Origin of the sequence: Rhizobium etli 8C-3, assembly GCF_001908375.1 — a bacterium.
Taxonomy (GTDB): domain Bacteria; phylum Pseudomonadota; class Alphaproteobacteria; order Rhizobiales; family Rhizobiaceae; genus Rhizobium; species Rhizobium etli_B.
Genome location: NZ_CP017244.1, coordinates 1,884,589 through 1,999,931, shown reverse-complemented (window position 1 = coordinate 1,999,931; position 115,343 = coordinate 1,884,589). Strand labels below are relative to the sequence as shown.

At 59.6% G+C, this 115,343-nt stretch carries 97 protein-coding genes and 5 pseudogenes (2 of these 102 only partly in view); 54 read left to right on the top strand and 48 right to left on the bottom strand.

The genetic code is table 11. The features are described from left to right. The 15 genes and pseudogenes from AM571_RS34355 to AM571_RS34290 form a co-directional block, all read right to left on the bottom strand. Window positions 1–974, bottom strand: the 5' portion of a protein-coding gene (locus tag AM571_RS34355; RefSeq protein WP_074065363.1) for an LLM class flavin-dependent oxidoreductase. The gene continues 94 nt to the left of window position 1, outside the view; the window shows 974 of its 1,068 coding nt (coding positions 1–974); it begins with the start codon at window positions 972–974; its stop codon lies off the left edge, out of view. Further along, window positions 971–1,981, bottom strand: coding sequence for a C-terminal binding protein (locus AM571_RS34350; protein ID WP_074065362.1), 1,011 nt, complete (start codon window positions 1,979–1,981; stop codon window positions 971–973). The genes AM571_RS34355 and AM571_RS34350 overlap by 4 nt, the downstream gene beginning before the upstream one ends. Window positions 1,982–2,001: 20 nt before the next feature. Then, window positions 2,002–2,904 carry an ABC transporter permease gene (locus AM571_RS34345; protein ID WP_237358623.1) on the bottom strand — a complete coding sequence of 301 codons (903 nt, stop codon included), beginning with the start codon at window positions 2,902–2,904 and terminating at the stop codon, window positions 2,002–2,004. Continuing rightward, a complete protein-coding gene (locus tag AM571_RS34340) occupies window positions 2,897–3,736 on the bottom strand; it encodes an ABC transporter ATP-binding protein (RefSeq protein WP_074065361.1) in 840 nt (279 codons plus the stop codon). Before AM571_RS34340 ends, AM571_RS34345 begins: the two co-directional genes overlap by 8 nt. A gap of 85 nt (window positions 3,737–3,821) precedes the next feature. Further along, entirely contained in the window at window positions 3,822–4,853 is a 1,032-nt protein-coding gene (locus AM571_RS34335; protein ID WP_074065360.1) for an ABC transporter substrate-binding protein, read from the bottom strand. A 284-nt stretch (window positions 4,854–5,137) separates the two neighbouring features. Continuing rightward, a complete protein-coding gene (msuE, locus tag AM571_RS34330; protein WP_074065359.1) occupies window positions 5,138–5,698 on the bottom strand; it encodes an FMN reductase in 561 nt (186 codons plus the stop codon). Between the two features lie 59 nt (window positions 5,699–5,757). Further along, entirely contained in the window at window positions 5,758–6,939 is a 1,182-nt protein-coding gene (locus tag AM571_RS34325; protein ID WP_074065747.1) for an acyl-CoA dehydrogenase family protein, read from the bottom strand. A gap of 119 nt (window positions 6,940–7,058) precedes the next feature. Continuing rightward, a complete protein-coding gene (locus AM571_RS34320; protein WP_074065358.1) occupies window positions 7,059–8,162 on the bottom strand; it encodes an LLM class flavin-dependent oxidoreductase in 1,104 nt (367 codons plus the stop codon). A 157-nt stretch (window positions 8,163–8,319) separates the two neighbouring features. Next, window positions 8,320–9,408 (bottom strand): LLM class flavin-dependent oxidoreductase, encoded by a 1,089-nt coding sequence (locus AM571_RS34315; protein ID WP_074065357.1) that lies wholly within the window; start codon window positions 9,406–9,408, stop codon window positions 8,320–8,322. Further along, a complete protein-coding gene (locus AM571_RS34310; protein ID WP_074065356.1) occupies window positions 9,405–11,132 on the bottom strand; it encodes an ABC transporter ATP-binding protein in 1,728 nt (575 codons plus the stop codon). The genes AM571_RS34315 and AM571_RS34310 overlap by 4 nt, the downstream gene beginning before the upstream one ends. After that, window positions 11,111–11,959 carry an ABC transporter permease gene (locus AM571_RS34305; protein ID WP_074065355.1) on the bottom strand — a complete coding sequence of 283 codons (849 nt, stop codon included), beginning with the start codon at window positions 11,957–11,959 and terminating at the stop codon, window positions 11,111–11,113. The genes AM571_RS34310 and AM571_RS34305 overlap by 22 nt, the downstream gene beginning before the upstream one ends. Next, window positions 11,956–12,963, bottom strand: a complete 1,008-nt coding sequence (locus AM571_RS34300) for an ABC transporter permease (protein WP_074065354.1) — start codon at window positions 12,961–12,963, stop codon at window positions 11,956–11,958. The genes AM571_RS34305 and AM571_RS34300 overlap by 4 nt, the downstream gene beginning before the upstream one ends. Before the next feature lie 34 nt (window positions 12,964–12,997). Further along, entirely contained in the window at window positions 12,998–14,650 is a 1,653-nt protein-coding gene (locus AM571_RS34295; RefSeq protein ID WP_074065353.1) for an ABC transporter substrate-binding protein, read from the bottom strand. Window positions 14,651–15,045: 395 nt separating this feature from the next. Then, entirely contained in the window at window positions 15,046–15,189 is a 144-nt protein-coding gene (locus AM571_RS36780) for a hypothetical protein (RefSeq protein ID WP_155774575.1), read from the bottom strand. A gap of 314 nt (window positions 15,190–15,503) precedes the next feature. Further along, window positions 15,504–15,863 (bottom strand): annotated as a pseudogene (locus tag AM571_RS34290) (ABC transporter substrate-binding protein); the annotation flags it as partial. Window positions 15,864–15,960: 97 nt separating this feature from the next. On the opposite strand from AM571_RS34290, the gene AM571_RS34285 reads away from it, so the two are divergent. From AM571_RS34285 to AM571_RS34265, 5 genes are all read left to right on the top strand, one after another. Further along, complete coding sequence (locus AM571_RS34285) at window positions 15,961–16,965, top strand: LacI family DNA-binding transcriptional regulator (RefSeq protein ID WP_074065352.1); 1,005 nt, start codon at window positions 15,961–15,963, stop codon at window positions 16,963–16,965. Between the two features lie 36 nt (window positions 16,966–17,001). Further along, a complete protein-coding gene (locus AM571_RS34280; protein WP_074065351.1) occupies window positions 17,002–18,294 on the top strand; it encodes an ABC transporter substrate-binding protein in 1,293 nt (430 codons plus the stop codon). A gap of 92 nt (window positions 18,295–18,386) precedes the next feature. Next, window positions 18,387–19,325: a carbohydrate ABC transporter permease gene (locus tag AM571_RS34275; RefSeq protein ID WP_074065350.1), complete on the top strand. Its 939-nt coding sequence runs from the start codon at window positions 18,387–18,389 to the stop codon at window positions 19,323–19,325. Then, complete coding sequence (locus AM571_RS34270; RefSeq protein WP_074065349.1) at window positions 19,318–20,211, top strand: carbohydrate ABC transporter permease; 894 nt, start codon at window positions 19,318–19,320, stop codon at window positions 20,209–20,211. Before AM571_RS34275 ends, AM571_RS34270 begins: the two co-directional genes overlap by 8 nt. Window positions 20,212–20,215: 4 nt before the next feature. Beyond that, a complete protein-coding gene (locus AM571_RS34265) occupies window positions 20,216–21,934 on the top strand; it encodes a GH32 C-terminal domain-containing protein (RefSeq protein ID WP_074065746.1) in 1,719 nt (572 codons plus the stop codon). A 129-nt stretch (window positions 21,935–22,063) separates the two neighbouring features. Here the strand turns inward: AM571_RS34265 and AM571_RS36770 are convergent, their stop codons facing one another. Next, complete coding sequence (locus AM571_RS36770) at window positions 22,064–22,213, bottom strand: hypothetical protein (RefSeq protein ID WP_155774573.1); 150 nt, start codon at window positions 22,211–22,213, stop codon at window positions 22,064–22,066. A gap of 528 nt (window positions 22,214–22,741) precedes the next feature. Further along, the gene (locus AM571_RS34255) at window positions 22,742–22,951 is read right to left on the bottom strand and encodes a hypothetical protein (protein WP_074065347.1); all 210 of its coding nucleotides are present in this window, start codon (window positions 22,949–22,951) and stop codon (window positions 22,742–22,744) included. A 944-nt stretch (window positions 22,952–23,895) separates the two neighbouring features. Here AM571_RS34255 and chrA point away from each other — a divergent pair. From chrA to AM571_RS37910, 3 genes and pseudogenes are all read left to right on the top strand, one after another. Further along, entirely contained in the window at window positions 23,896–25,305 is a 1,410-nt protein-coding gene (chrA, locus tag AM571_RS34245) for a chromate efflux transporter (RefSeq protein WP_074065345.1), read from the top strand. Between the two features lie 44 nt (window positions 25,306–25,349). After that, complete coding sequence (locus AM571_RS34240) at window positions 25,350–26,552, top strand: MFS transporter (protein WP_074065344.1); 1,203 nt, start codon at window positions 25,350–25,352, stop codon at window positions 26,550–26,552. A gap of 153 nt (window positions 26,553–26,705) precedes the next feature. Further along, a pseudogene (locus AM571_RS37910) lies at window positions 26,706–26,822 on the top strand (3-ketoacyl-ACP reductase); the annotation flags it as partial. A 221-nt stretch (window positions 26,823–27,043) separates the two neighbouring features. On the opposite strand, the gene AM571_RS34230 reads toward AM571_RS37910, so the two are convergent. From AM571_RS34230 to AM571_RS34205, 6 genes are all read right to left on the bottom strand, one after another. Then, on the bottom strand, window positions 27,044–28,393 hold the full coding sequence (locus tag AM571_RS34230; RefSeq protein WP_074065342.1) for a cytosine deaminase: 1,350 nt from the start codon (window positions 28,391–28,393) through the stop codon (window positions 27,044–27,046). Window positions 28,394–28,428: 35 nt separating this feature from the next. Beyond that, entirely contained in the window at window positions 28,429–29,400 is a 972-nt protein-coding gene (locus tag AM571_RS34225) for a LysR family transcriptional regulator (protein ID WP_081377280.1), read from the bottom strand. 2 nt (window positions 29,401–29,402) lie between these two features. Continuing rightward, window positions 29,403–30,398, bottom strand: a complete 996-nt coding sequence (locus AM571_RS34220) for an isopenicillin N synthase family dioxygenase (RefSeq protein ID WP_074065340.1) — start codon at window positions 30,396–30,398, stop codon at window positions 29,403–29,405. A gap of 84 nt (window positions 30,399–30,482) precedes the next feature. After that, complete coding sequence (locus AM571_RS34215; RefSeq protein WP_074065339.1) at window positions 30,483–31,277, bottom strand: ABC transporter permease; 795 nt, start codon at window positions 31,275–31,277, stop codon at window positions 30,483–30,485. Window positions 31,278–31,281: 4 nt separating this feature from the next. Then, window positions 31,282–32,055, bottom strand: a complete 774-nt coding sequence (locus tag AM571_RS34210) for an ABC transporter ATP-binding protein (RefSeq protein WP_074065338.1) — start codon at window positions 32,053–32,055, stop codon at window positions 31,282–31,284. Between the two features lie 5 nt (window positions 32,056–32,060). After that, entirely contained in the window at window positions 32,061–33,050 is a 990-nt protein-coding gene (locus tag AM571_RS34205; protein WP_074065337.1) for an ABC transporter substrate-binding protein, read from the bottom strand. A 65-nt stretch (window positions 33,051–33,115) separates the two neighbouring features. Here AM571_RS34205 and AM571_RS36760 point away from each other — a divergent pair, with 65 nt between their 5' ends. Further along, window positions 33,116–33,403, top strand: coding sequence for a hypothetical protein (locus tag AM571_RS36760; protein ID WP_155774572.1), 288 nt, complete (start codon window positions 33,116–33,118; stop codon window positions 33,401–33,403). Between the two features lie 330 nt (window positions 33,404–33,733). On the opposite strand, the gene AM571_RS34195 is transcribed toward AM571_RS36760, so the two are convergent. Next, the gene (locus tag AM571_RS34195) at window positions 33,734–34,669 is read right to left on the bottom strand and encodes a LysR family transcriptional regulator (protein WP_074065335.1); all 936 of its coding nucleotides are present in this window, start codon (window positions 34,667–34,669) and stop codon (window positions 33,734–33,736) included. A 107-nt stretch (window positions 34,670–34,776) separates the two neighbouring features. Between AM571_RS34195 and AM571_RS34190 the strand changes: the two genes are divergently transcribed. The 4 genes and pseudogenes from AM571_RS34190 (at window position 34,777) to AM571_RS34175 (ending at window position 37,670) form a co-directional block, all read left to right on the top strand. Continuing rightward, window positions 34,777–35,961 carry an acyl-CoA dehydrogenase gene (locus tag AM571_RS34190; RefSeq protein WP_074065334.1) on the top strand — a complete coding sequence of 395 codons (1,185 nt, stop codon included), beginning with the start codon at window positions 34,777–34,779 and terminating at the stop codon, window positions 35,959–35,961. 59 nt (window positions 35,962–36,020) lie between these two features. Beyond that, a complete protein-coding gene (locus AM571_RS34185; protein WP_257788706.1) occupies window positions 36,021–36,338 on the top strand; it encodes a 3-hydroxyacyl-CoA dehydrogenase NAD-binding domain-containing protein in 318 nt (105 codons plus the stop codon). Next, window positions 36,268–36,486 (top strand): annotated as a pseudogene (locus AM571_RS34180) (4Fe-4S dicluster domain-containing protein); the annotation flags it as partial. The gene AM571_RS34185 and the pseudogene AM571_RS34180, both read left to right, overlap by 71 nt. A gap of 38 nt (window positions 36,487–36,524) precedes the next feature. Then, window positions 36,525–37,670 (top strand): CaiB/BaiF CoA transferase family protein, encoded by a 1,146-nt coding sequence (locus AM571_RS34175; protein WP_074065333.1) that lies wholly within the window; start codon window positions 36,525–36,527, stop codon window positions 37,668–37,670. A 571-nt stretch (window positions 37,671–38,241) separates the two neighbouring features. Here AM571_RS34175 and AM571_RS34170 read toward each other — a convergent pair. Beyond that, on the bottom strand, window positions 38,242–38,622 hold the full coding sequence (locus AM571_RS34170; protein WP_074065332.1) for a hypothetical protein: 381 nt from the start codon (window positions 38,620–38,622) through the stop codon (window positions 38,242–38,244). A 670-nt stretch (window positions 38,623–39,292) separates the two neighbouring features. Between AM571_RS34170 and AM571_RS34165 the strand changes: the two genes are divergently transcribed. Continuing rightward, a complete protein-coding gene (locus AM571_RS34165; protein WP_074065331.1) occupies window positions 39,293–39,679 on the top strand; it encodes an ester cyclase in 387 nt (128 codons plus the stop codon). A 203-nt stretch (window positions 39,680–39,882) separates the two neighbouring features. On the opposite strand, the gene AM571_RS34160 is transcribed toward AM571_RS34165, so the two are convergent. Beyond that, window positions 39,883–40,830, bottom strand: coding sequence for a LysR family transcriptional regulator (locus AM571_RS34160; RefSeq protein ID WP_074065330.1), 948 nt, complete (start codon window positions 40,828–40,830; stop codon window positions 39,883–39,885). A gap of 98 nt (window positions 40,831–40,928) precedes the next feature. Between AM571_RS34160 and AM571_RS34155 the strand changes: the two genes are divergently transcribed. The 10 genes from AM571_RS34155 to AM571_RS34110 all read left to right on the top strand — a co-directional run bounded on the left by AM571_RS34155 (window position 40,929) and on the right by AM571_RS34110 (window position 51,246). Further along, entirely contained in the window at window positions 40,929–42,086 is a 1,158-nt protein-coding gene (locus AM571_RS34155; protein WP_074065329.1) for a muconate/chloromuconate family cycloisomerase, read from the top strand. A gap of 2 nt (window positions 42,087–42,088) precedes the next feature. After that, window positions 42,089–42,379, top strand: a complete 291-nt coding sequence (gene catC, locus AM571_RS34150) for a muconolactone Delta-isomerase (RefSeq protein WP_074065328.1) — start codon at window positions 42,089–42,091, stop codon at window positions 42,377–42,379. Between the two features lie 56 nt (window positions 42,380–42,435). Continuing rightward, window positions 42,436–43,374, top strand: coding sequence for a catechol 1,2-dioxygenase (gene catA / locus AM571_RS34145; protein WP_074065327.1), 939 nt, complete (start codon window positions 42,436–42,438; stop codon window positions 43,372–43,374). Between the two features lie 109 nt (window positions 43,375–43,483). Next, entirely contained in the window at window positions 43,484–44,842 is a 1,359-nt protein-coding gene (locus AM571_RS34140) for a Rieske 2Fe-2S domain-containing protein (RefSeq protein WP_074065326.1), read from the top strand. Further along, complete coding sequence (gene benB, locus AM571_RS34135; RefSeq protein WP_074065325.1) at window positions 44,839–45,327, top strand: benzoate 1,2-dioxygenase small subunit; 489 nt, start codon at window positions 44,839–44,841, stop codon at window positions 45,325–45,327. Before AM571_RS34140 ends, benB begins: the two co-directional genes overlap by 4 nt. 37 nt (window positions 45,328–45,364) lie before the next feature. Further along, window positions 45,365–46,387, top strand: a complete 1,023-nt coding sequence (gene benC / locus AM571_RS34130; protein ID WP_074065324.1) for a benzoate 1,2-dioxygenase electron transfer component BenC — start codon at window positions 45,365–45,367, stop codon at window positions 46,385–46,387. Then, window positions 46,384–47,172, top strand: coding sequence for a benzoate diol dehydrogenase BenD (benD, locus tag AM571_RS34125; protein ID WP_074065323.1), 789 nt, complete (start codon window positions 46,384–46,386; stop codon window positions 47,170–47,172). Before benC ends, benD begins: the two co-directional genes overlap by 4 nt. A 43-nt stretch (window positions 47,173–47,215) precedes the next feature. Then, window positions 47,216–48,547, top strand: coding sequence for an MFS transporter (locus tag AM571_RS34120; protein ID WP_074065322.1), 1,332 nt, complete (start codon window positions 47,216–47,218; stop codon window positions 48,545–48,547). Window positions 48,548–48,676: 129 nt separating this feature from the next. Further along, window positions 48,677–49,549 carry a 3-oxoadipate enol-lactonase gene (gene pcaD / locus AM571_RS34115; RefSeq protein ID WP_081377279.1) on the top strand — a complete coding sequence of 291 codons (873 nt, stop codon included), beginning with the start codon at window positions 48,677–48,679 and terminating at the stop codon, window positions 49,547–49,549. 314 nt (window positions 49,550–49,863) lie between these two features. Continuing rightward, the gene (locus AM571_RS34110; protein ID WP_081377278.1) at window positions 49,864–51,246 is read left to right on the top strand and encodes an adenylate/guanylate cyclase domain-containing protein; all 1,383 of its coding nucleotides are present in this window, start codon (window positions 49,864–49,866) and stop codon (window positions 51,244–51,246) included. Between the two features lie 233 nt (window positions 51,247–51,479). On the opposite strand, the gene AM571_RS34105 is transcribed toward AM571_RS34110, so the two are convergent. The 3 genes from AM571_RS34105 to dinB all read right to left on the bottom strand — a co-directional run bounded on the left by AM571_RS34105 (window position 51,480) and on the right by dinB (window position 54,952). Then, a complete protein-coding gene (locus AM571_RS34105) occupies window positions 51,480–52,688 on the bottom strand; it encodes an MFS transporter (protein ID WP_074065320.1) in 1,209 nt (402 codons plus the stop codon). Between the two features lie 60 nt (window positions 52,689–52,748). Next, window positions 52,749–53,738, bottom strand: a complete 990-nt coding sequence (locus tag AM571_RS34100; RefSeq protein WP_074065319.1) for an AraC family transcriptional regulator — start codon at window positions 53,736–53,738, stop codon at window positions 52,749–52,751. A 116-nt stretch (window positions 53,739–53,854) separates the two neighbouring features. After that, window positions 53,855–54,952 carry a DNA polymerase IV gene (dinB, locus tag AM571_RS34095; protein WP_074065318.1) on the bottom strand — a complete coding sequence of 366 codons (1,098 nt, stop codon included), beginning with the start codon at window positions 54,950–54,952 and terminating at the stop codon, window positions 53,855–53,857. Between the two features lie 119 nt (window positions 54,953–55,071). Between dinB and AM571_RS37905 the strand changes: the two are divergent. After that, window positions 55,072–55,432, top strand: a pseudogene (locus tag AM571_RS37905) (DNA polymerase ligase N-terminal domain-containing protein); the annotation flags it as partial. Window positions 55,433–55,590: 158 nt separating this feature from the next. On the opposite strand, the pseudogene AM571_RS37170 reads toward AM571_RS37905, so the two are convergent. After that, window positions 55,591–55,819 (bottom strand): annotated as a pseudogene (locus AM571_RS37170) (IS21 family transposase); the annotation flags it as partial. Between the two features lie 692 nt (window positions 55,820–56,511). On the opposite strand from AM571_RS37170, the gene AM571_RS34080 reads away from it, so the two are divergent. Further along, the gene (locus tag AM571_RS34080; protein WP_074065316.1) at window positions 56,512–58,272 is read left to right on the top strand and encodes a polysaccharide lyase family 7 protein; all 1,761 of its coding nucleotides are present in this window, start codon (window positions 56,512–56,514) and stop codon (window positions 58,270–58,272) included. A gap of 297 nt (window positions 58,273–58,569) precedes the next feature. After that, the gene (locus AM571_RS34075; protein WP_155774571.1) at window positions 58,570–58,833 is read left to right on the top strand and encodes a hypothetical protein; all 264 of its coding nucleotides are present in this window, start codon (window positions 58,570–58,572) and stop codon (window positions 58,831–58,833) included. 39 nt (window positions 58,834–58,872) lie between these two features. On the opposite strand, the gene AM571_RS34070 is transcribed toward AM571_RS34075, so the two are convergent. Then, window positions 58,873–60,045 carry an alginate lyase family protein gene (locus AM571_RS34070; RefSeq protein WP_081377277.1) on the bottom strand — a complete coding sequence of 391 codons (1,173 nt, stop codon included), beginning with the start codon at window positions 60,043–60,045 and terminating at the stop codon, window positions 58,873–58,875. Between the two features lie 801 nt (window positions 60,046–60,846). On the opposite strand from AM571_RS34070, the gene AM571_RS34065 reads away from it, so the two are divergent. The 16 genes from AM571_RS34065 (at window position 60,847) to AM571_RS33990 (ending at window position 87,248) form a co-directional block, all read left to right on the top strand. Beyond that, complete coding sequence (locus AM571_RS34065) at window positions 60,847–62,166, top strand: nucleotide sugar dehydrogenase (protein ID WP_074065313.1); 1,320 nt, start codon at window positions 60,847–60,849, stop codon at window positions 62,164–62,166. A gap of 5 nt (window positions 62,167–62,171) precedes the next feature. Further along, entirely contained in the window at window positions 62,172–63,701 is a 1,530-nt protein-coding gene (locus AM571_RS34060) for a glycosyltransferase (protein WP_074065312.1), read from the top strand. After that, window positions 63,701–64,744, top strand: coding sequence for a PilZ domain-containing protein (locus tag AM571_RS34055; RefSeq protein WP_074065311.1), 1,044 nt, complete (start codon window positions 63,701–63,703; stop codon window positions 64,742–64,744). Before AM571_RS34060 ends, AM571_RS34055 begins: the two co-directional genes overlap by 1 nt. Window positions 64,745–64,792: 48 nt before the next feature. After that, window positions 64,793–66,283, top strand: a complete 1,491-nt coding sequence (locus tag AM571_RS34050; RefSeq protein ID WP_074065310.1) for a mannose-1-phosphate guanylyltransferase/mannose-6-phosphate isomerase — start codon at window positions 64,793–64,795, stop codon at window positions 66,281–66,283. 45 nt (window positions 66,284–66,328) lie between these two features. Then, window positions 66,329–67,300 carry a hypothetical protein gene (locus AM571_RS34045; protein WP_155774570.1) on the top strand — a complete coding sequence of 324 codons (972 nt, stop codon included), beginning with the start codon at window positions 66,329–66,331 and terminating at the stop codon, window positions 67,298–67,300. Between the two features lie 12 nt (window positions 67,301–67,312). Next, window positions 67,313–71,062: a right-handed parallel beta-helix repeat-containing protein gene (locus AM571_RS34040; RefSeq protein WP_081377275.1), complete on the top strand. Its 3,750-nt coding sequence runs from the start codon at window positions 67,313–67,315 to the stop codon at window positions 71,060–71,062. A 4-nt stretch (window positions 71,063–71,066) separates the two neighbouring features. After that, window positions 71,067–74,084 carry a tetratricopeptide repeat protein gene (locus AM571_RS34035; protein WP_074065307.1) on the top strand — a complete coding sequence of 1,006 codons (3,018 nt, stop codon included), beginning with the start codon at window positions 71,067–71,069 and terminating at the stop codon, window positions 74,082–74,084. After that, window positions 74,081–75,496, top strand: coding sequence for an alginate O-acetyltransferase AlgX-related protein (locus AM571_RS34030; protein ID WP_081377274.1), 1,416 nt, complete (start codon window positions 74,081–74,083; stop codon window positions 75,494–75,496). The genes AM571_RS34035 and AM571_RS34030 overlap by 4 nt, the downstream gene beginning before the upstream one ends. Before the next feature lie 17 nt (window positions 75,497–75,513). Then, complete coding sequence (locus tag AM571_RS34025; RefSeq protein ID WP_074065305.1) at window positions 75,514–76,176, top strand: alginate O-acetyltransferase AlgF; 663 nt, start codon at window positions 75,514–75,516, stop codon at window positions 76,174–76,176. Window positions 76,177–76,187: 11 nt separating this feature from the next. Beyond that, complete coding sequence (locus tag AM571_RS34020) at window positions 76,188–79,067, top strand: tetratricopeptide repeat protein (RefSeq protein WP_081377273.1); 2,880 nt, start codon at window positions 76,188–76,190, stop codon at window positions 79,065–79,067. Window positions 79,068–79,227: 160 nt separating this feature from the next. After that, a complete protein-coding gene (locus tag AM571_RS34015; protein ID WP_237358695.1) occupies window positions 79,228–80,244 on the top strand; it encodes an alginate lyase family protein in 1,017 nt (338 codons plus the stop codon). Window positions 80,245–80,277: 33 nt separating this feature from the next. Then, the gene (locus tag AM571_RS34010) at window positions 80,278–81,699 is read left to right on the top strand and encodes a phosphomannomutase (RefSeq protein WP_074065302.1); all 1,422 of its coding nucleotides are present in this window, start codon (window positions 80,278–80,280) and stop codon (window positions 81,697–81,699) included. Between the two features lie 118 nt (window positions 81,700–81,817). Further along, window positions 81,818–83,206, top strand: a complete 1,389-nt coding sequence (locus AM571_RS34005) for a tetratricopeptide repeat protein (protein WP_074065301.1) — start codon at window positions 81,818–81,820, stop codon at window positions 83,204–83,206. 15 nt (window positions 83,207–83,221) lie between these two features. Further along, entirely contained in the window at window positions 83,222–84,412 is a 1,191-nt protein-coding gene (locus AM571_RS34000) for an AGE family epimerase/isomerase (RefSeq protein WP_074065300.1), read from the top strand. A gap of 236 nt (window positions 84,413–84,648) precedes the next feature. Beyond that, the gene (locus AM571_RS33995) at window positions 84,649–86,085 is read left to right on the top strand and encodes an MBOAT family O-acyltransferase (protein WP_074065745.1); all 1,437 of its coding nucleotides are present in this window, start codon (window positions 84,649–84,651) and stop codon (window positions 86,083–86,085) included. A gap of 14 nt (window positions 86,086–86,099) precedes the next feature. Then, window positions 86,100–87,248, top strand: a complete 1,149-nt coding sequence (locus tag AM571_RS33990; RefSeq protein WP_074065299.1) for an alginate O-acetyltransferase AlgX-related protein — start codon at window positions 86,100–86,102, stop codon at window positions 87,246–87,248. A gap of 393 nt (window positions 87,249–87,641) precedes the next feature. Here the strand turns inward: AM571_RS33990 and AM571_RS33985 are convergent, their stop codons facing one another. From AM571_RS33985 to AM571_RS33930, 12 genes are all read right to left on the bottom strand, one after another. Further along, on the bottom strand, window positions 87,642–88,583 hold the full coding sequence (locus tag AM571_RS33985; RefSeq protein WP_074065744.1) for an ABC transporter ATP-binding protein: 942 nt from the start codon (window positions 88,581–88,583) through the stop codon (window positions 87,642–87,644). A gap of 22 nt (window positions 88,584–88,605) precedes the next feature. After that, entirely contained in the window at window positions 88,606–89,241 is a 636-nt protein-coding gene (locus AM571_RS33980; protein WP_074065298.1) for an ABC transporter permease, read from the bottom strand. Next, the gene (locus AM571_RS33975; protein ID WP_074065297.1) at window positions 89,238–89,870 is read right to left on the bottom strand and encodes an ABC transporter permease; all 633 of its coding nucleotides are present in this window, start codon (window positions 89,868–89,870) and stop codon (window positions 89,238–89,240) included. The genes AM571_RS33980 and AM571_RS33975 overlap by 4 nt, the downstream gene beginning before the upstream one ends. A gap of 39 nt (window positions 89,871–89,909) precedes the next feature. Then, window positions 89,910–90,728 (bottom strand): phosphate/phosphite/phosphonate ABC transporter substrate-binding protein, encoded by an 819-nt coding sequence (locus tag AM571_RS33970; protein ID WP_074065296.1) that lies wholly within the window; start codon window positions 90,726–90,728, stop codon window positions 89,910–89,912. Between the two features lie 5 nt (window positions 90,729–90,733). Continuing rightward, window positions 90,734–91,738: an ornithine cyclodeaminase family protein gene (locus tag AM571_RS33965; RefSeq protein WP_074065295.1), complete on the bottom strand. Its 1,005-nt coding sequence runs from the start codon at window positions 91,736–91,738 to the stop codon at window positions 90,734–90,736. Window positions 91,739–91,855: 117 nt separating this feature from the next. Next, window positions 91,856–92,743: a glycine betaine ABC transporter substrate-binding protein gene (locus AM571_RS33960; protein ID WP_074065743.1), complete on the bottom strand. Its 888-nt coding sequence runs from the start codon at window positions 92,741–92,743 to the stop codon at window positions 91,856–91,858. Between the two features lie 115 nt (window positions 92,744–92,858). Next, on the bottom strand, window positions 92,859–94,364 hold the full coding sequence (locus tag AM571_RS33955) for an HAL/PAL/TAL family ammonia-lyase (RefSeq protein WP_074065294.1): 1,506 nt from the start codon (window positions 94,362–94,364) through the stop codon (window positions 92,859–92,861). Next, window positions 94,361–95,128 carry a histidine utilization repressor gene (gene hutC, locus AM571_RS33950; RefSeq protein WP_074065293.1) on the bottom strand — a complete coding sequence of 256 codons (768 nt, stop codon included), beginning with the start codon at window positions 95,126–95,128 and terminating at the stop codon, window positions 94,361–94,363. The genes AM571_RS33955 and hutC overlap by 4 nt, the downstream gene beginning before the upstream one ends. Then, a complete protein-coding gene (locus AM571_RS33945; protein ID WP_074065292.1) occupies window positions 95,125–95,976 on the bottom strand; it encodes a MaoC family dehydratase in 852 nt (283 codons plus the stop codon). Before AM571_RS33945 ends, hutC begins: the two co-directional genes overlap by 4 nt. Further along, window positions 95,973–96,779, bottom strand: a complete 807-nt coding sequence (locus tag AM571_RS33940) for an SDR family NAD(P)-dependent oxidoreductase (protein ID WP_074065291.1) — start codon at window positions 96,777–96,779, stop codon at window positions 95,973–95,975. The genes AM571_RS33945 and AM571_RS33940 overlap by 4 nt, the downstream gene beginning before the upstream one ends. After that, complete coding sequence (locus tag AM571_RS33935) at window positions 96,776–98,326, bottom strand: acyl CoA:acetate/3-ketoacid CoA transferase (RefSeq protein ID WP_074065290.1); 1,551 nt, start codon at window positions 98,324–98,326, stop codon at window positions 96,776–96,778. Before AM571_RS33935 ends, AM571_RS33940 begins: the two co-directional genes overlap by 4 nt. A gap of 102 nt (window positions 98,327–98,428) precedes the next feature. Beyond that, window positions 98,429–99,445 carry a YeiH family protein gene (locus AM571_RS33930; RefSeq protein WP_074065289.1) on the bottom strand — a complete coding sequence of 339 codons (1,017 nt, stop codon included), beginning with the start codon at window positions 99,443–99,445 and terminating at the stop codon, window positions 98,429–98,431. A 101-nt stretch (window positions 99,446–99,546) separates the two neighbouring features. On the opposite strand from AM571_RS33930, the gene AM571_RS33925 reads away from it, so the two are divergent. Further along, complete coding sequence (locus AM571_RS33925) at window positions 99,547–100,470, top strand: LysR family transcriptional regulator (RefSeq protein WP_074065288.1); 924 nt, start codon at window positions 99,547–99,549, stop codon at window positions 100,468–100,470. Between the two features lie 609 nt (window positions 100,471–101,079). Here the strand turns inward: AM571_RS33925 and AM571_RS33920 are convergent. Further along, window positions 101,080–101,658 carry a YybH family protein gene (locus AM571_RS33920; protein ID WP_081377272.1) on the bottom strand — a complete coding sequence of 193 codons (579 nt, stop codon included), beginning with the start codon at window positions 101,656–101,658 and terminating at the stop codon, window positions 101,080–101,082. 144 nt (window positions 101,659–101,802) lie between these two features. Then, window positions 101,803–102,147: a winged helix-turn-helix domain-containing protein gene (locus AM571_RS33915; RefSeq protein ID WP_074065741.1), complete on the bottom strand. Its 345-nt coding sequence runs from the start codon at window positions 102,145–102,147 to the stop codon at window positions 101,803–101,805. A gap of 108 nt (window positions 102,148–102,255) precedes the next feature. Here AM571_RS33915 and AM571_RS33910 point away from each other — a divergent pair, with 108 nt between their 5' ends. Next, window positions 102,256–103,002: a glucose 1-dehydrogenase gene (locus AM571_RS33910; protein WP_074065287.1), complete on the top strand. Its 747-nt coding sequence runs from the start codon at window positions 102,256–102,258 to the stop codon at window positions 103,000–103,002. A gap of 254 nt (window positions 103,003–103,256) precedes the next feature. On the opposite strand, the gene AM571_RS33905 is transcribed toward AM571_RS33910, so the two are convergent. Next, window positions 103,257–104,150 carry a LysR family transcriptional regulator gene (locus AM571_RS33905; protein ID WP_074065286.1) on the bottom strand — a complete coding sequence of 298 codons (894 nt, stop codon included), beginning with the start codon at window positions 104,148–104,150 and terminating at the stop codon, window positions 103,257–103,259. Window positions 104,151–104,279: 129 nt separating this feature from the next. On the opposite strand from AM571_RS33905, the gene AM571_RS33900 reads away from it, so the two are divergent. From AM571_RS33900 to AM571_RS33890, 3 genes are read left to right on the top strand one after another with little or no spacing between them, the layout of a single operon-like run. Beyond that, the gene (locus AM571_RS33900; protein WP_074065285.1) at window positions 104,280–105,467 is read left to right on the top strand and encodes an MFS transporter; all 1,188 of its coding nucleotides are present in this window, start codon (window positions 104,280–104,282) and stop codon (window positions 105,465–105,467) included. 47 nt (window positions 105,468–105,514) lie between these two features. Further along, on the top strand, window positions 105,515–105,931 hold the full coding sequence (locus AM571_RS33895; protein WP_420493411.1) for a cyclophilin-like fold protein: 417 nt from the start codon (window positions 105,515–105,517) through the stop codon (window positions 105,929–105,931). A 26-nt stretch (window positions 105,932–105,957) separates the two neighbouring features. Further along, the gene (locus AM571_RS33890) at window positions 105,958–107,037 is read left to right on the top strand and encodes an alpha/beta hydrolase (RefSeq protein ID WP_074065283.1); all 1,080 of its coding nucleotides are present in this window, start codon (window positions 105,958–105,960) and stop codon (window positions 107,035–107,037) included. 562 nt (window positions 107,038–107,599) lie between these two features. Here the strand turns inward: AM571_RS33890 and AM571_RS33880 are convergent. Beyond that, window positions 107,600–107,866, bottom strand: a complete 267-nt coding sequence (locus AM571_RS33880) for a hypothetical protein (protein ID WP_074065281.1) — start codon at window positions 107,864–107,866, stop codon at window positions 107,600–107,602. A gap of 441 nt (window positions 107,867–108,307) precedes the next feature. Here AM571_RS33880 and AM571_RS33875 point away from each other — a divergent pair, with 441 nt between their 5' ends. The 6 genes from AM571_RS33875 to AM571_RS33845 all read left to right on the top strand — a co-directional run bounded on the left by AM571_RS33875 (window position 108,308) and on the right by AM571_RS33845 (window position 115,019). After that, on the top strand, window positions 108,308–109,189 hold the full coding sequence (locus AM571_RS33875; RefSeq protein ID WP_074065280.1) for a helix-turn-helix domain-containing protein: 882 nt from the start codon (window positions 108,308–108,310) through the stop codon (window positions 109,187–109,189). A gap of 133 nt (window positions 109,190–109,322) precedes the next feature. Continuing rightward, window positions 109,323–109,979 (top strand): 2Fe-2S iron-sulfur cluster-binding protein, encoded by a 657-nt coding sequence (locus tag AM571_RS33870; protein WP_074065279.1) that lies wholly within the window; start codon window positions 109,323–109,325, stop codon window positions 109,977–109,979. Window positions 109,980–109,984: 5 nt separating this feature from the next. Further along, window positions 109,985–110,971, top strand: a complete 987-nt coding sequence (locus AM571_RS33865; protein ID WP_074065278.1) for an FAD binding domain-containing protein — start codon at window positions 109,985–109,987, stop codon at window positions 110,969–110,971. 9 nt (window positions 110,972–110,980) lie between these two features. Beyond that, the gene (locus AM571_RS33860; RefSeq protein ID WP_074065277.1) at window positions 110,981–113,263 is read left to right on the top strand and encodes a xanthine dehydrogenase family protein molybdopterin-binding subunit; all 2,283 of its coding nucleotides are present in this window, start codon (window positions 110,981–110,983) and stop codon (window positions 113,261–113,263) included. Between the two features lie 976 nt (window positions 113,264–114,239). Further along, window positions 114,240–114,584 carry a hypothetical protein gene (locus AM571_RS33850; protein WP_074065275.1) on the top strand — a complete coding sequence of 115 codons (345 nt, stop codon included), beginning with the start codon at window positions 114,240–114,242 and terminating at the stop codon, window positions 114,582–114,584. Between the two features lie 72 nt (window positions 114,585–114,656). After that, entirely contained in the window at window positions 114,657–115,019 is a 363-nt protein-coding gene (locus AM571_RS33845) for a VOC family protein (RefSeq protein ID WP_074065274.1), read from the top strand. A gap of 41 nt (window positions 115,020–115,060) precedes the next feature. On the opposite strand, the gene AM571_RS33840 is transcribed toward AM571_RS33845, so the two are convergent. Further along, on the bottom strand, window positions 115,061–115,343 hold the end of the coding sequence (locus AM571_RS33840; protein ID WP_074065273.1) for a LacI family DNA-binding transcriptional regulator. 713 nt of this gene lie beyond the right edge of the window; only the last 283 of its 996 coding nucleotides appear in the window; its start codon lies off the right edge, out of view — the gene reads right to left on this strand; the stop codon is at window positions 115,061–115,063.

Sequence of the window (115,343 nt, the reverse complement as noted above, 5' to 3'; positions counted from 1 at the left end):
TCGTATTTGCGCAGAGAATGCGCGACATCCTCGGCTGACCCGACCAGCCAGGTCGTTGCTGCTCCACCTCCTCCGAATTTGCCCGGCGCTGTATAGAGATTGTCATCCAGCACGTCGCCTTGCCGGACAAGGTCCAGGAGACGTCGCTGACCAACGGCAGTGCCGTGGCGATGATCCTGCCAGTTTCCGGCCGTTCCCTCGACCATTTTGGCAACCTTCGCTTCTGCATCCGCCCACGCTTGATCCGTCGTGTCCCGAACGAGTGTCGTGATCCTTAGGCCGAATTCCAGTGGCGCCAGATCGCGATCAAGTGCCTTGCTGAGCGCCTTCAACCGGTCGATCCGGTCCCGCACGCCATCAAGCGGTTCTCCCCAGAAGAGCTGCACATCGGCTTCGGTTGCGGCGACGCGCTCGGCAGCCTCCGAGGCTCCTCCGAAATAGAGTTTGGGATGGCGGCGATCACCGATCGGCGTCAGCCGCGGCGCTACGGTGGATCTGGCGACCTGGAAATACTCGCCAGTGAAGCTAACCTCTTCTTCCGTCCAGAGTTTGCGGGTCAGCCGCATGAACTCCTTCGTGCGGGCATACCGCTGCACCTGGTCGCCCTCTTTGTCGCCATAGGCTGCAAGCTCGTCCGGCCCGGAAACGACGTTGACGCGAACGCGCCCGCCACTCAGGTGATCGAGCGTTGCTGCGGAGGAGGCAAAGTTCGCCGGTTTCCAATAGCCCGGCCGGACCGCGATCAACGGCTCGAAAGTCGTCGTGCGGGCAACGAGCGCCGCTGCAATGGTGAATGTATCGGGCCGGCCCCAGCCCGTGCCGATCAAGGCGCCTTTCCAGCCGTGCTCTTCCAGAGCTCTTGCCTGTGTCGTCAGCGTGTCCAGGCTATTGTGATCCTGGCTGGCCACATCGCCACGGTGACCGGCTTTGACATCGTTTGGAATGTACCACAGAAATTCGCAATGACTGCTCATGATCTGTCCGTGACCCGATTTCGAAGCTTGCCCTCGTCGAGGAGAATCCTGACCGTCTTTGCCGCATTGCGTCGCATCTCGATGGCTGCATGATCGGAATAGAAGGCATTGTGCGGGGTGATCACCAACCGCCCTGCGAGCCAATCCTCGCGGTTGCGCCACGCGGTCAACAGCGAATGGTCGCCAGGCGGTTCCCTGACCAGCGTGTCGATCGCGGCGGCGCTTAGATGGCCGCTGCGAAGCGCGACCTCAAGTGCATCGAGATCTTCGATCAACTCGCCGCGCGCGGTGTTGACGACAATGGCGCCCGGCTTCAGCCGTGCAAGACCCCCGGCGTCCAGAATACCACGGGTCTCTGCGTCCGCCGGACAATGAAGCGTAACGATATCGGAGCGGCCCAAAAGCTCCACCAACCGGTCCGCCCGTTCATAGCCGATTGCCTTCTCATGCCCAGGCGGCTGGCCGGGATCATAGCCAAGGATGTGGAAGCCGAAAGGTTTCAGTCGGTTGACCACCGCCGTGCCGATCCGTCCGACGCCGACGACACCCACCGTCGCCTTGTTCGAGCGGGGAAGCGGCTTGAGGCTATGAACCTGCCATCCAGACGTATAGCCGCGGGCGCGAGCATCATGTTTCCAAAGCCGCCGATGCAAGGACAGGATCATCGCCAGCGCATGATCAGCGACTTCTTCGGTGCCGTAATCGGGATTGTTGGCGAAGGGGATGCCGGCACTGTCGAGTGCCGTGAGATCGATCTTTTCGTAGCCTACGCCATAGCGCACCACGCCCCTGCAGCGGGTCATGTGTGAAATGATTTTCGGCCCTAGCCTTGCGCCCCAAACCATCAGCGCGTCGAGCCTTGCAAGACGATCAGGAGCGAAGGATGCCTCGTCGGTACTGGCGAAAAAGTCGATCTCGACATCATCACCAAGGACCTCGGCCTCGAGATCAGGCGAACCGATCATGTGGTCGGTAATTCCGACCACATATTTTTTCCCTGCCGTCATTCTTCCATGTCCTCGCCGCGTTAGCGCGCCATTCCCCATTTCGCCACAGTCCTGCACTCCAGCTGGCGGAAGAGGACGTTCTCGACCAGAAGGCCGAAGAGGATGACCGTGATCAGCCCAGCAAAGACCCGGTCGGTGTAGAGCTCGTTTCGGTTCTGGAAGATGTACCAGCCAAGCCCGCCCTTGCCGGAGGAGGCTCCGAAGACCAGTTCGGCCGCAATCAGTGTGCGCCAGGCGAAGGCCCACCCGATCTTAAGGCCCGCAATGATTGACGGCAGGGCTGCAGGCACGAGGATGAAAAGCACGTAGCGGACTCCTCGCAGCCCGTAATTGCGGCCGGCCATCCGCAAGGTTTCCGGCACGCCCGTAAAACCGGTATACATGTTGAGCGCCAGCGGCCAGAGTACCGAATGGATCAGCACGAAGACGAGACTTCCCTGTCCCAGCCCGAACCAAAGCAGCGCCAGCGGTAGAAGCGCGATCGGGGGCAGGGGATTGAGCATGGAGGTCAGCGTCGACAAAAGGTCTCGGCCGAGCTGGGTGGAGACGGCCAGCGAGGTGAGCACGAAGGCAAGAACGACGCCTGCCGCATAGCCCTTGATAAGGACATCCAGCGAGTTCAGGGCGCGGACTGGAATGACGCCACTGATGGTGTCCTCTACCAGAGCCCTGATCGCAGCCGAAAACGGTGGCAGCAGCAGCTCGTTTGCCTGAAGTCTCGCGATGATTTCCCATAGCAAGGCGAGACAGAGCAGGATCAGGCTTTTGCGCGGCCAGGCGCGCTGCCAGAGTCTTCGATAGACCGGAAGAACCTCTTCGCTCGTCGTGTCTGCAAGTGGCTCGAGCGGCCGCTCGTATTCGGGGCGGAGCGGCGGCATGGGTTGCGGAGCGGTTTTCGCATCGGCGCTCAGAACATCAGTCATGGTTTTCTTCCTCGACCTCGGCACTTTCGAACAGAAGGTCGTGAATGCGGTTTGCGGCCGCCTGGAACTGTGGGCTTCCGCCACTAGCCAGATCCCATTCATGGCTGTTGATCTCGGCCCGCATCCGTCCGGGATGCGGCGACAGGAGCGCGATTCGGTTGCCGACCACCAGTGCTTCTTCAATGGAGTGGGTGACGAACAGCAGGGTGAAGCGCACCTCTTCCCACAGCGCCAGAAGCTCTTCCTGCATCTTGCGCCGGGTCAACGCATCCAGAGCGGCGAATGGTTCGTCCATCAGCAGGATACGTGGTTCCATGGCGAGTGCACGGGCAATGGCGACGCGTTGCTTCATGCCGCCGGATAGGGTGTTCGGATAGGCATCGGCAAAACGGGTCAAACCGACCTTCTCGATATAGTGTTCCGCTCGTTCAAGGGCCTCCTTGCGATTGAGGCGGCCGGAAGCCCGTACCGGAAAGGCGACGTTCTCGCGAACGGTCTTCCACGGCGGCAACTGGTCGAACTCCTGAAAAACGACGACACGGTCCGGTCCGGGATCATGCACCGGGCGACCGTCGAGCAGTATCCGGCCGGTGCGCGGCACGAGGAAGCCGCCGACTGCCTTCAAGAGGGTGGACTTGCCGCAGCCTGAAGCCCCGAGCAGGATGAAACGGTCGGCTTCCCAGACAGCGAAGCTGACATTCTGCGTGGCGCGAACCACGCGACCAGGCACCTGATATTCCAGCGTGACGCCCTCGACTGAAAGAAGGGGCGATGAAGGTGGTGCGCCGTTTGCCCAACTGGGCTGCCTGGTAGGTACAGTCATAGCGTCCATTGTCATTTCCATCGGATTTACCGATCTGGAGGCGACTTGCCTCGCAAGCTGCCTCCAGATCCTGCTGAAGGGTGTGAGGATGACGTTAGCCGCCGTTCCCGCCATGAGCCTCAGGGAAGAAATAATCCTTCCAGGACTGGGCTTCGCTCTTCAGCACGCCGAGCTTGTGAAGCTCCGTCGCGTAAACGAATGTATTCTGAGGGACGATGGTGAAATCGTTCTCGGGATCGTTGATGATTTCGAGGACGAGCTGCGGCGAGAGCTTCGAATTCTGCTGGCGTATGAACGTCTCTGCCGCTTTCTCCTTGTTTGCATTGATCCAGTCTGCAGCTTCACGCAGCGCAGAGTAGAAGGCGGCATAGGTCTTCGGATTTTCGTCGTGGAAAGCCGCGGTGGTATAAAGCACGTTGAAGGTCGCCGGCCCACCGAGGATGTCATAGGAACTGATGACCTTATGCACCGCCTTGTTTGCCTGCAGGGCCTGGTAATAGAAGGGTGCAGAGGAAAAGTGCGAATTCACTTCTGTGCCACCAGAGATCAGCGCCGCGGTCGCGTCCGGGTGAGGGAGGCTGACGGAAATCTGATCGAGCTTCTGGAAATTATCCGGCCCGAAGAGTTTGGCGGCCTCGATCTGCAGCGTTCGCGACTGGAAGCCGACGCCGGCGGCAGGAACAGCGATCCGGTCTTTGTCACTGAAATCCTTGAGTGTGTGCACATCAGGACTGGTCGTCAGCAGGTAGTTCGGTAATGAACCGAGCGCAGCCACCAGCTTTACGTCGCCCTTGGAACGGTCCCACATTGTCAATGCCGGCGGCACGCCTGCCGAAACGATGTCGAGATTGTTGGCGAGAAGCGCCTCGTTCATCGCAGTCGCACCAGAGATGCTCGCCCACTCGACTTCGATATCGACGCCGGCTTGCTTACCATGCTTTTCGATGAGTTTTTGGTCGCGAACGACATCCAGGATCAGATAGGAAATTCCGAACTGCTGCGCGATCGTGATCTTGCCCTCGGCGGCGGCCTGTCCTGCCAACAGTGTGGCGACGATACCGAATGCAGCGCCCAGAGCTTTGTGGCGATTGAATTTCACGAATGTCGAAAGGCTGAGTGCCTTCATAGATACCCCCATCGGGCGAAATGATTTCAGAAAACGCGGTGCGGCGTGATTCTCCGCGAGGAATTTCAGAAAGGTTTCACTAAAGCCGGGAACCAGCCTAAGCCGACAGGCTAAGTATTTCGACAAAATCTATGGTGTTCTATTCTGAAGCGTAAAATGAGAGCAAATCGCTCCGCGCAGTCGAAACGTCGAAAAAATCTGCTTGTCGCCGGTCTCCGGATTTCATTGCGGTGTACTTGCGATAAATGCAGACCGCCCCAATCGAAGCAGATGCCAGCAGCGGCCTATTCTGCCGCTATTGCCGCCAATCTCGAGCGTGCGTTCAAAAGCAGGGAAGCCTCGCCAAGCGCCTGGTTCACGCGACCGAGTATCGCAGGCGAGGGGGCGCCGTCGATGAAATCACGGCCCGAGGCGTAGATCGCGGTCGGCGTCACGAAGGCCTCGAAAAACGCAAAGAGTGGTCGCAACTGGTGCTCGACGACAAGCGAATGCCGGTCTCCGCCTCCTGTCGCCGTCAGCACGATCGGCTTGCCGCGCAGATCGGCGGGATCGAGCAGATCGATCACGTGCTTGAAGAGGCCGGTATAGCTTCCCTTATAGGTCGGCGATCCGATGACGAGCGCATCGGCGTCGATGATCGTGCGGACGACCTTGCGCGCGGCGGGATCGAGATCGGTCACCGACCGTGCTGCCGTCAGAGACGATCCGAGATCTTCGACATCGAAAACCGCATGACTCAGGCCGGCTTGCTTCGCGAGCGCCTCCGTCACATTTTCCACGAAACGCTTCGTGCTGGAGGGCCGCGAGATATTGCCCGAGAAGCCGACGATCAGATTGTTGTTCATTCCATTTCCCTTCGAGAGTTCGTTTTGAGATATGGAGAGACGACGTCCCTGCTCTCCCATCAGGCCGTCTTGAGAATGGAGATACTCTCGGGGCAGCCCGGCCGGTCGGCTTCGGCCCGGTGCCATCGGTCGAAGGCGGCACGGCCCAGGATCGAGACGGACGTATCTTCCTGCGGCGCATGGACGAGTACCGACTGGATATCCCGGAAATGCCGTTCAAGCCCGAGATCCGCATTAAGGCCCGGATTGCCGATGCCGCGGACTGCGATCTGCACCGCCTCACGGATCTGTCGGCCGGCCAAAAGTCTCGCCCTGATCAGGTTATCCGCATCGCCCTGGCTGTTTTCCAATGCGCCGAAGATGATCTGGCGGGCACCGGAGACAAGCAGGTCGATTTCGCCCGAGAGCGTCATGAAACGCTCGGTGCGGGCAATGGGATGGCCGAGATTGGCCGGCACGCGCTCATGGGCGAAACGGATGAAGGCCGCCTGTGCGGCTTCGGCCGCCCCGAGATAGATTGCAGTCAGCGCCAGGGTGATCGCCGCATGGACGCGGTTGTCCTGTTGGGCCACGGAAGGATCGACGAGTTCCAGCACGTTTTCCGCCGGGATCTCGACATCCTTGTATTCGACGTCATGCGATCCTGTGGCGCGCATGCCAAGGCTTTTCCAGTTCTCGACAACCTGGATGCCGGGAAGACCGTTCGGCACGACGAAGGTTCCAACCCGCCCTGGCAATTCGTCCGTATGTGCCCAGACGAGAAAATGCGTGAGCCCGCAGGCGCCCGTCACGAAACGCTTACGACCCGTGATCGACCAGCCGGTCGCCGTGCGGCGGGCGATCGTCCCAGGCAGGCCGCCGCGTGCTGGCGACCCCAGTTCCGGCTCCACGCGCGCGGCGTTGAGCAGCAGCGGACGCTGCTTCGCTTCCGCCAGCAGGCGCCGATAGAGATTGTCCGGCCAATAGTCCTTTGTCGCCTGCGCCAGATGGGTGAAGATCGTCATAGCGGTGATCAGAGCGACTGAAGGGTCACCCCGGCCCAGAGCTGCGAGGATATGAGCCGCATCGGCAAGCGTCCCACCTTGACCGCCATAGCGGGTCGCAACGGTGCTTTCGAGGAGGCCAGCCTCATAAACGGCTCGAATACCGATCCAGGGAAACTGGCCGGCCTGGTCCGCTTCCGGTGCGGCCTCTGCGAGAATGCGCGCCGTAGCGTCGAGGATGATTGGATCATGGGACATGCGGGGTGTGGCCTTCTGGCTGTCGAGGGACATCATCCGTCACCACCGGACGAAAGGATCGCTCTGCACCGAGATAAGAAAGAAGATCGGATCTTGGGAATGGGCCCAGACCGAATGCATCACGCGGCGTTCTTTTTCTTCGCCTCTTCCCGTTCGCGAATACCTTCGCGCACGAGCGGCAGGATGTAGCGGCCGTAATCCACCGCATCGTTGAAGTTGTCGTAGCCGCGGATCGAGATCAGATCGGCGCCAAGATCGATGTAGTCGAGAATGGAATCGGCAATCGTGCGCGGCGAACCGACAAGTGCCGTGGTCGCGCCGCTGGCATTGGTGGCCGTGACCGTCGGATACCAGAGGGCTCGGTCATGAACATCGCCGCGCTTGGCGATATCCAGGAGGCGCTGCGAACCGACATTGGCTGGCGGCGCGGCGTTGATGGGCGCGCGCGCCAGACCCCTCTGGCGGTTCTCGTTCAGGCGATCCAGGACTTTATGCGCCTTTTGCCACGCAAGCTCGTCCGTTTCGGCCACAATCGGCCGGAACGTCACCCAGATACGCGGGCGGTCCGTCCGGCCTGCCTTTGCGGCTTGCGCGTAAATACGATCAATTTGCTGTTTCGTTTCCTTGAGCGGCTCGCCCCAAAGTCCGAAGATATCGCAGAGCGAACCGCCGATGCGATAGGCTGCATCCGATGAGCCGCCAAGCGAAATCGGAATGAGCCCGTTGATCGGGCGTACAGCGCTGCGGAATTGTTTGAACTGATAATATTTACCGTCGAAATCAAAAGGCTCCTTCGACATCCAGGCAAGCCGCAGGATATGAATGTACTCTTCCTGCCGCTCATAGCGCTCTTCCTTGTTGAGGAAATCGCCTTCACGCGACTGCTCTTCGTCGCTGCCGCCGGCAATGAAGTGGACGACGACGCGGCCGCCGCTCAGTTGATCGAGCGTTGCCAGCGATTTGGCTGCGACCGTCGGATAGACGGTGTTCGGCCGCAGCGCGACGATGATCTTGATGTTCTTCGTGTGCGCGAGAACCGTGGCGCCGATCGTGAAGGGGTCGAAGGACGAGGAGGAGTATGGGATCAGCGTGTAGTTGAAACCGTAGTCGTCGAGGGCGCGGGCATAGCGCTCGAGAAAGCGAGGATCCACCGGCGCGTCGGGAATTGGGTTCAGGTCGTTTGACGCGTTGGGAAAGCTGACACTTATGAATTCCGCGGCCATGTGCGCTCCTTGATGTTTTCCGAAGAGTGAGACGAGGTTAAGTCGCAGGGGAGAGGGCAGGAAGACAGGTCTTTCTAATTCTATAGATTGTATAGAAAATATTCGCGTGGTACGGGCAAGATGGGCTGAGGGCTACCCAAATCCGCCGCAGAAACACTCACGGTCCGAGGGTGGGTGACCATCCGAGCTCTGGAGCAACCGTCTCGGCAAGATCGGTCAAAAGCCGTAGGTTTTCGGCAAGTCCAAAGGCGGGAGGGAGGAAGAGCACGACCTCATCGGCGGCGGCAAGCCCAGGGTCATTGAGGACAGCATCGATCACTTGATCCGGCGTTCCCTGGAAGACAGGCGAAATCTGGGCGCCCGCCGGCTGACCGGCAGGGGCAAGCGCGCCTATGGGACGTGACGCGGCAATGCCCTTGGTGCGGCGCTCCAGATCATAGGCCGCATATTTCTCGCGCAGTTCTGCGGTGGTGCCGACGAGGATGGAGGCGGCGACGGCCACGGGCGGCGGCTCCGTCGCCCACCTCTTGTGCCAGGTGACACGAAAAGTCTCGATGATGCGGGCCTGATACTGCCCGAATGTCTCTCCTTCGGCCTGGTCGTGCAGGACAGTCCCGGAGATGAGCCCGATGCCGAGCTCGGCTGCCTGCACGGCAGACTCGATGCTGGCCGAACCTTGGCGAATGCGGGCCCTGAGCGTCGGGCTATACGGCGTCACACGCAGCTCAGCACCCTGTGGCGCACCGGGACCTTGCTCGACAACCCTATGGAGGACGTCCCCTGCAATCGCGGAGAGAAAGCGTGCCTGGCGGCGTTTGGCCTCTGTGCGCGCGTCGGTGTCGACGGCGCCGAACACGGCATCAAAGCTTGCGTTGGTGCCGGTCGAGATTGCGAGTTCCAACCGGCCGTCGATCAACAGGTCGGTCGTGCCGGCGGCTTCCGCGAGCAGGATTGGATCCTGATAGCGCATCGGAATGACCGCCGATCCAAACGTGATATGCCTGGCATGCTGGCCGGCCGCGGCGAAGAACGGGAGCGGCGACGAAAGGTAGTGGTCGAAGTGCCGCTGATAGGCCCAACCAGACTGGTAACCGAGCCGCTCGGCCTGTTTGAACAGTTCAATCCCATCGCGCAGGCCTTGGGCAGGTCCGGCATCATCATTGAACGACACCCGGGTGTTGAAACCCAGCCGCTGCTTGGGACGGAACGATGCGGGCAGGGTGGTGGATTGCATGGCGATAGTCATGCGATCTGCTCCTCTCGGAATGCTTGCAGGGATCGCGGTTGCTGCCCGCGAGCAGGACCGGCGAAGCCGGAAGGGATCGATTGCAGCAGCGATGCCGTGTAGGGATGCCGAGGATTATCAAAAATGTCCTTGATGGTTCCATGCTCCACGATGCTGCCCCGCTGCATGACCGAGACGGTGTGAGCAAGCTGGCGCACCAGTGCCAGGTCATGGGACACGAAGACATAGGTGAGGCCAAGCTTCGCCTGCAGGGAGAGCAGCACTTCGACAATGTCGGCCTGGACGCCGACATCGAGAGCGGAAGTCGGCTCGTCCAGGACGATGACGTCGGGCTTCAGGATCAATGACCGAGCGATTGCCACACGCTGGCGCTGACCGCCGGACAAGGCTCCAGGCTTGCGCGTCAGCAGATGTTCGCCAAGACCGACATTGGCGAGCGCCTCGCGGACCTCTTCGGCCCGCTCCCTGGGCGTGCCGACCTTGAAGCGGTCGAGAGGCTCGCGCACCAGATGCTCGACGCTCCAGGTCGGGTCGAGCGAGGTAAACGGGTTCTGGTAGACGAACTGAAGATGCCGCCAGACTGTGCGCAGCGACGCGTGCGAGAGCCCGGTTAGGCGCTCGCCTGCCACCGAAATCTCGCCCGCATCCGGTTCTTCAAGCCCCAGCAGCAGCCGGATCGTCGTCGTCTTGCCGGATCCCGATTCGCCGACCAGCGCATGGGTCGTTCCCGCCGGGACGCTGAAGGAAACGTCATCGACGGCGGTCAGGTGTTTGCCATCGATCGTGAACCTCTTGGTGACGGCGCTCACTTCGATCTTCGGCGCCTGGTTGGTGGCATCGAGGAGACCAAAGCCGGGATCGCGAAGCCTCGCATAACGATCAGGATTGAGGGCCGGGACATCGGCATGCAGTTTCCTGGCATAGTTCGATGCGGGCGATGAGAAGACAGCCGATGTCCCTCCTGCCTCCTGAACGGTGCCGTCCTTGAGGACCACCAACGAGTCGGCCCGCTCCGCCGCGATTGCCAAATCGTGGGTAATGAGGAGCAGACTGATATCCAACTCGTGCTGCAGACGCGAGAGCAGATCGAGGATCCGTTTCTGGATCGTAACGTCGAGGGCGGAGGTCGGCTCGTCTGCAACGAGGAGCGCGGGACGCGGCAGGACGGCAAGACCGATCAGCACGCGTTGCAGCATGCCGCCGGAGAGTTGATGTGGATAGGAGTCGTATACTCGATGCGCATTGTCGAGTCCGATCTGGGCAAAGGTCTCGAGGACAAGCGCTCTTCGGATAACGGCACTTGGCTCGTCGGTCAGGGCTGCCGCTTCCATCGCCTGCGCACCGATCGTTCGCACCGGGTTGAGGGCGTTGCCGGGATCCTGCGGGACAAATCCGATCGCCCGTCCACGCAAGGGCCGGAACCGGCGTTCGGGCAGGGCCAGCAGTTCCTGACCATCGAACCGGACATGCCCGCCTGCCCGCGCGCCGCCGGGCAGAAGCCGCAGCAGCGCGCGGGCGATGGTGGATTTTCCGGAGCCGGATTCGCCAATAATGGCGAGGCTTTTGCCATGTCCCAGTTCGAAGCCGACGTCTTGAACGACCTCCTGCTTTCCATAGGCGACGGAAAGTCCCTCGACCAGAAGGAGAGGTGCCGCGGGTTGCGGCGCGGGTGCGGGCGTCTGTCTTCGAAGGAGTGGCGCAGTCAGTCTGTTTTGCGAAGCCATCGGCTGATCCTATTGACGGAGAGGACGGTCAAGATGGTGACGAAGGCGGGCGCGTATACGAGCCACGGCCATTTGAGGTAATCCTTGCCGATCGAGATCAGCAGGCCCCAGTCCGAAGCGGGCGGCGGGTCGCCGTAGCCGAGGAAGGCAAGGCTGGCGATTACCAGGATCGACTCGCCGAACTGCAGGACGGCGAGCGGCAACACGGAACGCGAGGCGTTCGGCAGGACGTGGCGCAAAAGGATGTACCTGCGCGAACCGCCGAGCAGGAACGACGCCTCGACAAAGGTCGCTTGTCTGGTCTTTATGACCTCAGAGCGTGTCACGCGGGCAAAGAAGGCCACCGCCGACACGCCGGTGGCGACAGCGGCGTTGATGGTCTCGAAGCCGATCGCGCTGACGACGATGACGGCGAGCAGAAATTTGGGAATGGCGAGCAGCACATCGACGAGGCGGGCGAAAACGACATCGACCCAGCCGCCGAGAAAACCGGCCAGAAGCCCAATGAACCCTCCGGCGACAACCCCGATCAGGACCGCCACGAGCGCGCTCGAGACAGAGGAGGCCGTGCCGTAGACCACACGGGTATAGACGTCGCGTCCGAGATGATCGGTGCCGAACCAGTGACTCATGCTAGGGCCCAGCAATTTTTCCGCCGGGACGCCGGCGACGGGGCCGTGAATGGTGAACAGGCTCGGTGCGAGCGACCAGGCAACCACCACCGCGACGACCGCGAACGAAAGCGCCACCGTCGGCGGCATCCGCAGGGCTGTCGACCAACCGCCGAGGCGGGTACGTGACGGAGATGAGTTCGAAACGAATGTCATGACGTCACCGCCTTGGTGTCTAAGGACGGGTCGTCCGCGGCAGTGGGGCGTCGCTTCGGCCTTCCAAGAAGCTTCACGCGCGGGTCTAGCAGCGGGTAGAGAAGATCGGCAATGAGATTGACGAGCACGAAGACCACCGCACCAAGCGAGACGACCGCCTGCAGAACGGGCAGGTCCTGCGTGCTGACCGAGCGCTGAACAAGGCTCCCGACACCGGTGCGCCCGAAGACCGTCTCGGTGATCAGAGATCCACCGAGAAGCTCCCCTATGGTGAGCGCAATGACCGTGACGACGGGCAGTGAGGCCGGCTTGAGCAGGTGTTTCGCGAACAGTCGCGCCTGGCCAATACCGCGACTGCTGGCAACCGTGGCGTATTCCTGCTCCGCCTCCTTGTCGAGATTTGCAATAAGGACCTCGGCGATCTGCGCCGAAACAGGAATGCCGAGTGCGATCGCTGCAAACAGGGTCGCCCAGAAGCTGTCGGGATTGATGACGCGGAAGAGACCGAGCTGGAAGCCAAAGACGTGGATCAGTACCAGGCCGATGACGAAGTTCGGCACCGACAGGAACAGCGACGGGAAGCCGCGCAACAATCCCTGGCCGTAGCGCCTGGGAATGAAGCGGCTTCCATAAGCAACCGCCATTGCGAGGACCAAAGCGACGGCCAGACCAGCGGAGGCTAGAATGAGCGTCGAAGGGAGTACCTCGGCGATCAAGCTTGAAACGGGCCGGTTGGACCGCATCGACATGCCCAGGTCACCGGTCAGGAAAGCCGACAGGGCATTCCACAGCTGCACCAGAACGGGTTTGTCCAGACCTTGAGCCGCAATGATCTCGGCAATCTCTTCTTCGGTGAACCCGTTCTGAGGATTCCGCAGGACACTGGTGATCGGGTCCCCGGGGAGGATGCTGACGACCACGAACGTGAAGACATAAGCCAGCAGGATGACGACGAGCGCCTGGCTGAGCCGTTTTGCAGCGTAGGTTAGGTAGGTATTGCTCATGCCGGTGCCTCGCATTTTCCGGTTACGGTGCGCCTCAATCGCTGACGAAAGCCGTGTAGTAGCTGGCATAAGCAACGCCGTTGTAGACCTCGCCCTTGAGCGACGGAGACTGTACGTAGATGCGCTGCACGATCTGCGTGCGTGGGATAAAATAGCCCTGCTCAAGGACATATTCCTGCAGCTCATCGAGAACCGGCTTGCGCACGTCGATGGAGGCGGCGCCGGCGATTCTGTCGCGCAAGTCGTTAAGCTTGGCATCGCGGTCATCGAGGGCGAACCAGTTCTCGCCGTTGTTGGCATTGGTCAGGATGCCGGCGACGGTGCCGGCATCGATGAAGCTGCGGGTCACTTCGTAGGCCGGCACGGCCGGGCCGCCATACTTGACCTTCTCGCCGAAGGTCACGACGTCGTAGGCGCGAATGTCAACCTTCCAGCCGATCTTGCCGAGCTGCTGGGCGATGAGCTCGTCGATGGATTTCGACGTTGCGAGATAGGGGTTGGAGTGGAGCGCTATCGTAAGTGGCTTTCCGTCCTTGGCGCGGATGCCGTCGGCGCCCTTCAGCCAGCCCGCCTCGTCGAGGAGCTTCTCTGCCTTGCCGGGGTCATATGCCAACAAAGCGCTGTGATCGGTCGCGCCCGGCACGTTGCTTTGGATGAACGATTTCGCCAGTTGCCAATCGGATGTGTAGACTGTGTCGATGATCTCCTGGCGATTGATGCCGGCCTGAAGGGCCTGACGCACCTTCAGGTCATCGAAAGGTGCAAGCTTGGTGTTGATCGCCCAGCCGTTGACGAAACCGAGGTAGCGTGGCGTGGCAATCGTAAATCCCTCCTCTTTGAGGGATTTCAGCTCCTGGGGGGAGGCATTGTAGGCGACATCGGCTTGTCCGGACTGGACCGAGGCGACCCTGAGCGACGGTTCGGACACCAGCTTATAGGTGATCGAATCAAGAAAGGCCGGACCGGTATGGCCGACGGCGGCCGGACCCCAGTTATAGTCCTTGCGCTTGACCAGCTTGACGAAATCGCCTTCCTTCCAGGAGTCGACCACATAAGGGCCGCTGCCGGAAGTCTTGCTCAGATCGGCCTGCTCAGAAGCGGGCTGCGCAATGGACTTAGGAGAAATCAGGATCGAGCCGTGATAGCCGAGCGTCGGAATAAAGCCGAGCGTGGGCTTCTTGAAGAAGACCCTGACCGTGGTGGCATTGACGGCCTGTGCGTGGTCGTAGGTTTTTGGGAAGAGACCGATGGGGTTGATGCCTTCGTTCTTGCGCCCGCTGTACCAGATGTCGAGGTTGGCGACGACGGCCGCCGCATCGAGCGGTGAGCCATCGGAGAACGTCACGCCGCTTTTAATATGAAGCGTGAACTCGGTGGCGGCATCGTTCTGTTCCCAGCGCTCGGCCAGCCAGGGGCTGACCTTGCCTTCAGCATCGACATAGAAAAGCTTGTCGGTCACATGGCCCCAGATGTGGCCCTGGAAGCTGGAGATCGCGCTGTTGTTCGGAATCCATGTATCGCCGAGCGAGTCGATCAGGAAGGTGATGTCGCCGCCTTCGCGCGGACTGTCGGCAGCCCGGGCCGGAGTGAAACCCTCCGGTGCAAGCAGAGCGGCGGCCGCCGCCGCGGATGTCGTGATCAGTAGACGACGTCTCGAAAGGGAGAGCAAGGTGGTGCGTTCGGTCATGAAGGTTCCTGATGGTTGTTGTTGTCTTTGTGATCGTCGAGCGAACTGCGCGCGTCGAGCCGCACGCGCTGCGACAGCCCGCCGAGCGGGCGAAACGCTTGGCCGGAAGCCGAATAGATCTGGGCCTGCTTACGTCATTCGAACGGGTGGAACGCAAGCTGCGGTGCTGACGCTACTGCTCAGCGATCGATGGTGATTAAGTCGGATCCCATGCGTGCTGATCGTTTTCGGGTCATGAACGGTCCCCTGTTTTTGACGAGAAGATCATGACGACAGCCTAGCAGGGTGGCTCAACCGAGAAAGACCAGTTGTTCTTTTTCTACTAAAATTATGGATTATTTTGCCGTAGTTATTGACGGTGACAGGATCAGCTTTTCAGAAGAGTTTCGATCGGGCTATTGATCGGCCGACACGCAGAACTTCATACCGTCGAATATCCGCACCGGCGGCGGTTCATCGGCAAAGTGCTCCACCTCTACCGTGGTGATCTGCCAGTTGAGCCCTGTGCCAATCGACGAGGTGGGGCGGAAGGCGGCCACCCTTGTCGATCCACTACTTCATGGCTTGGGTAGAACACCGTCGACGACAGTGCCCGCCGGACTGTCGCCTTCTATCCGCCCCGGCGCGATGAGCTGCTTTTCCACCTCCAGCATGAACAGCCGGATGAGGAGATCGCGGTGTAGTCGCCGAAGGCGGACGGTTTCACGCCGTCCGACAGCCACGGATGGTAGTTGTTGTCGAGATCCCACAGATGAAAATGCGGATCGATGATCGGGAGGTCCTTCATACATGCTACCCTTCAAGAGATCGCCGAAAAAGGGGCGCCGACTAGAGCAGCCGACGTCCGTACCACTTAGTTGGCGGGCGGGAATACCCGTGCGACGGCCTTCGCTTCGGGCGTTGTCGACCTTATCCTCCGCCACGAGAGGCATGATGAGAGCGAGGTCTTTCTTGACCGGCGCACCGGTGATTGCATTGACGACCTCCTGCGTCCCGTCGATTCCCTGTCCAACCGCCTCCTGGAAGAAGATGCCCTGGATCGCGTTCGACTTCAGCAGAGAGATCGTCGTCATCCACGACTGCGATACCGACCTTGTCTGTGCCCGCGTGTCTGAAGAACCTTTGCGGCGCCGGTCTCGGCCTCATCGTACATCCCGTAAAGGGCCTTGATGTCAGGATGGGCCGTGAGCATGTCGATCGTCGGCTTAACGGCAACCGCCTCCATCGCTGCGGACTATCCTCAAGCCCTGTTGACTCCAAGACGAGCAACCATTAACAGATTGGGTAATCGATAACCCAAAGCGAACCCAGTGACTGCATCGCTCAATGACATAGCCGCCCGCGCAGGCGTTTCCGTCAAGACCGTCTCAGGCGCCTTGCATGGCGGCTCGGCGCGCATGTCGGAGGAAACCCGGCAGCGGATCAAGGAGATCGCCGAGGAGATCGGTTATGTCACCAACTTCGCCGCTCGCAGCATGCGGCAGGGCTGGATGCCGCTCGTCGGCCTTGTCGCCGACGATCTGATCACGTCGCCTTTCGCGACCGAGATCATCAGAGGGCTCGACGGCGCAGTACGCGCCGCCGACATGGCCGTCTTCGCCATGACGCTCGGCGGCCACCGGAGCATAGCATCGATACTCGACGAGATGCGGCGCTTTCGCCCGCGGGCGATCGCCTATGCCGCCATGTATCACAAGAACGTCGACCTGCCGCCCGAATTTTCCGATGCGGTCGGCGTCATGATCAATTGCCGGGATGCCAACGATCGCGTGACCTCTCTGGTGCCCGACGAAACGGGGGCGGCGCTCGAGATTACCAACTACCTCATCGATGCCGGCCGGCACAATATCGCCTTCATCAATCTGCCGGGGCTGCTCGCAGGCGAACTCCGGGAACTCGGTTTCCGGCAGGCGCTCGATCATGCGGGCATCGACGGAGCCAACGCCATCGTCTTGCCCGCAGTCAGCAAGGCGATCTACAGCGACCGGGCGCACAGCCTCGTGGCCACGCATGTGCATGAGCTCATGAGCGGCCCCCGGCGCCCAGATACCATCCTGTGCGGCAATGACCGCGTGGCCATGGAGGTCTATGCCGCGCTGCGCCGGACTGGCGCAGCCATTCCCGACGACGTCGCCGTTGCGAGTTTCGACAACCAGGTCGAGATTGCCTCGCGTCTCGACCCGCCGCTGACCACCATGGCGCTTCCCCATCGCGCCATGGGCCGCCAGGCCGCGCAAATCCTGCTTGCCGAAGACCGGCCCCCGGTCGGAGTGCAGAAACTTCCGTTCCAGCTGGTGGAGCGGGCATCCGTATAAATTGAAACAGGCCCATTCAATTGAGGAGGAATTCTTATGGGTAAACGTTTACTTTGGTCTCTGGTCCTGTCCTCGGCGCTAACCGCTACATGGGTGCAGGCAGCCGAGAAAACCGCAATCCAGGTCATGCATCAGGGCGATCCCGGTTTTGTCGCCGCCTATGGCAAGGTCGCAGAGCGGTTCGAAGCCGCCAATCCCGATGTCGACGTGCAGTTCATCTATGCGCCGCACGATGCCTATAACGAGAAGTTCAGCGCCGCCGTCATGGCCAAGCAGCTGCCCGACGTCATGGAGCTCGATGCGCCGTTCCTCGCCAATTACGTCTGGTCGGGCTATCTTCAGCCCATCAAACCGCTGATCGACAAGGACCTCCTCGACGACATGACGGAGTCCAACATCGCCCAGGGCACATACCCGATCGATAAGGACCTCTATGCGATCGGCCTGACCGACTCGTCGGTCGTACTTTACGGCAACAAGAAATATCTCGAAGCAATCGGCGCCCGCATCCCGAAATCCGTCGACGATGCCTGGACCTGGGAGGAGTTCGAAACCTATCTCGAGAAGCTTTCCAAGCTCGACGGCGTGAAGTGGCCGATCGACACCTTCCGCGGCTATGGCATCAAGACCGAATGGATCACCTATGCCTATGGACCGATCCTGCAATCGGCCGGCTGCGACCTCATCGACCGCAAGGCCTGGAAATCCGGAGGGACGCTGGATAGCGACGCCTGCGCCGATGCGCTGGCGATGATGCAGAAGTGGGTCAAGAATGGCTGGGTCGTGCCGCAGTCGGCCGGAACCAACCAGTTCTTCGCCGAAGGCAATCCGGCGGCGCTGGCGCTCGGCGGGCACTGGGTCTATGCGGAAGCCGCCGCGACCATGAAGGACAACATTGTCGTGCTGCCGCTTCCAAAGTTCGGCGCCAAGGGTGCGAGCCCTGATGGCACCTGGATCTGGGCAATCACCAAGACATCGGCGCATCCCGATATCGCCGGCAAGTTCATCAGCTTCCTGCTGAAGGACAAGGAGTTTCGGAGCTTCGTCGCAAGTCAGTCGGGTTACCCCGGACTAAAGAGCTTCGCTGCTGAATCTCCGCTCTATGCTCCAGGCGGCCCGATGGCGATCGCCTTCGAACAGGCATCGAAGACGGCCGTCGCGCGCCCGCCGCATCCAGCCTATCCGACCATCACCTCCGCCTTCATGCAGGCCGTCGACGAGGTGTTCAATGGCGGCGATCCCAAGGAGGCGCTGACATCGGCCGCCAACAAGATCGATCAGGATATCGAGGACAATGACGGCTATCCGCCGTTCGGCGAAGAGCAGTAAGCGTGGTCGCCGCCGACAGGTCGAAGCCCTGCGATGTCTCCGCCGGACATCGCAGGGCGGGACCGGCATCCAGGTTTGGAAAGGAGGACTGCATGGTCATGCAACAATCGACATCTTCGACATCCGTCCGAAAAGCTCCGGTACGCCGGCATGACAAGGGACGGGCGATGCAGGAAGCGGCCATGCTTGCGCCGGCCGTCGTCCTGTTGACCCTCTTTCTGATCCTGCCGTTCCTCTTGTCCTTCTGGACGGCGATGACCAACCAGCCTCTGGTGCCACGGCCGACGCCGGTCCGGTTCGTCTGGTTCAACAATTTCATCCGTATCTTCCAGGACGATCTTTTCTGGACGGCGCTCTGGAACGTGTCGCGCTTCACCTTCTGGATCATTCCGGCGCAGTGCGGCCTCGCCTTCGCGACAGCGCTCCTGCTTCATCAGAAGCTGCCGTTCCGCAATCTTTTGCGCGGCATGTTCTTCCTGCCGGCGATCACCTCGATGGTCGTGGTCTGCGTCATCTGGGGCACTCTGTTCCAATATCCGACGGGCCCGTTCAACCAGATCCTCGGCTTCCTTTCCGGCGGAGCGATCCAGCCGATCGATTGGCTCGGCGATCCGCAATGGGCAATGTTCTCGCTCGTCCTGCTCTCGGCCTGGCAGGCCTATGGCTTCCAGATGATCGTCTACCTCGCCGGCCTTCAGGGCATTCCGGACGAACTCTACGACGCCGCCAAGATCGACGGCGCGAACGCTTTCCGCCGCTTCTGGCATGTGACCATGCCCGGCCTGCGTCCGACCCATGTCTTCGTGCTCGTGATCACGACCATCCAGGCCTTCAAGCTCTATACCCAGGTCGCCATTCTCACGCAGGGCGGACCGAAGAGCAGCACCGAAACGGTGGTGCACTACATGGTCCGCGCCGGCTTCGAAGAGCAGAAAATGGGCTATGCCTCCGCCGTCTCGGTCATCCTGTTCGTGATCGTTCTCGTCATCGCGCTGATCCAGCGCCAGCTCCTGAGGCGCTTCGATGTCTGATATCGTTCTCTCGATCCCGCAGGCCCGCAGCGCGCGGCCTCGTTCCGCCGCCAGGGTTCTCCGAAGCGTCCAAACGGCCTCCATCTTCATCATCGCATTGGTGATCGTCTCTCCGTTGCTGCTCCTGGTCGTGGCGAGCCTCAAGGACGACAGGTTCCAGATCCTTGCCGACATGGGCAGCTTCCGGGCCTTCTGGGTGTCGAACCCGACGTTGTCCAACTATGCGGAAGTCGGCCACCTCTCCGGCGAACTCGCCTTCGGACGATACCTCATCAACTCGCTGATCATCCTGGTCACCACGGTTTGCTCCGGCCTGATCGTGAATTCGATGGCTGGCTTCGTTCTTGCCTGCGGATCGCTCAAGGGCCGCGCCATCATCCTGTCCATCGTGATCGCGCTCTATGTGATCCCGCAGGAAAGCATCATCATGCCGCTCGTGATCATGGTCTCGCGAGCGGGAATGTCCGACACCTTCGCGGTGCAGATCGTGCCCTGGGTCGCAAGCCCCCTCTACATCTTCCTGTTCTACCAGTTCTTCGCGCAGCTGCCGAAGGAATTGCTGGAAGCGGCCGAGATCGACGGCGCATCCTTTTTCCGGGCCTATCGCTCCATCTTCCTGCCGCTTAGCCTGCCCGCACTCGCCACCGTGTCGATCCTGATGGGTATCGAGACCTGGAACCAGTATCTCTGGCCGATCCTCGTCACGCAGACCGACTATGCCCGGCCGATCGCCGTCGCCATCGCGACCTTCTTCGGACAGGACAGCATCTACTGGGATCGAGCGATGGCCGCCTCCGTTTTGATGATGACCCCGATCCTGGGGCTCTACCTCGCATTCCAGCGCTGGTTCGTGAGTTCGTTTATCGGCTCTGCCGTGAAAGGTTGAATTGATGACAAGCCAAGCGATTTCTGCCTCCGATGAAGTGGAGCTGGAGACGATCAGCGCCGTCCTGCCCGCGGGGTCCACGGTCCATGCCTGGATCAAGGCATCCCATTGCGTAGCCCCGGGAAGGCTGACGGCACATGTCGACGGGAACACGGCCGGCGTTGTGGAAACATCAAATCCGCATGAGTTCGAGTTTCGGCTGCTGACGCTGGAAAGAGGCGGAGACACCGTCTTCTCCTACGATCCTGCTACAACCGAGGTCTCGGTGCTCTATGCCTTCCTTCAGCCCCGGGTTCTTGAAGAGGGCATCCGGCTGCTGCATGTGCGCCCTGCCAATGCCGCCCCCGCAGTCCCGGGCGGCTATCATTTCCGCCCGCCCTTCGGCTGGATGAACGATCCGAACGGTTTTGGAAGGTTCGGCGGCAGGCTGCACCTCTTCTACCAGCACTATCCCCACAGTCTTCGGTGGAACAACATGCATTGGGGTCATGCGGTCTCGCAGGATTATCTTCGCTGGACGCATCTCCCGATCTTTCTTCCGCCTTCGGATGAACTCGCCGCGCGGGCCGACGGGCGGGGCGGCGCATTTTCCGGCTCGGCGATCGCTCTTCCCGGCGACGAAGCCGGTCTTCGCATTTTCTTTACCGAGCATATGAAGGATCGGGAACCGGAGGAACAGGTTCAGTTCACCGCCACCAGCCGCGATCTTGTCAATGTCGACCCGGCAGACCTGATCCTGCCGACGCGTCCCGCCGGGCTTGGCCTGACGAGGGACTTCCGCGACCCTTACGTCTTCTCGGGCCCCGACGGCAAATGGAAGATGCTGCTTGGCACGCGAGACCGCGAGGGCGGCGTCATCCTGCTCTATGAAACCGATGATCCGGCCGCGGCATCGGGATGGACTTTCCTTGGCACGCTTCACCGCGAGAACCGCTTCGGGATGACAGCGGCGGAGTGCCCCTGCATGGTGCCCCTCGACGGTCCCGCAAGCGACCCTTCGACGCGCTGGGCCCTGATCTTTGGTCTCCTGACGAGCCGCGACCCGGTAACAGGCCGGCGCAACATGACGCTTGCGACCATCGGCCGGTTCGATGGCCAACGGTTCTTGATTGAATTCGAACAAGAACTGGATTTCGGCACCGACGCCTACGCGTTCCAGGCCTTCGTCGACGAGGGGGGGGCGGTCGGCATTGCTTGGCTTGCCAACTGGACGGATATCTCAAGAGAGATCGACATGCCGACGGCGATGACCCTGCCGCGCCGGCTGGCACTGCAAAGCGGCGCGCTGATCACGCCGCCGGTATCAGGCATCGAAAGCCTGCGGCAGCACCAGCTGGATGCCGGAGGTTTTCTGGATGGCCGGACTGTCGATCTCGTCAACGGCTCCGTCGAGATCCTGCTAACCCTGGGGCAAGCCGGCAACGCTTTCCGCCTCGATCTCGAACATCCCGGGGCGACGGTCGCGGTCCAGCTGAACAAGGACGGGCTGAGCATTCCTTTTTCGGTGGCGAATACCAAGGCAGCTCCCCGCTATATCGCCGCCGGCGCCCGCCCGTCGACCATCCGGATCTTTCTCGATGCAGGCTCCATTGAGGTCTTCGCCGACGATGGCCGCTGGACGGGAACCAAGCGGCTGCCCGGTTTCAACGGGGTGAGCGCAGTGCGCCTTACGGCACCTGAGAGAAACATTGTCGCCGCCGAAATCTGGCAGCTCGGTCTTTGATCTCTGGAGGAAAAAACGACGTGGCATCCGTTACGATCGATAGCCCGCAAGCATTATGGCTGTTCCAGTGATCACGAGGCGTCTCCGTCGATATCCGTTGCGCTCGTCGGCCCCTTGGGCTGCGACAACTCAAGCGCCCGGCACATCGACGTCACGTTCGCGCGCGACCTCGAGCTCAATCCGCCCGAGGAATGGTTGCGGGACATCGACCAGACGCTGTTTCCCGGCGGATATTTCAAGGAGTTCATCTTCCAGGACGTCGAAGACGCTCGTTCTCACGGACCCGATCATCAACATCGAATTCGACAAGGTGGCCGAGCCTTGGGAACGGCTATAAGATTCAGCGGAATGGACCACCCCCGCGGGCCAGATATTCTTCCGCATGCGCCTGCCGCTGTTACTGCAGCGCGAAAGGCGACTGCAGTGTTCGCGAAAATCCACTCCTGGCGTCCGGATTGCATTTTACTGAGCCATGGCCGGTGTTTCGAGTCCCATGGCGACGACGTCATCAGGCGAATATTCGGCCCGCCGCCATCCTGAAGTGGAGATCAGGCGAAGCCTATCAGCGCCGCCGACCGGGACGACCACCACGATCCACGGAGGGGAGGCCACGCCATGAGAAGGACAAAGCAGGTCAGCGCAAGCGCAAACTCGTGCGGACCAACGGGCTGGTAGAGCGCGGCTCCGAGTACTCACCACCGTGGCGTTGGCACCGCCCATCACGCGACCGAGAGTTCCTTATCTCTTGGGTAATAGGGTTGCGCGAAGAGCATGGCGGAGCAGCGACCGCGTGGTACGCATGCAGTCTTAGCGCCAGGCTTTTTCACTGCGATGTTCGTAATGGGCGAAGGCCGTTTTCAAACCCTCGAGAACTTCCGCGGCTGTCTCGAACATGGCTTTGAACTGTGGCTCGTCGACTTTCTCAACGTCCTCCCGCAGATGGCCGATCATCTCGTCGAGGCGGGTTTTCATCTTTTGCGTATGATGAAGTGGCTTGCGGTCGTCTTCACTGACCATTGGAACACTCCTCATTTTATTTGCCGACAGATCCGCCAGTTGCGACGGCGCGAGACCGGGTACAACGTCGGAGCCTGTCGTGGGGTTCCCGGACACTCGAAAGCGAGGCCATCACGTTTCCTGCGAAAGGTTTGCTAGCTGCCGCGAGGTCACTTTTTCGAAAAGGCGAACGCCCTGGCGGAGAAGGTGAAGAAACGTCAGTGGCGCCTCTCGGCTTCAGAGCACCACGCCGAGGGACGGCAGCGGGTGGAATCTTGCTGTCTGAGCCGACCATCGGATGGGGCTTCCGACGCTCCACTTGGCCGGTCCACGGAAACTCGATCCCATAGCGGCCCGCGAGTTCCGCCACTTCGGTTACCTGGTCAGGAATGCGCAACTCGCGTGCGGCCCCTCAACGAAGAATTCCTCCAGCCCTCCGGGTGTCAGGATCGTAAGGTTGCGCCCTAGCCCGGCGCTGCAAAATCGCCCACGCATCAGGACACGGCCCCCAGCGAGCAAACGGCACGCTCGTGCCGCCCGGCAAAGTTGGGAGCGAGGTGTCGCCCGAGCAGGCCTACGAGGCCGCGAGGCTATCGACGCCGGCGATCCTTGGGAGTCTTCAGCGGGCTTTGGGTGATCTGGACGGCATCGCTGGCTGGCTTTCCATTGCAGAACATATCGCCGTCGCACCAGGCTTTAACCGGACGACGCAGGTAATCAACGGCTGCTCGGACCTTCTGCTGAGCACGACATTCATGCGACCACCTGAGGGTTCCACCGCTTGACAACTCTGGGCCAAGCGAGGAAAACATCGCGCATGGGGCTGCGATCACCCCACGAGGCGACAGCCGAAGCATCGCGTCCATTCAACCGCTAGACGGAGGACGCGTTATGCCGTCACTTCTTGAAATTTCCCCCGAAAAGCTTGCCTCACAACTGGCCCTCGCCGAAGAAAGGGGTCTAAGATGACCGAGATAGTCAGAAAGGCCGCCGCTGACACAGTGCGGCGGCAGCAATACGCTCATGGCATTCCTTTTGGTGAAGCATTGCGAGTGTGGCTGAGGATCGCGGCCTTAAGCTTCGGCGGACCCGCCGGCCAGATCGCAGTCATGCATCGCATTCTCGTCGATGAAAAGCGCTGGATCGGCGAGCACCGGTTCCTGCACGCGCTCAACTACTGCATGCTGCTGCCCGGTCCGGAAGCACAGCAGCTTGCCGTCTACATTGGCTGGCTCATGCACAGGACAGCCGGCGGCCTCGTCGCCGGCACGCTGTTCGTGCTGCCCGGCTTCCTTGCTATCCTGGGCTTAAGCTACATCTACGCCGCCTTCGGCAATGTCAGCGTCATCGAAGGGCTGTTCTTCGGCCTCAAGGCGGCGGTGCTTGCCGTCGTCGTCCAGGCAGTGTTCCGGATCGGCGGCAGGGCGCTGAAGAACTGGCTGATGATCGCCATCGCTGCGGCAGCCTTCATTGCGATCTTCTTCTTTCAGGTTTCCTTCCCGCTGATCATCCTGGCGGCGGGTATTGTCGGTTATATCGGCGGCCGCTTCGGTTCCCCGCTCTTCCGGATCGGTGGCGGCCACAAAGCGGGCAGCGGCCCAATTCTCAAGGACGAGGACTCTGTCCTTGGCGAGGAGGTGCCGGTCCATGCTCGCCCGAATCTCGCCTGGTCCCTTCGGGTATCGGCGGTGTTCCTTTCGCTGTGGTTGGTGCCACTGGCGCTCCTCGTCGTCTTCCTCGGACCGGACAGCGTCTTCACCCAGATCGGACTGTTCTTCAGCAAGATGGCGGTCGTGACCTTCGGCGGAGCCTATGCCGTGCTCGCTTATGTCGCGCAGGAAGCGGTCCAGCATTATGGCTGGCTGAGACCTGGTGAGATGCTCGATGGCCTCGGCATGGCGGAGACGACGCCGGGTCCGCTGATCATGGTGGTCCAGTTCGTCGGCTTCATGGGAGCCTATCGCGATCCCGGTTCGCTGAACCCGATGATGGCGGCGACGCTCGCGGCAATCCTGACGACTTGGGTGACCTTTGTTCCCTGCTTCCTCTGGATCTTCCTCGGCGCGCCTTTCATTGAACGGCTGCGAGGCAATATCGCCTTGACGGGTGCGATGTCGGCGATCACCGCCGCCGTCGTCGGGGTGATCCTCAACCTTGCCGTCTGGTTCGGCCTGCACACGCTGTTTGCGGAGGTGGTGGCCTGGGACATCGGACGGTTCTCGCTCGAAGTGCCTGTCCTGAGCTCGCTGGTTCTGCCGTCGCTCGCGCTGACCCTGGCTGCAGGGGTTGCAATCTTCCGGTTCCGCGCGTCAGTCATCGCGACGCTGCTGGCCTGCGCCGTCGCCGGTATGATCTGGACGCTCATGATCTCGTAAACGCTAGTGAAAGGAACACAGGAGCGCGCGGGCGAAAGGAAACAGTGAGATTAGTTCGAAGCACCCACCCTGCGACATATCTTTTCGGAGCGCGCGCCTTGCGTGACTTCGGCGACGGCTTCGTCGCTATCCTGTTGCCGGTCTATCTGCTCGCTCTCGGATTTTCTCCGCTGCAGGTCGGCATCATTGCGACGGCATCGCTCTTTGGCTCTGCGCTCTTGACGATTGCGATCGGCTTCCTCGGAGCGCGCTACGACCTTCGCTGGATGCTCCTGGCCGCCGCGAGTCTGACGACGGCCACGGGCGTCGCGATGTCCCTGGCGCACGATTACTTGCTGCTGCTGGTAATTGCATTTGCCGGCACGATCAATCCGTCGGCCGGCAGCGTGAGTGTCTTCATTCCGCTGGAGCACGCGGCGCTCACCCGCGAAGTGACCGATGCGGAGCGGACGGGGGTGTTTGCCCGTTACAGCCTCATCGGGGCACTCGCCAGCGCCGCCGGCGCGCTCGCGGCCGCCCTGCCGGATTTCTCAACCGTCATCGGGCTCGAACGACTGACCGCCATCAAGCTGATGTTCGTGCTCTATTCGCTCGTGGGCATTGCCGGCGGCCTTCTTTATGCCCGCCTACCGAAGCGAATGGTCAGTCACGAATCCGCCAAAGCCGCGCTCGGACCCTCGCGCGCCATCGTTCTGAAGCTCGCAGCTCTGTTCAGCCTCGACGCCTTCGCAGGCGGCTTCGTCGTTCAGTCGCTGCTGGCCTTGTGGCTGTTCGAGCGTTTCGATCTGTCGCTCTCCGAGGCTGGGGTATTCTTCTTCTGGACGGGCGTGCTATCGGCGTTCTCGTTTCCTGTGGCCGCATGGCTGTCGCGGCGCATCGGGCTGATCAACACCATGGTGTTCACCCATATCCCGTCAAGCATTGCCCTGCTGTTGGCGGCGTTCGCGCCCACCTTGCCCATGGCGCTAGCCCTGCTGTTGGTCCGGGCGGCGCTCTCGCAGATGGATGTGCCGACGCGCTCTTCCTATGTGATGGCGGTTGTGACGGAGGCGGAGCGGGCCGCGGCCGCGAGCTTCACATCCGCGCCGCGCAGTCTGGCCGCAGCGGCCAGTCCCGCCCTTGCAGGTGCTCTCTTTGCTGCAACCTATCGATCTTCGCCCCTCGTCATCTGTGCCGTGCTGAAGATTGTTTACGACCTTCTATTGTTGCTGCAGTTTCGCCAACTCAAACCGCCTGAGGAACGGTAACCGTTCATAATCAGTATGCTTTGACGCGGGAATAGCGTTGGTGAAGTGATAAAGGCTACAGACGCCACCTGCCGAAAGCAGGGCTGGAAGTTCGACATCATGTTGGCATCCTTTTTCCTGTCGCGGAACAGCATCCCGCCATCGAATTTCTTAGCGGTCGATGACGACGGGATCCGCGACAATGCAGTCGCACCCGGCACGATCGACACCGAACTCCTTCGAACGAGCCGAGGGATTGCGCAAGCATCCGAGGGCTTCCGCCAAAGGACGAGAGCGTAGGCAAAATGCCGATCACGGATCGGGCTGCTGAAACAACCCAGCCACGCTGCTCGTCACGTCGGTGCTGGAAGGTCCAGGCACGGAGAGCGGCACCGGCGCCGGACGGCCTCGAATAGGCCGTCAGTAGTGGATATCAGGACTTAATAGCCAAGGGGACCGGCGAGCTTCGCCGGCCCCCCTTTATTGTTTCGTGGACGGGAGCGGATCCGGGCTCAGGCCAACTGGAAATCAGCGAGCATGCTGTAGGACGGTAATGCCCTGTTGGCGAAGATGCCGCGGCGGAGGATGACTCGGTCCGAGTGCGGGCGGGCGATAACCTGGTCGAGGCTCCAGGCTTCCAGGATCATCAGGTCAGCCGAACGACCGATGCCGATGGTGCCGGCGTCGATGCCCATGATGCCGGCCGGTGTCGGGCCGGCAAGCGCGGTCGCATCCGCGTAGGGGTGGTCGAGATGCAGGATGCGCACCGATTGCCGCCAGGTGTCGAGCATGTCATGATCGCCATAGGCGTGGAACGGGTCGCGGCAATTGTCGCCTGCGGCCGCGACCGGAATGCCGGCCGCGCGCAGTTCCTGCATGGGCGTGACCCCGCGCCAGCGCGGGGTGCGGCCAGCTTCGCGATCCTGGAGATACATGTTGACGGTTGGCAGCGTGATGATCGAAAGGCCGGCATCGGCGATCAGCGAGATCCTCTCGCGCAATTCGTCCTCGCTCAGAAGCGAAAGCGAACAGCAGTGGCCGCACGTGACGCGCCCCTCGTAACCGTGGCGGATGGTGGCGCGCGCCACATGCGGCAGCGCATCGGCCTGTGCAGCCTCATCGACATGCAGATCGACATCCAGTTCTCGTTCCTTCGCCAGCGCAAACAGCTGGTCGAGCAGCAGGTCGATATCGTCGAGGCTCGAACCATGCGTTCCCCCGGAGGCGCGGGTCACGCCGCCGAGCAAACCGCCATGGCCAGCAACGATATCGGCAAGGCGCGCACCGTAGTCGTCGCGATAGGCATCGAGCGGCACGAGGCCGGCTGCCTGCAAGGTGACGCGGCCTTTCCAGCGTTCGCGCGCCTGGGCAAAGGCGTTCCAGGTGATATCCGCCTGCCCTTCGTGGCTGTCGAGATGGGTGCGGATGGCCACTACGCCATGGGCGTCGGCCGTAGCAAGGCCGAATTCCATCCGCCGCATAAGGTCGTCCGCATTCCAGTAGGCGAGGCGGTCTGCCGTCGTTGCGGCGCGGGCGCCTGGATGCGTGCCGCCGGAATCCGGTGCTCGTCCGATGGTGTGGCCCTTGTCGAGATGGGCATGCGCATCGATCAGAAGCGGCCAGACATGGCGGCCGTCAAGGGCGACGGTCTCTTCGCCGCTTTCGGGGAGGGCGGGCGTCAGGGCGGCAAACCTGCCATCCTCGATCAGAATATCGACGAGAGCTGAACCGTCTCGATCCACCTCTGCACCCGGCACATCATCGAAAAGCAGCGCGACCGGCACGCGTGCTTTTGCAAGGCGAATGCGTTCTGGTCTCGCCAGACGGGCGGCAAGGCTTGGAAACAGGGAAAGATCGTTCATGGTGAGGGTCTTTATCGGATGGGTTGCTGAGGCGGTCAACTCTCGTCGAACGAGGCGAGCAGGCGCTCCTGCGCGAATTGCATGAAATGGCTGCCGGCAGGCGAAAGCGAGCCGCGGGCGCGGTGAAGGATATTGAGCCTTTGCAGCGAGCCGGTTCCAGTAAGCGGAATGAAGACCAGTTCGCCGGCAGCCATCTCGCGGTCGACGTCGAGCCGGTTGAGGAAGGTGATATGCGGGGCCGTCCGGGCCAAGCGCTTCATCAGCTCCATGGAATTGGTCTCGACGACGGGAACAAGTGTGGCACGCGCCGGTGCCGTTGCCTCGACGACCTCGCGCAGCGACAGCGATCGATCCGCCAGAACCAGCGGATAGAGGAGGCAGTCCGACATGCGAACGGTCTTGCGGGTTGCGAGTGGATGCTCAGGGGCGACGACCGCTCCCAGCGCATGGCGGAATTCGGCGGCGCGCTGCAGGCGGGTATCGTCCGACAGGTTATAGGCGATGGCGAGATCGGCCTGGCCGAGTGCCACCATTTCCGCGACGGTCGTCCGGTCGCCGACCATGATCCGCAGCCTGACGTGCGGATGTTCTTCGCGGTAGGCGGCAACAATCTCGGCGATGCGGCCGGCGGCAAGCGTCGACATGGTCGCCAATATCACCTCGCCGCGATCGAGCCCCTTGAGGGACTGGATCTGCGCTCGCATCCGCTGATGCGCCTGCAATGTCTCGCGAATGTGCTGGATGAGGATCTCGCCGGAACTCGTAAGCTGCAGGCCGCGCGGCAGGCGCTCGAAGATGGGCGCCTGCAGCTCTTCCTCAAGCTCCAGGATGTAGCGGTTCACCGCAGAGGCGGCGACGTGCAATGTCTTCGCCGCCTTGCGGATGGAGCCCTGTCGGGCCACCTCGTCGATGTAGCGCAGCGCGCGTCCATGAAGCATGATTGGTCCGTTGCCTGACGGGGGTCGGATTGACTGTTTTACGATGTCACCGCAACGGACCATCTTCAACGTTACTTCTTGGTGAAATTGGCGTTGATGCGTCGGGTCAGGTATTCGCCGGCCGTGATCGCCTCGTATTTGCCAAGCGGACCCTGCATGACGGCATCGCGGTTTGCCTGGCAGAAGAAGGGCAGGGACAGGCGGCGGCCCATATACTCGTCCTTGCGCGGCATGCGCACCCGGTGCAGCGTCGACTGCAGCTGGTCGTCCGACCAGCGCATCAGCATGTCGCCGATATTGCAGGTGATATATCCCTTGCGCGGCGGCACGTCCGTCCATTCGTGCAGGGCCGCATCCTTTCCCGGGCACACCTGAAGCCCGCCTTCGCCTTCCTTCTGGTGAAGGATTGTCAGGCAATCGAAATCCGAATGCGCGCCGGCACGCCACGACGTGAAGTCTTCCGGCTTGGCGCCTTCCATCGACATGTAGTGGATGAGCCGCAACGTCGATTGGTACTGATCCGAAGAGGGATCGTGCGCCTTTGTGAAGAAATCCTCGGCAAAGCCCATCTTCAGCGCGAAGCAGGAGAGGATGCGCATACCGAGTTCCCAATTCTGGCGCTCGAAGCGGAGCATCTTTTCCCGGAAACCCGGAAGATCGTCTTCGCTTGGCCACAGGTTGAGACGGACCATGTCCGGGCGGGTGAGCTGGAAGCTTTCCTTGTTATCCGGCGTGCCGGTTGAGGGGCGGACCTGCGCCTTGAATTCCCAGCCGGCATTGATGCCCTTCGGCATCGGGGTTTTTGCCTTCACCTCGGTCGGCAGTTCGAAGAACGTCCATGCCGTATCGAAGGCCGCGTCGATCTCATCCTGGGCGATGCCGTGATTGTAAACCTGGAAGAAGCCGATCTCAACCGAGGCGTGCCATAACGCATCGGCGATCTCGTACTTTCGGTTGTCGAAGTCGGCAAGGTCGATGACGGGGATTTCCCGGTCCACGGTCGTGCCCATGCCGCCGATAGTCGCTTCCTTGGCGAGTTCGGCGAGGGTGTCTGTCTGGATATTCATACCATTCTCCTGGGTGAACGCCGGCGGACCGGCGGTTGAGGGGCAGTGTCGGGGCAGAGCCCGACTGCTTCGACTCCGGATGAGTCAGCTGTTCTTCGGCACACTCCAGGGGAAGAGGAGCTTCTGCGTCAGGACCACGGCCTGAAACAGCAGGAGCGACATCGCAGCGAGCACCAGCAGGCCAGCCCAGGCCTGCGGCAGCTTGAACAGCGAGGTCGACAGCTGAATGAAATAACCCACGCCGGCTTCGGATGCGCAGAACTCCGCAACCACGGCGCCGATGACGGCAAGCGTGATCGAGATTTTCAGAGCCGAGAAGATGTAAGGCACCGCAAACGGCAGACGGATCTGGGTGGTCTCGCGAAAGCCCGAGGCGCGCAAGCTTCGCGATAGTTCAATCAGTTCCGGTGGGGTCGCTGCAAGGCCGGTTGCCGTGGATACGACGAGTGGAAAGAACGTGATGAGACAGGTGATGACGATGCGCGGCGCATCGCCGGCTCCGAGCACCACGATGATGATCGGCGCGATCGCCACCACCGGCGTCGACTGCACGACGACGAGCAGCGGATAGAGCGTTCGCGACAGGAACGGCGAGCGCATCATGACGACCGCGAGCGGAATGGCGATGACGATGGACATCGCGTAGCCGATCAGTGCCACCCGCAACGTCGCGGCGATGTGGCCCACCCAGCGCTCGAAGCCGATGGACGAGAACGAACCGAGGATCGCGCTTGGCGGGGGCAGAAGATAGGTCGGGATTGACAGGAGCCGCGCTGCCGCTTCCCACAGGATGACGGCGCCGATGAGGGCTGCAATCGTCGTGATGCCCGGCAATGCCAGCACCTGCTTGAAGAAGGCGACTGGCGTACGGCTCTGCATGGCGTCATGCCGCGTGACGGTTGAGGAGGAGATCGCGGAGATAATCGGAGAGGTCATAGATCGCCTTGTCCTTTGCAGTTTCGGGGCCGCGCGGCCGGCCGACGGGGGCGGTGACTTCGGTGAGGATGGAGCCGGGTCTTTCCGTCATCACCAAAACGCGGTCGGACAAAAGCGCCGCCTCGCTAACGGAATGCGTGATGAAGACCACCGTCTTCGGACGTTCGGAAAAGATGCGCAGCAGATCGAAGCCCATCACTTCGCGCGTCAGGGCATCCAGCGCCGAGAAGGGCTCGTCCATCAGCAGAATGTCCGGGTCCATGAGCAGCGCGCGGGCAATGCCGACGCGCTGCTGCATGCCGCCGGACAGTTCGTCCGGCAAGCGCTTCTCGAAGCCGGAAAGTCCGACCATCCTCAGGAGCTCGCCCGCCCGCTCGCGTTCCTCTGCCGTTACCCGGCCGGTCTTGTGACGTGCGGGAAACACGACATTGTCTTCGACAGTGGCCCAGGGAAGCAGCGTCGGCTTCTGGAAGATGATGCCGATATCGTCACGGGGTGCATCGACCGGCAGGCCGAAGACGTCAACCGAGCCGGACGTTGGCTTCAGCAGGCCGGCGATCATTCGCAGGAGTGTCGATTTCCCGCAGCCCGAAGGGCCCAGGATCGAGACGAACTCATGCCGGGCCACATCGAAACTGACGTCGCGCAGTGCTTCCGTGCGTCCGGATCGGGTCTCGAAAACCTGCCCCAGCCTGGCGAAGCGGATAGCGGGTATCGCCATGACGTTTACTCCGTTGCGGCAAAGGTGCGGTTGACCATGGTTTCCGGATCGAGCTTGACCGGATCGATGCCCTGTGCTTCGGAGACACGGTGCCAGGTTTCGGCGAGGCGGGCGGTTTCGAAGACACCGAGGCCGTCCTTCTCCGTTACCTCGTTGAAGATGAGCGGCAGCGTGTCCTTGAGCGAGCCCTGAACATCTTCCGAGCTGAGTTCCGGTACGATGGCGGTAACAGCGGCGGCAGCCTTCTCCGGGTTGTCCTTGGCGAACTCGACGGATTTCTTGTACGCCGTGACGAAGCGGGCTGCGACTTGCGGACGCTTGGCAAGGAAACCGTCGCTGGCGATGAGGGATGCGGAATAGAGCTCGAGACCGGCTGCGGACCACGGCAAAGCAATGATCTCCTTGCCGGCCTCCTTGCCCTGATTGCTGTAGCGCGTCAGGTCGGTCATCCAGGCGATGATGCCGTCGGCATTGCCGGTCATCAGCATCGGGCCGAGTGCGCCGGGATCGGCCTTGATGAGCTTGACATCCGCCATGTCGATGCCGGCATCCTTGAGCACCAGTGGCAGATAGACATTGGACGATGTGAATGGCGACGTCGCGATCGTCTTGCCCTTGACGTCGGCAACGCTTGCGATCGAGCCGCCCTTGGCGACGTAGAAGGCATGCGGTCCCTTGTTGAACAGCGACATGACGGCCGTGACCTTCACGCCTTCATTGGCGCGGGCGGCCATCAGGGCGCCGATATCCGAAACACCGATGTCGGAGGATGCAGCGGCCAGGCGCGAGATGGCGTCGGTCGAGCCGCGACCGGAGGCAATTTCCACCTCGAGGCCGGCCTCCGAACAGAAGCCTTCATGGATGCAGACATAGATCGGCGCCTTGTCGCCGCCCGGCAGCCAGTCAAGCTGAAAGATGACCTTGTCGGCGGCTGATGCTGCGCCGGCAGAAAGGGTTGCGGCAAGTGCATAGAAAGCAAGCTTGGTGCGGGACATGGGTCGACCTTTCGCAATCAGTGTTCTGTTTTTAAGTACGGACGGAGATTAGCGACGCGCTCCGGATGGAAGCCATTCGCAACGAGCCTGGCGATCGCGCAATCGCGTTTTTCGGGGCGCTTGCTTCTCAGGCATGCAAAGCAGCGATGCGTGCGAAGCTGGTCGAATCCGGTGTCGATCTCGGCGGATTTCGGGGCGAGATCGCTGATTTTCCCTTGCATTTGGACACTCCTCGACAGATTTACCTGCCGAGCAATGTCCAGAACCATGGTTCAGACCGCTTCTACCCGCGAGCTCTTTGTCTCATGCAGAAGCCGCTTTTTGCAAGAGTTTTGATGAAATTTTATACGTGATTGAAAATTAGGCAGGATGAGCTTCGCGTTGAGGTACGATCGAGCCCTCAAGCCATTGCGCTTTGATTTCAAACGCAATATTTTGTCGAAAGAAAGTTATAAATCGCTCAGGAATTCATCGTTCTAATAATTAGAACGGAGAGAGCGGAAATCTCTTTGTGCTAATAACTGTTGCGGCGACGAAAGTGGCCGGATCTTAGGATCAAGTAGGTTCCCCCTGACTGGCGTCTTTGGGCACCAATCAAGGGCCGTGGATCAGCAACGTCGAGTGCCCCTTGAACGCTTGCAATCGAACATGAGCGAAGGGTCGAATGGGCCCTGCACCAGCTGCTATTGCAGCCGAGTTCCTCCATCAGCCGGCAGCGATTGCTGGTAACGCGCGATCTCTTCGATAAGCCATGCTCGAAACGCCACGACCGGACGCAAATTCTTCCTGCTGAGCGGCGCGACCGCATAGTAGGCGCTGGGGCTTTTGACCTGATGCGGAAGGGCTTGAACGAGCTGGCCATTCGCAAGCTCGGAGTCGATGAGGAAAAGCGGCATCAACGCGAGCCCCAGCCCGGCAATGCAGGCTTGGGCAACATTGCTGAACTGCTCGAACCGCATCGCCTGCGATGGGGTGCCGCTGATCTCGAGGCTCTCGAAAAAATGGCTCCAGGCCCCAGGACGGGATGTCATCTGCAGCAGCGGCAGGCGAAGCAGATCCTCAGCCTCCAAGATGGGATGCGAAATCAGAAAAGACGGGGACGCGACCGGCGCTACCATCTCCTCCATCAGAAATGTGATTTCCGCCCCCGGCCAGTCAGGCTGGCCGATATGGATTGCCATGTCGATGTCGTCGCGGTCGAAATCGAATATCCCTATGCGCGTCGCGAAGTTCAAGGTGATCTGCGGGTGTCTGGCGACAAATCGCGGAATGCGTGGCATCAGCCAGCGGGTTCCGAATGTTGGCAAGATGGCAAGATTGAGTTGATCGTTATGCTGTTTGGTCATGACCTGCAATGAAGCGGAACGAATTTCCGCCAGAGCGCTGGCAATGGCTCGCGCATAATCGGTGCCGGCCTCTGTGAGGTTGACACCACGGCTCGTGCGCTCGAACAGCAAAACGCCCAGTTGTTGTTCAAGCGCGGCAATCTGCCGGCTGATAGCGCCCTGCGTCAAGGAAAGCTCCTCAGCTGCCGCAGAGAAGGTGCCTAGCCGCGCGACGGAATCGAAAGCCGCGAGAGCGGAGGTCGAGGGGAGGAGTCTTCGTGACAGGTTTGCCATCAGCTATTACTATAACTCATAGGCTGATGAGTAAACCTCGCTTTCTCAATGCCGGAAAAACGGTTCTAATTCCATCAAATCGAACCGCCGAAAACCTCAACGGGAGGATGACGATCTTGGCCTTTTCTTGGAATGACCCCTTTCTGCTCGATGATCAGCTGACCGAAGATGAACGGATGATCCGCGAGTCCGCCGCGGCTTTCGCAGAATCCGAACTCCTGCCGCGCGTCCAGGAGGCCTATCTCGACGAAACGACCGACCCGGAACTGTTCAGGTTAATGGGGCAGACCGGCCTTCTCGGTGTGACGCTGCCGGAAGAGTACGGAGCCGCGAACGCATCCTACGTCGCCTACGGCCTGATCGCTCGCGAGGTCGAGCGCATCGACTCCGGATATCGATCGATGATGAGCGTGCAGTCCTCGCTGGTCATTTACCCGATCTTCGCCTACGGCTCTGACGAGCAGAAGAAAAAGTATCTGCCGGGCCTCGTCACGGGTGAGCTGATCGGCTGTTTCGGCCTGACCGAACCCGACGCGGGCTCCGATCCCGGCGGCATGAAAACCCGCGCGGAGAAAATCGAAGGCGGCTATCGATTGCGGGGCTCCAAGATGTGGATCTCGAACTCGCCGATTGCCGATGTTTTCGTCGTCTGGGCAAAGTCTGAGGCTCATAACAACGAAATACGCGGCTTCGTTCTCGAAAAGGGCATGACGGGGCTTTCGGCGCCGAAGATCGGCGGTAAGCTTTCGCTGCGTGCCTCGATCACAGGCGAAATCGTAATGGATGGTGTCGAAGTCACCGAGGATGCGCTTCTGCCCGGCGTTTCCGGTCTGAAGGGGCCGTTCGGCTGCCTCAACCGTGCCCGCTACGGCATCTCCTGGGGCGTCATGGGAGCTGCCGAGGACTGCTGGTTCCGCGCCCGTCAATATGGTCTGGACCGCAAGCAGTTCGGCAAACCGCTTGCGGGGATGCAGCTTTATCAAAAGAAGCTCGCCGATATGATGACCGAGATCGCGCTTGGACTGCAGGGCTCGCTTCGCGTCGGCCGCCTGATGGATGAGCACAAGATGGCCCCGGAAATGATCTCGATCGTCAAACGCAACAACTGCGGAAAGGCGCTTGAAATAGCGCGGCAAGCCCGGGATATGCATGGCGGCAACGGCATTCAGATCGAATACCATGTCATGCGCCACGCGCAGAACTTGGAGACGGTCAACACATACGAGGGCACCCACGACGTCCATGCGCTGATCCTTGGGCGTGCGCAGACTGGCCTCCAGGCATTCTTCTAATTCCCCATCGTCTGTTTGGCGCAGATCGTGCTTCAACTTACAAATCACCGAGAGGCAGCATGCCTATTGCGAATGAGCTTTCTACCGTCGCCGTCATTGGCGCCGGCCAGATGGGGACTGGCATCGCGGAAGTCGTGGCGAAACATGGGCATGAGGCCTTTGTTTACGATCTCGATAAAGCTCGAATCCGGGCGAGCATCGAAACGAGTGCCGGATATTTCAGGTGGCAGGTCGAAACCGGCAAAATGCCGGGCGAGACGGCTGAGCAGGCGATCTCCCGAATAAAGGCAGCGTTCTCTCTTTCAGCTGCAGAAGGCCTCGGAGCTCGACGTCTATGCCGGACCGTCAACCCGCTACCGTCCGGCCGGGGTCTATGAATGGGTGGAGAAGGACGGCAAGGACACCTTCGTCATCAACGCCCAGAACTGCGTCCACTGCAAGACCTGCGACATCAAGGACCCGAACCAGAACATCAACTGGGTGGTGCCGCAGGGCGGCGAGGGGCCGGTCTACCCGAATATGTGAGGCGGATCGGCGAGCTTAGCAATGATCAGGGAGTACCGATGCAATTTCCGCTTGAAGGCGTTCGGGTGGTGGAGCTGGCCCGTATCCTGGCCGGTCCGTGGGCTGGACAGACACTTGCCGACCTGGGAGCGACCGTCATCAAGGTGGAAAGCCCGGAGGGCGACGATACGCGCCGCTGGGGGCCTCCCTTCATCGAGGATGGGGAGGATGTCGCGGCAGCCTACTTCCATAGCTGCAATCGCGGAAAACTGGGCATCACGGCGGATTTCAAGTCGGCGGAAGACGTCGAAAGGGTTCGTGCACTGATCGCGAACGCGGACGTCGTCATCGAGAACTTCAAGGTAGGCGGACTGAAGAAGTTCGGTCTCGATTACGAGAGCCTGAAGGCGATCAATCCCACGCTGATCTACTGCTCGATTACCGGCTTTGGCCAAACCGGCCCATATGCCGGCCGGGCAGGATATGATTTCATCGTTCAGGGCATGGCGGGCATCATGGATTTGACTGGTGAGCCAGACGGCGAGCCGCAGAAAATCGGCGTGGCGTTCGGCGATATCTTCACCGGCCTCTATTCGGTCATCGCCATCCAGGCCGCATTGATCCTCCGCAACAGCACGGGGGAGGGACAGCATATCGATATGGCCCTGCTGGACAGCACGGTCGCGGTGCTGGCCAACCAGGCGATGAATTTTCTGGCCTCGGGAAAGGCGCCGACGCGGCTCGGCAATGCGCATCCCAACATCGCGCCATATCAGGTATTCCCGGTATCCGACGGCAACATCATTATCGCCTGCGGAAACGACAGTCAGTTCGCACGCATATGCGATGTTCTCCGGCTTTTCGCTGTGGCCGCCGACGCCCGTTTCAAGACAAACGCGGACAGAGTGCGTCATCGAGAGGAACTGACATCGGTGATGGAAGCGCAGACAAAGCTTTTCAAACGGACGGATTTGCTGGCCGACCTGGCGCGTGTGGGCGTTCCCGCCGGGCCGATCAATACCGTGGAAGACGTATTCGCCGACCCGCAAGTCGCGCATAGGAAGATGGCGGTGGACAATGAAGGAATACCGGGCATCCGAACGCCAATCATCTTTTCAGGGGCGGCACTGAACTCGCATCACAAGTCGCCTAGGCTGGGCGAACACAACGGCAAGGTGCGATCAGACTGGTCTCTAGCGGACTGATGCTTTGAGCGAGTAAAACGAAAAGCGATCTGTCCTTATTGCAATGGGCCTCACTGCTACGAGACAGCATTAGATAGGAGTGGAGGGCGTAGTCGCTGTCGATCCAGCATCAGCTCTTTGCGAATTCTGTTGACCAGTCGATGAGGGTTTTCGAGTTGAACGACTTGAAACGGCGGAACAGCCAGTCCGATCAAGCCTCGGCAGCTCGACCGCAAGCCCTGCTGAAATTTCCCGGGTCAGTCTTGTGTGAGGCGAGTTGTGCGCGCGGTGAGACGATCCCCAATTCAAAAATGCTGCAAGATCCGCCAGGTCGAGGTCGGTCAGCTTTGTCGCTTCGCCAATGCTGAAGGCAAGCAGATCTGTCAGATGGGGATCGAGCCGCGTGGGCATCAGATCATAGCGGGGCGAAACCGAATCGGGCCTTCCCTGTCGTAGAGGAGAGTGAATTTTTTGGCATGGGCATCGACATCTCCGGGTCATGAGATCGAACAGAACCGCCCTGATGAAACATTGCTTCTTCGTCACCGGCTCGGCCGTCGCGTCGAGAGCACTCGCCATCCCGCCTTACACTTCAATGCACGGTAGCCTCCGGCTGGACCAAGAGTTTCAAGGCCAGTTTGATAACCTTGCGGAGCTGGCGCCAGTGGGGAAGATCCCGTTCGTTCACCCGCTCCTGGATGGCAGTCATTATCCAGCCGACGCAGGCGATGTCCTCGGCCGCGCGATAGGTATCTGACCGCTCAATGCAGGCGACGATCCGCCTGCGGGCGTCACCGCCCTCGAGCGGGATGCCGGCGATCAGGGTTTGGGCTTGCCTATAGGCGGCCGCGATCCGCTGTCGCTCCTCGGGGCCGCTTTGCGCGATCACGCCGCATGTCCAGGCAAGTGTTTTCGACAGGGCTACGACTTCACTCTCATTTTTCGCGCCCGTGCGATCGACTTCCTCAGACATAGCACTGCCTCCTGATGAAGCGCCGCCGGCGGCGCGACATATAATCCTTGCGCAAGATGGTCGCTCCTCGATGCAATCGAACCGCCTTCTTGCGCCGTCGAAACTGCGGAGTTGCGACCGCCTTTCGTACGGCGTTGATCGTCAGCTGGTTGCGACACTGCCAGCTGCGTCTCCCAATATTTCATCTATAGGTAGCATTTTACAGGCTAGAAAGCAAGTGAGGCAAGATCTTTCAAAATCTCTGCGGCGCTATGGTTTGCAGGCTTTTTCGCTTTCCCGCGTCCAACTTTCGCAGCGTCGGTCTTGCCATACCGTCCCACCGATGGTTGTTCGTGGTAGGCACCTCTGAAACCGGAAGTGCTGTTGGAACCAAAACGCTCGCCGGGTGATCACGTTTTGTGCATCGCTGACGCGATACCGCTCGATGCCTTCGGCAGGAAGCCAGCAGAAACCGGTCCTTGCCCACACGGGCAATGATCAGTTGAAGAGGAGTCGCTTCGCCGGCTTCGGAAGACACCAAATAAATGCAAGCGACAGATAAGCTCCTACGGGAAGAACCATGCTGCCCAATAGAGGCGCGAACCGCCGCATATGCGGAAGAGGGCAGTGCGCTATCTCTTGACGTTGAAGATCGGGTAGCTTTTGGGCCTTTCGGCAAAAGGAGACGTCCATGACCGGAGACCTCGTCGATATATATCGTGCCTACTTGGATTGCCTCAACCGGCAAGCCTGGGACGAGCTTGGCCGTTTCGTTGAGAACGACGTACAGCATAACGGTCGGCTGCTAAGGCTATCGGGCTACCGGGAAATGCTGGTGAAGGACTTCGTAGACATTCCGGATTTGCAGTTCAACGTCCAACTGCTTGTCTGTGAGCCGCCGCGCCTTGCAGCCCGCCTTTTCTTCGATTGCTCCCCGAAAGGCGAGTTCTTGGGCCTGCGCGTCAATGGACGTCGAGTATCCTTTACGGAGCACGTTTTCTACGAGTTCGTAGGATCGAAGATCAGCTCAGTTTGGTCAGTAATAGACAAGTCGGCAATCGAAGCCCAGCTCCCATAGTAGGAGAGAGTTGATCAACGACCGCTTTCGGGCCAAAAACAGCCTGCGTCCGGCGTCATCGCACAGCGGCAGCAACATTACGAGCCCTGTGCACGGCTTGTTGCGGAGGATGTTCGCGTTCTGGGCCAAAACGATCGCGTAATGTATCGTCGGGAACGACAGCGTCACGGCGGGCATTCGAATATTAATCCATCGATGGTTGTCTATTTTCTTCCGCTCTCTAGCGCGTCCAGACGAACACTGGAGAGCTGGAGCCAGGGTGGATTGTCGGCATACATTTCGCGGATAATCTGTTTTATCTCGTCGATCCGATCGCCCGCTTCGTTACGCCGATAGCTCATGATAACGGGCGAGGTGGCCTTCTCGTCGGCAATCATACGATAGCAGACATCGTCCGGCCGTTGGCGCTGCGAGGCCGCGGGGATGATGCACAGGCCGGCACCGGCCGCGACCATACCGAGCGCGGTCTGAATCTCACGAACTTCCTCGACATGGCTTGGATGGACGCTGATCTCACCGAGCAGGTTCAGTGTCTCGTCCGCGAAGCTTGGCCGGGGGGCCGAGGGATAGATGATCAGCGATTCGCCTTCGAGTTCGGAAAGGTCGATGGGCTCCTTGCTGAGAGATTTCGGATGGCCCTTCGGAAAGGCTACGACCAGTCGCTCCTCTCGCAGCGTCAGCCGTTCCACTTCCCTGTCATTGAACCGTACTCTGCCGAAACCCAGATCGATGCGGCGTTCCTTAAGCGCAGTCATCTGTTGGGTTGACATCATTTCCAGAATCTCGATGTCGAGGTCGGGCCAGCGCTGACGCATGCGCCGGACGAGGTCCGGCATGCCTCCATAGAGGGTGGAGCCGACGCAGCCGATGATGAACCGTTCGCGCTGGGCCTTTCCTATTCTTTGGGTCTGTTCGCGGACGTGTTCGAGCCGCGCCATGATCTGCGAGGCCTGCTCGAAGAAAAACCGTCCGGCTTCCGTCAAGCTCAGCGGCCGCTTGGACCGGTCGATCAGGTGGACGCCCATTTCCTCCTCCAACTGCTGGATCTGCCGACTGAGCGGCGGTTGGGCAATATGGAGGATTTCCGCGGCGCGCGAAAAATTGCGCTCGGTGGCGACCGCCACGAAGTAGCGGAGTTGGCGTAATTCCATTCCTACTATACCTCCCGGGTATAAAGTTCGACTTATATAGTTTTGGACCCGACACTAATAGGACGCTAGCCTTCCTGCAAATAAAGGGAGGAAGTGCGGTGTCCGTGGAAGTTCGTATCGTCTCGATCGAGGCTATTATACTCGATCTGCCGACTATCCGGCCGCACAGACTATCGATGGTCACCATGAGCCGCCAGAGCATGATGATCGTGCGCCTGCGCTGCTCGGACGGGGTCGAGGGCCTGGGCGAGGGCACCACCATTGGCGGGCTCGCCTATGGACCGGAGAGCCCGGAAGGCATGAAGATCACGATTGACGAATACATCGCGCCCCTGCTCCTGGGTTTCGATCCGACGCGGGTGCAGGTTGCCATGGACCGCGTGCGCAAGGCAGTGAAGGGCAATCATTTCGCCAAATGCGCCGTCGAAGCCGCATTGCTCGATTGCCAGGCCCGCCGCCTCGGCGTGTCGATGTCCGAGTTGCTCGGGGGTCGCCGTCACAAGAGCCTGCCGATTGCCTGGACGCTGGCATCCGGTGATACCGCAAGGGACATCGACGAGGCGCAGGCGATGCTCGACCGGCGCCGCCACAAGGATTTCAAGCTGAAGATCGGCCTCAAGTCGATCGAGGAGGACATCCGTCACGTGGCTGCCATCCGCAAGGCGCTGCCGGACATGGCGTCAATCCGCGTCGACGCGAACATGGCCTGGCGGGAGCGGGAGGCACGCAATGCGATCGCCGCACTCGCCGAGGCGGGTTGCGTACTGGTGGAGCAGCCGGTCTGCGGCATCGCCCCGCTTGCCCGGCTGACAAGGGTGTCATCGATCGCCATGATGGCCGATGAAGTGCTTGTCGGTCCGGAAAGTGCGCTCGAAGCGGTGACGGCGCACGCAGCCGATGTGTTCTCGATCAAGATCGAGCAGGCGGGCGGCCTGTTCGCCGCCGCCAAGGTCATCGCCATCGCGGAGACCGGAGGGATCAGTGTCTATGGCGGCACCATGCTGGAGGGGCCGATCGGCACGATCGCGGCTGCGCAGTTGATGGCCGGTGTAAAGGATCTGCGATGGGGCACGGAGTTCTTTGGCCCGCTGCTGCTGACGGAAGAGATCCTCGCCACGCCATTGGATTACAGCGATTTTGAGCTGACCGTTCCCGACGGACCCGGTCTGGGGATCGAACTGGACGAAGACTGCCTGGCATTTTTTGTTCGGGGCGGAATGCGCAAGACAATCAGCATTGCCGGGCAAAGAGGCTGACCATGCTCTTTCATGTACGGATGAACGTGAACCTTCCCCATGACCTGCCGGCGGCGGAAACCGCCGACATCCTGGCCCGGGAAAAGGCCTATTCGCAGGAGCTGCAGAAGAGCGGCAAGTGGCGGCACATCTGGCGGATCGCCGGCCAGTACGCGAACTACAGCATCTTCGACGTGCCGGACAATACGCAACTCCACGAGATCCTGTCCGGTCTGCCGTTGTTCAAATTCATGGATATCGAGGTGACACCGCTGCTGCGGCATCCTTCCGCGATCCGCGAGGACGACACATAGCGCGTGGATCGGCGGAGGACGGAGCCGCATCAACTTTCAATCAAGAGGAGGAAAAAATGAACGTGAAGATCTTCGACAGGCCCGACATCCAGGACTTTCTCGAGGTCCTGAGCGGCTTGGACAAGGACGGCGGCAATCCGCGCGTCAAGCAGATCGTCCATCGGATCATGTCAGACCTGTTCAAGGCGATCGACGATCTGGACATTACCCCCGATGAATATTGGACGGGCATTGCCTGGCTCAACGAGATCGGCGCCGCCGGCCAGGCCGGACTGATCTCGCCCGGTCTCGGTCTCGATCATTTCCTGGACGAGCGCCTCGACGCGATCGATGAGGCTCTCGGCATCGACAACCCGACCCCGCGCACGATCGAGGGGCCGCTTTATGTAGCCGGCGCACCAGTCGCGAAAGGCTTTGCCCGACTCGACGACGGCACCGATGCCAACGGTCACACCCTGATCATGCACGGCACCGTCTATGGTTCTGATGGCATGCCGCTGCCGGATGCCACTGTCGAAGTCTGGCACTGCGATACGCGCGGGTTCTACTCGCACTTCGACCCGACCGGCAAGCAGGCGCCGTTCAATATGCGCCGCACGATCGTCACCGACGAAAACGGCTGTTACAAATTCCGCAGCATCGTGCCGCACGGCTATGGCGTGCCGCCCGGCAGCCCGACCGAGCAGCTATTGTCTGCGCTCGGACGGCACGGCCAGCGACCGGCCCATATCCATTTCTTTGTCAGCGCCGACGGTCACCGCAAGCTGACGACCCAGATCAACATCGAAGGTGATCCGTTGGTCAATGACGATTTCGCTTACGCAACCCGCGCCGGATTAGTTCCTGCCGTCATTGAACGCACCGACGAGGCGAGTATCTACGCCAACGGGCTGAATGGTCCGTTTGCCGAGATCGAATTCGATATCCGCCTGACCGCGTTAGTGGACGGCGTCGACAACCAGATCAACGAGTTGCGCAAGCGGGCGGCTGCATAAGCTGCAAGGGCGGCGGCCCGAACGGGCCGCACCTTTGAACACCATCGTTATCATGGAAATTGGCAAAGACTGCGCTCATGAACAGCGTGCTCTTTGCGGGAGAACCGCTATGTCTGCGATTATCGACAAGGCACGAGACCTCGATCATCTCCTCGCCACTGCCGTGCAGGACGACAAGGAAGCTGGCGTATTCCGTTGCCGCAGGGACATCTTCACCGATGAGGATCTGTTCGATCTGGAGATGAAGCATATCTTCGAAGGCAATTGGGTCTATCTGGCGCACGAAAGCCAGATCCCCAACAACAACGACTACTACACGACCTATATCGGCCGCCAGCCGATCGTGATCACCCGTGACAAAAACGGCGACCTGCATGCGGTGATCAACGCCTGCGCGCATCGCGGGGCAATGCTATGCCGGCGCAAACACGGCAACAAGGGAAGCTTCACCTGTCCCTTCCACGGCTGGACATTCTCGAACAGCGGCAAGCTGCTCAAGGTCAAGGACGAGAAGACCACGCAGTATCCTCCTCAATTCGCGCAGGACGGCTCGCATGACCTCAAGCGCGTGCCACGTTTCGAAAGCTACCAGGGTTTCCTGTTCGGCAGCCTCAAGGAAGACGTCTCCCCGCTTGGGGAATATCTTGGCGAAACAAAGATCATCATCGACCAGATCGTCGACCAGGCGCCGAACGGGCTGGAAGTGCTGCGCGGAAATTCCTCCTACGTCTATGACGGCAATTGGAAACTGCAGATGGAAAACGGCTGCGATGGTTATCACGTCAGCTCTGTCCACTGGAACTACGCCGCGACGATGGGCCGGCGCAAGGAGGAGGGCACGAAGGCGGTCGATGCCAATAGCTGGAGCAGGTCGATTGCCGGCGTTTATGGTTTCGAGAATGGCCACATCCTGTTGTGGACCAACACCATGAACCCGGAAGTCCGTCCGGTTTATAATCGCCGCGACGAGATCAAGGCTCGCGTCGGCGACATCAAGGCAGACTTTATCGTCAACCAGACCCGAAATCTTTGCATCTATCCAAACGTGTTCCTGATGGACCAGTTCAGCACCCAGATCCGGGTGACGCGCCCGATCAGTGTCGACAAGACCGAAATCAGCATCTTCTGCTTTGCACCGAAGGGCGAAAGCCAGGCGGATCGCACACTGAGGATCCGTCAATACGAGGATTTCTTCAACGTGTCCGGAATGGGCACGGCCGACGATCTGGAGGAGTTCCGCGCCTGCCAGTCCGGCTATGCCGGTACGGCGGCGCCGTGGAACGACCTGTCGCGCGGCGCGCCGCTTTGGATAGACGGACCAGATGAAAACGCGAAGCGGATGGGCATGAAGCCTCTTCTTTCAGGAGAGCGGAGCGAAGATGAGGGCCTGTTCGTCCGCCAGCATGAATACTGGGCGAAGGCGATGCGCGAAGCGCTGTCCGCTGAAAAAAGCGGAGTTGTCGCATGAGCATTTCCTATGGATCCATCTGCGCCTTCCTCTATCGGGAAGCGCGCCTGCTGGACGATCGGCAGTGGGACGAATGGCTGACCTGCTACGCGTCCGACGTCACCTACTGGATGCCAGCATGGGATGACGACGACCAGATCACTGAAGATCCCCAATCCCAGATCTCGCTGATCTTCTACCCGAACCGCGATGGACTGGAAGACCGCGTGTTTCGCATCAAGACCGAACGGTCCGGCGCTTCCACGCCGGAGCCGCGCACCAGCCACAACGTGACCAATGTCGAGGTGGTGGCCGATCGGAACGAGGAGGTGGACGTGCGCTACAACTTCCACACGCTGAACCACCGCTACAAGGTCACCGACCAGTTCTTCGGCACAATGTTCGTCACTCTGCGCAAGGATGGTGAGACCCTTCTGGTCGCAAACAAGAAAATCGTGCTGAAGAACGACTACATCCGCCAGGTCATCGACATCTACCACATCTGAAGGCCGGCTGAAGCAGTCGAGACCTTGAGGAGGAGTCATGTGCTACAAGATCGCATTGAATTTTGAGGACGGCGTAACCCGGTTTATCGGGTGCAAGAGCGGCGAGAAGCTTCTCGACGCGGCCTATCGCGCCAAGATCAACCTGCCGATGGATTGTTCCGACGGCGTGTGCGGCACCTGCAAGTGCCGGGCCGAGAGCGGCAGCTATGACCTCGGCGACGACTTCATCGACGATGCGCTGAGTGCCGACGAGGCCGAGGGCGGACTTGTCCTGACCTGTCAGATGAAGCCGAAATCAGATTGCGTCATCGCCGTGCCGACAACATCAGTGGCCTGCAAGACGGGACAGCAGAAATTCGTCGCCACGGTCGCGAATATAGTGCCGCACAATGACACCGCGATCGTGCTGGAACTGGACGTGGATACCGATCCACCCGCATTCTTGCCCGGGCAGTACGTCAACATTGGTGTCCCCGACAGCGGTCAATACCGGTCCTATTCCTTCAGCACCGCGCCGGGCGAACAGAAGATCGCTTTTCTGATCAAGAAGATCCCCGACGGTCTGATGAGCACCTGGCTGGAGCGTGCCGAGGTCGGGGCAAAGCTCGAACTGACGGGACCGCTCGGCAGTTTCTACCTTCGGGAGGTGCAGCGCCCTTTATTGTTCCTGGCCGGCGGTACGGGCCTTGCGCCCTTCCTGTCGATGTTGGAAGTGCTGGCTCGCGAAAAGTCGCAACAGCAGGTTCATCTCATCTATGGCGTGACGCGGGATCTGGACTTGGTCCTCGCTGACGAGATCGAAGCCTACGCGGGGCGACTTGCCAATTTCACCTACAGCACCGTGGTAGCCGACGAAGCCTCCAACCATCCGCGCAAGGGGTGGGTGACCCAGCACATTCCGCAAAAGGCGCTCAATGGCGGCGATGTCGACCTCTACTTGTGCGGTCCGCCGCCGATGGTCGATGCGGTGCGCAGATATTTTGAGGACAACGGGGTAAAGCCCAACAGCTTCCACTACGAAAAGTTCACCCCCAATGTGGCCGTGAGGGAAGCAGCATGAGTTCGGCGCACTTCGCAGGCCGTTTTGCGGGCAAGGTGCTTGTCGTCACAGGCGCCGCCCAGGGCATCGGGCGGGCGGTTGCGCTGCGAGCAGCGCAAGAGGGCGGCGAAGTACTATTCGTGGACCGCGCCGACTTCGTCGCCGAAGTCGCCGCGGAAGCCGTCAGCGCCGGTACCGCGGCCATTTCGGCCGATCTGGAAACCTATGAGGGTGCGGCTGCTGCGATGTCATTCGCTGCCGAGAGATTCGGGGGCGTCGACATCCTGATCAACAATGTCGGCGGCGCAATCCGAATGCGTCCCTATGCCGAATTTGAGGCGCCACAGATCGACGCTGAAATCCGCCGGTCATTGATGCCGACGCTCTACTGTTGCCATGCGGTTCTGCCGCATCTCTTCGCGCGTGGCGGCGGCACAATCGTGAATGTCTCATCAAACGCCACGCGAGGCATTCACCGCGTACCCTATTCGGCGGCGAAAGGCGGTGTGAACGCCGTCACGCAATCGCTGGCAATGGAATTGGCCGATCACAATATCCGCGTGGTTGCCACGGCGCCCGGTGGCACCGAGGCGCCGCCGCGCCGCATTCCGCGCAATGGCCAAGGCGATACCCAGGCGGAGGAGGCTTGGATGGTCGATGTCGTACGCCAGGTTAAGGCAACCAGTTTCATGAAGCGCTACGGCAGCATCGAAGAACAGACGGCGCCAATCCTGTTCCTGGCGTCGGACGAAGCTTCCTACATTACGGGCAGCGTGCTGCCCGTCGCCGGTGGCGATACCGGCTGAAATTTCCTGACGGATTTGCGTAGTAACTCGAGGAGGAGCGATAATGCGCAGTATAGACGTGAATGAAACGATAGATTCCAGCCCGTTCGGCGGCTTTCAGTGGATGGTGGTCGCCCTGTGTGGGTTGCTGCTGATCGTCGACGGTTATGATGTATTCGTGGCCGGAACGGTTCTGCCGACGCTGATCACGGAATGGGGCTTGAGCAAGCCACAGGCTGGCACGTTGCAGGCCTGGGCGTTGTTCGGAATGATGTTCGGCGCCCTGATTTTTGGCTCGCTGGCGGACAGGATTGGGCGAAAGAAGGGTATCGCGATCAGCTTCCTGCTGTTCACCATTTCCACGATGTTGACCGGCTTCGCCAGCTCACCCAGTCAATTCATGATCTTCCGATTCTTTGCCGGTCTCGGTTGCGGCGGGTTGATGCCCAATGCCGTGGCGCTAATGAACGAATATGCACCCAGGCGCCTTAGAGGCACGATGGTGGCGCTGATGTTTTCCGGCTATTCGGTCGGGGGCATGGTGGCCGCGGGTCTGGGCATTGGAGTGATCCCTCAATTCGGCTGGAAGCCAATGTTCTTCGTTGCCGCAATCCCGCTGCTGATGTTGCCGGCCATTCTATGGAAACTGCCGGAATCGCTGGGCTTCCTTATCCGTCAGGGGCGACAGGAACAGGCGAAAGCGATCTATGCGAAGATTTCTCCTTCCTTTGCTCTCGCCAGCGACGACAGGCTGATCTTCTCCGAAATCAAGGGTGCCTCGGCGTCGGTTTTGGAATTGTTTCGGCATCAGCGCACCCTGCGCACAGTAATGCTCTGGGTGGCGTTCTTTTGCTGCCTGCTGCTGGTGTATCTGCTTTCTTCCTGGTTGCCGAAAGTTCTGCAGGAAGCCGGTTACGCTGAAAGGGCAAGTCTGCTTAGCCTCTTCTCGCTCAATTTCGGTGGCATGGTCGGTGCGATCGCCGGCGGTTGGCTCGGAGACCGCTTCGGTCTGCCCAAAGTGGTGATTGCCTTCTTCATGGTGGCTGCCGTATCAATCGCGTTGATCGGTTACAATCCACCATCGGGCATTCTGTTCCTGCTGGTCTTCGTGGCTGGCGCCACTTCGATTGGAACGCAGATCCTGCTCTATGCCAGCGTCGCACAGCTCTATAATCTCTCTGTGCGTTCAACAGGACTTGGTTGGGCATCGGGCGTTGGCCGCATCGGGGCAATCGTCGGCCCGACACTCGGTGGCGTCCTTCTCGCTCAGCAACTGCCGCTGCAGCAGAACTTTCTGATCTTCGCCGTTCCCGCGGCGGTGTCGGCTCTGGCAATGCTGGTCTTCGCCGTCAGCAATGCGCGCCGATCAAGCGGCGCGCAGCTTGTCCCGGCGTAAAAATGGCGATCGGCAGCGGTCGCGAGCCACCTGGCGCGACCGCTGATAAATCCGATCAAAGCCAGATGTCCGCAATACTTACCAGAAAAGCCGGTGTCATATCGGCTTTCGAGATCGAAGGCATCTCACATGGCTTATCTTGAACTTGCCGGACACCGTCTGCACTACCGTATCGATGGCGAAGGGATCGGTAGCCAGGAAAAGCCCTGGCTGATGTTTTGCAATTCACTCGGGACCGATCTCCATATGTGGGATGGCCAGATTTCCGAGCTTTCACGGGGTTTCCGCATATTGCGGTATGATAGCAGGGGTCACGGTCTATCCTCGGCTCCTTCCGGCCCTTATGCGTTATCGGACCTCGGGAATGACGCTATCGCGCTCCTAGATGGGCTGAATATAGATCAGGCGCATTTCTGTGGGCTGTCGATCGGGGGACTGACGGGGCAGTGGTTGGGTATCCATGCCGGGACGCGCCTTGGCAGCATCGCCGTCTGTGCGACAGCCGCGAAAATCGGCACCGCCGAAAGCTGGGCTGCACGCATCGATTTTGTCCGGGCCAACGGCCTTGCTGCCCTAAAGGACGCGACGGTCGAACGCTGGTTCACTCCTCAGTTCCAAGCCGCTCGGCCGGACACGGTTGCTGCCGTGATCGACAGTTTCGTCGCAACCTCGATCGAAGGTTACATCGGCTGCTGTGCAGCCCTTGCCGAGGCAGATCTACGCGAAAACCTCAGACAGATCGTCAATCCCGTGCTCGCCGTTTCCGGAGACTGCGACCCGGTATGCCCGCCAAATGATCTCGAAGACATCGCTGCGTGCGTGCAGCGCGGGACCCATCTGTCGTTGTCGGGTCGGCACATCGTCAATATGGCGTCGGAGCAGGCGTTCAACACTGCACTGATAAGTTTCTTGACGATCGGACCTGACGGTAGAGCGGCGATGCCCGGAATAGCTCCCGAGATGGCCATGACGAGGTCCCATCGATCATCCGCAGGCCCCTGATGAACTCAGGCAGCGACTCCGCCATTGTCGCGACACCGCCTGTGACCCAACCACCAGATGCGGCTGCATGATCTCACCAACCTCGCCGCCCGCTTGAAGGTGAAAACCATCGTCCACTGACGTCGTGCTGTTCCATGAACCATCTCGCCACGAAGCATCAACAGCAACCCTGGACAAGGCATTGCGTGGTCATCAATGCCAGTCCGTTGTTGACGGGAACGGCCGGGAGCAATTCGCTTCGTGAAGCGAGTTCAGAGTCGATTGCCTGCGCCATATCGTGCTAAACTGACGTGGTGTGAGCCGTGTTCTGTACCATGATCAAAGTAACCGCTCTACCTGACCAGATGAATTTCGAGGTTGCCGCCGGCGAGACGTTGCTCGAGGCTGCTTTGAGGTCGGGTGTGCCGTTTGCACATGCCTGCGGCGGCCGGGCGAAATGCTCGACCTGCCGCGTCTGGGTTCTGGATGGCGTTGCGGGTTGCCCGAACCGGAATCGAGACGAGAGCTCGATGGCGGAACGACTGAGGCTGGCGGATGAGGTTCGACTGGCCTGTCAACTCAAGCCGGAGGGCGAGCTTCGCGTCCGACGCCTGGTGCTGGATGAGACTGACTTGATAATAACCAGCCAGCTTCTCAGTTCTGCCGAGACGCGTTCCGGCGAGTCGAAAGAGGTTGCGGTCTTCTTCAGCGATGTCGCCGATTTCACGAAACTGTCCGAGCAGCTTTCGCCCTATGATGTGATGTATCTGCTCAACCGCTACTTCGCCCAGGTTGGCGACATCATAGAGCGAAATGGCGGGTTCATCGACAATCTCATCGGCGACGGGATGATGGCGATCTTCGGAATCGACGATCAGCGGGACGCTCCGCTTCGAGCCGTCAACGCGGCGATTCAGACCATTGCCACAGTCGATCGCCTGAAGCCGTTCTTTGCCTCCATGTACGGCATCGATTTCGACATTCGTATCGGTCTTCATTATGGCGAAGCCGTCATCGGCACATTGGGCTTCGGCGGAAACCAACGCCTCACGGCAGTCGGGAACGTCGTGAACCTTGCCAGCCGGATCGAAGCCGCGAACAAGGATGCCGGGACACGACTGCTGATTTCCGAGGCGCTTCACGGCCAGATCGCCGACAAGGTGGAGGTCGGCGATTTTGTCAGGGTACGCCTAAGGGGTTCCTGCGAACGGACGAGCTTGTACGAAGTCATCAGGCTCAAACCCGAATGCGACGCTGAACTGAACGCCAGGCAACCCCGCGAAACCATCCGCCATGCCGGCAGGAGGTGGGTCCGCGCATTTCCCGAGGACGAGCTCCAGCCCCACGAACGACGGATTCTCGATTTCGAGGATTACGATATCGTCGTCGTTCGCGGAACCGACAGTTACTGCGCCTTCAACAACGCCTGCCCGCATCTTCATCTGCCGTTCTACGAACGTCGAAAACCTGCCGAGGTGAAGACGCTCAATCTCCCACACACGGAGAGCACGATCACCAGTGATCACGGCCTCGTCTGCCGTTGGCATCAAAGCTGTTTCGACCTGTTTTCGGGCGAAATCAGGAACTGGGCGCAATTGCAGCAGGATGGTACTGCGCCGGGTTACGAACATACAGGCGACATCTCGAAAAATCCCACCAGGCTGACCGTATACCCCTGCCGAATACAGGACGGATACCTGTGGATCGGGCTCGACTGACAAGGAACGGTTAGGTTTCTTCGGCGGATGCGTTTCGCTCCAAGCGTCTGCCACTCGAGAGTTGCGACCGACTTCAGCCGCAGACTGTTCAGCTTGGGGATGGGAGCGCGCCCTCCGCCGACAAGCAAACCAGTGTCGCGAACCGGACTGGCAACCAGATCGTACTTGTTTCCCATGGGTACGGCGGAGGAACTGGCGGCCTTTTGACGCAACATAAAGCCGCCAGAGCAATATCAACCGCGTGGCTGGAGCAGCGCCAGTGAGACCGTCGATGCGGCAAGGACGGCGGTAAGGATCAATGGTCCCGTAGCGCCATAGTTGTCCACGGCGTAGCCGCCGAACACTGCGCCGATACTGATGGCGACCTGGAAAGAGACGACCATCAGACTGCCCACTGCTTCAAGCGCGTCGGGCGCCCCGCGCGACAGATTGGTAGGCAGCACCACCGGCGCCATGCCAAAAGCGAAGCCCCAAAGCATAGCGAAACCGAAGGCGACGACGATATGCGCGCCCCAAAGCACCAAAGCTAAGGTAGCAAACGCCATCAACGCTGCGGTGGCCATGAGGGCAACTCGGATATCAGCGTCAGCCATTCGGCCACCGGCAATATTGCCGATCACAGAGGCAATGCCAAACCCGAGCAGCGCCAGGGCAATCGGCCAGGTTTCAAGGAGCGTCACCTGTTCGAGGAAGGGACGCACATAGACCGAGCCGGCAAAATGCCCCGTCATCAGCAAAAGAATAGCAAGCATTCCCAGTTGAACAGCACGCCGCCGTGTCAGCCGCAAGACGTCGCTCAGACTGTTGCTGGCGCTTGCGGGCAGCGTCGGCAGACTGAGCAACTGCAGCAGCATGGCTAGCGCGGCGAGCCCCGCCGTCATGGCCATTGCGCTGCGCCAGCCCAGCCAGTCGCTGATCAACGCGCCCATCGAAGGCGCAGCAATGGTGGCGAGTGAGACGCCGAGGGTGACGATAGCCATGCCCCGACCTGTCGCATTGGCGCCAACCAGCCTTGCCACGACGGCGACTGAAAGGGCCCAGAAACCACTGAGCGCGACGCCCAATCCGGCGCGGCCCAACAGCAACAGCCAGAAATCTGTCGCTAACGCCGCAAGAATATTGGAGCCGATCGCCAAGGCACTGAGACCGACCAGCACTGCCTTGCGGTTCAATCTGCCGATGAGAACATTGCTCAACAAGGCTGTCACGGCGCCGACGGAAGCGGTGGCGGTTACGACCTGTCCGGCCGTTCCTTCACTAATGCCGAGATCACTCGCCATTGGCGTCAGCAGACCTGCCGGCAGGAACTCGGCCGACACCAGGGCAAAGCTGGTGGCCGCCATCGAAAGGACCGCGAACCAGGTGGCCGCGCTCCATGCGGCTGGCTCAGCGGCATCAATGTCTATCAGCGTACTGTCAAACTGTGATGTTGTATCCGTCATTGAAGCATCTCCAAGGTGTGGAGACACTTCTTAGACCAGTCATTCAGGATGATATGTAGCTTAAAATCCGAAATCCATGTCCGTTCGTCCGGAATTGGTGCGGCGCACAACGCCGGGCGAGACCCTGGTGATGCGCTTGAACGCCCGTGCAAAGGATGCTTCGGATTCATAGCCTAAACGGGTGGCGACCTCGGCAACCGACATGCCGCTTTGCCCCAATAACTCGCGGGCGAGCTGCATGCGCAGGCGAGCGAGATAACGTGCCGCACCTTCCCCTAAAATAGCGCTGAAGCGCTCTGCGAAGATCGAGCGCGACTGGCCCGCGACGCCGGCGAGGCTTTCGAGGCTCCAGTCACGACCGGGGTCGCGGTGCATGGCGGCAAGGACGCGACCGATATGCGGGTCGCGGATGGCGGCGAGCCAGCCAGTGGTTGAGGCTCCGTTGCAATTGACCCAGCAGCGGATGAGCCGCGCGACCAGCAGGTCCGCCATACGCGATAAGACGGTTGCGCTGCCCATCTGTGGCTGTGCGGCCTCTGCTGTCATAGCCGCCAGGAGGGGACCAACGATCGGGTCATTGCCGGCGACATCGCAGCCCTTGATGATCGACGGCATCAAGGCGATCAGGGGATTAAGCGCACCGGCGCCCAAGGCCATGGAGCCGCAAAAAAGCGTGCTGGTCTCACCCGTTCCTTCCCGCACCACTTCGCAGACGTTGCTCCCCAGCCTGGTCACTTGGCAGCTCTTGAGCGAATCGTCCTCGATACCGGGCGCGCTGGCCAGCCGGTGGGCGATCCCTTGCGGCAGCAGCACCAGATCGCCATCGTGCAACTCCTGCCAGCCATGCGCTTCGGTATGGATCCAGCATGGCCCCTGGCTCACGAAGTGAAAACGCAGCGACGATTGTTGCGGGAAGGCGATGCTCCATGGATGTCGAAGCTCGCAGCGGCCGTAGTTGACGCCACTCAAGCGAAAGTCTCGTAGGACTTCGCTCAGCGCATCCATCGGGATATTTGGCGGCGAAGAGGGTTGCGACGAATGGTCAAGCATCTGCCCAATTTAGATGCCGCCCGTCCGGAATACAAGGTGGCCATGGTCAACACAGCCGGCATTGGTGACCCCGTGAAGGATGCTCCGGTGCCTCTTACGCGTCGGATCGCCATCTCTCACAACCCAAGATCAAGCTGGGACTGGCGCTGCGCATCGCCGTTTCCGGTAGTCGTCAGCGATGAGAGCGTCACCCCGAGCAGCCGGACAGGGCGCTTAAACGGGTAGACGGTCGTCAGAAGGTCTGCCGCCGTATCGAGAATGTCTGCCATGTTCGCCAATGAAATTGTGCTGGTTCGACTGCGCGTCGCCTGAGTGAAATCCGAGTATTTGATTTTCACGGTCACCGTCTTGCCGCTGATGCCTTGCGCCTCGCAGTAGCGCCAGACCTTTTCGGCAAGGGGCATCAGCTCCGCGGCCGCACGGTCGAGGTCGGCGATGTCCTCAACAAAGGTGTCTTCCGCACCCACGGACTTGCGAATTCGGTTGGGCTTCACCTGGCGCTCATCGATGCCGCGGGCAATGCCATAGAAATACGGGCCGGATTTGCCGAAATGCTTCTGCAGAAATTCGAGCGACTTCGATTTCAGATCGAGCCCGGTCTCGATCCCATATTTCCGCATGCGCTCCGCGGTCGCCGGCCCCACACCATGGAATTTCTTGACGGGGAGTGACTCGACGAAGGCCGGCCCGTTCTTCGGCGTGATCACCGCTTGACCGTTGGGTTTGTTCAGGTCGCTCGCCATTTTGGCGAGGAACTTGTTGTAGGAGATCCCGGCCGACGCATTGAGGCCGGTGACCTGCTTGATCTTGGCGCGGATTTCCAGCGCGATCTCGGTGGCGATCTCCATGCCCTTGAGGTTGTCGGTGACATCGAGATAGGCTTCGTCGAGCGACAGCGGTTCGATCAGCGCTGTGTATTCCGCAAAGATGTCGCGGATCTGCTGGGACACTGCCTTGTAAACGTCGAAGCGCGGCGGCACGAAAATCAGGTCCGGGCATTTTCGTTTCGCGGTCACCGACGGCATGGCGGAATGAACGCCATAGGCGCGCGCCTCGTAACTCGCGGCTGCGACCACGCCTCGCGCCGCGGAGCCGCCAACCGCAATTGGCTTGCCGCGCAGGTCCGGATTATCGCGCTGCTCGACCGACGCATAAAACGCATCCATGTCGACATGGATGATTTTGCGGATAGGACTCGGGCTCATATCATTCATGGCTTCAGCGCTCGCGATGGGATCGGCGCATCATTCAGAAAATCTTGCCGAAACAAATAGAGAACATATCAGTCTCTATCGCGATATCAACTGTTTCGACCGACCCCTGCCCACGCCTGCTCGACTACGGCGCCTTTGAAGGCACGACTCCCAAGAGCCAGTATTGCGGCGGAACGGTCGTACTCTGGGATCGTGGTTGTTGAGAGCCGGAAGGCCGCAAGTCTTCGGAAGAGGCACTGAAGAAAGGCGCTTCAAGTTCACGCTGGAGGGAAAGCGGCTGCATGGAAGGTTTGTCCTGGTTCGAATGCGCAACGACCGAGATGGTGGAAAGCGGATCAACTGGCTGCTGATCAAACACCATGACGATTATTCGGTCAGAGAGAACGGTGAAGCTATCCTGGAGGATCACGCGGTATCGTTCGCTTCCGGCCGCAGCTGGAGTAAGTCGCCGGCAAGGGCCGCAAGCCACAGCCGTTCATGTCGCCAATGCGGGTGTCGAGGCGGATGCTGCGCGCTCTATGAGAATGGCGCATCGGATTTTGCCGCACGTCAGGCGGTTCTGTCGGAACGCAAGACCGGTGACCTTGCTATTTCGCATCCGACTTGCTTTTCTACAGTGGCGACGACTTGCGGTCCTCGCCTTCCATTCCTGCGAACCAACCTTCTTGGCGCTCTCTAAGCGATGCCTTGATGTGCAGGCGGCGCAAATGCGAACATGCTCGCTGCCGATCCCCAAACCTTCATGTCGCCAAAGTCGATCTGCAGGTGATGACCTGGCGCCGTCTCAAATCGGACTGTCGCCCGTCTCTGCGCCTTTAATTCTCGCCGCCAATGACGAACCCTAAGCTTGACTGAGCGCAGCCCCATTGGCCAGGATCAATGCCCCTTACGCCGCGGACAAAACGCCGCTGCGCAAGTGGGTCTTCTGCGTGCGCTTGATACGGATGTGTCACGATCTGCGATATAGGATTATGCATAAATCGACGAATAGATACGCTATTCTATATCATTATTGCGCACGCTCTTAGACCCGCCTCGGTAGCGCCCGCGACCATCAGTCAGTCTTCCTCTGCTCTCAGACAGCGAGGGGGGATTAGTGGCGGCGCATTGGCGTTGGCCAGTCTCGCCGCGATACCTTGGCCCGAGATTGTGACAAGCTTCATGAGCGTAGGGGCGCCGCCGATCGTGTAAACGAGCCGTGCAGGATGTCGTTCGAGAAGATCCCTCGTCACGATCGTCCCTTGCGGCGTGACGATCGTTTCCGGCAATTGAGAATCCTCACCACGCGCTCGTCAAGTGCATCATGGGCTTCAAACAAGACCCTCTTTCCCGACGGTGATAATATATTTGCCACTGAACCTTGGGAGGCAACCAGCCCCTTTACGTTCCCGTAGCAATTCTTCCCGCATAGTAAGGCCAAGCAAACGATAACGGGACGTTGGGAAACTCATTCGTACGGGGGCCCACAGGTTGTCATAATGTTTTTCGGCGAACAGTCGCGTCAGATTCGGATGCAAAGTTCCTGATGGATGTAATTCCTCTTTGAGGATGAGTTAGTGATGAAAAATTCCGATAATTTCGATCTAATGAACTGGAAACTCTGCCTGCCGATCGACGAGGATGGTGGAACCATTAGTACGGCTTTGGAGATCCTGGAGCTCACAGGCTTCGAACATTCGTCCTATTTTTACACGGCCGACGATGGAGCGATGGTGTTTCGTGCGATCACTGATGGCGCCTTGACCAAGGGCACGACTTGCGCGAGGTCGGAGCTGCGCGAGATGGATGGTCGCTCGTTAGCCTCCTGGAGCTTGAATGAAGGAGGCACGATGACTGCGACCTTGACGATCGATGAGGCGCCGCAAGTGACGGGCGGCGCGGATGGGCGTATCGTCGTCGGCCAGATTCATGGTTCGGGAGACGAACTGGTCAGGCTCTACTGGGAGAATGGTGGAGTCTATTTTAAGACCGACAAGAGCGGAGACGGCAACGATTCCTCGAGAGTCGAGCTCACCAATACAAGCGGTGAAACGCCGCAAGTTGCTCTTGGGGAGCAGTTCTCCTACAAGATTGACGTTCATGGAAATACACTGACGGTCATCGTCTATGCCGGCGGGGACACGTACAAGTCGGTAACAACGGTCAGTTCCGCCTGGGATGGAGAACAATTCTACTTCAAGGCGGGTGCCTACCTTGGAAGCAATGAGTCAAACAGTACCGGCGCCGGCCAAGTATCATTTTATGGGCTTGATTTTTCTCACGTAGCAGGCGGCGGGTTGGGCGGCCTAGTGACCGCCGTGACAGCCGATGACGGGACGAGCAACTATTCCGCAGATTCAACCGGTACGATCGGCGATGACGTGCTTACGGGCGGTGAGTTCTCTGACGTCATCTACGGCTATGGTGGCGATGACGTGGTTCGCGCAGGTGCCGGAGACGACAGAATTGTCGGTGGCTCTGGCGCTGACAAGCTGCTGGGGCAGGACGGCGCCGATCGGGTTTCCGCAGGGGCGGGCGATGATATCGTCTATGGAGGGAATGGTAACGATACAATCGATGGCGGTGCAGGTAACGACACACTCAAGGGCGAAACCGGTGCGAATACGGTCACCGGCGGCGACGGAGACGATACCGTCTATGGTGGTGCAGGTACCGATGACCTGAGCGGTGACGCCGGTGCCGACACGATCGTCGCAGGGGAGGGCGACGATTCGCTCAATGGCGGCGCGGATAATGATAGGCTCTATGGTGGTGAAGGCGCCGACCGGCTATACGGGCAAGACGGTGACGACATGCTAGTCGGTCAGGGCGGCGCTGATAGGCTGGTCGGGGCAAACGGCAATGATATGCTCTATGGCTATAGCGATAGTGACAAGCTTTATGGTGATGCAGGAGCGGACAAGTTGGTGGGCGGTGAAGGCGACGACACGCTCTACGGAGGGGCCGGTGATGACCGACTTTATGGCGACGAAGGCGCTGACAACCTCTACGGCGGGACGGGCGCCGACACCTTCGTCTTCATCTCGCTCGATCCGTCGACGTTAACTTCTACCGGCCGCGACGACATCTACCAGTTTTCCCCGGCTGAGTACGATACCATCAATCTCAGCTCGATCGATGCGAACGCAACCATCAATGGTGGTCAAGCCTTCAATTTCATCGGGACTACTGCATTTTCAGACCAAGGCTGCGAACTGCGCTATGTCAATACCGGTTCGGAGACCTATGTCTATGGCGATGTCAACGGCGACGGGGCTGCGGACTTTTCGATCCACGTCGATGGCGTCGTGCAGCTTCAGAGCAGCGACTTTATCCTCTGACGGACAACAGGTGGTCGAACTGTTCGTTTTCCCTCAAGCTCGCGATGGCACACTATGCTAGGTTCAACTTAGGACCAAGTACTAAAAAAGGTCGCAGATTGCCTTTGACCGCGCGGCATTTAAGGCGATTGACCGACTTTGATTTGAGACCCGGGTACTAATATATTGGACATTGCTTTTATATAGACAGTTGTATGAACCCCCAGTTCGTGTAATGATTGAAAGTTGTATGTGTCCTCGCCTCTATTGAATGGGCTTTTGGGGGAACTGGCTTAAGAAAAAGGATGGGAGGAACCTGTGAACTCGCAGCACAGAGCTATTTTGAAAGCGGCGCTTGCGGATATTGAAAATCTCGCAGCGCCCAGACATATCGATCGAGTGAGTGCGGCACTTGGTATGGACACGGTTCAATTCGCCAAGCTCGGCGCGGACGGCATGAAACAGGTCATCTACAGCGCCTTACTCCTAGGCAGCAGTGCCGCGACAAGCGCTTCCATTCAGGAAAGATGGCGCGACGCAGCACAAATCAAAATGCCGTCCGCTTCACCAACGCGCAATTGATGTCTGTTTCCCGACCGTCTGCAGCGATTCCGGACTTTCTCAAAGCAGAGGAAGCCCGTCGAGCTTCAGTGCTGCAGAGTAACTGGTTTCGGAGGAGATTGTCGCTTGGCGCTGACCGGCCACACGCTCGAATTCCGTGGGATCCTGTAGGGCCTCGCGCGTCATCGCGGTGAGACGTTTGAACCTGTCGAGGCACCTTGATTGAAGCGGTTCGCCGCTGTCCGAAGCGAGCTTGATGATGGCAGCGAGTGGCCGCAACGCATAGACATGGTAGTCAAGGGCTTTTTCTCCGCGCGATAGTTCCGCCGGCAGGAAGCCGCGATCATCTACCTGGCAAGCGCCGATTTCGAAACTTGTTTTGCCCCATGTCTTGAAATCAGCATTATCGAGAAGAAAACCGACGGCAGCGACCGACAGGCCAGCCCAATAACGGTGATTATTCGTTTTCGATTTCGGGCCGAGGCGAAACGAATAAGCATCCATGGTATCGCGGGCAAGCCTGCTGAACCAAGTCGAGTAAAGCGCCCTACGCTCACTAGAGAGCTTAACCTGTTTGCTGGCCGACCGAACCGCAAGTGCGATTTCGGCTACCCAGCGGTCGCGGCTAAGATAGGCGTCAACAGTGCGCATGTCGGTTAGCGCCTTCGCGGACGCCCATCGATCGACATTATGCAGCACGCATTCTGCCCGCGCCTGGGCAACCACCGAATTATTCGATGCGGCATAGGCAATATTGGTCAGCAGGCGAATAGAGTTGCGAATTGGCTGTACGCTCCTATCGCGCGCTTCCAAAGCCTCGGCGTCGACTGAGGATTTTGACTTGTCGTCAACCCTGTACTTCGATTGGGTCTGCAGCATTGCGGGCGGGGCAGGAATGCTGACGCAAAGTGGAACTTGTTCGGATTCGGTTCTCGGTGTGCCGCTGCTGGAGCCGTTGGTGGACAGGGAAGAAATACTTCCCGTTTGGATCGTATAATCCTTCTGGGCGGCGACAGCCGCGGTGGCTTCCGACGCTGCGCTATTCTGATGATCAGAAGTGGCTAAAAGATTGCCACTCAGATCTTCGAATAAGGTTGTCACCCACTCTGAAGTCTTTGGCAGCTGGACTTTAGAAGTCTCAGGTACGGCTGCCGCTTCCTGTGCACTGCAGAGGTTCGGAGAGAATATGTGGAGTACAATGATAGTCCCGAACTTGAACGCATTTAGTCTCATTTTTATCTCCCGCGGATAGGGAGAAAATAGAGGTCACGAAGCAATATTCTCTTTTGAGAAAATGTAAAATTTTATGCAACTCGAGATTTATTTGGTTCTAAAGATATTGATCTCAGAGATTTCAATTTAGGGAATGAATTAAGAAAGAATTTATTATGCCAGCTTCTCCCAGGTTGATCGGTCCGTCCACTGTTGGAGTGTTCTCCCTGAATTTCAGCACGACGATCAGCTATGCGACCGCATCTTATTGTCCATAAATAAGCATCGGGCTGTCCGCGGTATGTTGGTCGCGGGTAGAAATGCGGTCTTGCCGTGGGCTCCGACTTGGGTTGCTGAACATCGCCGGGTTACGCTTGGCGCGGGCCTTTGTCCGGCGATTCGGTTTCAGCCGCAGCATTAAGAAGCGTTGCGCCGTTGCCTCAGTCGGCAAGAACTCACATAAATTTATTTTCGGTTAATGCTTCTGGGCACAAAAAATGAGCACTGAATGCACATATTTTGATCATATCCATAACACGTTGTTATTGTTAATAAAATCCTAAAGCCGACGCAAACAATATGTATAGATCCAATTAATACTGGCACAAAGCGAGAGTGCCTAATTTTGGTGCAAATATAAGAATCCCATCATGTTGATAACTGAGTCGCGTTATGTTGACGTCATAAAGAAATGCTGTATTGCAAAGTCGAAAGGGGCGCTATTCACACTGGCAATATATAGATCTATTTGAATTTATTCTGGCGGTTAGGAAAGCGGCATTTCTATTATTTTATTGATCGAAAAATGCGGGAAAGGGTGCAGTGGTGGGCAAGAAAAATTGGCGTGTAAGCATTTTTGGCGCGGGTTATGTTGGGGCAGTATCGGCCGGTTGTCTTGCAAAAGACGGCTTCAAGGTTGTGGCGGTCGATCCGGACCAGTACAAGGTCAGGTGCATCTCAGACGGCCACTCTCCAATTTACGAACCAGGCTTGGCTGACCTGATCGAAACGGGTGTCGAGAACGGCCTCTTGACGGCCACTAGCGACTATATCGCCGCGATCAACGAGACCGATATTTCGTTCTGCTGCCCTGGCACGCCGAGCCGTGAAGACGGTTCGCTTGACACGAGCTTTGTCAAGCTGGTCTGCGAGCAGATCGGTGTTGCATTGCGCGACAAGGGCGAATTCCATATGGTCGTTATGCGCTCGACGATCCTTCCAGGCACCGTGGAGGAGGTTGTCATTCCGGCCCTTGAAGGGGTCTCCGGCAAGAAGGTTGGAGTGGACTTCGGTCTCGCCTACTATCCGGAATTCCTGCGTGAAGGTACGGCAATCGCCGACTACTACAGCCCGGGTGCGATCGTCTTTGGCCAGTACCAAGGCGATGAGAAAACCATCCAGGCCCTACATGACCTCTGCGCCTCCGTCGAGGTAAAGCCGCACGTCATCCCGATCCGCAGCGCCGAAATCGTCAAGTACACCAACAACTGCTGGCATGCAGTAAAGATTTCCTTCGCCAACGAAATTGGCAATCTCTGCAAATCCGTCGGCATCGACAGCCACGTCGTGATGGATGTTGTTTGCGCCGACACGCGACTCAACATCTCCCGCGCCTATATGAAGCCCGGCTTTGCCTATGGCGGCTCCTGCCTTCCGAAGGACCTTCGGGCGCTTCGTCATTTTGGCAAGATGCAGAATGTGTCAACGCCAGTCCTCGACGCCACCGTCGAGGCGAACCAGTATCAGCTCGAGCGCGCTTTCCGCCTCATCAATCGCTCCGGCGCCAAGAAAATCGGCCTTCTCGGCCTGACCTTCAAGTCGGATACAGACGACCTGCGTGAGAGCCCGCTAGTGCTTCTGGCTGAACGCTTGATGGGTAAGGGTTACGAGCTTTCGATCTATGATTCTAACGTCTCGGTCAATGATCACGGCGGCCGCAACTATATCTCGCACCTAGCGAGCTTCCTGCGTTCGTCACCCGAGGAAGTCGTGTCGGAGAGCGAGGCCATCGTGGTCGGCATCAACGGCAAGGGCACCAAGGATGCCCTGAAGGGGGCACGGGAAGGCGTTAAGGTCATTGACCTTGTCCGAATCCCCGTCGCGATGCCATCAGGCGTGCACTACGAAGGCCTCGTCTGGTAACCGTGATGTTGGGCGTCCTCAAGCATATCATTTTCGTCCTACTGTTGGCGCTGTGTGCAGCGCTGCTGCCTCAGCAGGCCTTCGACGACAAGGCGCGCGACGCCGTACTGGTGGTCGGCGTCATCGGGCTGTGGCGTTGGTCTTGGGGACTACTTCATTTGCTGCGCAGTGTCTGGTTCCGGCTCGTCCGGTTCCCCGCGATGCGTCGAGTGGCGGAAGCTGCAGCGAAGTCGCAAGGGTTGGGGCATGCCTACTTCCTGTTAACGAGCTTCAGGATCGACGCCCCCACCACCACCAAGGTCTATAGCGGCGCTTTCGTGGCGGCAGCCAATGCGCCCGCCGGTGCAACGATCGTGTGCTCGATCGTTGAAATCGGCGACGAGCGCCTCATTCGTCGCCTTGCTGAAGTAATGTATGGCGACCGCCTGCCATTCCGGCTGGAAATCATCCGCATTCCCGGGACTGGTAAACGCGATGCGCTGGCTGCCGGCTTCCGTGCCATCGCGGCGCTCAACCCGGCTGGCGACGATACCGTCTCGGTGATCGACGGCGACAGCATTGTGCCGTCCGATTTCGTGGAGCGCTGCGCCTGCATGTTCCTGATCAATCCCAATCTGGGCGCGCTAACCACCGATGAGGTGTGCACCGTCGAGGGCGCGGAAATCTTCAAGCAGTGGTATTCGATGCGTTTTGCGCAGCGCCAGATTCTAATGGCGTCGCATGGTCTCGCAGAGCGAGTGCTGACGCTGACCGGGCGTATGTCGATGTTCCGCGCGCCGCTTGCCTGCGATCCGGATTTCATCGATCACGTGCAGAACGACTATATCGACCATTGGCGCCTCGGTCGAATCCGCATGCTTACCGGTGATGACAAGTCGAGCTGGTTCTGGCTGCTGAAGAACGGCTACAACATGTACTACGTCCCAGACGTTCAAGTGGAGACAATCGAGCAGCCGCCGAGCCCGAGCTTTATCAGCTCCGCCTATGTGCTGATGACCCGCTGGTTCGGCAACATGCTGCGCACAAATGCTCGTGCCCTTTATCTTGGGCCGATGAAGATTGGCGCGTTCACTTGGTGGTCGATTCTCGATCAGCGCATGTCGATGTGGACTAGCCTGTCGGGCATCACACTTGCCATTCTTGGCACCGTGATGATCACACCCTGGACGGCCGCCTTCTATGTCCTGTGGGTCATCGTCTCGCGATATATCTTGGCGCTGACCTTCCTGACCGTCCGTCCGTCGATCAATCTGGTCTATATCCCACTGCTCTACTTCAATCAGATCTTCGGCTCGGCTGTGAAGGTGCTGATTTTCTTCCGGCTCGACCGGCAGAAGTGGACGCGCCAGAAGACTGCCTTCAAGCGGACCGATTCCCGGTTCGACGCAGCCTTCAAATTATGGTCGTCCCGGCTTGTCAATACCGTTGCCGTGCTGGTCTTCGTGTCGGTTCTCGTTTTCCTCGCCAATCTCGGTAGCAATTTCACGGACGAAGTGCCGGAACGTTTGCCGAAAATCACCGACAGGATGTTCTGATGACAGTGGTTGCCGTATCGAAGCGTCGCGAACGGGAGTTCCCGCGCTTCAAATTGCCGCTGATGGCGCGAATCGACGGAAAGCGCATCGAGGTCTGCGACTGGTCGGTGACCGGTCTCGGGCTCGCCAAGGTCGCGCTCACGCAGGCTCCAGGCGACCACCTCCTCGTGACCCTGCTCGTAGAAACCGAGAGCTCCTGTCTTGAACTGGCCCTCAATACGCGTGTCGTCTGGGTGAATCCAGACGAACGACGCGCCGGCCTACAAATTCTCGACCCTGCGGACAAGACGGCGCCCTTGGCGCATTTCGCCGATCTCTATCTCGCCGGGCGGGTCGTGCAAAGCGGTTCAAAAATATACGTATTGGGAAATAAGATGGCAGAAATGGAAAGTGCTAAGGCTGCGGTGGTCGGTGTGACGTCGTCGACCCGGAACGGTCTTGCAGGTCGTATATTCGGGCTATTGATATTCGTCATCATTGGTTTGGCCGCTTTCTCCTTCCTCTCCAATATCGTCTACAAGAGGCTGTTCACGTTTGAAGCGATCTCGGCGAGCATTGCTGCGGAGACGGTCACGGTTTATCAGCCCCGCGATGGCGTGGTTGAGTTTGCAGATCTGCCGCAAAAGGTGAAGCAGGGGGAGCGTCTAGCGACGATCACCCTTGATGCGCCGGGCGCCGATGGCAAGTCGACGGTGGAGATTCTGTCTGCTTGCGACTGCTATGTGTTGTCGGTCGACCATGCGGGCTCGACCTATGGCCGCGCCGGCGCCAGGATGCTCTCGCTCGTCCGCCAGGATGCGAGCCTCTACGTGTCGGTTCGCGTGCCGTTCCGCCGTCTCGCCAATATCTCCGACAAGCCGCAGATCTCGCTCAGCTATCTCGACGGCGTCGAGGCGAAGAATGTCGACATCGTCTCCATTCCCAAGGTCACCGAATACACCGCCACGCAGCTTGAAATTCAGGTGCAGCCGGGTCGCAGCTTGGACCCGTCCATGATCGGACAGCCGGTGCTAGCGACCTTCGACACAGCGCCCTGGCACTGAATTGCAAAGATTGAGATCCATTGCGCTGACGAAGCTGGAGGCATGACTATGAGCATACCGTCAAAGTCTGTAAAAATAACGCCGGCGATCATGATCGGCGGAAGCGGCACGCGGCTCTGGCCGTTGTCGCGCAGTAATATGCCGAAGCAGTTCCTGCAACTCGTCGACGACCGCAGTCTGTTCCAGAACACACTGGCACGCGTCAACGACGCGATGTTTTCGGCACCCTGGCTGCTGACCAGCCGCGCCTTCATCGATATGGTCAATGCCCAGGCACGGCAGATGGAGCAGGAATTCGCCGGCATCGTTCTGGAGCCGCTCCAGCGCGGTACGGCCGCGGCGCTTGCGGCCGTTGCGATTGCCGCGAGTGAGGGCGACGCGGATGCGCTCGTGCTGGCCATGCCGGCGGATCATGTCATCGACGATCCGGCCCTCTTCCTGGAGGCTGTCAGGAAGGCGGTGCCGCTGGCCGAAAGTTCCAAGATCGTCACTTTCGGCATCGTGCCGACCGAACCGGAAACCGGCTTTGGCTATATCCGTCCCGGCGAGCCCCATGTCGTGGATGGCGAGGAGATCGGTGCCTTGGTCAACCAACCTGGGGGATTCCTCGAGAAGCCGGATCTGGAGCAAGCCAAGCAGTTCGTCGAGATGGGATACCTCTGGAACGCGGGAATTTTCCTGTTCCGCGCATCGGCGCTGGTCGAAGAACTCAAGCGGCACGCCCCGGCTGTCTATGAAGCCGTCGCGGCCTCGATCGCCGGCGGCACGAGCCGTGACCTCGGCAGCCATATGCTGCTGATGCCTGCGGAGGAGCACTTCGCTCGTTGCCCGCTCGAGATGCCGATCGACACGGCGGTACTGGAAAAGAGTGCCAATGTCGCAGTGGTGCCCTGTGATGACATTGGTTGGGCCGACATCGGCTCACTGTCCGCCCTTTGGGATATCAGCGACAAGGACGAAAACGGCAATGTGCTGCGCGGCGACATTCTTGTCTCGCAGTCGCGTAATTGTCTCGTGCATGCACGGTCCGGCCGTCGCGTCGTTCTTAGTCACATCGAGGACATCATGGTCATTGACAGCGAGGATGCTGTCGTCGTGCTGCCCAAGGCTCAGGCCCAGCGAGTGAAGGAAATCGTCAACTCGTTGAAGAAGATGGACGCCCCAGAGGTCAGCTTCACCCGCAGTGCGCTGAAGAGCTGGGGAGCGGTCAAGATCGACCGAAGCTACGGTGACAGCCAGGTCTGCGCAGTGAGTTTGCAGGGCAAGAACTCCGTCACCTACATGGTCTCCGGTGCCGAGCGTGAGACATGGCTGCTGCATGGCGATCAGCGTGCCGAGTACGGCGTAGACGGGCATTTCACAGCCTTCGTGTCTGGCAATCCGGTTTCCTTCAATAGGGGGCAGGTGGTGACGATCCGCACTGCTACCGGACTGTCCGAGTTCACTTATGTCCGCAAGGACCCTGATCTCAATTGGAAGATCGACGACTGGTTCCCCCAAGTGGCCGAGGTCGAAGCGCCGAAGGTTCGTCTGGGCTGAGCACGAGGGATAGGAACGAGAATGAACGCGCCTGCGGATATAACAGTGGAAATTTTTGACCGCACGTTTCTCGTGCTCGGCCTGAGCCCAGGTGGTCTGATCGTGCCGTTGGCGCAGGAACTGCTGGGCTTTGGCGGGATTGCGCGCGTTGCCGTGGTTAAGGGCGAGCTGGCCTGGAAGGGGGAAGTTCTCGTTCGCGCAGAGCAGTCAGGTGACGAGATGAACCTGGCTCTCACCGGGGGGCGCGAGCAATATCAAAGGCTGGTCAGTGCGCTCAACTGGTATAGGGGCCGCAACCCGTCCTTTGCAGATCAGTTCGCCGACACGATTCCGCCAGATGTTCACAATGCTTCCGCAGGCCTTAGCCGGTTTGCCAAGCTGGCCGGCCTCGGCGTGGTCGCTCTCGTATTGATTGGGTTGATCTTCCAGCTGACTTCTCAGCGCAGCACGAGCGCCGCCTCGCAGATGGCCTATGTCGCCGTGCCGGGCGCGGAGCTCGATTCACATACTGCGGGCGAGGTTGTCTATGTGAAGGATGCGGGCAAGGTAGCGAAGGGGGAATTCTTTGCTGCACTGAAGACCTCGCAGGACTACACGAAGTTTCTTGAGGCCAGCAACGGTGGTGAAATAAGTGCCCAGGCCGTCGCACCACGGGACTATGTGCGCAAGGGCACGCCGGTCGTGCGCCTCTCGGACGAGGGAGCAAGCCGCTATGTTGCAGCCTATGTCAAGCTGACCGATGTGGTCACCGCACTGAACGCGGCAGAAGCTCGGATCGAGTTCCCCAAATCCGGGCGGACGGTTTCAGTTCCGATCGATGCACGAAACTATGTCAACAGCGCCAAAGTCTTGACTGACGAGGACGGCAAGGCCTTAGCCGAAATTAATCTCAGGCTCCCGGACGGCGTCGACATTCCTGTCGACGAACCGGTAATCGTCAAGTTCCAACGATCGGTATGGAGCCCCTCGGTGATGTTGCCGCAGTGGCTGAAGACCGTCACCTCGCTGCTGTCGTAAGGATCGAATGGCATGCGCACCTCTATGACATCGATTGCAGCGCCTGTGGTCAGGGGCCTCATTGGCCTAAGTGCCATGGCAACGATCCTTTCGGTCGTACCAACGGGCATGAGCCTCCGCGCCGTCCATGCGCAGGAATTGACGGTGGGCGAGCAGAGCCCGCAGTTGGACCAGCTTGCTCCGGCTGAACGCGAAATCACCGAGGACAGCCTGAAATATGGGTCGGAGCTCGCGCTGACGCGCTGGCGGGCCCTGCGCGACGACGGGAAGTCACGTAGTTTCGACGCTTATTTCGAGATCTTCAGGGAAGTGGCTCGCATCGAGAGCCTCGATCATGCGACCCAGATCGCCGGCGTTGACGTGCGCAGCCGGCTGGCCGTTGTGGCTTCCGAGCTGCACAGGCAGATGAACGCGCAAGGACTGTCGGCACATGATGCCGGCATGAGCGCACTGAAGGCTCTCATCGACAGTTCCGGCCAGTTGTCGTCGACGATGGATTCGGACTCTTTCAAAGTCCGCTACACGCTCATTCTCGACTACGTTTCCGGGATGGACGCGGCCAAGCTCAGCCTCGATCTTGCTAAGCGGCTGGCTCAGTCGAAGCTGAACGAACTTGCCCTCGATATTTATGTCGATTTCCTGCCGCTCTATTTCGACGGTCTCACCTCCGCAACTGATCGGCAGGAGCTGATGAAGCTTGCCAGCGCGAATGCGGGCGCGGTCGCCGACCCGGCTGTCTTCCGGGTGCTAACTGATCTGCTGCGCATGTCGCCGCGCGCCGAAAAGGTCGAACTCGCCCAACTTGTATTTGAGCAGATCGATGTCGACGTTATCCGGCATGCCCGCGATACCGCCTCCGACTCCGTCAACCTCGTCCTGTCCGCATGGGTCGATGCTGTGGAACGTGCGCACGGCGTCAAGGCTGTGGGCGATATCGCGGCACTTCACGAGCGAGCGCGGCTCAGCCTCGATACGCGTGCCTTCGAGCTTCTGACCCTGGCAGAAAAGGACGAGGCGATTCGCAACCGGCTGGTGTCGGATGCGGTCACGGCCGACATCCGGGATGAGCGGCCGCTGGTGGGCTATGACAGGGCGCTCAATCTGGCGCTGCCGCCGGCCGTTGCCGTCGATAGCTATCTCGAGCTCATCCACAGCTTCTCCATAGCCGGCTACGACAATTACGTGAAGGTCCTGGTGGAGCTCGTTGTTGGTGCCGTCAAGTCGAGACAGCTGCAACTCAGCGACGGGAAGGTCGTGGCATTATTCCGCGATATTGAAATCGTTAATGATTCCGCTTTCATCCTGGCGCAGGGACAGGACATACCGGGTGCGGCGAAAATCTCGCAAATCAGCGCACTGCGTGCCGACATCAGGACGATCTTTTCCCTTCCCGTCGACCAGCCGATCGAGGCAAAAGCGATCGCCAACGGGCCGGCCGCGACAAAGGCTTTGCACGTGGCTGCGAGCTTGATCAACGGAGAAATTCCCAATGCGGCGGCTCTCTCGAACCTCGATAGTTCCAGCGGCGACGACGTTGCCTTGCTGTCGCAAGTGGCGACACGGCTCTGGCAATATGCCGGCCGTCGGGAACTGCTTGCTGAATTCGTCCGTGGCGGGTCAGATGCCGATCTTAGACAGGCGGTCGCGCTCGGCGTAACTGACTTTGCCGGTTTCCGTGGTACTGAGGGCAGCGGTACCGACTTTGTCGCCGCTATCGGCGAGCTGTTGCCGTCGACTTCGGGCGAGGGGCAGGCGCTCCTTGCTGCCTCCTTAGGTCGGGTAACCGAGCCCGCCAAGCTGCGGGGCGAGGCGCTGGCGCGCTATGCGCGTTATCTGGCAGCAAGCGGCCTGTCCGGAGCTCCGCTTGCCACTGCCGCCGATGCCGAGAAGGTCGCCGTCGACGAGGCGAACGCCATCTTCGGCAATGTCGACGTCGGGACTACTCGCGTAAAGGCAATATCCGACTACAAGGCACGGGTCGGCGAGTTCCGCCGCTTGGCCGAGGCCCGCGCCAGCGTGCTGGACGACAAGGGCTGGCTGAACAGCGCCACCGCGCCGGCAAAGTCTGTGCCCGATGCGCTCGACTTCGGCGGAACATCAACCATCAGCGACGGGCGAATCGCCCTGTCCTCATCGAAGGAAAACAGCCTGCCGATGGCTGCCCGGCCCTTCATGCCCAACCTGCTGCTCGGGCGCGAAGCGAACACCTCGAGGATTCCTGTGCCGCCGCTACGGGAGGCGAACGAGGCGCTTGCCGACATTTCCAAGCGCGGCGAGACGCGCGCCACCCGCCTGATCCGCTTCTCGTCTGAGCATTTCGATGAGATCATCAACCTCGGTGTCCGCGAATATCTCTACCTCAATTCTGAATCGACCGTTCCACGCATCATCTTCGTCACGCGTGGGGTGCTGACGATGAGCGAGCTCATCGCCCAGGTTCGAGCGACCGATCCGGACGCCATCTCGCTTGACGGCAGCGAGGTTACGCTGAACGTGCCGCTCGCCGTCAACGACGGTGCCTCGCTGGTCGTCAGCGGCCAGGAGATCAAGTCGCTGAAGCTCAATACCAGGGCCGGCGCCTTCATCGTCAACAGCGGCAATATCTATTTCGATGGCGTGACCGTCTCATCGGTGGATGTCACGACGGGTCAGCCAAGCTATGTCTACGACCACGAGAAGGGCATCTTCTTCCGTCCCTTCATCCTCAGCTGGAGCGGCAGCGAAACCCTTGCCGTGGATTCCCGCTTCGTCGCGCTGGGCTACGCCGGCGGCCGCACTTACGGCATGTCGCTGTCCTCCGGTTCGACCGACACATTGGCCCGCAAGGTCCAGGCCCCCGCGCCAACCGGCTATTTCATCAACAACTCGTTCGAGAACCTCTATTACGGTTTCTACGCGTTCGAGGCGAAGGACATCGTCTTCGTCGGCAACGAGCTGGTCAACGGCGTGATTTATGGCCTCGACCCGCACGACCGGTCGAAGAACCTGATGATGGCTTACAACACCGCCTACGGGACGCAGAAGAAGCACGGCATCATCATTTCGCGCGAGGTCGACGACAGCTTCATCCTCGGCAACCTTTCGTTCGAAAACCACGGGTCCGGTATCATGCTTGACCGGCAGAGCTACGGCACAATCGTCTATGCCAACGATGCGAGCCGGAACGAAGGCGACGGTTTCGCCGCGATGGAAAGTCCCTGCGCTCTCGTCGACAGCAACATGTTCTATAGCAATGGCCGATCTGGCGTGAAGGTACGCAATTCCTGGGACGTTCATGTTGAGGGCAACCAGATCCGTCAGAACAAGGCGGCCGGCATCGAAGCCTATATCGACAACCTCAAGGTCGCAGAGCAGAGTGAGTTCCGCGATTTCGCCGAGGACCCGTATTATCCCATCGCAACGGTTGCTGCCCGTGACAACCTTCTCGAGAACAACCGCGTGGGTCTGATGACCCGCGGAGCGTCCGAGGCGATATTCTACGGCAACAAGTTCATCGACCAGCTCCCTCGCTACGTTTCGGGCGATCTCAAGTCGCTCGGGCTCGACGTCGTCACGCGCAGCATGAAGACCGGCGTGCTGGTGCGCTCCGTCTGCTTGCCGCGCATTCCAGTGAAGAAGCAGTGCGCACTGGCGCAGAACGGCATCATCATTCCGCAGTCCCTGCAACCGGAATTCCGTGCCGACGGGGCCTCGACCAATTATTGCATCGACGCTGCGGGCTCGCCGCAATCGGCTGCGTTCAACGCACAACAAGGGGAGTGAGAGGATGAATCTCGCAACGAGAAAATCACGCCTCTCCGCGACGTTGCTCACCGCATTGGCGTCTTCGGTGATAATCTTCGGCGTGGCGCCGGCTACGACGGCGTCTGAAATGCCGCGACGATTGGCGGCCGAGGCGAAGAAGGCCTATCAGGCCGAGCAGAAGATGCTCGCCGACTACAGGACCACGACGGAGGCGGGCGCTCTCCTGGCCTATGCTCGGCTGCTGGAGCGCGGACGGATCGCCAACGATCACAACCCCTTGAGGATTGCCGACATCGATGCGGCCATCGCCGTCTATCGCAGCCTGCTGGTGGCCGGCGATACCAAGATCAATGCCAAGGTGACGGCGGGACTCGCCGAGCTGTTGTTGCGCAAGGGCGGGGCGGCAAACGAAGGAGAAGCGCAAGCTCTGCGCGCTGCGTTGCACCCTGCCGAACCAGCTATTCAGGCTCCGTCCGGCGTCGGTGGACAAGCGCAGGATCTTGCCACAGACAGCGAAGCGGCCCTACGCGACAAGATGTCAAGGGGCTCACTAGATGCAGCTTTCGAGCTGCTTCAGCTTCTCAATCGTCAGAACTCCGCCGAAGTCGATACGCTGCGCAGCCAGATTGTGCTGATGGCCAACTTATCGGCACTCGACCGCGACAGCGCGGTTATCCGCCTCGCTGGGCGCTATGCCTCCTCCTTCGATGCACAACAGCACCCCGATGTGCTCAAGTCGTTGCTGGAGCTGGCCGCCGGTTACGGCAGCGACAGCGTCGCCGGAATCATCGAGAAGAACCGGGATGTGCTTTTTTCCACCCTCGGAAAGGACGAGCTGCGTCATATGATCTGGACGCTCGTCGACGGCGGCTCGAGCCGCGCAGCCGAGCTTATCGCGCTCGACTTGGTTGATGAGAACGTCTACGGCTTCGATGAGGCGGATTCCAAGTGGGCCGTGTCGCTGCTCGACGAGGCCAGCAGCTACCGCGCCAATTATCTGATCGCCAAGCTCTATTACCAGGGCATCTATGTCGAGAAAGATCTGGCCCGCGCCACCGCTGCTATGGACCGCATGCTGGACGGCGCCGCCGAGGCGGGGCAAGAGCGCCTCGTCGTAGCCGATCGCTTCGCTCGCATTAACCTGTCGGACAGCCTGATCGCAAAATACGCCCTGCCGATCTACCTGGACATCTGGAAGAGCGGAAAATCGTCGGTCATCGGTCGTCTGGCTCGCGTAGTCGTCAGCGCCGAGAAGGCGGGCTACTATGCGACATCGGCGGCGATGCCCATCCCGCCGGAGCGGCTCGTCGCCGAACTGTCGAGCGCCTATGACGCAGGTGACCTTTCGGTAGGCCTCATCCTCGGTGATATCTTTCGTGAGGGGCGCCTGGTCAAGGAAGAACCGGCCCGGGCCCGGTCGATCTACGAGGGATTGAAACAGCAGTATTCGGATTCGCCCGAGATGCAGCTCAAGCTGCGCGAGGCGCTTGCCAAGCTGGTCCGGCAAGATCTCGAAGTTACGCTGAATTACTCATCCTATTATGCCGAGGTCCGCGAGCTGGCGGACGAGCAAAATCTGTGGGCGATGAAGGAATATGGCGTGCTGCTGGCCAAGGGCGCGCCGCAGTTCGAAGCCGACCCGGAAGCCGGGTTCACTCTGCTTCTGAATGCGCTGTCGCGAGGCTATTTTACCGCCGGTCCGGATGCTGCCGAAGTCGCGCTTTCGACGGGCAGTGCCGACAAGCTCAAGCGTCTTGCCGATGTCTACGCAAATTTCGATTCGCGCATCCTGACGCCGGAAAGTAATGTGGAGCTTGCTAAGATCGATTTTGCGCTCAAGCAGTTCGACAAGGCCGAGGTCCTGCTGAACACGCCGGAAATGCTGGAACTGCCCACTGGCCGCTTTCTCTTGGTCCAAGTCAGGCGGGCGGCCGGCAAACTGGATGCGGCGGAAGCGCATCGACAAATGAAAGATGTCGTCGTCTCCTTCAACGGCGATGATGCCACTCTTCTCGGCTTCGTTCAGCAACTAACGCAGGAGGATGGCCTCAGCGAAGATTTTGCGGAACCGATTCTAGCGCAGCTAGCACAACTCGCCGATCGGGGTGATGTCAATGCAATCATCGCCGCGTTCAAGCTCCGCCAGAAATGGCCCTCGAGCCGCGAGCTAAACTTTCGCAAGGTAGTCGGCTGGTGCAACATCCTTGCCGAACGTGGACAAGGCGGGCCGCTCACGCGCGTCGCTGTCAACGTCAATCCCAACGCCGTCGGCGACGAGAGCTTCCGCTTTTTGATCCACACGGTCGAAGGCGCACTGCAGCATCTGCCGACCAATGGCAATCTTCGTATGTTCCTTGCCCGGCAGTATCTGAACGGACAATACAGGTCCAAGGACTTCGCCAAGGCCGACCAACTGACGAAGCAGGCGGCTGAACTCGGCAATGAGGAAGCCTTAAACAGCATCGCTACAAATTATTATTTCGGTCAGGATGTCGAGATGGATCGCGATCGGGCCGAGGCGCTCTATCGGGATCTGGCCTTCATGGGATCTAACCGTAGCGCGCTGGCACTGGCGCGCAGCTATTCCAAAGGGCCGAGCTCCCGCGTCTATGAATCGCGAGCCTTCGCCTATTACATCAAGGCCGCGCTCAACGGATCCGTCACCGCGATGACGGAGATGGGCCGGAGTTATCTTGCCGGTGCGGGTGCCGTGCAGAACGAGCAAAAGGGCGTGGCCTGGCTGGAGAAGGCTGCCACGCTCGGTAACACCGACGCGATGATCCAGCTCTACTACTACTATTTCATCAAAAACCCGACCAACCAGAACCCCGAGGCCGAACATTGGCTCAATGCGCTCGTTGCGGCCGAAGTTCCGGACATGATCCTGCGCAAGGCCGTTCTTCTCTACGGCCGTGACAAGGTCGCCAACAAGGATGAGATTTTCGCCCTGCTCGACCACGCCGAGGAACTGGGCAGCCAGTTCGCGCGACGCCTGAAAAACTCCTACGTCAAGGAAGCCCGTGCAGGAGTTTCGAAATGATGCAAGCGAGCTCCTTCAGCACGACGCGTTTATTGAGCGTCCTTTCTCTAGTCGGCATGGCAGTTCTTACGTGCGCTCTTTCCGCGGCTTCCGTGTCGGCCGGTGAAATACTCTACAAGTGCGAAGGGCTTGAGGAAAAGTCACCTCAAACTTCGATAGCAGTAAAGATGTATCAAGGTTATGGCGGCTGGTTCTTCCGCGAAGGCGACATGGAGAACATGTATGAGCTGTCTGTGGAAACGCTGGATGCGTTCAAGCACGTGAACGACGCCCTGCGCCATCGAGGCATTCACCTCATTTTAGTGCCGATGCTGCCCCGTGGCGTTGCCGGTGCGCAGTTTATCCCCAATGACGGCATACTTTCTGACATGTTCTACGATCCGGCTTTTTCCGCCGAGCAGTTCCGAGCGATGGTTCAGTCTTTGCGCGATGTCGGGATCGATGCAGTCGACATTACTAAAATCAAAGACACCAAATCGGATTTCGACTGGGGTGCCTATTATCTGAAGCGGGATATTCACTGGACGCCGGAGGGTGCGCAAGTTGTCGCCAAGGCTCTGGCGGAGAAGATCAGTGGCCTAGCTGGCAACCTTACTGACACCGTTGAGTTCAAGACTGAACTGACTGGCAAAGCCTCTCCGATACGCTTTAATATGGGCAAAGCGCTCAATGAGATTTGCCAAGAGAAGATCCCTACTGAAAGCGTCACCGGCTATTCGACCAAGCGCAATGTCGATAACTTGGATGCCCTGCTGACCGAGGGCGACACGCCAGGCCGAGAGCTCGTTCATGTCGTCGGCACGTCTTTTACTGATGAACGGATGGATTTCAACTTCAACGGCTTCCTTCGGGAAGCACTGAACCACGATGTATCTGGCTTCTCGATTGCTGGAGGTGGTTTGACACAGTCGATTTACGGCTGGACGCAGAACGCCAACGGTTTGGCCAAGAAGCCTGAAATACTGGTGTGGGAATACTCGGATCTCCAGTCGGTGCTACGAAGCGTGGACTATCTTGACGAGGCGATCGCTCCTGCAATTGTCGGTGATTGTGACGATAGATTTAAGCTTGCCGAGAAGACGTTTGATGAGACCGATACGATTGATCTTGATTTGCCTGCGTTGGTTGGCAAGGCATCCGATCATTATCTCGCCTACACGTTTACCAACAAAGCGCTGACCGGGTTCCAGTCGAGCTACAGCTACGCCAATGGTCCCGCCAAGAAGGTTTCCTTCGAAAATCCGTCGCGCGTGAGCGGACTTGCCAAGCTTTATCAGGGGCTCCCCGGTGGGACCCGGAATGCACCTGTCCATGTTCGCCTCCAGATTGAGGGAGCGGCAAAATCGGCGGGCTCGGTGAAACTGTGCCGTTACCCAGAACGCATTTTCCAGAATGCGGCAACGTCCAATTAAAGAATGGGGATGAGATCATGAAACGCAAAATCCAAGCAATCCGTATTACGCTCGTCTTGGGAGCCGCCGTGGGCATCTCCTCGACGCACGTGCTGGCAAACGACGCCGGGCTCTATGATGCGCCGATCCCGGCTGACAAAAGCCTCGTTCGCTTCCTCAATGTGAAGCTGAAGGACGGGGTGAGTCTCGATTTCTCGGGTCAGAAGTTTGACGTGGATCCTGTCGCACTGTCGAATTACAAGCTGATCGCCAACGGCTCCTATAAGATTTCCGACGATTCGACCTCCACCGAGGTTAAGCTCGAGCCCGGCAAATTCTACACCGTGGCGGTCGGCGCGGACGGCGCCGGGCAACAAGGCATCGTTGTTATTCCCGATAAGGAGGTCGAAAATCCCTCCAAGTCAGCTTTAAGCTTCTACAATTTCTCGACAAAGCCGGCGAACCTGTCGCTGCTCCTCAACGGCGACAGCAAGGTGCTGTTCAAGGATCTTGCGCCGGCCGCCATGGCATCCAAGGAGCTGCCGGTCATCGACATCGGCTTGGCAGTCTCTGAGGGGGACAGGAAGGTCACCGAGCTAGAGAAGGTTTCTCTGACCGCTAAGGACAGACAGAACATCGTCGTCGTTGAGACCCCGAACGGTCCGACCGGTTTCCTGGCAGCGACGGGCATCGACCGATAACTTCAGAACGGATGGGCACGAGAGTGGGGACTAGTAGAGTGCGCAAATTTCATTTTAATCTATCTTTAGTCGCTGCTGTCGCGGTCGTGGCCGCTTCGGCCGGGTTTGCGACCGCAGTGCGGGCCGACAATCCAGCAATCGCGCTCGACCCTCCGAATCTTGATTACAAGGCTGTGTGCAAGCCTCTAACCAATCAAGCGGTGCGCGTGAAACTCAATCGGGATTGGGCGAAAGGCTCGATCAGCGACATTAACCTGTCATCGCAGGATATCGTTGCGCTTGCCCTCGAATACAGTCGGGGCAGTGAACGGGTGCAGAAGTCGCTTGCCGTGTCCGAAGAACTCTTGCGCGCCGGCTTGAAGAAATATCCGGCTCGCCGCGACATCTTCGTCATTCCGCTCGCACGCGTGCTGATGGAGAACGGCTCAACTATCGACGAACTTCGGGAAGCGGAGTCCTATCTACTAGACGCCTATGGTTCGGGCAGCACTCGTGCGGCTTTCGTGCTGGGCCAGCTCTATGGCGACGATGGCCCGAGCGAGATACGTGATCTGACCAAGTCGCGCTTCTACCTAGAAAAGTCGGCACTGGCATCTGACCCGCAGGGGATGATCGAATATGCGCGCATCATCACTCTCGACCCGCAGGCTGCGGACGAGGAGAAGAAGAGTGCGGTGACCAACGCCCTTTTCGGACTCGTGGCTCAGGTCAAGCAGGGCGATTGCTCGGCACTGAACCAGATCGGCTTTCTCTATCTGCGCGGCAACCTCGTCAGCAAGGAGATCGAAACCGCGCTCAAGTGGCTGGAAGTCTTCGCTAAGACCGGTGATCCGAAAACGGCGCAGAACCTAGCCGAACTTTACCGCTCGAACCAGATCGACCAGATCGACATCCAGAAGTCCATGACCTACCTCAAGCAGGCGGCGGACGGCGGCATGTCTTCGGCGCAGTTCAGCCTCGGCAAGGCTTATGCGACCGGCATCTCCGTGCCACAGGACCTCGCACTGGCCGTGAAGTACCTAGGCGCGGCCGCCGAGGCCGGGCTTCGCCCGGCAGACGAGTGGTTAGCGCGAGTCTACTCGGGGGAATTCGGCGGTGACCGCCACGACGCGAAGGCGAAAACCTACTTCGAGCGCGCCATGCAGGCCCCGGACCATTCGGAAGATGTGCCTGTGCAATATGGCGAGTTTCTCGCGAGCAGCGGTGCCTCAAAGGACGATCTCGAGAAGGCGCTGAAGATACTGCAGGCTGCTGCTGCAGCTGGCTCCTCCGATGCCAGTGACGAGATCGGCAATATCTACCTGGAGATGGGCAGGAAGGATCCCAACTACCTGAATAAAGCCATGCAGTTCTTCAGCGAAGCTGCCGCGGCCGGGAATTCTGACGGTGCGGCGAAACTCGCCGGAATGTTTGCCTGCGGACAGGGCGCGCCGATCTCAGTGGAATTGGCAAACGACTGGCGCCATAAGGCGGCGATCTTCGGATCGGTCTATTCGACATATGTTACAGGCCTGAACATGCTGACCAAGGCGGACGAGGCTGACCGCGCCAAGGGGCGCGTCTATCTCCAGCAGGCGGCCTTCAAGGGCAGCCCAGATGCAATCGGTTATGTCGTCGCCCGCTGGGAGGCCGGTACCAACAGCTTTGAGCAGAATCCGGGAGCTGCGCAGCGCCTGCTCCTTTTCGTCTCTTCGCTGCAGGACAAGGAGCAGCAGCGCCTGGCGCAGTTGTCGATCATCAGCAACCGCTTCGACGTCGCGACCAAGCTCAGCGAGAAGCTCGTCCAGATTGCCTCCCTCGATCCGGTGATCGAGACAGGTGACTCGGATGCACTGATGCTGAAGGCCCAACTCTTGCAGCGAGCCGGGCAGGCGACGCCGATGACGCTCAACGACATCTACAAGAGACTTGCCGAAATGGGCGATCCGCGAGGCATGCGTGAATATGGCAAGATCCTTCTGGCGGACTTGTCGCAGGACTCAGCAGCCGGGCGCGCATGGCTGCAGAAGGCGGCCGATGCCGGTGACTTCAAGGCGAAGATCTCACTCGTCGAGCCCGGCGACCCGAACGCGCTGCAAGATCTGGCAAAGATGACCGCCGCGGGCGAGGCGTGCTCCGTCGATGCCATCGTTAACGTGGCTCGTGTTTATTCGACATTGCCCGATCCCCAAGCCAAGACCTTGGCACGTTATTGGCTGTCGTTGGCCGAGAGTATGTCTGATCAGGATGCCGACGATTTGTACGTGGTGGGCGCAGCATTCCGCGACGGCGTAGACGGCGTGGACAACCGTGCCAAGGCAGAAGGCTTCTTCCTACGTTCCTATGCGCTCGGACGCATCTCCGTCCTACGGGACTTGGCCGAAGGCCATCTTCAGGGCATGTGGACCGTTTCCTCCATCGAAAAGGCCAAGGAAGAGCTGCTTACGCTCTATGGCTCCGGCGACAAGGATGCAGCTAACAAGCTGATCAGCGAGATCGCCGACGAACGCATCGCGTCGACGCCGGCCGAAGTGAACGAGCTACTGATGTTCCTCGGGCCGGACATCAGCGCTCCGGGCAAGTATCTGCTGAAGATCTCGCGCCTCAATATCGACGGTAAGCTGGGGAGCCGGGACGATGCCATGGCCATCCGTTGGTTGACAGTTTCGGCTGGGGCCGGAGAGCCAAATGCCATGTATCGCCTTTACCAAGCCTATTTCTTCGGCAACGGCGCGGCAAAGGATACCACCAAGGCATTCGACTGGCTGACCAGATCGGCGGAAGCCGGCAACTCTAAGGCTGCCCGAGAGCTGGCCGTCGCTTACAAGGTCGGCGTTGTCGGATTGGACCCCGATGCTGGCAAAGCTGCGTATTGGGACAGCAGATACAAGACGCTGTCCACGGGGCAGTGAAGAGCCTTAGCCTCGGTCGTGGAGATCGGGGCTGGGAGCGAGACGACGCAACGAAATAACCGAGTGAATGGCAATGGTCGAGCTTTCGAGATTTAGCGTCGTGGTGAGTGCCCTTGTGGTTGTGGGCACAACGCAGCCCGTTCAAGGCGCCACATTGACGGTGCCCTTTGAATTGGCAAGGCACATCGCGAAGAACAATGGTAAGAAGACCTGCACGGTCGCCCCACCGGCACCGGTGATTTCACTCAGTCTTTCCAGCATCTATGAGGATGACGACGAGAGCCACTCGACGATCGATCCGCAACAGAAGGAACGCTATGACAAGGCGATATCCCATACGCGCCAATTCGCTGCATTCGTCACAAAGTACGCGAGCAACTATACCGAGACCGATGGTAACCGGCTGGATGCGGCAAGCTGTGCCCTGAAGGCGCTGGACAGTTGGGCGCGGGCCGATGCGCTTTCGGATTTGAAGACGCGCCAGAGTTATCTGAGTACGACGCGAATTGTGGCCGGCGCCGCCCTGGCCTATGTTCAAGTTCGCCCTGCTGCGGCGCTGCTCAAGTTCGATACCGGTCCCATCGAGAAGTGGCTTGGCAGTCTCGCCGACCGGACGATCCCTGTTTATACGGCATCGGGCGACCGCAACTCTAACAAGCAGAATCATCGATACTGGGGCGGGTTTGCCGTGACCGCGGTCGGAGTTGCAATCGGGCGCAAGGAGTTCCTGGAATTCGGCTTCGAGAGCTACAAACTGGGCGTTTGTCAGGTGACGGCCGACGGCGCGTTGCCACTCGAACTCATGCGCAAGAAGAAGGCGCGCGACTACCACCTTCATGCCGCGGGGCCTCTTGTGATGATGGCATCGCTTCTGCAGGCCAACGGATACGATGCGCTGTCGCAATGTGACAACGGACTGGAGAGGCTGGCGCACTTCGCCTTGGGTTCAATCGACGACCCGTCAAAGATGGAGATGCTGGCGGGAGAACCGCAGGTCAATCTGCCGCGCGACAAGAACGGCCTGATCCGTCCTGATCGCATCGCCTGGCTGGACGCCTACCTTCATTATTATCCAGAGGACAGAAAGGTTTACGGGAAGCTCTTCGAAGGGCCGTTGTTCTCCTCAAATCTCGGAGGACGCGTCAGCGTTCTCTACAACTTATCGGAACGAGACTGACACTTAATTGCGTTTTGCTTCAAGGAGGCTGGCTTGAGCCTGAAATTTGGTACGAGTGGATTGCGCGGGCTATCTGTGGACTTGAAGGGGAAGCCCTCATTCCTCTATTCGGCAGCATTTGCAACCTTTCTGTTGCGGAACCGGATCGCGAAACCGGGCGATCGCGTTTTGGTCGGCTATGATTTCCGCGACTCCAGTCCAGCGATCGCCGCCAACGTTAAATTGGCCCTTGCTGCACAGGGCCTGCAGCCGATCGATTGCGGCAATCTGCCTACTCCCGCGCTTGCCTTTTACGGGATCGGTGCGGGCGCTCCGTCGATGATGATCACCGGCTCGCACATTCCAGCCGATCGCAACGGGATCAAGTTCTATCTGCCGGATGGGGAAATCGACAAAACCCACGAGCAGGGAATTTCGGCGATCGCGCAGGAGTTGGCCGATCTGGAAATTCCTGTCTGCGCTGCCCCAGTAGTAGGAACCGACAAGGCAGCAGAGGCCTTGGCGCTGTTCATGCAGCGCAACAGGACATTACTGCCTGAAAAGGCTTTGTCTGGAATGCGCGTCGGCGTCTACCAGCACTCGACCGTCGCCCGTGACATGATGAGCGTGATACTGCGGTACTACGGCGCCGAGGTAATCGATCTCGGCCGGTCGGAGGTCTTCATTCCGGTCGATACGGAAGCCGTCTCCCCGCAGACGGTCGCGGTGCTCCAGGAATGGGCGGCTAAATTCAGCCTCGATTCCATTGTCTCGGCGGACGGGGACGGCGATCGGCCGCTGATTGCCGACGAGACCGGCATGCCGATCAATGGCGACATTTGCGGTCTGATCGCGGCTCGCTTCCTCGGAGCCGATGCAATCGTCACGCCAATCACTTCCAATTCGGGCATTGAGACGCTGGGAGTGAGGGTCATCCGTACCAAGGTGGGTTCCCCATTTGTCATCGCTGGTATGCAGGCGGCGCTGGCGACGAGTCGCGGTGTGGTCGGTTTCGAGGCCAATGGCGGGACCTTGACCGCTTCCTCCTTCCCGGTGGCCACCGGCGTGCTGGAACCATTACCAACGCGTGATTCCTTCCTACCCATTCTGGCTGTACTCGCCACGGCGGCGGCTACCGGCCGGGAGCTGTCAAAGCTGAAACTGGATCTCGGTCTGCCGTTCACAGCTGCCGATCGGTTGGAGAACTTTGCCACAGAGCGGAGTGCCGCATTGATGGCCTGGCTGCGCGCCGATGACGCTAATCTTGAACGCTTCACGGCGCCGCTTGGGCAGGTTTCTAGGATCAGCGAGCTCGACGGACTGCGGTTGACTTTGAGCAACGGCAGGATCGTTCATTTCAGGCCGTCCGGGAATGCTCCGGAGATGCGCTGCTATGTCGAAGCCGGCAGCCCCGAGGAGACAGCGCAGGTGCTTGATACAGGGTTGGGATTATTGCGGGGCTTCGACGCAGCCTGATTGGTGCTGAACAAGGGGATAAGGCCGCCTGACGCGGCCTTGGTGGTGGTCTGGATCTTCCGACGTGATCGGTTAGAGCCGCCGTTGAATGCATTTGAGGGGTAAGGGTGGACTGACAATGAAGAAGATGATGAGTTTGAGTAAGGCGCTGATGGTGGGAACCATGGCGATCTCAGCGGCCGCGTGCACGACTTCGCCGAGGTTTGCTTATGACGACGCCAAGGCCCAGATCGGTTACGAGAAGGCGGGCTTCAAGTCGCGCCGTGATCCGGAACAGTTGCTGGCCTTTGCCGCGCAGCATGCGAAGGCACAGGAAGACGTAGTCCGGTACAACCGCGCCTATGCCAATCTGGTGCGCGGTCGCGGCAAGAGCCAGGAGGCCTATGCCGCTTTCGAGCGCGCTGCACTTGCCGGCGACGCCAGCTCCGGTCGCCGCCTCGTCAAGGGACATCTCGACGGGGTCTATCGTCCGGCAAACGTCCCTATGATCGCCCATTCGGTCTATCTGCCGCTGACAGCAGAAAAGTCCGACGCAAACACCCGGCTGCTCCTGGCGCATTTGCTTGACAGCGGCGAGATCGGGGGCCAGGAATTTCGCACCGCGGACGCTTGGCTCGAAGAAGCTGCGGCCGCGGGTGCTAGCAAGGCATTCCGCGAGCTGGCCGAACGGGCTGAGAAGTCCGGCAATGTCGCGCTTGCCTCAGATTACTATTATCGGGCGGAAAAGACGTCGAAGGCTGATCGTGCCTTGCGTCAGGCGCGGGTTTACTATCTCGGCCTCGAGGGCGCCCCCAACCCGAAGCTTGGTCACGCCTGGCTCGAACTGGCGCGTAAGCTCGACAAGCAGGGCGCTGGCCAGCTGGCTGCGCGCATCTATCGCACCACCTTGGGCGGGCGTGATGGCTCTTACCTGATCAGCGTTGCTACGACCGCAGGCGTCAACATCCTGTCGCGAGAACAATTGCTGGAAGCCTATCGCAGTGCCAAGACCAATGCGGAGCGGGCGAAGATCCTCGAACCGCTGAAGGCAGCGGCGCGTAATAGCGATCCCAATGCGTCCTATGAACTGGCCGCCATCTACATCAGCACGCGCGGTGAGCCGAGCGAGATCAACAGCCTCCTCGTCAAGGCCCATTCCAAAGGCAAGCCTGAGGCGTTGGACCTGATGATCTCGCAGCTGATGCGTGCGGAAGCCGGGAATAAGGCCGCGGACATCCTGTTCGACGGTGTCGTCAAGGCTGCGCAAAAAGGCAGTGTCGAGGCCGCCCGATCGCTAAGCTCGCTTTACCGCATCGGTGGGTTCAAGGCTGCCAATCGCGAAGAGAGCCGCACGTGGCTGCAGCGGGCAGCCGACGCGGGCGACGCCAAGTCGCAATACGAACTCGGTGTCGATCTCTACGAGAACGGTGGCAACCCGCAATCCAAGCAGATGGCGCTGCAATATCTCAACATGGCAGCTGGACAAGGTGACCTCTTCGCCCTGACCTATCTCAAATCCAAGACGTGACGGGAGTATTGGCGAATGTTGGACGCTGAGTATTCACGCGCCTTGGCCGCCTTTTCGGACGAGGTCGCTCTCTTGCGCGACTGGCTCTACGTCAACGCGCTGCCGCTATGGTTCGAGGTCGGCTACGACCGCCAGGCCGGAGGTTTCTTCGAAAGGGTCGGGCTGGATGGCACGCCTTGCTTGGAGGACAATCGACGAGCTCGGGTGCATCCGCGGCAGATCTATTGCTTTGCCGCGGCCGGCGCGCGCAACGTACTTGTCGATTGGCGCGAACTGATCCAGCACGGATTTTCGTGGTTTGAGCGCGTATATCGCAGGGACGATGCGTTCTTCGGTAGTGTCGCGTCGCCTTCGGGGGAGATGATCGACGAGAGCTTCGACCTCTATAATCAGGCCTTCGCTGTATTCGCTTTTGCCCAGTTGGCCCTGTCCGTCCCCGAACAGAAGGACGCGATGGAGCAAAAGGCGCGCGCCCTGCTCGCCACGCTGAAGGCGGAATATGCGCATCCGGAGGCGGGGTTCGAGGAAGGCCGCCCGGTCAAGCTGCCGCTGTGCTCCAATCCGCACATGCATCTCTTCGAGGCCTGCCTCGCCTGGGAGACGATGGCTGCTGATCCTATACCTTGGACTGCGTTGGCCGATGAGATCGCCAGTCTTGCGATGACGCGGTTCATCGATCAGGAGACTGGTGCGCTCAGGGAGTTCTTCGACCGCGACTGGACACCGTTTCCCGGTGAAATGGGGCGGATCATCGAGCCTGGTCATCAATTCGAATGGGCATGGCTCCTGGCACGCTGGGGGATTGCGCGCAACCTCCCGAAGGCAATTGTTGTCGCCGAGCGGCTCTTCGAAATCGGCGTCGAACACGGTGTCTGCGACGAGCGGCAGGTGGCCTTCATGGGACTATATGACGATTTTTCGATTTCTGATCCTGTCGCAAGGCTATGGCCGCAGACCGAATGGCTGAAGGCCTCCGCCCTTCTGGCCCAGATCAGTCGTGGCGAGCAACGGACCTATTATCTGCGCCAGGCAGTGAAGGCCGGGTCGGCATTACGCAGGTTCCTCGCCACAGACATTCCCGGACTCTGGTACGATAAGCTCCCCTTGTGCGGCCAGTTCGTTAACGAGCCTGCGCCTGCCAGCAGTTTCTACCACATCCTTTGCTCGATCTACGAAGTCGACGACACCCTGAAACTGTTGCAGTGAATTCCGCCCTTTCTTCTTCGCCCGTCTGTTTCGACCCGACGCCTCGAGCCGGCATGATTCCAGCTGTCTGCAATCACGAATGAGGACATCAACTTGGCCACTGATCTTGCCTCCGACCATGAGGACGCAGCTTTGCCCGGATGGGCGGTTTACTCGTCGTCGCCGAACGGCGCGCCGGACATATCGAGCCGCGCGGGCTGGCGCCTAAGTTCGCGCCAGGACTAGGAGTTTCTGACATGGTCTTTTCGTCGGTCATCTTCATTTTCGTCTATCTGCCGCTGTTCCTCGCGCTCTATTACGCCTGCCCGGCCCGATACAGGTCCTATTTCATTCTGATCGGCTCCTATTGCTTCTATGCCTGGTGGCGGGTGGATCTTTCTCTGCTGATGCTAGCCACAACAGCTTTCAACTATTGCGCGGCGCTGGCGGTGCACGGGGCACGAACGCCGCAAAGGCGAAAACTGTTCCTCGTCGCGACCGTCGTGGGTGATCTCGCGCTGCTCTTCTATTTCAAATATTTCAACTTCTTCGCCGATAGCAGTGCTTATTTGTTCAATCAGGGAGAACCCTACAGCTGGTCCTTACCGCACGTCATCCTGCCAATCGGCATCTCCTTTTACATCTTCCACAACATCAGCTACGTCGTCGACGTCTACCGACGTGATCTCGAACCATCGCGGACCTTCGTTGATTATGCGGCGTTCATCGCCTTTTTTCCGCATCAGATCGCCGGTCCGGTGCTGCGCTTTTCCGATCTTGCCGAGCAATTCTATGGCCGTGAGCACAACTGGACGAAGTTCAACTACGGCGCGATGCGCTTCCTGACGGGACTTGCGAAAAAGGTGTTGATCGCAGACTCGATCGCTCCTGTCGCCGACGCGGCCTTTTCTATCCCTAATCCGACCATGGCGGAAAGTTGGCTCGGCGCGATAGCATACACGCTCCAGCTCTATTTCGATTTCTCCGGCTACTCGTCCATGGCGATCGGACTCGGCATGATGGTAGGCTTCCATTTTATCGAGAACTTCGACGCGCCCTACAGATCGGTCAACATCACGGATTTCTGGCGCCGCTGGCATATTTCTCTCTCGAGCTGGCTACGCGACTATCTCTACATATCGCTCGGCGGCAATAGGAAAGGCGTTGGGCGTACCTATTTCAACTTGGCGGCCACCATGGTTCTTGGAGGACTGTGGCACGGAGCAAACACGACCTTTCTCGTTTGGGGGGCTTGGCACGGCTTATGGCTCGCGGTGGAGCGCTATTTCAAGGTTTCGGCCAATGCGCCCTTTCGTATTTCCTCCTGGCTCTTCACTATGCTGCTCGTGGTGATCGGCTGGGTTTTCTTCCGGGCGGCCAATATGACCGATGCGATGAGCATGCTCGGCGGCATGGTCGGGCTGAATGGATTTGGTTTGCGCAGCGACTTTGCCTGGGAGTTTTCCAATTTTGGATTTCTGCTGCTGGTCGTCGGCGTTCTCACGGCGCTTGGTGAGCCGCAATTGCGCCGGTTCTTCGGACTGAAAACGACCAAGGAACTGGGGTACGTCGGAGGGATCGATTATCCGCATGTCAACCCGGTTCTGGGGGTTACCGCGACGGTTCTCGGATTGGCGGCCATCGTCAAGCTAGTGGCCGATAGCGATACACCTTTCCTCTATTTTCAGTTCTAAGGAGAGTGCCAGGTATGGACGAGATCACTCAAGTCGTCGCTTCCGGCGAAATAGATGCTCTGACGTCAAGAAAAGACCGGTTCAGGCTGAAAGCGAAACTGGCTTACCTACCGGCTCTGTCGATTTTCGTCCTGTTTGCCTGCGGCGTTGCCGTCCTCGGCTACTTCTGGAACAGCAAGGAGATGGCGGATCATCGGCACTCGAAGCGTTCCCTTGCAGACGTCATCCAGGGCCGTGAGGCATTGGCGGTCGAGAGGATATACAAAGACGTGTTCCCGATTCGGGACTTCTCCACTGGCCTGTTGAACCTCATAAGCTTCAAGATATTTGGCGAAGCGCGCAAAGGGCTGATCAAGGGGAGCGACGGCTGGTTCTTCAGCGATGAGGAATTCAGCTGGAATCGCAAATCCTCGAGCATGCTTGAGAAGCATCTGAGTTTCGTAGAGGACACGCTTTCCACGCTGAGGGAGGCCGGTATCAAGCCTATTCTACTTTTGATCCCGGAAAAGGCTGACATTTATCGCGATAAGCTCGGCGGTGTTGCCCTGCCGTCGTCACGTGAGCACTATTACGAAAACGTACGGCTCCGTCTGCTCACCATGGGAGTACCTGTTCCTGATCTGCGGGAGGCGTTCCTACAGGCTCGTGAACAAAAGCCAGTCTTCCTGAAGTCCGACACTCACTGGACTGTGCAGGGCGCTGGTGTGGCCGCCAATTCCGTCGCTCAGGTGCTAGCAAATCATCCGGAGCTGAAGCACAAGGAATTTACTTTGAAGCCAGAAGAAGAGATCGTGCATATGGGTGACCTCTACAAGTTTGCCAAGTTCTCGATCTTTGAGCCTTTCGTTCCCATGCCCGGCGATGCCCTCACGTCGCTTGCCGCCATGAGCGCGAATGCCAGCCTCGACGAGCTGCTATCTGACGAGAATGAGCGGCCGGAGGTGGCGATGGTGGGCTCCAGCTACAGCGCCAACATTAAATGGAGCTTCGAAGCCCAGTTAAAGGCGGAGGCGAGAGTCGACGTTATCAATCTCGCTGAGGAGGGTAAAGGGCCCTTCGTCCCGATGGAAACCTTCCTCAACGAGAAGCTCCACGAGCAGAAGCAGCTGAAGTATGTTATATGGGAAATGCCACTCCGCTACTTCGATGAGGTGGCGTTCTGAAGCGGATGTGTTGAATGGTCGATATTGACTTGCCGTGAAGGTACAAATTCTACTGCAAATTACCCTGCCAGATGCCGATCTGATCTCTTTCCGCCATCGTGCTCGATCGCGATGGGACGCTGATCGCGTCGGAACCTCGCATCCTATCCAACTGCAAGATATCGTCGACGCACTGGCCGAGCCAGTTTTGCCCCTGTATGCATGGCGATAATCGATGCGCGACGCAAGCCGTAGCCGCAGCGGACGCAGTAGTGTTGCGGATCGAAAACCGGAATGCAGCTGCGACAGGGGGCATCGGTCAAGAAATCTACAGCGATGATTTGTGCATGAACCCACGGTGCTTGCTCCCAATCCGCTGGCAAGACGGCAGATACCTTCGTGGAGGTAGGCAGACTAGAGCCGATTGGCGCGTAATAGGGTGTCACGAGACAGAAATCCAGCAAGTGTTCCGTTGGCGGCTCTGACGTGGAGACCTGGCATCTCGCCGGACAGGATGAGCGCCAAGGCGTCGTGAACAGTGGCATCAGCGGCGATCTCGGCTTCCCCCTTGAATGGTTCCGGCGTGGTCATGATCATCGATACGGGGATCAAGCTCAACCTTTTTATGGCTCGGTCGGGGCCGAGGAAATTCTCGACAAATTCATTGATGGGACGTGCAAGAATCTCTTGCGGTGTATCATATTGGAGAAGACGGCCATCGCGCATGATCGCAATGCGATCACCCATCTTGATTGCCTCGTCGAGGTCATGCGTGACGATGACCACTGTCTTCTTCACCTTCCTGAGAATATCGCGGAACTCGTCCTGAAGTCGAATGCGGGTGATCGGATCGATCGCACCGAACGGCTCGTCCATCAGCATGATTGCGGGATCGGCGGCGAGAGCGCGCGCGAACCCGACGCGCTGACGCTGGCCGCCTGACAATTCGTGTGGCAGGCGCTGCCGCATGATGGCCGGATCAAGGCCTACGAGATCGAGGAGCTCGTCAACCCGGCGATCACTGCGCTTCTTATCCCAGCCAAGAAGGCGCGGCACGGTTGCGACATTGCGTGCGATCGACATATGCGGAAATAGACCAACTTGCTGAATGACATACCCGATGCTGCGCCGTAGGTCTTTCTGATCGACGCCGGCGATATCTCTGCCATCGACCAGCACGCGTCCCGTCGTGGGCGTCTCCAACCGATTGATCATGCGCATGGTCGTGGTCTTGCCGCAGCCCGAAGGACCGATCATGGCAACCGTCGTACCGGTGTCGATCAAGAGATCGAGATTATCGACCGCATGCTGGCCGCTTCCGTCGTAATTCTTGGTAACATGATCGAGATAGATCATCATGACATCCGTTTTTGGCCGCTTAGCGCCGTTGAGTGAAGACGCGCTCCAGAGCGCTGAACGCCAATTCCGCAAAGATTGCGAGCAGGGCTATCGGAACCGCTCCGACAAGAAGGCGCGGCATGTTCATGATTGCAATGCCGGCATTGATGAAATCGCCAAGTCCGCCGCCGCCAATAAAGGAGGCCAACGCCGCACCGCCGATGACTTGGATCGCACTCGTCCTGACGCCTGACAGAATCGACGGAACGGCCAGAGGAAGTTCAATTTCCCGCAGCATCTGCCCGGCGCTCATGCCCATTCCATTTGCAGCATCGATTACGGAAGTGTCGATCTCGCGGATGCCGATGATCGTGTTCAACAGCAGCGGCGGCACGGCAAGGACGACGAGGGCAATGATCGACGGCAACAATCCGATGCCGAGAAACGGCATCGTTGCCGACAGGATAGCAAGGCTCGGTATGGAGCGCAGAGCACCGGCAATATTGATCACCGCAAAGGCGGCGCGAGGTGCCCGTGCGACGGAAAATCCGAGCGGCACGGCAATGACAAAGCCTATGCCGAGCGACAGGACGCACATCAGAAGATGGCGATTGAAAGCGTTGAAGAAGACGCCGGAGTTGTTGAAGATCCAGCTCATTGCATCGATGACGATCATGCTGCTTTACCTCCACTGCGACGACGCAACAGCTTTTCGAACGATGCAAAAAAATAGTCGGCAAAGAGCGCCAGAAATGACGTCAGCAGCCCGCCTGCGATGATCTTCTCGGGAAATCGCTGATCGATGCCTTCGAATATGATGACGCCGAGGCCGCCGGCATTGATATAGGCGGCAACGGTGCCAATGCCGATCACCGTCACCATGGCAATGCGGATGCCGCCGATAATATAAGGCATGGCCAGTGGCAGCTCGACTTCCCATATCCTGCGCGCTGTGCCGTAGCCCATGCCATCGGCGGCTTCTAGTACGTCACGCGGAACAGCCTGGAACCCCATGCCGATATTGCGGATAAGGATCATCAGCGAATAGGCGGCAAGTCCGGTAATGGCGGGTGCCGCCCCGATACCCATGACGGGAATGAGAAGCGCAAACAGCGCCAGGCTCGGCACGGCGAACAGGATACCGGTCAAGACGACGATAGCTGCAAAACTCCGAGGCCGCCTTGCAGCCCATATCCCGACGATCAGCGAGATCACGAGGGCAATCCCGACTGATGAAAAAACGAGATACAGGTGCTCCAGCAGCGCTTCGAGCAGCCGGTCGAGGTGTTTAGGAACCCATTTCATGATCGAGACCTCCGTGCCCGGGCGCTGGTTCGCCACCGTCTACCATTTGATCCCCAATCTGCGATCGGCGGCTTCGGCCCTCGGCGGCAGAACATCGTAGTCCGACGCAGCGACTGCCGAAAATCGCCTGAGGCCGAGTGCACCCAGAACCGCCGTTCCGCAAGGCGTTTCATGCAACGTCACGAGGCTCCGCCGCAATGCCGCTACCATGTCCCCGGGCAATGTCTGTGCGGCGACCAATAGGGGAGCTGGAGTAGGCTCGGTCGTCACAAGAATGCGAAGACCATCGATCGCGTCGGGTTCATGCATCGACAACAATTGGAAGGCGTAAGCGTCGATGGCGCCTGCCTCGATCCTACCATCCTTGAGGGCTGCAACGATGCCTGAAGGGTTGAGCAGCGGTCCAACCGCCGCGCTCTGCTTCATCTTGCCCGTGAACTGGCCGGCGAGGTAGGATCGCGACGCGTGATAGCCCGATTGGGAATCGCGCACGGTCCAGCCCCAGCGTGCCGCAGCGAGATCCGCCACCGTGTTGACCGGTCCGGTGGAGGCGACGACGATGTGGCTGGCATAGAGCGGCTGGTCCGAAGACCATGCCTCGCTCGAGACAGGTGCGGCAAGGGCAGTCGGTCTTGCGCCCTCCGGCATGCGCGAAAACGGGTAGCCGCAGATGAAGACCAGACCAATATCCGACCTTGTCCATAATTCCGACAAGGGTGCTGGCGCCGCATGAGCAATGATCTCGAACTCGATTTTGGAATTCATGCTGACGAGCTTAAACAGTGCATCCCACAGCCCGCGAATGCGCGGACTGAGATTATACATTCTCGAAGAGGCGATTGGCTTGGACATGATCATGGCAACTACGCGAACCGCAGGCGCTGGCCGATGTTCATGTCTCTTGCTTTGTTGACCATGGCGGCGCCGAGCGCCACGTCCGTCGTGCTAAGGCCGCGGTGCCAGAACAGGATCGTCTCCTCGTCATTTTCGCGGCCGGCTTTCATGCCGCAGACGATCTGGCCGATTTCGGCATGCAGATTCTCGGCCGTCAACTTGCCCTCATCGACGTGACGGCGAAGCGCTCCGAAAGGTTTACCGGGGCCGCATTGTCCCCAATCGTCGACGACGACCTTGTCCATGATATCGGTCAGATCGAATTCAAGGGCACTCATCGTGCCATAAGGCACCACGAAAGCTCCCTTCTTCACCCATCCCGTCTTGAATAGCGGCGCCGGTTCCGGCAGGCGGCTTGCCTCGACCATCACATCGGCATCCTTGAGGCAATCCTCCCAGTTGTCGGTGACGATGATCTTCTTGCCGAGATCGGTTTCAAGCCGTTCTGCAAAGGCATGACGGCTTTCCGGGCGGCGCGAGTGTACGCGGATCTCATCAAAGTCGAAGAGATGATCGAGCAGCCGGACATTCCAGTAGGAGGTTCCGCGGGCACCAATATGCCCGAGTATTTTGCTGTCCTTGCGCGCCAGATATTTTGCACCAAGCGCGGTCACGGCGCCGGTGCGCATGTCGGTTATTGCAGTTGCATCGATGACAGCCTTCGGCACGCCCGTGTTCGGATCGAACAGGTTGAGGACCGCAAGCTCTGAAGGCAGATCGACCTTGTAGTTGTCGACGAAATCGCCGACGACTTTTACGCCGGCATAGTTCAGCGCTTTGACATATCCGCGAAGCACGTTGAAATGGCCTTTGTCGGAGCTCTCCGGCACAAGATGAACCCGCGGCTCGAGGACGGTTTCGCCTCTGCCCTGTGCCTCCAGCGCCTTCGACACCGCATCGAGAATCTCGTCATTGGTCAGCGCCAGCGCCTTGGCATCGAGGGCGTTGAGATAGTCGATCCAGATTTCCTGCATTTTCCGCTTCTCCACATTCCTGTCCGGCTGCTGACAAAGGAATTTCGAATAAATACTATGAAAGGGCCGCCGCGCCAGGCGGCGGCCGGAGTGATACCCGGACGTAGGGTGTCACAATTATTTCGGCAGCAGGCCGTTTTCCTTGAGGAAGGCTACCGCCACGTCCTCGGATTCCTCGTGATCGGTCTCGACCTTGGCATTGAGGATCCTCATTTTCTCATTATCCAAATGGGATCCGACCGCTTCCAGGAGTTCGGCAACCTTCGGATTGGTCTTCACTACGTCCTGGCGGACAACAGGGGCCACGTAATAAGGGGGAAACAGACCCTTGTCGTCTGCCATCGGCACGAGCTTCTTCGAGCCGATCTGCCAGTCGGTCGCCGCGCCGTTGGCGACGTCGATGTCCTTTTGTTCCAGCGCGTCATAACGAAGACCAAGCTTGGCGAACTGCTTGAACTCCTTGAATTCCGCGTCGTAGACGCGCTTCAGGCCGGGCAGGCCATCGGCGCGATCTGGAAACTCAGCACCGCCCCCGAAGACCAGGGTCTTGGAAACCTTGGCGAGATCAGACAGGCTCTTAAGATTGTTGGCCTGCGCCGTTTCCTGCCGGACCACAATGACATAACCATTGTTGATGCCGCTCGGCTTCAGCCAAGTGAGGTTGAACTGCTTGGCGTAGAAGTCACTGACCTGCGTATAGACCTTGTCGGCATCGGTCGACATCTCACCCTTGACGACAGAAGCCAAAGCCGTGCCGGTATACTCCGGATAAAGATCGATCTCGCCTGCCACCAGTGCCTGATGTGCAATCAGCGTGCCGCCCAGGTTAATCTTTCGCTCGACGGTGAAACCGGCATTTTCCAAAACGGCGGCATACATTTCGGCGAGAATAAATTGCTCGGTGAAATTCTTGCTGCCGACCTTGATGGTCTGTGCGGATGCAGCCTGGAACATGGCGGCTGTCACGATGACGGCTGCAAGGATACCTTTTGTCCAATTTTTCATGATCATTCCCTCTGGTTGACTTTTCAGCGAACGGACTGACGGTACCTTCCAGTTTGACCGTCAGCATGACCACTCGGCGCCCTGCCCTTCTTGTCGTGGCAGTGGCTAACCGGGCTTATTGCGGGCCGAGCCCGATCAATGCGGCAATCGTTGCAAAATCCGGCCCTTGTGCGCGATCCTCTTCAAGAGCGGCGACGTGGTCGCGCACAAACGCATAGGCTTTTGCCGATCCCTTACCCAATTCGCCTGAGACGCCTCGCAGGTCGACGGCCTGTACCGATGCGATCAGTTCGATGGCGACCAGATAGCGAAGGCGCTCGATGATTGCCTGCGTCTTTGCCAAGACGCTCGGAGCCATTGATGCCTGATCTTCGACGCCATCGGCAACAGGAATGGGCGAAAACGAAATCGGCATGGCCAGATGGCGAACTTCGGCTTCCATAGCCGAGACAGTCTTTTGCACGGTCGCAAACCCCGTGCGGCTCTGGCCCATTGGCGTCAGGAAGCGGGGGAGGTCGGACATGGCCGGCGACATGATCTTGATGATCCGATAGGCGGTACCTGCCGCGCAATGCGCCATGGCCTGCCCCAGCCTTTCCCAGGCGAGCACAAAAGCCGTCATGTCAAAATTGCCGTGGGAAAGGATGACACCCTCAGATGCGATGACAACAGGATTGTCGCTGGAACTGACGAGTTCGATTTCCGTCGCTTGTCTTGCTTCATCAATCGCATGCCTCAATGCACCCCAGACCTGTGGTACGCAGCGGTAGCTCAGGGGGTCCTGGAGGCGTCGTGCTGCTTCTCCAGCAAGCAAGGAGCTGCCCGAAAGGATCTCCATGAGTTCAGCGGCGATTTGGCGCTGTCCAAAGGCCGGCCTCGCAGCCAAAGCGCGGTCGTCGAAGGCGCTGACATTGGCCCGGAACGCTTCAAAGTTGATGGCAATCGCCTTAAGGGACCAACCGAAGAGCCGCTCGATGTCTTCGAGCGCCAAGCAGCCAAGGCCGACGGAGAGGCTGTTGGCCACGACGAGCGCATGCCCGTCTTTGGGTGCTAGTTCGAGCGGCTTCAGGCCCGCTCTTTCAAGAGCGATACCGGCTGGCAGCACTTCGCCGCCGAGCTCGATATCGCCAAAGCCCAGAAGCCCCCGGCTCATATGAGCAAGCGGAGCCAAATCCGCTGCACCGATGGAACCCAGTGAGGGTACGACAGGGTGAACACCTGCATTGATGGCGGCGATCAGACCGTGGAAGACACTCGGTGAGACACCGGAACCGCCCGCCGCCATTCCGGCTGCCCTCACGGCCATCATCGCCCGCACGGATTCCTTTGCAAGCGGTTTTCCGACACCGACCGAGCGGGCTTGCGGCACACGCATCTGGAACGCCACCAGATCTTCCATCGCAAGTCGTGTATCGACACCCGCGCCAAGTCCTGTTGTCAGGCCGTAGACCGGCAGATCGCTTTCCGTATAGCGATCGACGACGGCTCGGGCGGCCGCAATCCGGGCTTCGACCGAGGCGGATATCTCGATCTTTGCGTGACGACGGGCAACCGCTGCGATATCCTCGATCGTCGGCGGTGCCGCGCTGAACGTGATCGATGGAGAGTTGATGGCGCTCACTGTTTCTCTCCGAGAATGGCGACGGGTTTAGGAGGACCCTTGGTAGACCGTGCTTCCAGCCGGTATTGCGCGCCGGGATAGTACAACAGCGCACAGGTCACGACGGCCTCACCTGACCAGGTTCTTCTAAAGACCCGCAGGCAGGGGTAATCGTTCTTCAGGCCAAGATATTTGCGTACTGCCGTATCCGGTTTGACGGCCTGAACGATATGTTCGAATGCTGTTATCGGAGCCACCTTCGTCAGATATTCGTGCGGCGTCATGCTGTGGAAGTCGGTCGACAAGTAGTCAGGCGCGATCAAGGGATTGACATAGCGCTCCTCGACCTGAATGGGTTGGTCGTTTTCCATATGCACGATCAGCGAATGCATCACTTCGGCGCCGAGGGCCAGTTCAAGCGCATCGGCAACGTTGGCATCCGCCTTCATCAAGCCGGCCGCGACGATCGCCGCCTTGTGCTTGTGCCCCCGTTCAAGTATTTCGTCGGCTATGTTGCGAATTTGCAGCAGATCCACGTCGAGGTGCTTCGGTGACACGAACGTTCCGATCCCGGCCGACCGCTTGAGAACACCCTCGAACATCAACTCCCGCAGCGCCCGGTTCGCCGTCATGCGGCTGACCCCGAATGCCGCCACGAGCTCGCTTTCAGACGATACCCGGTCACCCGGCTGAAGCCTGCCCTCGGCGATGTCAGCCAGGATCTGCTCCTTGATCCGTATATACTGGCGCGCTTCGCCGGTGGCCGGTTTGACCGCTTTCGTCATGACAACCTCGCGATACCATTGTCGAGGATGGTAGCACCCCGCAGAGTAACGAGGCCCCTGAAGCGCAACTCGACGTCGTTACGCCATATCTGCAAGGTGATCGTTTCGCCGGGAAAGATCGGCGCGGTGAAACGCGCTGCGATCGAGCTTAGCCCCGTAGCCATGCTTGGATCGATGGCAGCGACGATGGCGTAACCTACATAGCCGAAGCTGCACAGCCCGTGCAGGATCGGTCGGGCAAAGCCGCTCTTGCGGGCTGCCTGCGGATCGACATGCAGCAGATTGAGATCTCCGTTCAGACGGTAAAGCAGGGCGGCGTTTTCCGGGATGTCGATATTGAATTCGAAGTCCGGCTTTCTGTCCGGCACCTTGGACAACGGTTCAGGGCTAGATCCCGCCGATCCGCATCCACCGTCGCTCCGGCACGCATTTGTCTGGACGATCGTTGCAACTGGCTGATTGCCGTCAGCGGTTGCGATCAGGCGCTCGAAGCTGACGAACATCCCTTTTTCAATGCCCCGGTCGACCACCGATAAAACGCGTGAACGAGAGATTAGGGGCACATCGACGGGAACCGGGCGGTGGATCGCCAGGCGATGTTCGGAGTGCACCGAACGTGTCCAGTCGACGCCCGTCTGCTGCATCCATGGGCCAGGGTGCGCCACGATATTGGCAAGGGTCGGCGCGGTCACGAGATCGCGTTCATAGACGTATTTCAGTACCTCATCGCCAATCGCGACCGTGCCGTAACCAACCGAGAGGGCGTAAAGGATGGCATCCCTTGCGCTAACCACTTGCGTCGCTTCCGGCACTGGAAAGTCGAGGATGGATTGAGCCGAAACCATCAATTTGCGGCTCCCGCAGATGTAGCGGGTTTGCGAACGCCACCTGACAGACGAATTCCGCCGTCAATCGAAAGCAGTTCGCCAGTGACAAAGTCTGCACCGTGAACAAGCCAGACAATGGCGCCTGCAACATCTTCCGGTGTTGCAACACGGCCGAGCGGCGCGGTTTCCGAAAATCGCTTGGCAACGGCTCCATAGGCATCTGGCCCGAGTGTGTCGCGCATCCAGCGAGTGTCGATGATTCCGGGACAAACCGCGTTCACACGGATATCGGGACCGCAGGTGCGCGCCAAGGCCAAAGTCAGTGCATTGAGCGCGCCTTTGGAGGCCGTGTAGGCAAGTGAGCTGCCGCCCCCGGTAAAGGCAACGTTGGATGAGACATTGACGATCGCACCGCCGCCGCTGTTACGCATCGCAGGCACCGCCGCCCGACACATCTGATATGCGCCGATGACATTGACCCCGAAAACGTTCTGAAAATCTGCGGCTGACAGTGTCTCCAGATCGAAAGGATCGGACTTGAGGGTCATTGCGGCATTGTTCACCAATGCGTCGAGCCGTCCCCATCGATTGACGGCTGTCGCGACCATCCGACGGCAAGCCGCGTCATCGGCAACATCAGCCTGAACGACCTCGACCTGCGCGCCCAGACTGCGGCAGATATCGCCCGTCTCGTCAGCCTCTTTTTTGCTGCGACTGTAATTGACGACCACCCGGGCACCGCCCTTGGCGAATTGCTTCACGCATGCAGCCCCGACGCCGGTTGCCGAGCCCGTGACGATGATGGCTGCTCCATCGATTTTCATTGGAAAAAATCCTTCATCGCATTGGTCGAAAACAGGCGCGCATCCATTTGCCTCAGTTGGTCCGACACCGCGACGCCTTTCGGCAGACGGTCGAGAACATGGGCGGAAAGATCGATACCGGGGGCAAACTCCGTCAACGTCAGGCATCCCTCGATCACATGAAAGACAGCCCGCTCGGTGACGACGAGCTGCAACTGGTCCTCCGGCGCAAAGGCTGGGCTCGAACTGATCTGGTCGACATCATCGACGATCTTGCAAAGGCTTCCGTCCTGCACGATGTCGAGCCTGCCGTCGGTGACTGCAATTTGCGCGCCACCAGCCGAAAATGTGCCAAGATAGACAATGCGCTTGGCTGTCTGCGAGATATTGGTGAATCCGCCAACCCCGACGATAGAATTATTGAAGCGGCTGACGTTGACCGCGCCATGCCTATCTACTTCGGCCATACCGAGAAAAGCGATATCGAGACCACCGCCATCGTAAAAGTCAAATTGCGATGCCTGCGTGACGATGGCTGTCGGATTGATGGCGGCGCCAAAGGACAGTTCCTCGGCCGGCACGCCGCCGATTACGCCGGATTCGATCGTCACCGTATAATCCTCGAATGCCTCTTCGCTCGCGATACGGCCGATCCCAGCGGCAATGCCGATGCCGAGGTTGACCGTCGGAAAGTTCAGCGGCGCCAGCTCCAGGAAGGCACGTCGCTGGATAACTTTATCGACCGATAGTGGCGCCGGCTGGAGGCGGTTCACCGCCATCCGGACGCGCCCTGTATAGGCGATATTGTCGGTCTCGGAAAAGCTGATGCCGTGCTGGGCCGGATCTTCGCAGACGACGACATAATCGACCAGCATTGCCGGGATACGTACATCGTTCGGCTGCAGCGAGCCGCGCTCGGCAATCCGCTTGACTTGCACGACGACGATACCACCGGAATTTCTGCCGGCCTGTGCCATGGCGAGCACGTCGAGTGGGAAGGCCTCGTCCTCAAGGGCGATATTGCCGTCTTCGTCGGCCGTCGTACCGCGCAAGAGCACGCAGTCGAGCGGCATCGCCGGATAAAGCAGCCATTCCTTGCCGCGCAACGACACACGCTCTACGAGCGGACGCGATGTCGTCGAATTCATGCGACCGCCGTGATGAAGCGGATCCATGAAAGAGCCGAGTCCGATATGGGTAACCACGCCGGGCTGACCGGCGGCGATCGCCCGATAGAGCTGCGCGATGACTCCTTGGGGCCAGCAATGCGCGTCGATCTTTCCTTCGACCGCAAGCCTTCCAAGGCGCGGCGTTCCCCGCCATCCTCCAGCAATCACGCAGGCGACCAAGCCTTCATAGCCGAAGTGGCCCATGCCGCGGGTCTGGCGATCGCCCGTACTGGCAGCAAACAGAAGCGTCAGATTGCGGGGCTTTCCCGAGGCGAGGAAGCGCTCCTCGACCGCGGCCGTGATGGCTTCAGGATGGCAGCATCCTCCAAAACCCGAAGCAGCGACAGTCATCCCATCTTGGAGAAGATCCGCAGCTTGCTGTGAAGAGATGATCCGCATGAACGATCTTTGTTTTCCGCCCCACCTGTATATACAGGTTAGCTGCTGATCGATTCTAGGGCAACCGGAATCTTTGCAAGTATTTTAGGCATATTGCCTCAGTTAGGTAATTTTCAGCACCCTAATCAGACAAAAACCAAGAGCCGCCAGCGCGAACAGCGACAGCGCCGCCACCGCGAGTACCCGGCTGCCGGTCTTGACGCTCGACCGAATATCGACGGAGAGGCCCAGAGCGGCCATGGCGGTGACGGTGAAGCCGGTGGAAACAGTTGACATGCCGGAGAGCAGGGAGGCCGGGATGGCATTCAGGGAGCGAAGCGCCGCCATGGCTGCAAAACCGATGATGAACCACGGAAGAATATGGCGAAGACTGACTGCGGGGCCGCCAAGACGGCGGCCATGAATGGCGCCAAGCACGAGGATGACGGGTCCGAGCATCATCACGCGGATCAGTTTGACGAGCGTGCCCACCTGGGTACTGACGGCTCCGGCAGAGGCCGTGGCCGCCAATACCTGCGGGACCGCATAAGCCGTCAGTCCTGCGAAAACGCCATATTGTACGGCATTGAGACCAAAGAGCATGGGAAGAAGCGGCAGCGTCAGAACTGCAGCGACGCCAAGCAGCGCGGTAAAGGCTATCGATGCCGCGATGTCGTCCGGTTTTGCGCCGATTACGGGCGCTGCGGCGGCAATTGCAGAGTTGCCACAGATCGAGTTACCGCAAGCAACCAACGTCGCCTGGCAGTTCGAGAGCCCCAAGAGGCGCCCTATAAGAAAGCCGGTTGCCAAAGACAGAGCAACCAGAATGGCAATTCCGCCGACAAGCGGCAGTCCAGCCTGCCGGACTGCAGGCACGCTGAGCGAGGCCCCCAGCAACACCACCGCAATCTCCAGAAGCGTCTTGGCGGCGAATTGGATGCCGGGAATGAAACTCTGCGGCAGGCAAACCGAGGAGCGAACGGCGATGCCGACCAGAATGGCAAACACGAGCCCCTCAATCCAATGCACGCCCAAAATCATCATCTGCAATTGCTCGGCGAGATGCGCAGCGAGCGCGATCGCGGCACAAAGGACAAATCCCGGCAGGGCTGAAGGAAACGGTAAGGCTGACACGAGCATCGGTAGGACCTTGCGGAATGGCTATATTGTCACACACTCGATTATCGACTTCTATTGAATAGATCCGGATAGTTCATTCGGGAGAATCGAACGATTGGGCCATGACTTTCGAGCAGCTTTCCATTTTTGTCGCTGTTGCAGAACGCGAGCATCTGACCAAGGCCGCCTTGGTGATCGGCCTCACGCCATCCGCCGTCAGCTCGGCAATCCGCAATCTCGAGGCTTCTTATGGCGTCGAACTTTTCCATCGCGTCGGACGCCGCATAGAGCTTACATATGAAGGGCGGGTGTTTCTCGGAGAGGCAAAGGCGACGCTTGCCCGTGCAAGGACTGCAGCGCTCGTCTTGTCCGATCTTGGTGGGTTGCAAAAAGGTGAACTCGTCGTTTTCGCGAGCCAGACCATTGCGAGCTATTGGATACCCGCGATGCTGATGCGTTTCAAGATCCGCTACCCGGGCATCGACCTTAAACTGATGATCGGCAACACGACCACGGTGGCAAGGGCGGTTGTCGATGGATTGGCCGAAGTCGGTTTCGTCGAAGGCGGCGTCGAGGAGCCGGCGCTGTCTTTCCAGTCTCTCGCTGAAGACGAACTCCTTGTTGTCGTCGGTCCGCGCCATCCTTGGGCAACTGGCAAACCGGTTCTACCCGCGGATCTGGTTTCGGGCACAAAATGGGTCATGCGAGAAAAGGGCTCCGGAACCCGAGCGGCTTTCGAGACCGCGATTTCCAATGCGGGAATAAGTCCTGGAGATCTGGCTGTTGCGCTTGAGCTGCCGTCGAACGAGGCGATAATATCTGCAGCAAGAGAGGGTATCTGCGCGACAGTCGTGTCGGGAGCAGTAGCCGCGCCCCTCCTTGCTCAAGGTTTGCTGGTAAAGGCGCGCTTTCCTCTGCCGTCCCGCCAATTTGCAATTCTGCGGCATAAACAACGGCACTCTAGTCGTGCCTCTTTGGCGCTCGAAGCGATTTGCCGCGAGGATAAAACTGGCGAAGTCCAAAGTTGGGAGGACTGGACGCTCTAGCGCATTGAACATCGATGAGATAAAGCCGAATGCACTACTGCGGAGAATTTCAGCAGTATCTGTGGGAGGTTCATCTCATCCACATAGGTAAGTCCGAACGGGACCGCGTAAGTGCTTGATTGCGCGACCAAGAGCGTTCGCCGCGGATCAGCTCACGAGGTTTCGCCTGCCGATATGTCTCATGGGCCGCCGCCAAGCCCTTGCTAAACGAAAGGGCAATATCGCTCTCTCCGACCAAGAAAGGCGGCGTTTCCGATTGCTTCACGAGATTGGAAACGTGCCCTTTGGGTCGTGCACGATGCGGGGATGCATCGAGCTGGTCATAAGTTTCAGCTTTTCCACCATATAGGTGCCGGCAATACTCTTCGAAGAGCGATTGACAACATGGTCTGAGGTTCGCAACCCCTCAAGAGCTTTGGCAGCTAGACCGCAATCGGTCCGAAGCTGCCTCCAATGTGGTGATCCGATCCTGACGGATAGCGAACAGGAAAAATCCGTGCGATACCCAATGACCGCCGTCAGAACTCGGCGTAGGTTTTCCTTGGAGGATGAGAGGCGCAGAGCGGCCATCGGGATGCGTTGCGGCCAGGCCACTCCGGAGCCGCATCCCTACACGCCGCGCGCAAGCGCCGCCGATTGCTGCAAGGTAACGGCATGGCCAAGCGGATCGGCATGGCGATGGGCAAGCAACCACTGCCTGCCTGCCCGCCGATAGACGAGGGTCACGCGCAGCGCCCAATCCTGTGCGGGCAGACCGCCGACTTCGACATGAGCGCGCTCGATGACGGCCAGCACGATCATGTCGGTGCCGACATAGGTTTGAACGATCTCCTGTTTCAGCGTCCCATTCCGGAAGAACCGGCTCATGTCGTCCCAGGTTTTTTCGGTGATGTCAGCCTCCCGCGATGGCGTGCCGCCGAACGGCGACATCAGCGTGAAGTCCTGCGTACGCGGTACAAGCGCCCGGTAGGTGGCGACATCGCCGCGCATCAACGCGGCATTGGCCTTCTCCGATATCCGGGCGAGAGCGGATACAGCCGCATCCGCCTGGCTGTCACCGATGAATCCGGCATGGCCGAGGAAGCGAAGCGGGTTGCTGGGCGTCCCACGAGGTTCGAGACGGCAGAGACAGGGAAGAGCGCCCGGTCCGTTCCTATGAATCGATGACAAAATCGGAGCGAAATCCATTCATGTCTCGCTCGCCTCCGTAGCCACGAGGATTGCGAATAATTCGAGCGTCGCCGGCCGGCCGCCTGCGGGCCCTAAGCGGTCGCTATGACGCTCGAAAGATAAGCTCAAGAGAGATAGCTCGCCCAACCCGTTATATAGCTGTCAATCCGTCTTCGCCTGTCCGGGAAGCCATCCGTAAGCACTCAGAATAGCCATAGCGAGACCTGGGAAGCGTTCATCCAGTTCCGAGCAGCGCGAATGGTTATGCATTTCCACGCCATGACGCTCGCAGCGGATAAGGCCGGCCTCGCGCAGCACTTTGATGTGGTTCGATAGCGATGACTTGGGGATTACGCGCTCGCGCATGTTGGCAAACGCAGCGCATGTCCCGCCGGAGCCGGCGCCCGCAATTTGCGCGAATATCGCTGCGCGCTCCGGATCGGAGAGGGCATGCAGGATCGCTTCAGGCCGTACGTCCTCTATTGCTGGGTGAAAGAGCGGTCTCATGATTTTTTGTATATGGGGGCTTGAAACCGAGATCAACAGTTCCGAATTTCCGAACTACGGAACAATGCCGCCAATTCCGACGGCACTCCGAGTTTAAAGGAACGCGCCATGAGTAAGCTTGCTGGAAAAGTCGCCGTCGTGACGGGGGGCTCCAAAGGGATCGGTGCTGCGATTGCCAAGGCACTCGCAGCGGAGGGTGCACAGGTGGTGGTGAACTACGCTTCGAGCAAGTCGGGAGCGGACGCGGTGGTCCAGACGATCACGGCGGCTGGTGGCAAAGCGATCGCGGTCCAGGGTGACGTTTCGAAGGCCGAACAGGCGCAGGGACTGGTGGACGCTGCAGTCAAGGAATTCGGCCAGCTCGACGTGCTGGTCAACAACTCCGGGGTCTACGAATTCGCGCCGATCGAGCAGGTGACCGAGGAACAATATCGTCGCATGTTCGACGTGAACGTTCTGGGCGTTCTGCTGAGCACCCAAGCAGCGCTCAAGCATCTCGGTGAGGGCGGCAGCGTCATCAACATCTCGTCGGCGGCGACCAGTCTCGCTCCGCCAGCCTCCAGCGTCTACACGGGGACCAAGGGCGCATTGGACGGCATAACGAGCGTGCTTGCCAATGAGCTAGGCCCGCGAAAAATCCGGGTCAACGCAATTCTCCCGGGCATCGTCGAGACCGAGGGTACTCATACCGCGGGGTTTATCGGCTCGGATTTCGCGCACAGCGCAGTGTCCCAGACCCCGCTCGGCCGCATCGGTCAGCCGGACGACATCGCTGGGGTCGCTGTCTTCCTCGCTTCCGACGATGCCCGCTGGCTGACCGGCGAGCGATTGGTCGCCAGCGGCGGTTTTCGCTAATGATCAGTTGATGGTGCGTGCTCCTTCACGGGCACGCACACCGCCTCGCAGCTGCAGCGCGATGGCTACGACGCGGGTTGCTGCGCTCTCTGCAGCTAACGGTTCCCGATAGCCCCTCCCTTTCGAAGAGAGATGGCAACGGTCGTTGGCAAATGGGAATGGCTCCATGTCGGCATTGGCGCATTCCTGAAGAGTGGTTGTCCGCCTGTCGGCCGCCCATAGCGGTCAGCCGCAGGAGGCGGGCTCGGCGGGGATCAACCACGATGCCGCAGAGCCTCGACAATCACCGCCATCGCCGGCGAGATCTGACGCCTGCTTGCGTAATACAGGTGATAACCGGTGAAGGGCTCGCACCAGTCGTCGAGAACCGCCTGCAGTCGACCTGCCGCGATGTGTTCGCTGACAAGGTCCTCCGGAATGTAGGCGATCCCGTAACCCTTCACTGCCGCGTCAATCTGAGAGATTGAGGAGTTGAAGCTGAGCTGGCCGTCAACCCTCACCCGCAACTCCCGCCCGTCTTTCTCGAACTCCCAAGTATAGAAGCCGCCCCATGTTGCTTGGCGCGTGTTGATGCAGTCATGCTCAACAAGATCCTGTGGCGTATTTGGGATGCCGCGCTGGGAAAAATAGTCGGGCGAAGCGACGGCGCGCAGGCGCCAGTCTGGACCGATCCGGACCGCAATCATGTCCTTGTCGACGCTCTCGCCGAGCCGCACGCCCGCGTCGAACCGCTCCTCGACAATGTTGCGCATGCCGTTGTCGCTGTAGAGCTCGACCTTGATGTCGGGATAGTTGGACAACACGCGGCTCAGCTTCGGCCATACCGTCATCTGCAGCGCGTGGTCGGATAATGTCAGGCGCACGGTGCCGGACGGCTTGTCCCGGAATGCGACCAGACCTGCGAGATCGGCCTCGATCTCTTGAAACCGAGGTGCGAGAGACTGGAAGAGACGCTCCCCAGCCTCCGTCGTGGCTACGCTACGCGTGGTTCTCGTGAGGAGCCGCACGCCGAGCCGGGCCTCCAACTGCTTGATCGTGTAGCTCAAGTTCGATTGCGAGGTGCCAAGCGTTGCCGCGGCCTTGGTGAAGCTCTGCTCCCTCGCGACCTCCAGAAACCAGAGCAGGTCCTTCATGTCCTCGCGCTGCATCGGCCGCACCTCGATTGATATCGGATTTGGATAAGTTCATGCGAATTAGCATGGATTGTCCGCAAAGTCCTTCGTCAATATCTTCCTCGCAGGAAGAAGCAATAGAAGTTTCGACCGGGATCGAGGCACATGACGCTGACTTGCAATGAGAACATCGACAGCCGCCGCCCGGCGTGGAGCGCCGTCTTCTCGATGGCTCTGTGCGTGTTCGTGCTGATCGCTTCGGAGTTCATGCCCGTAAGCCTGCTGACGCCGATCGCGGCCGATCTCGGTGTGACGGAGGGCAATGCCGGACAGGCAATTTCAGTTTCCGGTATCTTCGCGGTCTTGACCAGCTTGTTCATCGCCACTCTTACCCAGCGCCTAGATCGGCGTGTGGTGGTGCTCGGCCTGACGATAATTTTGATGCTGTCGGGCGTCTTGGTTACATTCGCGCCGTCATACCTCATCCTAATGCTGGGCCGCGCGTTGCTCGGCATCGCGATCGGCGGATTCTGGTCGATGTCCACCGCGATCCTGATGCGTCTGGTCTCCAGCGATCAGGTGCCGAAGGCGCTGGCATTGCTAAACGGTGGCAACGCGATCGCAGCCACTGTCTCGGCTCCGCTCGGGAGCCTGCTTGGTTCGCATGTCGGATGGCGGGGAGCATTTTTCCTCGTCGTTCCTGTCGCGCTATTTGCTCTTGTCTGGCAATGGATCAGCTTGCCTGCGCTTCATCCGCGACGCGACCGGGGCTCGCTTGATGTTTTTCGGCTACTGCGGCGTCTGCCGGTCGCTCTGGGCATGGTCGCAATCCTGCTGCTGTTCATGGGACAGTTCGCACTTTTTACCTATCTTCGGCCGTTCCTGGAGCAGGTGACGCATTTTGGAATAGAGACTCTCTCACTCGCGCTCCTTGTCGTAGGATTGGCAGGTATAGTAGGGACCTGGGTTATCGGCCGGCTGCTGGAACATCGCCTGTTCGGCATTCTCATGATCATCCCGTCGATGATGGCCTGTATCGCTCTGTCGATGATCGCCACGGGCGACATGGAAGTTCCCGTCTTCGCGGCCCTTGTCGGCTGGGGTTTTCTCGGCACTGCCGCGCCAGTTGGCTGGGGAACTTGGTTGAGCCGCGTTCTTCCTGACGACGCCGAGGCGGGCGGGGGACTACAGGTCGCTGTGATTCAACTCGCTATTAAAGCCGGGGCGTCGGCTGGCGGACTCCTTTTCGACGCCATGGGCTGGCGGTCCACATTCACGCTGAGCGCGATCTTGCTGTTCGGCTCCTCCCTTGCATCCTTCGTCGCGTGGCGAGTGACAAGGAGAAGATCATGAGCATGCGACTGCGCCTGTCGACCCGCCGTGAACAGCTGGTGGTGGCGATGGTGATCCGCGCTTTCCCCGGCCGTAGCTTCGGCCGGAGCGATCCCAACAACCAGGAGCGGACTGACGTGAGAATCAAGTTCACTTTCGCAGACCATACCATGACCGCGACGCTGTACGACAATCCGTCGGCGCGCGACTTTGCCTCCATGCTTCCGCTCAATCTCAAGATCGAGGATTTCGGGTCCAACGAGAAGATCGCCTACCTCCCTCGAAAATTGACGGTGGAAGGTCATGGGCCGTTCAGCAACGAGCAGCCTTACGACCTCTGCTACTACATGCCCTGGGGTAACCTCGCGATGTTCTACGCCGACTACAAGTACCCGGGTTTGATCCGCCTGGGACGGTTCGACGAAGGTTTTCAGGCGCTGCACGTTCCGGGGGAATTCCCGCTGCGCATCGAGCGCATCCAATAGACATCATTGGCACAGGAGAAATGACTATGAGCAAGCAAATCGCGACTGCCGACACCTGCAATACGAGCAGGCGGAGCCTGATGAAAGCGACGGGCGTCGCCGTTGCGGCGATGAGCATGATCCCGGCTGCAACAGCGACTCAGGCACTCGCCCAGACCTCCTCCTGGGACAAGGTGTTCCCGAAGAGCGACAATGTCGATCACCAGAAGGTATCGTTCAAAAATCGGTACGGCATCACATTGGCTGGAGACCTGTACCTGCCGAAGAAGCGTGGAAACGAGCCCTTGGCAGCTCTTGCCGTCGGCGGTCCGTTCGGTGCTGTGAAGGAGCAGTCTTCAGGATTGTACGCTCAGACGATGGCGGAGCGCGGATTCGTGACGCTGGCGTTTGATCCGTCCTACACCGGCGAAAGCGGTGGCGAGCCCCGCAACATCGCCTCGCCGGACATCAACACGGAGGACTTCAGTGCCGCCGTGGATTATCTGGGCCTACAGTCCGTCGTCGACCGCGAGCGGATCGGTGTCATCGGCATCTGCGGCTGGGGCGGCATGGCGCTGAACGCCGTCGCCGCAGACAAGCGCGTCAAGGCCGTCGTGGCCAGCACCATGTACGACATGACCCGGGTCATGTCGAAGGGCTACAACGACAGCGTGACGCTGGAACAGCGTGGGCAGACGCTGGTGCAACTCAGCCAGCAGCGCTGGCGGGACGCCGAGAAGGGTAACCCCGCCTATGGCCCCGTCTCACTCGAGCTGAAGGGTGGCGAGCCTCAGTTCGTCGTAGAATACGCCGACTATTACAAGACACCGCGCGGCTTCCATCCTCGGGCGGTCAACTCGAACGCATCGTGGAGCCTAACGACGCCGCTGTCGTTCATGAACATGCCGATCTTGACCTACATCGCTGAAATCTCCCCACGCCCGGTGCTCCTCATCCATGGCGAAAAGGCTCATTCACGCTACTTCAGCGAAACCGCTTTCGCCACCGCGGCGGAGCCGAAGGAACTCATGATCATTCCGGACGCCAACCACACTGATCTCTACGACCAGATGGACAAGATTCCGTTCGACCGGATCGGCGAGTTCTTCGGCCAGCATCTGGCCTAGGCGAAATCAATCCATCACACCGGCCGTCGGCGAAAACATTCGCCGATGGCAACGTAGCGGCCAATCCTCGCCATCACCAGGCGGACAGGTCATGCTCCCGGCCATAGTCGGCGCGGGCGGTTACCAATCGCCTTTCAAACAACTCTAGTTCAGCACGCCGCAGCCCCACTTTGAATCCGATGACCACGTTGAGAGCTCGGATTTCAGTCGAGACTCTATGTCGCCTGGAACTCTTCACGAAGGCGGACTGGCCGCTACACGGCCCCATAACAGGACGTTGATTGTCTCCGCGCTCAGCCTCAACAGTTGGCGCGAACGAGCCGGTCGGCGCATAGGCTCGGATTATACCGCAATGGAGCGTTCTGTGTCCCAATCGGGTGGCAAGCGGAAGTCCAGCGTGAACGCGCGGAATAGTTGGTTTGCGGACATGAGCCGGCATCAGGTCGCGCAAGCTTGGGCGGCTGATCTTGGCGCGACCGAGACCAACGTCGTCGCTCACGCGCAGAAACGCACAGCAATCGCTGACCAACCCTTCTAACCTTGGCCAGAGAAGCGATCACCTTTACGTTTCGACCAGGATGACCAAGGACTCTGGCACCACTCCGTCGAAGGCCATCGCATCCGCGGCTTCCTTGCTCTGCATAGCTTTCATCATGGCGTCCATGTCCGGAACGTCCATAAGAACGGCCACCCGAGTCGGATTTTGTGGATCTACAAATGTTCGTATGTTGGTCACGCCGAGCGGACCAAAAAGCTCTTTGCGCTTCGGTGAGTCGAGCCAGTGCTTCGCGCCCTTTGTAATGTTATGGTGGCCAATGACTGTCGGCATTGCATCCTCCCTATCGTGACGGCGAAGGCCGGCATCAACCAAGAGTGCCAAAATCCGTCCCCGTCGAACCACGGAGCGCTGTTTTGGTTGGAGTGTCAATTAATTCGTTGAGGGGGAGAGGGCGGTTCTTTCGGACGGTTCGACCTTGTCGGGATTCCGGCGCGGGGGTCGGAAAGGGCAGTTGCTGGCGTAGGGCTGCCATTCATGACCCGGGCGGGCCAAGGTCGTCTTCGGTGAAGATTTTTCGATGCCGGCCGGGCTCGGCGGTGACGGCTGCAGCTCATCGATGGTCACAGATCGTTGAACATTCTTGAGCGGCTGGTGGCTGTTATGGCCAAACCGTTGTTCCTATGACTGTCGCGTGTGGTCGACGACGCTCCGATGCAACGTGCTGCTGGGGCAGTCGCCAAAGTGCCAGAAGCAAGCCAACGGAGTTTAGCGATGTCATTCAGACCATTGGTTGGCGACGGACGTATCCGGGCCCGGGAAGAACAAACAGTACCGCTGCAAAGTGCGTCCTGGATCGGTTCCTCCGTCGTATTCGACAGTCGGCGCTGGGTTTGCCAGGAAGCAGAACTTCGCTGGACGGCGCCCCACCATCTGATCGTGCTGACGGACGGGGGAAGCACCTCCCGGACATCGATCCGCACCGAGGGCAAGGCTCTTTACGACGGGCAGGACCGGCCCGGGGTTCTCACTTTTGTTCCCGCGGGTGCCGAACGCATCGGGTTCTACCGCGACGTAGACCTCTGTTACTCCGCCTTGTGGATTGATCCCGAACTTGCGCTGCCGGCTTTGGAACGCCTGCGCGACATTCCGATGCTGGTAAACGGGAGCGACGCGGTCATCGGCACGCTTTTGCGATCGCTTTGCACCGAGATGTCATTCGGCCACCGGCCGGACACCGTCTATGTCGAGCATCTGGTATCCTTCGTCGGTTTGCGTATGGCTGGCTTGAGCGGGAATCGGGTTCCGACCCAGAACCGCGGCCTTGGACGCCGGACGTTCGAGCGTGTCCGCGACTACATCGAGGCCCACATCGCCTCCGATATCTCGCTGAGGGAAGTGGCAGCCATTGCCGGGATGCCGGTGGATACCTTCGCGCGTCGTTTCAAGGAGACGACCGGCCGGCCGCCCTATGCCTATATCCTCGAAGAACGCGTAAGAAGGGCGGAACTGCTGCTGCGCGATCCCAGTGTGGCGATAGGCGCGATCGCATTCCGCCTCGGCTTCTCCAGCCAGAGCCACCTCACCACAACCTTCCGCCGCCTCAAGGGCATCACCCCGCGGACATACCGACTGCACTTTTCTCCCGGATCCTGACAGCGTGTCCGGTTTCTTGCAAGAAAGCGGTCTTCCACACTCCCAAGTCCCGCATGTCGAAGCAAACAAGCACACCAGTTCGCCGGGATGGATACCCTTGCCGGTTCGAGCTGCTGTGACTGGGAGATCATTCATGGCTGAAACGGACTACTGGATTACGCGCCGGGCGGTGTTGGAAGGCGGAGCAGCGACCTGCCTCCTCGTGGCATCCGGATTGCCCGTCGGCGCTCAGGACGCTGTCGCCACCATGGCCGCCGAGCGCGTCACGACGCCGATATCGAGAATACCGATGCGTTTCAGGATCAACGCGACGGAGCATGCCCTGGAGCTCGACCCGCGCACGACCCTGCTGGATGCCCTGCGAAACAATCTCGGCCTGACCGGCTCGAAAAAGGGTTGCGACCACGGCCAGTGTGGCGCCTGCACGGTTCTCGTGAATGGCCGACGGATCAATTCCTGCCTGTCGCTTGCAGCCCAGCATGAAGACGATGAGATCACGACAATCGAGGGACTCGCCGACGGCGAGAAATTGCATCCTGTCCAGGCCGCCTTCGTCGCCCATGACGGCTTCCAGTGCGGCTATTGCACACCGGGTCAGATCTGTTCGGCCGTGGGAATGCTCGATGAAGTCAGGGCTGGCTGGCCGAGCCATGCAAGTATGGATGTGACCTCCGGGCCGGCGGCGCTTACCGAAGCAGAGATCCGCGAGCGCATGAGTGGCAATCTATGCCGTTGCGCCGCCTATCCCAACATCGTCGCCGCCGTCCGCGACGCAGCCGAAGAGGTTTGAGCCCCATGCAGCCCTTTACCTACGAGCGCGCAAGCAGCGTGAAGGAGGCAGCCGTTGCAGTGGCGGCCAAGCCTGAAGCCACGTTCATCAGCGGCGGCACCAATCTTCTCGATTTGATGAAGCTGGAGATCGAGCGGCCGACAAACCTCGTCGATGTCAGTCGGCTGCCACTCGACCAAATCCGGGAGACGCCGGAGGGCGGCCTTCGGATCGGGGCACAAGTCCGCAACAGCGATCTCGCCGCCGATCCGCGGGTGCGATCCCGATATCCGATGCTTTCGCAAGCGCTTCTGGCGGGAGCGTCCGGCCAGATCCGCAACAAGGCCTCGACCGCCGGCAATCTCCTGCAGCGCACGCGCTGTCCCTATTTCTACAACCGTAATATGCCCTGCAACAAGCGCGAGCCAGGTTCAGGCTGCGCGGCCCTTGACGGCTTCAACCGGATGCATGCGGTGCTTGGCGCCGGTGAGGCCTGCATCGCCGTGCACCCTTCGGACATGGCCGTGGCCATGTCCGCCCTCGAAGCTCTAGTCGAAACCGTCCTCCCCGACGGCACGACCCGGACGATCCCCATCGGCGACCTCCACCGGTTGCCGGGCTCGACCCCGCATGTCGAGACGGCACTCGGTCACGGCGAGATGATCGCGGCTGTCACCTTGCCTCCCCCGCCACCCGGCCGGCAGCTCTACCGCAAGGTGCGCGACCGCGCTTCCTATGCCTTTGCGCTTGTCTCGATCGCGGCTGTTGTCGAAAAGAGCGGCGATCGCATACGGAGCGCGCGCGTTGCGATCGGCGGCGTTGCGCCGAAGCCGTGGCGCACGACGGAAGCGGAATACGTGCTCGCCGGAGCGGCAGCCGCCGATCCCGCCTTTTCCGAGGCCGCCGAAAGCGCGCTCGCCGGTGCGGTGGGGCGCGGCGGCAATGATTTCAAGATCCCGCTGGCAAAACGCACCATACGGCAGACGCTCGCGGCGGCCGTCGAAGGCGCATGAGGTAAGACGATGACAGAGACCACGACCCCGGAAAACCGTTCTTCCGAGACCCGCCTTATCGGCCAGCCGATCGCACGCGTCGACGGGCCGCTCAAAGTCACCGGCCGTGCGACCTACGCCTATGAACATGCCGTGGAAGGCGCAGCGTACGGCTGCATCCTCGGCGCGACCATCGCGAAGGGGCGTATCGTCGAGATCGACACTGCCAAAGCCGAGCGGGCCCCCGGCGTCCTTCATGTCATGACCTATCGGAACGCACCGGCCCAGCCGGAATTCGGACCGGCGGTCACGCCCACAGTGCCGGAGGTCTTCACCCGCGCGAGGCCCATGCTCAACAGCGATCGGGTTCGCTTTTACGATGAGCCGGTTGCGCTCGTCGTCGCGGAAACGTTCGAGGCGGCGCGCGTCGGCGCGGGGCTCGTCAGCGTGCGTTACGAAGAGGAGCGCGGCGCATTCGATCTTTCGGAGCGTCTCGCCGACGCCTACACGCCTAAGCGCACCAATGCCGGTTTCGAGACAGACAGCGCAATCGGAGACTTCGATGACGCCTTCGATGCCGCTCCGGTGAAGGTCGATGCGACCTACAGGACGCCCTACCAGCACCACAATCCAATGGAGCCGCATGCGACGCTTGCCGTCTGGTCGGGCGACGAGGTGACGATCTACACCTCCGCGCAAACGCTTGCCAACTTCCGCGCCGGCCTCGCCAGCACGCTCGACATTCGGCCAGAGCATATACGCATCGTCAGCCCGTTCATCGGCGGTGGTTTCGGTTCCAAGCTCATTATTCACGCCGACACCGTCCTGGCGGCGCTCGCCGCAAGGGTGCTCAGGCGACCGGTCAAGGTCGCGCTGACACGGCAGCAGATGTTCGCCAACGCCGGTCACCGGGCGGAGATGGTCCAGCAGGTGCGCCTTGGCGCGGACTACGACGGGCGGCTGACGTCGATGGGGCATGATGTCTGGTCGGCGACATCCAGCTTCGAGGAGTTCTGCGAGCAGACTGCGGTATTCGCCCGCTCGCTCTATGCCGCACCGAACCGTTTGACCCGTCACCGGCTCGTCCCCGTCGACGTCAATCGCGGCGAATGGATGCGCTCGCCGGGCGAAGCCCCAGGCATGCTCGCCTTCGAATGTGCCGTGGATGAGCTTGCCGAACGGCTCGGCCTCGATCCGATCGAGCTCAGGATCCGGAACGAGCCTGCCAAGGACCCGGAGCGCGGCGTTCCGTTTTCAACGCGCAACCTCATCGCCTGCATGCAGGAAGGTGCGCGGCGCTTCGGCTGGGCACGCCGCAACCCGACCCCGGGCAGCATCCGCGAAGGCCGCAACCTTATTGGTTACGGTATGGCGGCGGCCATTCGGCCGAATTATATCGGCGCAACGACGGCCAGGGTGGCAATTGATGCGACTGGCCGGGTCACGGCTGAGCTCGACATGACCGATATCGGAACCGGCACCTATACCATCCTCACCCAGATCGCGGCGGAGAGCCTCGGCGTGCCCATGGCGGCGGTCAAGATCGAGCTCGGCGACAGCCGCTTCCCGCGCACGGCCGGCTCCGGCGGCTCGTGGGGCGCGTCGAGTGCGGGTTCGGCACTGCACCACGCCTGCAATGCGCTTAAGGAGAGAATCACCGAGGCCGTACTGTCCAGCGATCTTTCACCGCTCCGGGGCGCGGGCGGCGTCAAGCCGAGCTTCGTCGGCGGAGAGGTCAGGCTCGGCGACCATTCGGCAAGCCTGGCTGATCTCATCGGCAGAGTTGCCCCCGACGGCATTGAAGCCACCGGCTCGGTCGCCGCCGGTCGCGACACGGAGCGCTATAGAACTTATTCCCAGCACTCCTATGGAGCGCATTTCGCGGAAGTCTCAGTCGACGCCGACACGGGCGAGATCCGCATGCGTCGGATGCTGTCGGTGATCGGCGCAGGCCGCATCCTCAACGCCAAGACAGCGCGCTCGCAAATCCTCGGCGGCATGGCCTGGGGGATCGGTGCGGCGCTGATGGAGGAAACGGTGCTCGATCCGCGCTCCGGGCATTTCGTCAACCGCGATCTCGCCGAATATCATGTCCCCGTAAACGGCGATGTCGCGGAAATGGAGGTCGTCTTCCTCGAGGAATACGATGACAAGGCCAATCCGCTTGGTGCCAAGGGGCTTGGCGAGCTCGGCGTCTGCGGCTCGGGTGCGGCGATCGCCAACGCCGTCCACAACGCCACCGGTATCCGCGTGCGGGAGTTTCCGATCACGCTCGACAAGCTGCTCCCCGACTTGCCGGTCGCCGCCATCTGACTCTGCCAACGCGATGGAGCTCTCCGGCAGGACGCCGCGCTCTTTGGGTGATGTGCTCGCAGCGCCTCACAACGAAGGCAGCACGATCTGAATCGGAACGTCTGAGGAAAGGGGGCGCACGCAAAGCACGGCGGCCTGATCAATGAAACGATGTTGTGCCTGCTCGGCAGGCACAAAAAAGGCCGGGCAAACCCGACCTTCCTCACATCGCTTCAATTCCAGTGCCAGTACATCCGTGGTCAAAAGTCTTGAGCGACTTGCGGCCCCGCGGACATCCTCAGACGTTCACCAGCAAGGCCGATGTGCAGTCATATAGAGGCACATTGTGTTCGTAACAAGGTGATCATTCAAGCTTGCGGCAGCGATTTTTGTTTCCGCATCAGACACGCCGCTCGAAGCGCATGTTTATCACCTTCGGCGATCTTGCCGTCCGAAGGTGTGCCGACTGCGTTCAGCCGCTGCGTTGGGTAGCGCGAGGCCCTTCCTATCGTAGGTGCCGCCTTCCTCAACGCCTGGTAATTGGCATCTTCGCTGCGGCAGATAGGCCTCTGCTCCACTGGAATGATTGTCGACCCTGGCCAGACCGTCTCCAAGCCAGACCAGCGCGACCGCCTGCGCCAGCAATGCCGATCCGATCACGTCAAGGTCGGCCGGTTCGCCGCCGAATTCGTGAAGAACTTTCGCGGGAAGTTGGGGGAGATCCGCAGGCGGTCATCGACAATCCGGAGCAAAGCTCGCTGGCATCCACCGAGCTGATCTGCCTGTCCGGCCAACAACTTATTCCTGAGCGCGACAATGCGTTCCCGGGTGGTTCAAGCGTATTTGCAAAGTCCCACTAAAAATCCGTCCGGCGACCCCTTGCCCCGCTTCACACCTTTCACATCTATTGATTGCATCCTAGCATTGATTGCGCTTACTCTCGCGTACTCAATGCTCGTCGTAGTGTGTCCCAGCGACTTTTTGAGAACCGTGTGCCATGAATGACCCCAGCTTCCTTTCCTACAGCTCCGAAACTTCAGCTCAGCAGCTAGACGATAATTTGAAGATCGATCCGGTCTATGGATTCGAGTTGGTCGCCGGGATGGCGGACGAACTCGCATACGAAGCGACGGAAGAGGCGGCTTACAAGGCTGCACTGGCCCACCGGCAAGAACTCCTTGCGCGTGATGGCCTGAAATTCAAGGAGCCGACCGCAATCTACAAAGTTTGGCTGAAGCCAATCCACGCTGCGTTGCTTCTCGACGTTATGAATTTCCCCGACGAACGCGCGGATGATCGGCTCGTCAAACGCAAACAGCGCATTGGACTGGTGACGGAATAACAGGCGTTTCGGTTACCCGCGCAAGCCCGTGTGAGATGAACCTGGCACGAAACCTTCAATGGGAGGGCCGATTTGCACATCATCGGGATAGACCACATACAGCTTGCCATGCCATCGGGCGAAGAAGAAGACGCTCGGGCCTTTTATCAGGGGTTGCTCGGGCTTCGGGAGGTTTCAAAGCCAGCGCATCTTGCCGCGAGAGGTGGATGCTGGTTTGAAGGAGAGGGGGCCAAAATCCATCTCGGTGTCGAGGCAGAATTTGTCCCTGCGCGAAAGGCGCACCCTGGCCTTCTCGTTCGTGACTTGTCTCGGTTGAGCGAACGGTTGGAAGACGCCGGATTCCCGACAATCACCGACCAGCCTCTGGACGGTTACAATCGCCGATATGTCAGTGATCCGTTCGGCAACAGGCTGGAACTGATGGAACGCTGTTGATCGCGAGGATAAACGCAACGACTGAAGCGAAGGTTTTGAGTTCAAGCCGACAATCTCCGGACAAAACGCCCCGATAAGGCGATTGTTTCAGATGCACGCTCTCCGGTGATCATCGCAACAATGGCATCGACCATCTTGTCGGTGGGCTGTTCATAGCTAGTCAGTTCGTAGGCCGGAGCTCCACTGAGCTCGATATTGTCGAAGCCGACGACCGCCAAGTCGTCCGGAACTCCAAGGCCGAATTCGCTCCGTGCGACATCCATTGCTGCAAGCGCCAGAATGTCATTTTCACACATTAATACGTCTATGCGCGATGCGGGCGAG

Coding starts and splice junctions, on each gene's coding strand:
- hutC (WP_074065293.1), bottom strand. CDS start 95,128: ATGACGAAAGCGGTCAAACCGGCCACCGGCGAAGCGCGCCAGTATATA.
- AM571_RS33860 (WP_074065277.1), top strand. CDS start 110,981: ATGACAGAGACCACGACCCCGGAAAACCGTTCTTCCGAGACCCGCCTT.
- benB (WP_074065325.1), top strand. CDS start 44,839: ATGAGCATTTCCTATGGATCCATCTGCGCCTTCCTCTATCGGGAAGCG.
- AM571_RS34315 (WP_074065357.1), bottom strand. CDS start 9,408: ATGACTATCGCCATGCAATCCACCACCCTGCCCGCATCGTTCCGTCCC.
- AM571_RS34265 (WP_074065746.1), top strand. CDS start 20,216: ATGACAAGCCAAGCGATTTCTGCCTCCGATGAAGTGGAGCTGGAGACG.
- AM571_RS33990 (WP_074065299.1), top strand. CDS start 86,100: ATGGACGAGATCACTCAAGTCGTCGCTTCCGGCGAAATAGATGCTCTG.
- AM571_RS34185 (WP_257788706.1), top strand. CDS start 36,021: ATGCCTATTGCGAATGAGCTTTCTACCGTCGCCGTCATTGGCGCCGGC.
- AM571_RS33925 (WP_074065288.1), top strand. CDS start 99,547: ATGACTTTCGAGCAGCTTTCCATTTTTGTCGCTGTTGCAGAACGCGAG.
- AM571_RS33910 (WP_074065287.1), top strand. CDS start 102,256: ATGAGTAAGCTTGCTGGAAAAGTCGCCGTCGTGACGGGGGGCTCCAAA.
- AM571_RS34205 (WP_074065337.1), bottom strand. CDS start 33,050: ATGTCCCGCACCAAGCTTGCTTTCTATGCACTTGCCGCAACCCTTTCT.
- AM571_RS34080 (WP_074065316.1), top strand. CDS start 56,512: ATGAAAAATTCCGATAATTTCGATCTAATGAACTGGAAACTCTGCCTG.
- AM571_RS33975 (WP_074065297.1), bottom strand. CDS start 89,870: ATGAAATGGGTTCCTAAACACCTCGACCGGCTGCTCGAAGCGCTGCTG.
- AM571_RS33995 (WP_074065745.1), top strand. CDS start 84,649: ATGGTCTTTTCGTCGGTCATCTTCATTTTCGTCTATCTGCCGCTGTTC.
- AM571_RS33870 (WP_074065279.1), top strand. CDS start 109,323: ATGGCTGAAACGGACTACTGGATTACGCGCCGGGCGGTGTTGGAAGGC.
- AM571_RS34120 (WP_074065322.1), top strand. CDS start 47,216: ATGCGCAGTATAGACGTGAATGAAACGATAGATTCCAGCCCGTTCGGC.
- AM571_RS34350 (WP_074065362.1), bottom strand. CDS start 1,981: ATGACGGCAGGGAAAAAATATGTGGTCGGAATTACCGACCACATGATC.
- msuE (WP_074065359.1), bottom strand. CDS start 5,698: ATGAACAACAATCTGATCGTCGGCTTCTCGGGCAATATCTCGCGGCCC.
- AM571_RS34160 (WP_074065330.1), bottom strand. CDS start 40,830: ATGGAATTACGCCAACTCCGCTACTTCGTGGCGGTCGCCACCGAGCGC.
- AM571_RS33865 (WP_074065278.1), top strand. CDS start 109,985: ATGCAGCCCTTTACCTACGAGCGCGCAAGCAGCGTGAAGGAGGCAGCC.
- AM571_RS33965 (WP_074065295.1), bottom strand. CDS start 91,738: ATGCAGGAAATCTGGATCGACTATCTCAACGCCCTCGATGCCAAGGCG.
- AM571_RS34325 (WP_074065747.1), bottom strand. CDS start 6,939: ATGTCCCATGATCCAATCATCCTCGACGCTACGGCGCGCATTCTCGCA.
- AM571_RS34050 (WP_074065310.1), top strand. CDS start 64,793: ATGAGCATACCGTCAAAGTCTGTAAAAATAACGCCGGCGATCATGATC.
- AM571_RS33875 (WP_074065280.1), top strand. CDS start 108,308: ATGTCATTCAGACCATTGGTTGGCGACGGACGTATCCGGGCCCGGGAA.
- AM571_RS34210 (WP_074065338.1), bottom strand. CDS start 32,055: ATGGCGATACCCGCTATCCGCTTCGCCAGGCTGGGGCAGGTTTTCGAG.
- AM571_RS34040 (WP_081377275.1), top strand. CDS start 67,313: ATGCGCACCTCTATGACATCGATTGCAGCGCCTGTGGTCAGGGGCCTC.
- AM571_RS34300 (WP_074065354.1), bottom strand. CDS start 12,963: ATGAGCAATACCTACCTAACCTACGCTGCAAAACGGCTCAGCCAGGCG.
- AM571_RS34255 (WP_074065347.1), bottom strand. CDS start 22,951: ATGGTCAGTGAAGACGACCGCAAGCCACTTCATCATACGCAAAAGATG.
- AM571_RS33970 (WP_074065296.1), bottom strand. CDS start 90,728: ATGATCATGTCCAAGCCAATCGCCTCTTCGAGAATGTATAATCTCAGT.
- AM571_RS33905 (WP_074065286.1), bottom strand. CDS start 104,150: ATGCAGCGCGAGGACATGAAGGACCTGCTCTGGTTTCTGGAGGTCGCG.
- AM571_RS34070 (WP_081377277.1), bottom strand. CDS start 60,045: ATGAGACTAAATGCGTTCAAGTTCGGGACTATCATTGTACTCCACATA.
- AM571_RS33900 (WP_074065285.1), top strand. CDS start 104,280: ATGACGCTGACTTGCAATGAGAACATCGACAGCCGCCGCCCGGCGTGG.
- pcaD (WP_081377279.1), top strand. CDS start 48,677: ATGGCTTATCTTGAACTTGCCGGACACCGTCTGCACTACCGTATCGAT.
- AM571_RS36760 (WP_155774572.1), top strand. CDS start 33,116: ATGGAAGCCATTCGCAACGAGCCTGGCGATCGCGCAATCGCGTTTTTC.
- AM571_RS34105 (WP_074065320.1), bottom strand. CDS start 52,688: ATGACGGATACAACATCACAGTTTGACAGTACGCTGATAGACATTGAT.
- benD (WP_074065323.1), top strand. CDS start 46,384: ATGAGTTCGGCGCACTTCGCAGGCCGTTTTGCGGGCAAGGTGCTTGTC.
- AM571_RS33985 (WP_074065744.1), bottom strand. CDS start 88,583: ATGATCTATCTCGATCATGTTACCAAGAATTACGACGGAAGCGGCCAG.
- AM571_RS33890 (WP_074065283.1), top strand. CDS start 105,958: ATGAGCAAGCAAATCGCGACTGCCGACACCTGCAATACGAGCAGGCGG.
- AM571_RS33940 (WP_074065291.1), bottom strand. CDS start 96,779: ATGAAAATCGATGGAGCAGCCATCATCGTCACGGGCTCGGCAACCGGC.
- AM571_RS34005 (WP_074065301.1), top strand. CDS start 81,818: ATGAAGAAGATGATGAGTTTGAGTAAGGCGCTGATGGTGGGAACCATG.
- AM571_RS33935 (WP_074065290.1), bottom strand. CDS start 98,326: ATGCGGATCATCTCTTCACAGCAAGCTGCGGATCTTCTCCAAGATGGG.
- chrA (WP_074065345.1), top strand. CDS start 23,896: ATGACCGAGATAGTCAGAAAGGCCGCCGCTGACACAGTGCGGCGGCAG.
- AM571_RS34295 (WP_074065353.1), bottom strand. CDS start 14,650: ATGACCGAACGCACCACCTTGCTCTCCCTTTCGAGACGTCGTCTACTG.
- AM571_RS33895 (WP_420493411.1), top strand. CDS start 105,515: ATGGTGATCCGCGCTTTCCCCGGCCGTAGCTTCGGCCGGAGCGATCCC.
- AM571_RS34170 (WP_074065332.1), bottom strand. CDS start 38,622: ATGTCTGAGGAAGTCGATCGCACGGGCGCGAAAAATGAGAGTGAAGTC.
- AM571_RS34280 (WP_074065351.1), top strand. CDS start 17,002: ATGGGTAAACGTTTACTTTGGTCTCTGGTCCTGTCCTCGGCGCTAACC.
- AM571_RS34230 (WP_074065342.1), bottom strand. CDS start 28,393: ATGAACGATCTTTCCCTGTTTCCAAGCCTTGCCGCCCGTCTGGCGAGA.
- AM571_RS33930 (WP_074065289.1), bottom strand. CDS start 99,445: ATGCTCGTGTCAGCCTTACCGTTTCCTTCAGCCCTGCCGGGATTTGTC.
- AM571_RS34195 (WP_074065335.1), bottom strand. CDS start 34,669: ATGGCAAACCTGTCACGAAGACTCCTCCCCTCGACCTCCGCTCTCGCG.
- AM571_RS34305 (WP_074065355.1), bottom strand. CDS start 11,959: ATGACATTCGTTTCGAACTCATCTCCGTCACGTACCCGCCTCGGCGGT.
- AM571_RS34110 (WP_081377278.1), top strand. CDS start 49,864: ATGATCAAAGTAACCGCTCTACCTGACCAGATGAATTTCGAGGTTGCC.
- AM571_RS34060 (WP_074065312.1), top strand. CDS start 62,172: ATGTTGGGCGTCCTCAAGCATATCATTTTCGTCCTACTGTTGGCGCTG.
- AM571_RS34020 (WP_081377273.1), top strand. CDS start 76,188: ATGGGCACGAGAGTGGGGACTAGTAGAGTGCGCAAATTTCATTTTAAT.
- AM571_RS33920 (WP_081377272.1), bottom strand. CDS start 101,658: ATGGATTTCGCTCCGATTTTGTCATCGATTCATAGGAACGGACCGGGC.
- benC (WP_074065324.1), top strand. CDS start 45,365: ATGTGCTACAAGATCGCATTGAATTTTGAGGACGGCGTAACCCGGTTT.
- AM571_RS34100 (WP_074065319.1), bottom strand. CDS start 53,738: ATGCTTGACCATTCGTCGCAACCCTCTTCGCCGCCAAATATCCCGATG.
- AM571_RS34215 (WP_074065339.1), bottom strand. CDS start 31,277: ATGCAGAGCCGTACGCCAGTCGCCTTCTTCAAGCAGGTGCTGGCATTG.
- AM571_RS33880 (WP_074065281.1), bottom strand. CDS start 107,866: ATGCCGACAGTCATTGGCCACCATAACATTACAAAGGGCGCGAAGCAC.
- AM571_RS34340 (WP_074065361.1), bottom strand. CDS start 3,736: ATGGACGCTATGACTGTACCTACCAGGCAGCCCAGTTGGGCAAACGGC.
- AM571_RS34320 (WP_074065358.1), bottom strand. CDS start 8,162: ATGGCCGCGGAATTCATAAGTGTCAGCTTTCCCAACGCGTCAAACGAC.
- AM571_RS34275 (WP_074065350.1), top strand. CDS start 18,387: ATGGTCATGCAACAATCGACATCTTCGACATCCGTCCGAAAAGCTCCG.
- AM571_RS33850 (WP_074065275.1), top strand. CDS start 114,240: ATGAATGACCCCAGCTTCCTTTCCTACAGCTCCGAAACTTCAGCTCAG.
- catA (WP_074065327.1), top strand. CDS start 42,436: ATGAACGTGAAGATCTTCGACAGGCCCGACATCCAGGACTTTCTCGAG.
- AM571_RS34165 (WP_074065331.1), top strand. CDS start 39,293: ATGACCGGAGACCTCGTCGATATATATCGTGCCTACTTGGATTGCCTC.
- AM571_RS33960 (WP_074065743.1), bottom strand. CDS start 92,743: ATGAAAAATTGGACAAAAGGTATCCTTGCAGCCGTCATCGTGACAGCC.
- AM571_RS34000 (WP_074065300.1), top strand. CDS start 83,222: ATGTTGGACGCTGAGTATTCACGCGCCTTGGCCGCCTTTTCGGACGAG.
- AM571_RS34190 (WP_074065334.1), top strand. CDS start 34,777: ATGACGATCTTGGCCTTTTCTTGGAATGACCCCTTTCTGCTCGATGAT.
- AM571_RS34175 (WP_074065333.1), top strand. CDS start 36,525: ATGCAATTTCCGCTTGAAGGCGTTCGGGTGGTGGAGCTGGCCCGTATC.
- AM571_RS34335 (WP_074065360.1), bottom strand. CDS start 4,853: ATGAAGGCACTCAGCCTTTCGACATTCGTGAAATTCAATCGCCACAAA.
- AM571_RS34270 (WP_074065349.1), top strand. CDS start 19,318: ATGTCTGATATCGTTCTCTCGATCCCGCAGGCCCGCAGCGCGCGGCCT.
- AM571_RS34310 (WP_074065356.1), bottom strand. CDS start 11,132: ATGGCTTCGCAAAACAGACTGACTGCGCCACTCCTTCGAAGACAGACG.
- AM571_RS34025 (WP_074065305.1), top strand. CDS start 75,514: ATGAAACGCAAAATCCAAGCAATCCGTATTACGCTCGTCTTGGGAGCC.
- AM571_RS34345 (WP_237358623.1), bottom strand. CDS start 2,904: ATGACTGATGTTCTGAGCGCCGATGCGAAAACCGCTCCGCAACCCATG.
- catC (WP_074065328.1), top strand. CDS start 42,089: ATGCTCTTTCATGTACGGATGAACGTGAACCTTCCCCATGACCTGCCG.
- AM571_RS34055 (WP_074065311.1), top strand. CDS start 63,701: ATGACAGTGGTTGCCGTATCGAAGCGTCGCGAACGGGAGTTCCCGCGC.
- AM571_RS33915 (WP_074065741.1), bottom strand. CDS start 102,147: ATGAGACCGCTCTTTCACCCAGCAATAGAGGACGTACGGCCTGAAGCG.
- AM571_RS34030 (WP_081377274.1), top strand. CDS start 74,081: ATGATGCAAGCGAGCTCCTTCAGCACGACGCGTTTATTGAGCGTCCTT.
- AM571_RS34140 (WP_074065326.1), top strand. CDS start 43,484: ATGTCTGCGATTATCGACAAGGCACGAGACCTCGATCATCTCCTCGCC.
- AM571_RS33980 (WP_074065298.1), bottom strand. CDS start 89,241: ATGATCGTCATCGATGCAATGAGCTGGATCTTCAACAACTCCGGCGTC.
- AM571_RS34220 (WP_074065340.1), bottom strand. CDS start 30,398: ATGAATATCCAGACAGACACCCTCGCCGAACTCGCCAAGGAAGCGACT.
- dinB (WP_074065318.1), bottom strand. CDS start 54,952: ATGAATGATATGAGCCCGAGTCCTATCCGCAAAATCATCCATGTCGAC.
- AM571_RS34035 (WP_074065307.1), top strand. CDS start 71,067: ATGAATCTCGCAACGAGAAAATCACGCCTCTCCGCGACGTTGCTCACC.